Below are 115,343 nucleotides of genomic sequence, written 5' to 3' on the forward strand. Positions count from 1 at the left end.
TGCTGACGACAGCGGCCACAACGCGATCTCCGGCCATCTGAGCGGGGCGGATATCGACAGCCCGACGCTGACGTGGTCGGTGGTTGCGAGCGGCAGCCAGACCGCCAACGGGAGTGAGTCTGTCACCGGCACTTACGGCACACTGAGCGTCAATGCGAACGGCACCTGGAGCTATGTCCTGGATCAGTCGAAGGCCGATCCGCTGACGGCTTCGGATCATCCGCAAGAGAGCTTCACGGTTCAGTTGAGCGACGGCCAGGGCGGCATCACGACGCAGACCGTCGTGGTGATGGTCAACGGCACGAATGATGCACCGACGATCTCGATCGCCAGCGGCGATAGCGCTAGCGGCGCCGTAACCGAGGCCGGCATTGGCATTGCTGACGACAGCGGCCACAACACGGCTTCCGGCCATCTGACTGGTGCGGACGTCGACAGCTCGCAGTTGACGTGGTCGTTGGTTGCGACCGGCAGCCAGACCGCCAACGGGAGTCAGTCTGTCACCGGAACTTACGGCACATTGAACGTCAATGCGAACGGCACCTGGAGCTATGCCCTGGATCAGTCGAAGGCCGATCCGCTAACGGCTTCGGATCACCCGAAGGAAAGCTTTACGGTTCAGGTGAGCGACGGCCAGGGCGCTGTCACGACGCAGACCGTCGTGGTGACCGTCAATGGTACCAACGACGCGGCCGCGCTCTCGGGCTCGGCGACCGGTTCGGTCACCGAGGATGGCCAGTTGACGGCGAGCGGGGCGCTCACAGTTGCCGACGTCGACAATGGCGAGAACCATTTCCAAACGCCGACATCGCTGAGCGGCACCTACGGCACGTTCACCTTCAATGCAACGACTGGTGTATGGGGCTACGCCCTCAACAACGCGGCCTCGAATGTTCAGGCATTGATCGGGGGGCAGACGGCTGTCGATAAGCTGACTGTAACATCCGCAGACGGAACGGCTTCACAGGATATCGTAGTGACCGTCCACGGCACCAACGAGGCGGTATTGGCGCCGAGTATCAGCCGTGTCGCCGACAATGTCGGATCGAGCCAAGGCAATCTCGCTGACGGCGCCGTGACCGACGATACCAATTTGGGGATCCGCGTGAGCTTGAGCGGAACCGGTGCTGTCAGCGGTGATACAGTGCAGCTCTATAACGGCACGACGCCGCTTGGCGCGGCGGTCACGCTGACGGCAACCGCCATCAGCAACGGGTACGTCGATATTACCACGCCGACGCTGACGAATGGATCGACTTATAACTTCCGGGCCTCGCTCACGGATGCGGGCACTACCAGCCCGCTGTCGACGAGCGGCGTCTATGATATCAAAATCGATACGACGGCGCCGACAGTCGCCATAACGCAAAGCACCGCGGGCGGAAAGAACGTCCTGACCTTCATCTTCAGTGAGGCGGTAACCGGGTTTGACGTTTCAGACATCGTGGGCAGCGGCAACTATACGCTCTCCAACTTCAAACATGTCGGCGTGAACGGTTTCGGGCAGGACATCTACACGGTGAATTACACCGCCGGCAACAACGGTTGGAAGTCTGTGGCTGTTGCAGGAAATAGCTATACGGATCTGGCGGGCAATTTCGGAACGGACGGCTCCTTAGCGGATTTCAAGCCGGCCGGCACCTCGGGCGAGGCCATCAATCTCGCGCTCTTGGATCCTTCCCACCACGTCGGTGCGGTCACGTTGAGCGTTGCAGGCCTTCCCGCCGGCTGGGTGCTCAGTGAAGGCATCCACAACGCCGATGGTACCTGGTCCGTGGTGACAAATGATCCGTCGTCGCTGACAGTGACCTCGCCCGATGGCGTCACCGGCGCGCTGGTTCTTCAGGTCACCGAGACCTGGACCAATGCGGACGGCTCGACGGGCATGGCCAGCGTGATCGACAACGTCGAAGCCTACGCCAAGGGCGCGCCGATTTTCGCCTGGTCGGGCGACGACACGCTTAGCGCATCGAGCGGCAATGACATGCTGGTCTTTGCGAACACCATCGGCACCGACGTCGTGCACAGCTTCGATATAGCGCACGATAAGATCGATCTGATCGGCTTCGCGGGCTTCTCAAGCTTCGCGGACGTTCAGGCCCATCTGTCGACCGACGCATCGGGTAATGCCGTCATCACGCTCGGCGATGGCGAGACCATCACCTTGGCAGGCGTAAGCGCCGCGTCCCTCACGGCGAACGACTTCCTCTTCAACGAGGCCGTGGTGACGCATAATACCGGCGACATGGTAGTCGCCGACGGTGCGCTGATGCCGTTCAGCGGTACGCTCGACAACACCGGCAGCATTCATCTTGCTTCCACCGGCAGCGAGACAGCCTTCGAAATCGTGCAGCATGGTCTCACGCTGACCGGCGGCGGCACGGTGGCGCTGTCCGATGATGCGTCCAACATCATTTTCGGCAGCGGCGGCAATGTCACATTGACCAATGTTGACAACATTATTTCCGGCGCCGGCCAGCTCGGCAACGGTCACCTGACGCTGGTCAACCAGGGCACGATCATTGCCGACGGCACACACGCACTCGTCATCGACACCGGTCTTAACGCGGTGACCAACACCGGCACGCTCGAGGCGACCGGGACCGGCGGCCTCGACATTCATAGCGGCCTCGTCAATGACGGCGTATTGTGGGCCAATGGCGGCAATGTTCATCTCGAGGGCAATGTCAGCGGTGGTGGCACGGCGCTGTTGTCGGGGCATGCTAACCTCGATATCGGCGGCTCGTTCAGCGAGACAATCATGTTGAGCACGGACGCCCAGGCCACCGTTACCATCGATCACGCCGCTGCCTTCACCGGTACGATCGTCGGCCTCGACGGCAATGATGCCCTGCGGTTCGGCGATATCTCTGCCGCAACCGGCAGCTTCTCCTATGCGGAAAACGCAGCGAAGACCGGCGGCGTGTTGACGGTCACCGACGGCACCCACACTGCCAGCATCGGCCTCACCGGCGATTACTCGGCCAGTGACTTCTCGCTCAATCATGACGGTGACTATGCCGAGATCGACTTCAGCGGGCACGCGCACCTCTATGGCACTGTCGGCAGCGACGTGCTGACGAGTGGCGGCGGCTACACCATGGCCGGCGGCGCTGGCGCGGATACCTTCGTGCTCGATGCTAAGGCGTTGCACAATCTCAACATGGCCGACGTCATTACCGACTTCAGCCCGAAGGGAGAGGGCGACAAGCTGGATGTCTCGAACCTGCTGAATGCGTTGGTCGGCGAACATCCGGGCATGACCGAGACGAGCGCCCTCGCGTCGATGACAGCGGCGGTCGATACCGCAACCAATTCGACAAAGATCAGCATGAACACCGGCTCGGAAACCCATGTGGTGGCCACACTACAGAATTACACGCCGGCGGGTCACGATGTCGTGCATGTACTGTTCAATAACCACGATGAGCAGCTTGCCACCCACACGCAGACCGCCGGCGCCTGACGCCGTTCGGTCAGCAGCTATCTGGAAGCGGTGCTCTTGAAGGCGCCGCTTCTATTGAAGTCGATGCTTCAGTGATGGTGCAACGCTTGTGGGAAGCGGTTGCCCGTCGACTTAGGGCCAAATTCGGCCAGAATTGTCACTATCCCGTATTTCAGATACGCGATAGTGACAATAATCTTGATGACTCAGCGTAAATGCTGTAACTTTTCCGTATCTGAAATACGCGAAAGTTACATATGCCCCTTTATCTCGTCAGCGAAAACATCGACAAAACGCGCGGCCACCGTCAAGCGGAGGCCGGGAAACTGGTCCAGCTCATGCGCGGCATCTACGTCGATGCCGACGATGATATAGATCAGACGGTACGCGCCCATGCGGTGCGCATTGCCAAATACCTCTATCCGAATGCCTACCTATCGGCCGCCAGCGCCGTGCTGCTCGGCCCTATGCGTGATGGCCGCCTGTTTCTGACCGGCCGCCGCGCGCAGCGGCAACGCATCAGAGCGCTCGAAATCATTCAGAACAAAGCGCCAGACCACCCTTCCATCGCGCAGGCGGCGGTCGGCGACGACATGGGCGAGTTCCGCGTGGACGTGTCTTCGCTGCGCCAGCGTTTTCTCGAAGCCTTCCGCATCCGTAGTGAACATGCGGCCTCATTCGATGAAGACATGAAAGAGGCTATCGCTGCACGACTGATCGAAGAATACGGAAGTCCGGAGAGCGCCGCCGATGCCGTGTTTAAGCTTGCCCGCGACAATGACTGGCTTGACGAAGGGAGTGCGGCTGAGCGTTTCCTAAAACGGAAGCCAACGGCCGGTGTCGCCGTTACCAACCAGGCTGCACTCGACCTGATCGTGGCATGGCACGGCGCCCCGATCGGCAACTTGGTGCATGATGGCTTCGAATGGCGATGGAAGGCATCCGATCCGGACGGCCCGCCGCTTGTGCGCCAGACCACACCCGGCAGATTGCCGCCCTTCATTGAATCGCTGTTGCCGGAAGGCTGGTTGAACCGGGTGCTGAACAGCCCGGACGAGCGGGCGGAACTACGCACCGGCAAGCGCTATATGTCGAACATCACGATTGTGGAGCGGGCGGGCGAACTGGCGACCCTCCCGGCCGATATTCTGCTGACAAGGCTGGACAGCTTCACAGCAGATCATCTGTTTACAGGGACCTATGCCGGTCCCGGCCGCGGCGATATTCATGATACGTTCGAACAGAACCTGGCAAAAATCTTCGCGACGGGCGCAACGCCGCGCCTGTCAGGCGTTCAAATCAAGGCGCCGATGTTTCTCGACGCCGACGGCACGCTTATGCCCAGTTCGAACAAGCCGTTCACGCATATTCTCAAGCCCGCCGGAACGTCGGGATTTGAGGCGCTGCCCGCGATCGAGTGGCAGTCCATGGAACTTGGCCGGGCGGCCGGGTTCATCGTGCCCGCCATTGCGCTTGTCGCTATGCCGGACGGCATGCCGCATGCGCTCGCAGTTGAGCGGTTCGATATCCGCACAAGCCTTGACGATACGCGCCGTCTGGCGCTTGAGGACATGGCGTCGGTTCTCGGCGTGCGGGCGGAAGACAAATACACAGGCACCATGGAGCGGATCGCGGCAGCCCTGCGTCCACTCTCCACCGACGCCGATACCGATTTGCTGCTGGTCTTGCGTCGGGCCTTGTTCGCGTGGCTGATCGCGGACGGCGACATGCATCTGAAGAATATGGCGGTCCTGAAAATCGCCGAGCCAGGCAGAATGGATTTTAGCTCCGTCCGAATGGCGCCGCTCTACGACGCGGTGGCAACGCGGGTGTTTCCGAACCTGCAGAATGACCATATGGCGCTTAAGATCAGCGGCAAGGACGAACGGCTGAAAAGAGCGGATTTCCGGCGTTTCGCAGCGACGGCGAGTATTCCGGCGGCGGCGGCGGACACGGCCATGGATGAACTGGCGGCGGCGCTTGCGCGCGGCGTGGATGATCTTGCTCTGCCGGACCCGCTAACAAACGGTTCAGTCGGCGCTGAACGGGCGGCGCAGATGCGGGAAATTGTCCGCGAGCGTCTGGCCACTTTTGAGTAGCAACAGAAGAAGATGTCTCGGGCAGCCTACGAAAATGAGACTCGGTTACGGCGGAGCGCATTTTCTGCCGACGACACATCACGGCAAGACCGATTCTGACCCCATATCGTCTCCGCAGTCATCCAGCAACACTCACGCGGCGATCGAAACCGATGCGGGCTTGCGCTCCACTAGTCCTCAAATGGCCAAAGGGATGAAACACCGATGCTATCCGCCGGCCGAGAAAATCAGCTTATAGTCTGCGATCTACGCGGAGCAAATCAGGCTTGGTCTGTGAGGCGCCGCTTGCAAGCTCGGTCATATCGGCTGCTCGCACCGCATGACCGCGTTGAAAGCACTCGATGGGGCTGCGAGCTGACGTTGACTCCGATCGGCTAAAGAGCAGTGAAACTTCGAACACCGCCAATTTCAATGCTCGTCAGCTGAGTTCAGGCTTGTTGGAAGCGCACATCCCAGGGCGTCGGGTTCGGAAAGATCTCCACCAGAAAGCCGACAAACGCCTTGACGTTTGGATTGCCGCGGCGGCTTTCAGGCCAATATGCACTGATATTGCTGCGGTCGACGGAAAACTGTTTCAGGACGGGTACGAGCGTGCCGTTTTCCAAAAAAGGCGCCGTAATGTACGTCGGAGAGATACCGATGCCGCCACCGGCGGCAACCACGGACGCCACAGCATCGCTGTTGTCGAGGATAGTGACGGCATTCGGAATGATCTCGATTATTTTGTCACCGATCTTGAAGGGCCAACGCAGTGTTTGACCGCTGCTTTGATAGCGGAAGTTGACGCAGTCGTGATCAATGAGGTCCTCGGGCTTCTGCGGTATGCCGCGAGCAGTCAAATATGCGGGTGAAGCGAACGCACACACCCTGTTCGGCGCCAACTTCTTGGCCACCAGCTTGGAGTCAGCCGGCTCTCCGACCCGGATGGCGATATCAATCCCTTCTTCGACCAGATCGGTGAACCGGTCTCCAAGACGAAGGTCGACGATCACCTTGGGATATCGTTTCCTAAACGCAGGCAACGCGGGCGCGATCAGATGGACTCCAATCGGAAGCGGTGCCGTGACCTTCATGAAGCCCGAAGGTTCGGCGCGCGCAGCAACAGCAGCCTGCTCGATGTCCTCGGCCTCCCGCAACAGGCGCAATGCCCGCTCATGGAGATCCCGCCCCTCCGGTGTTAGCGTCAAGGATCGGGTCGTTCGCGTGAACAAGCTTATGCCAAATTGCTGCTCGAGCCTCTGGACGCTCTTGCTTACTGCCGACGGCGAAACTGCCAATGATCGCGCCGCTGCAGCATAGCTGCCAAGCGAAGCCGCCCGCGCAAAAGCAATGACACCGGTTAATCTGTCGAATCCAATTCGTTCCGCCATGGAACGAGTAAAGCGAGTTCAAGCCTGATTATCAAGATCGATTACGCGGTCTACGTTCTCTCCATCGCGCCAAGGATGGCGCCAAAATGGAGATCGAGATGTCTGATACAACTAACTTCAACCCCTCAAATGCCCTCAAAGGCAAGCGCGTCCTCATCGTCGGCGGCACGTCAGGCATTGGCCTTGCGGCGGCCATCGAAGCAAAAGGCGCAGGCGCGCGCGTAATAGTCCTTGGTTCGGACCAGGAGCGCTCCCGGACCGTTGCAACGGAGCATGGCTTCGAAGGCTGGCGCGCAGCCGATGTCACCAGCCCTGAAGCAATCCAAAAAGCGCTTTCCGATATCGGTCACGTCGATCACCTCGTGCTTCTTGCCGGGACGTTCGTCGCCGGCAAGGTGCTGGAAGCCGATGTGACTTATCTGCGTCGGGCCTTCGAAGAGCGCATCTGGGCGGCCATCCATATTCTGCGAACGCTTGGCGACAACCTGTCTGCGGATGCTTCGATCACCTTCATCTCTGGCGCGCTGGCTGACCGGCCCAATGCCTACGGCACAGCTGTTCTCGCGGCCGCTTCTGCTGCGATGGAGGCCTTTGCCCGCGGGCTTGCGGTGGAACTCGCGCCACGTCGCGTCAATACGCTGTCGCCGGGCCCGATCGATACGCCGATCCTGTCCAAGACGCTGGGGGATGGCCGGGCAGCCTACCTTGAAGCCCTCGCTCAGAAGCTTCCTCTGCACCGGGTCGGCACTGCCGAGGAAGCAGGTGCTGCCGTCGTCTTCCTGATGGCCAACGGCTGGATGAATGGCGCCGTCCTCAACATCGACGGCGGCTCGCGTCTCGTCTGACATTGCAGAATTGAAGGATCATATCCATGCCGAGTCTTTTTGACCCTATTCAGCTCGGCGCCATCAAGGCGCCGAACCGTGTCCTGATGGCGCCCATGACACGGGCTCGTGGTACAAGGGACCACTTGCCAACGGCCATCATGGCCGATTACTACGCCCAACGGGCTTCCGCCGGTCTCATCATCAGCGAGGCGATCGGCATCAACCAACTCGGCCTTGGCTGGCCATACGCGACGGGCATATGGTCACGCGATCAGATCACCGGATGGCGAAACGTTACCGAAGCCGTTCACGAGCGTGGCGGACGGATCATAGCGCAGCTCTGGCAAATGGGGCGCGTCGTTCATTCGGACTTCCTAGGTGGTCGCCAACCGGTGTCGGCATCCGCCACCGTCGCGCCCAATCATGCCCACACCTATGAGGGCAAGAAACCTTATGAACGCGCACGGCCGCTATCGATCGACGAGATCGCTGAGGTGGTGGAAAATTTCCGGGGGGCCGCTCTCAATGCGATAGACGCTGGCTTCGATGGGATTCAGCTTCACGCCTCGAACGGTTATCTCATCGACCAGTTCTTGCGAGACAGCGCTAACTTTCGGGACGATCGCTATGGCGGAGCGATTGAGAACCGCGTCCGGTTTTTGAAGGAAACGGCCCAGACTGTCGCTGATGCGATCGGCGCTGATCGGGTCGGTGTCCGTCTTTCCCCGAATGGCGAAACCCAAGGGGTGCGTGACAGCGACCCGCTCCCGCTGTTCACGAAGGCTCTCGAAGCACTATCCGCAATAGGCGTCGCTCATGTCGAATTGCGGGAGCCACCGGTCAATGGGACATTCGGCGTGGGAGAGATCGATCCCCTGGCGCGGCATTTGCGGCCGGCATTTAAGGGGCCGTTGATCCTGAACTCGGATTTCGACGCCATGCGTGCCCAAACAGAGCTTGACGCCGGTATAGGTGACGCCGTCGCGTTTGGCCGGCCGTTTATTGCCAACCCGGATTTTCCGAGACGCGTGGCTGAAGGTCTGCCATTGGCACAGGACGACGCTCAAAAATGGTTTACACAAGGAACGGAAGGCTATCTTGACTATAACAATCGGGGCTAGCGCGATTTCAGCGGCAGCGGTGGGCACGCTAGGGATTGAACGGAGAAGATTCTAAGATTGCGAGCTAGCTCGTGCGCACACCTTCGATGCGGTAAAACAATGTGTCTCCAGTCCGTTCATCTAGTGTTTGTCAAAGTCCCCAGCGTGCATTGAGGCGGAGAATTGACCATGGGTTTGTCAGCGCAAGCAGATCTATTCGGCAAAGCGGAGCCGGACCTACCCACCGGTTTCCGATACCAACCTCGCGTGGTCCCTGAATCGGTCCAGTCGGACCTCCTGCGTGAACTACCGCAACTGTCGCTGAAGCCGTTTGACTTCCACGGTTTCGAAGGCAAGCGGAGGGTGATCTCTTATGGTTGGAAATACGACTTCGACACCCAGCAGGTGAGGCGGACCGAAGACATCCCGCCGTTTCTCCTGCCGGTGCGAACCATTGCCGCAGCCTTTGCCGGCATTGCCCCGGATCAACTGCAACAGGCTCTCATCACCGAATATGCAGCCGGTGCGCCTATCGGGTGGCACCGAGACAAAAACGTCTTCGGGCGGGTTGTCGGGGTTTCTCTTTTGTCAGCTTGCACATTCAGGCTTCGGCGCCGTGCCGGCGACAAATGGGAACGCATCTCGGTCATTGCCGAACCCGGCTCTGCCTACGTGCTCTCGGGACCTGCGCGCAGCGAATGGGAGCATTCCATCCCCCCTGTCGATCAGCTTCGTTATTCGATCACCTTCCGAGAAATCGCCTGATCGAGAGGTGCCAGATGGCCCCCAGTACCAGCGCCGCCGCTAATGATGGGCCTGTTCTGAATTGCGTTTCCGGGTTGCCGCAGCCTTCTTCGCCGACGCCGAGCGATCGGCGGCAGATCGTGATGCAGCGGCCTTTTCACTCTTCTTCCGCCGCCGTCGTCTTTGTTGACGGTCGCCCAGGCGCGACGTTCGGCCTCTTTCTCCGAAACGCCGCGGTCCTATAGCTTTCGGCGATATGGTCTGCCTTACGTTCCTGCTTTTCTTGTTTTCGACCAGATCCACTGGGATGGTCGAGATACGGAGCTTAGTCAGGGGAAAGCGCGCGGATGTCGTATGTGAGGTGGAGAGTAGGTGGCGAGCGCGGTGCCGCCCACGGCGGTCCGTTTCTCACCACCCCTCGCAGAACCGGACATGCACCTTTTGTTATGCGTCCGGCTCGCCAGAAGACATGGCGAACGTCGGCGTTCCCATCCACGCCAGACGAAACCGACAGACAGGAGTCCATGCGAGCATATATGGCTCGACGGATCCATGACGCCATAGTCGCACCGCAGGGCGGCGACTGCTGCGTTGTCGACCTTTTGCGATTTCGTTCGCGTTGGCGTTTGGGCGAACCCACGCAGTCCGAGAGGAAGCAATCTCGCGTGCCGCCATGATGTCGGTCCTCAGACAGTCCAGAACCGGATTTCTGAGCCGGATTCTACACGGCGGGAGAGGCCAACCCAACCGGGCTAGGACTAAGGTCTGACGGCACAGGGGCACGAAGTCCTAACCGGGAACTCTAGCGTCATCCGACGGTTAATTCTCCAGCGGATCCAACCGCAGAAAAGGAGGAAAAAACATGAATATCAAAGTAGTAGGCATTGCCGCGGGTATCCTGCTGGCATCGACAGCGGCCTTTGCCCAATCCTCAACGGTCAACGGCGCGGCCGGTGGTGCAGTCACCGGGGCCATCGTCGGCGGCCCAGCTGGCGCAGCTGTCGGTGGTGTTGCCGGCGCAGTCATCGGCACCGCGATTGATCCGCCGCCGCAAAAGGTTGTGACCTATGTTCAGGAGGCTCCCGCCCCGACCAAACGGGTCGTGGTGAAGGAAAAGGTGGTTGTCGGGCAGCCCCTGCCGGAAACCGTCGTCGTAACTCCGGTTCCCGACGATCCGAAATATGCATATGCAATCGTCAATGACCAGCGTGTCATCGTCGAGCCTTCCTCGCGGAAGGTCATTCAGGTCATCCATTAACCGACCGGCGGCGGCAGCCGCCCTCTTTCCAACATAAGGGCACGCGTGTGCCGCATGGGAATGCGGGCGGCAAGCTGTGCCCAAACCTCCGAGATCGATCATGAAAAGCAACCATCTCACAATACTTCTGGCAACGCTGTCGCTGAGCATTTCGCCGCTCGCGACACTGTCGGCCATGGCCCAGCAGGATACGAAAAGTAGTGGCCAGGCCCAATCTGGTTCCCAAAGCACGGACACTGGGTCGCAGACCGGCTCCGGTAAGACCGGCGCAGACTGCACCTCCGACGCTTCGGGATCCTGCCCACAGGGTAAGGGGCAGTCATCGCAGCAAAAGGCCGGTAAGAGCTCTGACACACAAAAGAGCACCGAGCAGCCGCCGACCGACAGCTCGACCAGCGGGACTGCATCGGGCAAGTCATCGACAGAAACCAAATCCGGCTCGCAAGACGCCGGAGGCGATACCATCAATAAACAGAAGCCCGCTGCCAAATCCGGCATGACGGATAGCAGCGGGGCCGCCACCACAGGCACGAAGAGCGGCACGCAAAACACCAAGCCTGCTGAAGGCACAAGCGGCGGCGCCAGCACGCAGAGCGGCGATGCAAACAAGCAATCGACCGATCAGAACGCGACGACGACAAATAAGAGTTCGTCCGAGACCAACGTCAATAACAACACGACGACCAACAACCAGACGAACACCAAGACCAACGTCAACATTTCCGTCGAACAGCAGACCGAAATTCGGACGGCGGTGAAGGACGTTCATGTTGCGCCTGTGAAGGAGGTCGATTTCACGGTCTCCGTCGGGGTGAAAATCCCGAAGAAGATCCGGCTTGAGACATTGCCGCCACGCATCGTGAAGATCGTTCCGCAATATGAAGGTTATCGCTTCTTCATCCTTGCAGATGGCCGCATCGTCATCGTCGATCCCGAAGCTCTAACAATTGTCTTTATCATCGACGCTTAAAACCAGTGTCCCGGCGGTGCCATACGCACCGCCGGTCCCCCAGGAGCAATCAATGACATTCCACGAAAACAAGCCGTCTGGTACAGCCTTTCCCATCATCGCCATCCTGATTGCCATGGTCGCTATTGTCGGCGCGCTCGTGCTGTCATCAAGTCATCAGGCGCCGGCTCGGGTGTGGGTTCCGGTTCAATCGGCAGGGCCGTGATTTGCATGATTTCGGCACCGGCTACTCGTCGATGGCCTGCTCCGATCTTCCTCTTGACAAGCGCAAGATTGCCCAATCCGAATCTCATTCGAGCACTGCAATCGCTTTCGTCCGGCTGACGCTTTCGGCTACCGCTCGCCAAAGAGTTGATAGCTGACAGAAATGCCCATCCTCATTAACCGGATCAATTGATGGCGGTAACTGTGATATTCGGCCCGGGATATGATCAATACCCACGGGCGGCGGTCATGAAGGTTATGCGAAAGCTTGGTGCCTTCGTCAAAAGCCGGAATTGGTCCGTCGCGGGATCGCAGGAAATCGAGACAATGCAGGCGCCATAAGCCGGAAGCGCGATAACCATCGAGGTCGAAACCTATATTGGACTTCTATCACTGGCGATGAGAACGTGATCAATGAAATCTCGGAGCGAATGAGGCAGGTCGCCAAATCTCCCACCTGATCCTATCCCGCGATATTGGACCACCACACCATAGCGGACCGTTGAGGTATGGGCCCTCTTCGATCGCCGACGAGACGCGTCTCCGCATGGATACTTTTAAGGGAATGGGACAGCGGCTCATGGCCCTTGCATAACACAAGCTTGCTCTTGGCATTAATAGCTTGCGCGCGGAATGCGGTGCCGCTTAGTCTAGGCAACCGGGGTTTGAACATTCAATCAGAGGAAACTTTGTCAGCACGTTTTCCCTTGTTTCAAGGCGTTGCAGCTTATAGAGCAACGCCTGTCTGGCGGCGCGCGGCAAAGCTGCGGAACCATCCAGGGCTTCTCGACGCGCTCCATGGCTACTGTCGCGACATGTGCATGCCATCGTCGGCGGCCTGGCCAGCAAACAAGGTTTTCGGGCAGAAGTTTCGTTACATCACAGCGTACAGCTTGATCGGAAATTTCGTGCGCTGGTCGGAGACCGGTGAAGTTCCGCCCACGCTGAAGACGCTTCAGGACAATGTGCCGGCAAGCCCCCGCCAGGTCGCCGACCTCATTAAGCACCTCAGAGCGGGAGGTTATGTTCACGCGATGTCTTCGCCTCAAGATGGAAGGGCTATCCATCTTGTGCCGACACAAGAGCTACTTTTGGAGGTCGCTCGATCACCATTGGCATGTTTAAGAGCAGCGGAGGTACTTGGTGAAGCAGTGCCGGGCACCTGCCAAAGGCTTCATTCGGAACCGGAATTTCTTGCTGGATGGATCGGGGAGTCTGTGCGGGAATATCGGGGAGCCGATATCCTTTTCTCGCCATTTCCAACCATCGTTCGCTTCAGCGAACGCGATGCCGGATACATGGCGCTGACGGCAGTAATTGGCTGCCACTACGCAACTGTTTTAGGAGACCAGACTTGGCAACTTCGTCCAACGCAGGACGTGTTCGCCAGGCACTTCAAAGTGTCGCGTCAGCACATCGGAAACCTGTTCTTGGAGGCAAGACAAGCAGGTCTTTTCGCGGTCCGCGAAGGAAAAATTATCAATATTGAGCCAGACCTCGTGACGGAGTTCGGAAACTTCGTTATCGGCCAGATGGCGCACTACTCCATGATGGCGGAGCGGGTCGCTGATCGGGCGAAATCAGAAAACGGCTCTGCGTAATGATGATGACGCCACTTTGGAGCGCTTTTCCGCTTCGAAAAGATGGAATGCAGAACCTCTTGTACCGGACGGGTTACTTGGATTACCGTTCACAAAATGAAGTGTTGCCCTTGCGGCGCAATCACGGCGGGTAACGACTTGGACAGCTTCATTTGGTAAACGCGGTTTAAAATCAGGTAAGTTTTTGATATGAGAAAATTCAACCCGCTCTCTTTGGGTCCGGCGAGCTTGATCGTCGGCGTACTGGCAAGTGCCGCGTTTGCTCAGACACCATCTTCCGCCCTGCCAGGAGGCGCCAGTTCACTTCAGGAAACCTTCCAAGATTGGCGGGTGACCTGCAGCCTTATGCAGAACAACAAGATATGCTCGGTCGCGCAGGTACAAACCCAGCAGAACGGCCAGCGGGTGTTGGCAATCGAACTCGCGGCCTCGAAGGACAACGGCGCGAGCGGCGTTCTTATGCTCCCCTTTGGGCTGAAGCTTCAGGACGGCGCAATACTGAAGATCGACAACAATCCGCCGCTACCTCCACTTTCCTTCTCGACCTGTCTGCCAGTAGGCTGTGTCGTTCCCGTGAATTTAACGGCCGCAAGTGTAAACGCATTGAGATCCGGTACATCGTTGACCGTGAGTGCTAACGCTGCGGATGGAGCGCAAAGCCTCAGTCTTCCCGTTTCGTTGAAAGGCCTGGCCCCCGCTCTCGACCGGCTCAATCAGCTTCAGAAATAAGCGAGAATGAGGCTGTGAGCGGCGAATAGGCGGTACCAGCACCTGTCGCATTGACGTTTTCAGCTGGCATTCGAAGCTGAGGCGAGAAGACACGAAGGCGCGGCGCTCCTCTAAAAATACATGCAACTTTTGGGCTGGAAAAATCAAACTTCCTCGCGCTAAAGATTGGGCAGGGGATTAGTGTTTCGCATACCTGCGGTTGAGCACCGGACGCCTATGCGCAAGCGTAGGTGCCATTTATCCCATGACGAAATAACGGGTTCGAAAGCGCCCGATGGCTCACGGCTCACAGGAGCGGAACCGATCCGATAAGGCGCGGGTCCACTCGGACTTTGCAGCAGTATCGGCAAGTGCAAAGGATGAACAAAAGAGTGACTGATCGCATCAATGGCTTCCAATGCGTCAGCAGGCTCAATATCCGGCCTTCTTTAGTGGGGCTTTTGGCTGGTGTATCCCTGCTAGCGCTCCTTGTGTATCACCGAACGGCACATGCGCAAGATCAGGTCGTCGACGGTCAAACAGTAATCGTGTCCAACGCGCCATCCTCCGATTTTCCATCGCCCTTGGTCATTAGCGGCGCCTTGATAGTGGGAGACGCGGGCAACGGAGTGTTGACGGTTGTCGGAAGTGGTTCCGTTTCCAGTGCATCCGGCATTATTGGCAACGCGGGAAGCTCATCTGGAACCGTAACCGTCGATGGCGCCGGATCAAACTGGGGAGTTGCGGGCTCACTTGTGGTCGGTGATGCGGGCTCCGGTACGCTGGCGGTTGCCAACGGCGGTGTAGTCAGCACGGCCAGTTTCGACATTGCGCGGCAGGCCGGCTCCGCCGGCACGCTTAACATCGGCTCTGCGGCGGGAGGTACCCCGACCGCAGCTGGCACCGTTGATGCGTCCACGATCGCGTTCGGGTCTGGCACCGGCACGATTGTCTTCAATCATACGGGCAATCCGGACGGCTCCGACTACAGTTTTGCCCCCGTTATCACCGGCACCGGCACGATCGATCATCTTGCCGGCAATACGATCCTGACCGGTTCGAACAGCGCCGGCAGCGACTTCACCGGCACGCTCAACCTGTCGGGTGGCAATCTGACCATCAATGGCACCTTCGGCGATACGACGAACAACCATAGTGCCACCGTCAATGTCACGGGTGCCGCGAACCTGACGGGCTCGGGAACCATCGCGGGCAATCTCAACCTTGACCGAGGTGCGACGCTGTCCTGGCAGTCGGGTCAGACGATGAGCGTTCTGGGCATCTTGGGAATTGGCGATACTGCGGATGCCAATCTATCTATCGGCGGAGCCAGCAAGTTGACTTCAAATGTTCTGGAGGTCGGAGCTGGTGCAGGCGGAAGCGGGAGTCTCATCGTCGACGGCGTCAATGCTAACGCTACAGTCAGTCAGCTCCTCGTCGGCTATAACGGAGATGGCGCGCTGACCGTCAGTGGTGGCGGACAATTCAGCAGTTTTTCTACTGCAATGGGATGGGCTTCCGGTTCAAGCGGCACCGTCACCGTAACCGGCCTCGGCTCGACATTTGATGTCAACCAAGGTTTTTACATTGGCAATCGCGGACGTGCGAACGTCACGGTAAATGATGGCGGAACGCTCCATAACGGGGGAAATGTAGAAATCAGTGGTGAGGGGGCAACGGTCACCGGTGCTGGATCGCGTTGGGTTTCCGATGGTGATGTTTCCCTGACAGGAGATGGCACGACGCTTGCCGTTCTGGACGGAGGAACGTTCAACAGCGGTGGCTATAGTAATATTGGCGTTACTAATCACGCAGCCAACACCCTAAAAGTCAGTGGATCAGGCTCGAAATTCACCAGCGTCAACGATGCTTCTATTGGCCTCAGCGGAGCGGGCATCCTCACAGTTTCCGATGGCGGCGTGTTCAGCGTCACCAGCGGCAAGCTATTCATCGCGACGATCGATTACTTGAACCTGCCCACCACCGGCATGCTCAATATCGGCTCCGCGATGGGAGATACCCCAACGGCGGCCGGCACCATCGATGCGTCCACGATCGCCTTCGGGTCTGGCACCGGCACAATTGTCTTCAACCATACGGGCAACCCGGACGGCTCCGACTACAGTTTTGCCCCCGTTATCACCGGCACCGGCACGATCGATCATCTTGCCGGCAATACGATCCTGACCGGTTCGAACAGCGCCGGCAGCGACTTCACCGGCACGCTCAACCTGTCGGGTGGCAATCTGACCATCAATGGCACCTTCGGCGATACGACGAACAACCATAGTGCCACCGTCAATGTCACGGGTGCCGCGAACCTGACGGGCTCGGGAACCATCGCGGGCAATCTCAACCTTGACCGAGGTGCGGCGCTGTCCTGGCAGTCGGGTCAGACGATGAGCGTTCTGGGCATTTTCAAGGTTGGCGATACCGGCGAGGCCAGCCTGTCCATTGGTGGAACCAGCAACATCAATTCATTCAATTTGGTGGCCGGAGCCAGTGCAGGCGGAAGCGGGAGCCTCCTCTTAAACGGCACCGATGCGCGGTTGACGACAACTCAGGTTCTTCTGGGCTACGGAGGAGATGGCGAACTGACCGTCAGCGGTGGCGGACAGGTCAACAGCGTTCTTGCTGCCTTCGGCTGGGATCCCGGCTCAAGCGGCATCCTCACCGTAACCGGTCCAGGATCTACATTTGATGTCACCGCTGCTTTCAGCATTGCGATTGCTGGGCGTGCGAACATAACAGTAGCTGATGGTGGAACAGTCCATAACGGCGCGGGAGTGGAAATCGGTAGTGGCGGAGCGACAGTCACTGGTGCTGGATCGCGTTGGATTTCTGACGGAGATGTTTCTCTCGTCGGAGACACGACGCTTGCTGTTCTGGACGGGGGAACATTCACCGGCGGTGGCTACAGCAACATCGGCTACACGAACGCAGCCAGCACTCTCAAAGTCAGTGGATCAGGCTCGAAATTCACTAGCTTGAACGATGCTTCGATTGGCGTTGCGGGAATTGGCGCGCTGACAGTTGCCGACGGCGGCGTATTTGCAGTCACCAGCGGCAAGATGTTCATTGCGACGAACACTTATATGGACCGACCCACCACCGGCATGCTCAATATCGGCTCTGCGACGGGAGATACCCCAACGGTGGCCGGCACCATCGATGCGTCCACAATTGCCTTCGGGCCCGGCACAGGCACGATTGTCTTCAACCATACGGGCAACCCGGACGGCTCCGACTACAGTTTTGCCCCCGTTATCACCGGCACCGGCACGATCGATCATCTTGCCGGCAATACGATCCTGACCGGTTCGAACAGCGCCGGCAGCGATTTCACCGGCACGCTCAACCTGTCGGGCGGCAGTCTGACCGTAGACGGCACCCTCGGCGATACCACCAGCAAGAATGCCATCGTCAATGTCACCGGTGCCGCGAACCTGACGGGATCGGGAACGATCGCAGGATCGGTTAGTGTCGGCAACGGAGGCACTCTTTCCGGGCGGGCAGGAACGACGCTGGCGATCGGCGGTAATCTTTCACTGGCCTCAGGCTCCATTACGAACGCGGCACTAGGCGCGCGTTCGGCGCCAGCCCTGTTTGAAGTTGGCGGCAACCTGACCCTCGGCGGAACGCTCAATGTCTCGGATGCCGGAAACTTCGGCAGGGGTGTTTACCGGCTGTTTGATTACGGCGGCACACTGACGAACAATGGGTTGACGATAGGCTCCACGCCAGATGGGATCGGTGCGAGCGATCTATCCGTACAAACCGCCGTTGCGGGCAACGTCAATCTTGTATCGACAGCTGGTGCTGCTCTTTCCTTCTGGGACGGCGGGAATGCCAGCCTGCATGACAACGGCGTTGTCGACGGCGGTACAGGCACTTGGACGGCGCACGCAGTCCCAATTGGCGGCAATTGGACCGACCAATCGGGAGTGCTCAACACCTCCTATGATCCGAACCCAAGTTTCGCTGTATTTCAGGGCGCGGCCGGCGCGGTCACCATAGACGACGCGAGTGTTGACGTGGGCATTACCGGGATGCAGTTCGCAGCCGATGCCTACCAAATTAGAGGGGATCCCCTCGTTCTGCAGGGTACAAGCGAGACAACCATTCGCGTCGGCGACGGCACCGCCGCGGGTGCGAGCTTCGACGCGACGATCGCATCCGTTCTCACCGGCAGCTCTGGTCTTGACAAAACCGATCTCGGCACTCTCATCCTCACGGGGGAAAACACCTATACGGGCGCCACCACAATCTCTGCTGGCAGCCTGCAGATCGGTGCGGGCGGCACCTCGGGATCGATCGTTGGCGATGTGGTGACCAATGGGACCCTCGCCTTCAACCGCTCGGACTCCATCGCATTTAGTGGCAAGATCGACGGTACGGGCAAGGTCGTTCAGCGCGGCACAGGCACATTGGAACTTACAAACAGCCAAAACCGCTATACCGGCGGCACCGTCATTGAAAGCGGCACTTTGGCTGGAAGCACCGTCAGCATCCGCGGCGACATCCTGAATAACGGCCTCCTTCGCATCACCGACCTTGGAAACAACACCTACTCGGGCGCGCTGTCAGGTACAGGCAGTGTGCTCGTTGATGGGATAGGGACTCTGACGCTCGCCGGCAACAATAGCTTCACTGGCGGACTGGCTGTTCTAAATGGCAAGAACATCAACGCGTCCTCCGATGCAAATCTCGGCGGCACAGGCAATGTGGTCACACTGAACGGTGCGTCTCTGACGGCGACGGCAAGCTTTGCCACGCAGAAAACGATGACACTGGGCGCAGGGGGAGGATATTTCGGAGCAAATAGCGGCACAACGCTTTCTCTCAATGGTGCGATAAACGGTGTCGGAAATCTTGTGAAAGCTGGCGATGGCATCCTCAGTATCGGCGGTACTGCCAGCTATACCGGCGCGACCAATATCAATAACGGAACGCTTGTCGTTGCAGCTGGCGCTTCGTTGACCTCTTCGTCGTCACTGACGGTCGGCAGCGGCGGCACTCTTTCTGGATCAGGGACGGTCGGCACTACTGTCGTCAATGCGGGTGGACGTATTTCGCCCGGGGGCTCGGTTGGTAATTTGAGCATTGCCGGTGACCTGACGCTGGCAACAGGCGCAATATTTGATTACGAGCTCGGCAGACCCGGCTCGCAAAGCAATCCTGCCGCAGGAACGAGTGATCGCCTTAATGTGTCTGGCAACCTGACGCTCGCTGGCACGCTGAACCTTCAACAAAGCGCCGGGGTCACCGACGGCACAGCCGGGTTTGGCTACTACCGTCTAATGACCTATGGTGGAAATCTGAGTGGACCGGGGCTCACGATTGGCAATGCGCTCTTACCCGCAGATCCGAGCGCGTACCAGATCCAGGCGGGCTCCGGGTATGTGGACCTTTTCGTGGCCGCGGTCGGAGACGACAACCTGCAAACATGGAACGGCGGCACCGGCAGCTGGACGACGTCGGGCACGCTCTGGTTCAACCAGAACGGCTCCTTGCCCGCCGTTTGGGCCGGGAATACCGCGGTGTTCAAGGATGATCCCTCCGGCTTGTTCGCCGGTGCGACTATCGACGTTGTTGGAACACAAAGCTTCAAGGGACTGCAGTTCGTCGATGAAGGCTACCGCCTGCAGGGTGGCGGTTCTCTTCTGATCGACGGTTCGCAACGCGCCGACAAAAACGCGGAAATCCGTGTTCTGGCGGATCGCGCCGAGATTGCCACAACCATTACAGGGACCGGCGGGATTACGAAAACCGAAGCAGGCACGCTGGTCCTTTCCGGCACCAACAGCTACAGCGGCGGCACTACTATTCTCGGCGGTGCGATCGAAGTTGCAAGCAATGCCAATCTCGGCGACTCCTCGGGCAGCTTGAGCTTGAATGGCGGCATGCTTACCGCAACTGCAAGCTTCGCAAGCTTGCGCAGCGTCACACTCGGCCCATCGGGTGGTGCTTTCAATGTTGCCAGTTCCAACGAGCTTACCCTCGGTGGAGTGATGAGCGGTGAGGGTGACCTGGCCAAGCAAGGCAGCGGCACGCTGATCTTGTCCGGCACCGGTTCCTATGGCGATACTCGCGTATCAGGCGGGACACTTATCGGCAGTTCGCATTCGATCTCGGGAACTATTTTCAACGGCGCGACGACGGTCTTCAACCAGGCGAGCGATGGCAGTTTCGATGGGAATATCACCGGTCTTGCCGGCGTCAGCGGCCAGATGATTAAACGCGGCGTCGGCTCCTTGTCGCTCACCGGCAGTTCAACTTTGAACTGGACTGTGGAGCAAGGCGATCTCACCGCCGCTGCGAGCCGCTTTAATGGCAATGTCGCTATCGACAGCGGTGCGTCCTTCGCGTTCGCTGAGGATACGAATGCGACCTATGATGGTGTCTTGTCCGGATCGGGCAGTTTCGTGAAGGATGGCAATGGCACCCTTGTGATGGGCGGCGATAGTTCTGGTTATGTGGGAGAGACATCCATCCTCAACGGCAAGCTCACAGTGGGCGGTCCAGGCAGCAATGCCCGTCTTGGCGGCTCTTTCGTGGTCGGCAACGGCGCTGTCCTGGGGGGCTCGGGCACGATCGGCAATGGGGCGGGTTCCACCGTCACGCTAAATCCAGGCAGCGCGATCAGCCCGGGTAACTCACCGGGAACGCTCACCGTTGATGGCAATCTCTTTTTCGGTTCTGGCGCGCGCTACGACGTGGAAGTGGTGCCCGGTACCACGATCAGCGATCTCATCGCTGTGACCGGTAGCGCCGCTCTCAACGGAGGTTCGGTCGTTCATGTTGGCGTCACCGGCGCATATGCCCCGACAGCGACTTATACGATCCTTCATGCCAATGCTGGGCTGACAGGCGCGTTTGACAGCGTCAGCTCCAGTTTCGCTTTTCTCGATCCAACTCTTGGCTATGGCACAAACGAGGTGACGCTGACGCTGGCCCGCAACAGCTTGGCCTTCACCGATGTCGCCAACACACGGAACCAGCGTGTCACGGCCAATGCTCTCGAAAGCCTTGGCTTCGGCGATGCGCTTTATGATGCGGTTGTACAGCTCGACAGTGCAAGTGCGAGGAGCGCCTTCGATCAGTTGTCCGGTGAAATCCATGCCTCGGCTAAAACGGCCATGATTGAAGACGCGTGGCAGGTCCGCAATGCTATTAATGAACGTATTCGGGCCGCTTTTGGTGACGTCGGAACGTCAGCGTCAACTGTTGTCAGCTATGGAGCCGACGGACCGGTTTCCGCCCGTGCTCAGGATGACAATGGGGTCAGCCTTTGGACGAACGGTTTCGGCGCGTGGAGCCGAGTTGACGGCGATGGAAATGCCGCTGCCATCGACCACTCCATGACTGGCTTCGTCCTTGGCCTCGATGGGATGGTGACGGATGATTGGCGGCTTGGCATTCTCGGAGGATATAGTCACTCATCGTTCGATTCCACTGAGCGCGCCTCTTCGGGCGGCAGCGACAACTACCATATCGGCCTCTACTCCGGCGCCGAATGGGGCTCGCTGGCCTTCCGCTCCGGGCTTGCTTATTCATGGCATGATATCGACATACATCGCTCCGCCACCTTTACCGGCTTCCGGGACCGATTGTCGGCGGACCACAATGCGTTCAGTTTTCAAGCATTCGGCGAGCTCGGCTATCGGATCGATCTCGCGCCATTCGCATTGGAGCCGTTCATTAACCTCGCCCATGTGAACCTTCAGACAAATGGCTTTGCCGAACAGGGGGGTGCCGGTGCGCAAAGGGTCGAAGGTGACAGCACCGATACCAGTTTCACAACACTTGGAATGCGCGCTTCGAGCGAGATCGACTTGGGGCCGGTGCAAGCGACCGTACGAGGTCTTATTGGTTGGCGCCATGCCTTTGGCGATACCACACCATCTTCCACCAACAGCTTTGCCAGCGGCAATGCGTTCGCTGTTGCCGGCATACCCATCACCAAAGACGCTGCTGCGCTGGAACTCGGTTTCGACTTACCCATCAAAGACGCGGCGAGCTTTGGCCTGTCATATCAGGGCCAACTGAGCAGCGAGAGCCAAAGCCATGGAATTAACGCCAAATTCAATATGCGATTTTAAACGAGTGCCGCGCGACGGAGCCAGGATGGTGCTCGACTATCGCAAATCAGATGTGAGTTCCCGTCCGACTGTTGGTGTCACGGCTTAGCATCTTGCGGCGAGACGATCACCTATTCCGTCGATCCGTACGGCTATCTGTCATAGATCCCGACTCTCCCGCCAGGCCCGATCACCATCCTAAAGACTGGCATCACGGCATCCTCACAATCGCCTTTTTGTGTCCTGTCCGACCAATGACATGAACATGGGAACCGCCGGTTTGTATGCCTTCAAGACGTTCCACCTCGAGCCCTCGCCCAACCTATTTTTTCGGGACGGCTTTCGGCTTCGGTTGATACAGACGCCGTTTGACATTCGAGCGCAAAGCATTGCGGAGATCTTTATCCGCCATCGACAGGTCGAACCATTCCGGATCAAAGTATCCACCGCACCAACGAATGGTTTCGGCATATTCGGGATCTTCCCGGTCGGCGATGATCTCTAAGAACCGCTCATATCCCGACACGCCGCCGACATCTTCGGGCGGTCGCGCCCTTGCGCCGGCGACGCAGCTACCGTGTTTGGGCGCAGAGCCGAGCGCCAAGAACTCCTCTACCGCGACAGTGTGCCGCCAGCCATCCCCGAAATCATAATGGTAGCTGAAGACGGCACCTTGTTCGAAGTCCAGCAAGCGAACCTCTGTCTGATCGAAGACGCGAGGATCGTCATCGCTCGCATCCTCCATTAGCGTCTCGACGTCACCATACCGCAGGCCGCCGATGCGGAATTCATAGAGATGATAGTCCCACCAGTTGAATGCAGCCTGAATTCCGCAATGCAGATGCTCCAGGTTCCAGTGGACCGGCAGGACCAGACGGCGCCAGACGTCCGGCTCGATCTCATCGATGGAGACTCTGATCTGCACAGCGTTTGCGGCTTTGAACATGGCACGAATGAACAAGGTTGGCGGAGGATCGTCAAGACGATAGCTCCATTGTGGCGCTGTATTCAAATTGGAGCGTCCCTGATGACGATCTCCGCCGGCTTGTGCAGCCGTCGACGCTTCCTATCTTTGATGTAACCTCGAACTGGAGCATCGCCATGGACCGAAGCGCGGACGATACCCTGTCGGAATTCTACATTGAGATTCTCCCGCCGGAGCGAGAAGAGACATACACGTCGGATGCAAGGACATGCCCGTGTTGTCGGAAATTGCGTCCAGTGTCGAGGATGGATGACGATGGCTGCGGGATCTGCGACGAATGCCTGGCACCGTGATCGCCGGCAGCGAAACACCAGCTGTTCTAGCGGCGTTCGAAGACGCGCTTGCGAAATTGCCCGACGGCTATGTTGGCGGAAATTTTGATAATCGACCCTGGGGCGTGACCGTCAAGCGGTCGGAGGATGGCAAACGGAGCTGGCTCTATGGCGAGGAGAGGAAGGGGGCGAGCCCAATGGCTGACGTCCCTGCCAATAGTTCCGTGATCCGTTATCCCTATCTTTGGGCGTGCCAACGCCACAAGGGAGTATATCAACGGCGACCGTGCCGACCAATTCAAGAACCTGCGGGTGTCACAAACCAATCTCGGCGACTGGTTTGAACTGATCGATAACCTCGTCAGTGGCGAAGACCGGTACCTGTTTGCCTGCCATTTGGCCGAATTCGGCTATGCCATCGGCGACCTTGCCGACTACGCGGCAGAACTCACCGAGGATTCTTATCAGCTTCCCAAAAATATCGTGACTTATTTCGATTTCGAGCGGGCTTGGCCTGGACATGGTCCTCTGCGCGGGCGCGGCAAACGTTGGAGCTGCCATCGCTGATAACCGATGAGCACCGCTTGGCCAAGCAAGGATAAAAAATAGGCAATTTGAGAACGTCTGAAAAATTAGGCAGTCATTCAGACGATGTACTTGACATCGTCAATCATAATGTAGTTGACTTACTCAATCAAAACATCGGGGATGCGGATCTGCATGGTGGATACGTCTGAACACGTCGAAGAGATATGGCCTGGTGAGGGGCTTGTCGTCTCACCCGATACTGTCGACCTTGACGTCCTCAACGACACCTTCAGTTTCTTCGTCCGAAGTCTCAGCATCGAGGTCAGCCGCGACTGGGATGCGCGGATCAGCGACATTGACGAGATGCGTGGGACCGGCAAGGTGACAGCCCTGTTCCTGATCAGCAAGTATCCCGGCATTCATCCGTCAACCATAGCGCAGGTGAGTTCGAAGGATCGCGCCGAGATCGCCCGGCTGCTGACCGGAATGGAGAAGGCGGGATTGATCTATCGCAAGGCCGGGCGCAGGGATTCCCGCTCCTGGTCCCTGTTCATCACCGAAAAGGGCGAAAGCTCGCTCAGCGAGATCCGTCAGCGCATCCGCCAATCAAGAGATTTCCTGGCTGATATTTTGGATGAGGAATACGATCAGGCCATGGCGCTGTTGCGAAAAATCTATTGGCGCCTCGTCATGACGCCACGTCCGCCTGGAGGTCGGCCATGAAAGACGACAGGGTTGCTCTTATCACCGGCGCCCGGCGAGGCATCGGGCGGGCCATTGTTCATCGGTTGCAGGTCGACGGCTGGAAACTTTCTCTTGGCTTGCGAGACGGCCTGCAAGATTGGGGCCTCGATCCCGCCGTCCAGACAGTTGCCTATGACGCCGCGCAGGGTGGCGAGGACAAATGGGTCGCCACGGCCCTCGATCGGTTCGGACGGATTGACGCCGTCATCGCCAATGCCGGCATCATGATCCCAAAGTCGGTGGTCGAGATCGACGACGAGGATCTTGAGGCCATGTGGGCCGTCAACGTTCGGGCGCCACAACGACTGGCCCGCGCTGCTTTTCCGGCGCTCGAGAAATCCGGCAAGGGGCGGGTTGTGATCATCGCCTCGCTGTCGGGCAAGCGTGTCGCCTCGGTGCAATCCTCTGCCTATGCGATGACCAAGCACGCCGCCGTGGCACTGGCGCACGGATTGCGGCAGGCAGGTTTCGACCAGGGCATCCGGGCAACAGCCATATGTCCGGGTTTCGTTTCCAGCGACATGGGAAAGTCCCTTATGCCGGACATGGATACAATGACCACCCCGGCGGAGATCGCTGACGTCGTAGCGATGGCGATCGATCTGCCGAACCGGGCAAGCGTTGCCGAGATCGCAGTCAATTGTCGGGCGGAGCAGTCATATTGAGAGCCTCGCGGCCAGCCCGGTAGGGATGGTTGCGAAATGACAAAAGCGGCTGCGATCGCGATGCCGGCCGCCAACAAGAGAAGTCAGTCGACGCCTGAACTGCGGCGCCGGAACTGATCTAGAAAGGCCGCTGCCTTTCCCCTGGGAGTCAAGGAGAGATCCGTCCGCTGGAATGCGGACGGGGTGATGCCGCGCGACATTCCGTGAAGCCAACACTCTATAACAAAGGGAACAGTTCATCATGACGCTTAATCCATTTCATGCCAACCGACGCCAGGTGCTCGCCATGCTCGGTATCGGTGCCGCCGGGGCTGCCATGCCAGGTCTGCTCGGTTCAGGCGCAGCCTTCGCCAAGGAAGAGCCCAAGGGCCAGACCGTTCTCGGCTTCTCGCAGGAGCCGACGGTCTTCAATCCGCATCTTCTGCACATCGAAGTCGATGAGGGCATCTATTTCGCGATCTTCGATCCGCTTTTCGGCGTCGACGACAAGGGCGGTTTCTTCCCATGCCTGGCGGCCGAGGTCCCGACCGTCGCCAATGGCGGCATTTCTGCCGACGGCCTGAAATGGCATCTGAAGCTGCGCGACGGGGTCACCTGGCATGATGGCAAGCCGTTCACCGCCGAGGACGTCAAGTTCACCCTCGAGCTGCTCGTCAACCCGAAATTCAACAGCTGGCGTCACACCGGCCACGATCTCGTCCGCGACCTGACCGTCGTCTCGCCGACCGAGTTGACGTGGATGATGGCCAAGCCCTACGCGCCTTATGCGTCGATCCTCGCCTCGACCTTCATCGTGCCGAAGCACGCCTTCGACGGCCAGGCTGACCTGAACAATACGCCGTTCAACAACGCACCTGTCGGTACCGGCGTCTACAAATGGAAGAACCGCGTCGCCGGTGACTACATCGAGCTCGAGGCCAACACCGCCTATTACGGCGATGGGCCCTATGTGAAGAGCCTGATCGTCAAATACATTCCCGACCTGACTGTCATGTACGCCCAGTTCAAGACCGGCGACCTCGACGTCACCGGCCTGCAGGGCATCAGCGCCGAGCACTACGACGAGGCCTCGAAGCTTGCCGACCGCACGGTCGTTAAGGCCCCCGGCAGCCCGATCGAAACGCTATCGCTGAACCTCGGCCTGCCTGTCTTCCAGGACAAGGCCGTGCGCCAGGCGCTCTACATGGCGATCGACAAGGCCTCGATCATCGATGCTCTCTACTTCGGTCTTCCCGTCGCAACTGAAAGCTACATGCCGCAGCAGGCCTTCTACTACAATCCGGACCTGCCGAAGCACGAGTTCAACATCGACAAGGCAAACGCGCTTCTCGACAGCGCCGGCTGGACCAGGGGCTCTGACGGCGTTCGCGCGAAGAACGGCCTGCGCCTGTCGTTCGAGAATTCGACGACAGTCGGCAATCACCTGCGCGAGCAGATGCAGCAGTTCATGCAGCAGACCTTCGCCCAGATCGGCGCCGAAATGACGATCCGCAACATGCCACCGGCCGTCATGTGGGGCGACAACTGGATGATGTCGCAGTTCCAGAGCGCGATCGCCGGCATTGTCTTCCTGACCGGCGGCGATCCGGATACGTCCGACTATTTCTCGTCGAAGGCGATCCCGGCCCAGGGCGGCTCGGGCCAGAACACCTGGCAGTGGAAGAGCGAGGAAGTCGACAAGCTGCTCACGGACGGCGCGCAGGTCTTCGTTCCGGAAGAGCGCAAGAAGATCTACGTGAAGATGCAGGAGCTCGTTCGCGAAGAGCTGCCCTTCCTGCCGCTGCACCAGTTCACCGACTTGCGCGGTTACAAGAAGGGCTTCGAGGGATTTGTTCCGAACGTCAACGTCCGGATCGACACCTGGAACGTCAACAGCTGGCGCTGGAGCTAACGTCGTCCGTCGGGCCTTCAGGCCCGACGCTCTTCACTTGGTAAAACGGAGATCGACCGATGACACGTTTTCTCCTCGGCAGATTGGGTCAGAGTTTCATCTTGCTGTTCGTCATTTCGCTGATCGGCTTTTGCGTCCTGATGCTTGCGCCCGGCGGTCCGATGTCGAAGTTCGCGCTCACGCCTGGCATCAGCAAGGCGGACCTCGATCGCATCGCGCACCAGATGGGTCTGGATCGGCCAATCTTGATCCAGTATCTCGATTGGCTCTGGGGCTTGGTGCGTGGCGATTGGGGCCGGTCGTTCCGCGACGGGCGTCCGGTACTGACGATCATCGGCGAACACCTCTTCGCGACGCTGCTGCTGATGGGTAGCTCAACGGCGATCGCCATCGGTCTTGGTACCTGGATTGGCATGAAGAGTGCTATTAAGCGCTATTCGATCTTCGACCATACGATGACGATCGGTACGATGATCGCGCTCTCCATCCCGACCTTCTGGTTCGGACTGGTGGCGATCTACATCTTTGCGCTCGATCTTGGATGGTTCCCGGCCGGCAACATGTACACTGTGGGCAATGAGACGGCGCTCGACTATCTGCACCACCTCGTCCTGCCCTCCGCCGTCCTCGCGCTCGTCAACGTTGCCATCTGGAGCCGTTACATGCGTTCCTCGATGCTGGAGGCGATCGGCCAGGAATTCGTCAACACAGCCCGGGCGAAAGGCGTTCCCGAGCGCATCGTCATGCGGCGGCACGTCGCCCGAAACGCCATGCTGCCGATGATCACGCTCGCCGGCATGCAGCTGCCGCAGCTGCTCGGTGGTGCGCTGGTCGCCGAAACTGTTTTCACCTGGCCGGGAATGGGGCGCCTCTTCCTCGATAGTCTGGGTTACAGCGACTATCCCGTCATTATGGGCCTGCTGATGTTCTCGGCGATCCTTACGGTTGTCGGCAGCCTTCTGGCCGATCTGTTGACCGCCTTCATCGACCCCCGAATTCGGCTGGCATGAGGATCGAACGATGACAATTGCTTCTACAGATGCTTTCGTTCCCACGCGCTCGCGCAATCGGGTCTTGCGGCGCTTTATGTATCACAAGCTTGCCGTCTTCGGCTTCGTCGTGGTCTGCGCCCTTATCCTTGCCAGCATATTCGGCCCGGGCCTGATCCCTTACGATCAATTGCACATCGATCTCCGGGCCAGGAACGCTCCGCCATTTTCCGGCGCGCATATCTTCGGCACCGATCCGCTCGGCCGCGATGTTGCTGCACGCCTCTTCATGGCGGGCCGCGTGTCACTCGCCGCCGGTGTTGCAGCGATGGTCATTTCGACGATATTCGGCACCGTCGTCGGCACGATATCCGGCTACTACAGTGGCCGCGTCGGTGCCGTCCTGATGCGTATCGTCGATGGCTTCCTCGCCTATCCGAGCGTGTTCCTGATGTTGACGCTCGCCGCCTTTATCAAGCCTAGCCCGGTCATGATTACTGTGATCATCGCTATTACCAGCTGGATGCAGGTTGCCCGCGTCGTCGATGCGGAGGTACGCTCGCTCCGGCACCGGGAATTCGTGCTGGCTGCGACGATGCTCGGGCTGACGCCGAACCGGGTGATGTTCCGGGAAATCCTGCCCAATGTCATGGGCCCGATCATCGTCTCGGCGACGTTGACCATCGCCAACGCCATCCTGCTCGAAGCCTACATCTCCTTCCTCGGCTATGGGATCCAGCCGCCTTTACCGTCCTGGGGCAACATGCTGAATGGCGCGCAGCAGTATCTGCAGACGGCGCCGTGGCTCGCCATTGTCCCCGGCATTGCCATCACGTTGGCTGTTACCGGCTTCAACTTCATCGGCGACGGGCTGCGCGACGCTCTGGACGTGCGGGGTGACATTCAATGATGACGTCTCGCGCCGACCAGGATGCCGAATCCACTGCCGCCACGACGGAGGTTTCCCTGAAATCCGTACTGACCATCGACAACCTGACGGTTGCCCTACCGAAGGTCGCCGACCGAAGCTATGCCGTCGAAGGCATTTCCTTCTCGCTCGAGGCGGGTGAGATTCTCTGCATCGTCGGGGAATCCGGATCGGGCAAGTCGGTGACCGCCAACGCTATCATGGGCCTGCTGCCGCCGCCGCTGACGATCGAGAGCGGTTCGATCACCCTGCATGGTCGTAATATCGCGACGCTGACGGCGAAAGAGCGGACCAGCCTGAACGGCCGCGTCGTTTCGATGATCTTCCAGGATCCGCTTTCGGCGCTGAACCCGCTGATGACGGTAGGACAACAGATCGAGGAGGTCATGCTGACCCACCCCGATGTCGCGCCCCCAAACCGTTGGGCGCGTGTGATCGAGCTTCTGGAGATCGTCGGTCTGCCCAGTCCGCCGGCGATCGCACATCAATATCCGTTCCGGCTTTCGGGCGGCCAGCGTCAGCGCGTGATGATTGCCATGGCTCTGGCGCTCGACCCGGACATCTTGATCGCCGACGAGCCGACGACCGCCCTCGACGTCACGACGCAAGCCCAGATTCTCGAGATCATCAAGCGGCTGCAGCGGCAGAAAAAGATGTCGGTGATGTTCATCACCCATGATTTCGGCGTCGTCGCCGACATCGCCGACAAGGTGATCGTCATGGAGAAAGGGCATCTGGTGGAGCAAGGGACGGCCGACGAGGTGCTTCGCGCGCCCAAGGAGCCGTATACACAACGCTTGCTAGCGGCAATACCCACGATGCGCACCGAGGCGCGCGCCGCCGTCCGCGAGGGCAGCCCTGTCGTGCTCGATGTTCACAATGTCTGCAAGACCTACAAGACCGCCGGCGGGCTCTTCGGAAAGACGAGCATCGTGCTGGCGGTGAACGAGGTAAGTTTTCGGCTGAGAAAGGGTGAAACCATCGGCATCGTCGGCGAATCCGGTTCGGGCAAATCGACGCTCGGACGGATGGTGATGAAGCTGCTCGACAGTGACTCAGGCCGAATCGTGCTGGACGGTGGCGATATCTTACCGCTGAAGGAATCGCAGTTCCGCGCAAAGCGTCCCTACATCCAGATGGTCTTTCAGGACCCCTTCGCCTCGCTCAATCCGCGTCACTCGATCGAGCATTCCCTGATCTGCGGACCAATGACCTTCGGCATGTCGCGCGACGAGGCGCGCGCAAACGCGCTACGCCTGTTGAACCGGGTTGGACTGCCGGAGCAGGCGATGGACCGCTATCCGCACGAGTTCTCCGGCGGCCAGCGGCAGCGTATCGGCATTGCGCGGGCCTTGATGTTCAATCCCGTGCTGCTGATCGCGGACGAGGCGGTCTCTGCGCTCGATGTCTCGATCCAGGCACAGGTGCTGCAGCTTCTCGACGAGATCCAACAGGAGACGCATGTGGCCATGTTGTTCATCACGCATGATCTGCGCGTTGCCAGCCAGATCTGCGACAACATCGCCGTCATGCAGCGTGGCCGCATCGTCGAACTCGCGCCGGCACACGAATTGTTCTCAGCTCCGAAGGATCCTTACACGCGGAGCCTTGTCGAAGCCATTCCGGGCTGGCGGGATTCGTCTTCGACGGCATGACAATCGTCGCGGCACGCTGCGGCAATACGAGAAACGGAGCACTCGCCTACGGGCAGAGGGACGGATAAATGAGCTACCATGCGGATGTTGGAGTGGTCGGTCTGGGCGCCATGGGAAGTATGGCGGTCTGGCGGCTTGCCAAGCGTGGTGTCAGCGTTCTTGGATGGGATCGGTTCGCTCCGGGGCATGACCAGAGCGCCAGTGGCGGCGAAAGCCGGATATTCAGGACAGCCTACAAGGAGGGGCCGGCCTATGTCCCGCTGCTGATCAAGTCGCGGGAAATCTGGCGTGAGCTGGAGGGCGAAACAGGTGTCGATCTCCTGAACCTCATTGGCGCGCTGTCGATCGCCCACGAGGACAGCGTGTATATGCGCAACGTCATCGCCTCCTGCAGGAACTACGAGATCGACCACGAAGTCCTCACCGCCGCGCAGGTCAAGGAGCGTTATCCGGTTCATACGCTGGATCGCGGCGAGGTCGCCGTTCTCGACCGCTGGGCCGGCTATGTTCAGCCGGACCGGGCGACAATGACCGCCGCCCGCAGGGCCGAAGCGCTGGGTGCGGAACTGCATCGCTATACGCCGATCCGCGACATCCAGTTCGGTGCCGATGGCGCTACGGTTTACACGGATACGCGAGAATGGCGAGTCCGCAAGCTCATCCTGGCCATGGGCCCCTGGACACGCCACCTGTTGCCGGGCACCGCCGACAATCACAAGCTGGTTCGTATCGTGCTGGCCTGGTACCGCACGGAGAACGATGCGCAGTTTCGTTCCGACGTATTCCCCGTGCTACTGCGCCTTTCAGGCGGCCTCGATTTCTGCGCCTGGCCGATCATCGACGGCGGCATGATGAAGATCTCCCGCAACGGATCGCATGATGTATTCGAGGATGCCGCGAAGCTCGACCGCAACGTCAATCCGGAATGGTTCGTGCGCTGGCGGCGGATGATCAAGCAATACCTGCCCGGCGTCATACCTGACCCCGTCCGCATCGGTGCCTACATGGACAGCTGGACCGAGAGCGGCAATGCGGTCGTCGACGTCCATCCCGACTGCTCCAATCTCGTGACGCTCTACGGCTTTTCTGGTCATGGCTTCAAGCTGTCGCCTGTCTTCGGCGAGATCGCCGCGAAACTGGCGCTGGAGGAAAAGACGGACCACGACCTGTCGATCTTCAGGTCGCCGAAGTTAGGGCCGTTCGGCGCCATTCCACTGGACGCGATCGCGCCATGAGCCGGCAGATACCATTCAAAGGGGACTTCACGTGACTAAGTTCGCGCCGTTCGACGAATCCTATTGGTACGCATCAGCCCAGCCCGCACCTGAGACGGGGCCGCTTGTCGGCGAGGCGACGGTCGACGTCTGCATCGTCGGCGCTGGATACACCGGCCTGACGACGGCCATTGAACTCAGCCGCAAGGGTGTATCGGTGGCGCTGCTCGAACGGCGGGAAGCAGGTTATGGCGGCTCCGGACGCAACGCCGGCCATTGCAGCCCGACATTTTCCTACTACACGCTTGAAAAGGTCCGCTCGCTGCTTGGCGAGCCCTGGGCGGAGCGCCTCATCCGACGCCAGACAAGGGCGGCAGACAAGGCAGGCGAATATATCGCCCACTACGGCATAGATTGCGAATGGGTGCAGAACGGGCTGGTGATCGGCGCGATGCGGCCGGGCCATGTTCCGGCCCTTGAGCACAAGACCGAAAGCTACAATGCCGTCGGCGCGAAGACACGCATGCTGGGTCGAGATGAAGCGATTGCTATTACCGGATCGCCCAGAATGCATGGTGGCTGGATCAACGAGGACGGCGCGCATCTTCATCCCCTGAAATACGCGCGTGGTCTGGCACGCGGGGCGATGTCCGAAGGCGCAGCACTTTATACCGGATCGCCTGCCAACAGGTGCGAACGGCAGGGAGCAAAGTGGAAGGTCATCAGCGACCGTGGTCATGTGATCGCCGACAAGGTGATTTTCGCGACCGGGGCCTATACGGTTGACGGCTGGCCAGACCTCGAGAAGAGCTACCGCATCCTGCCGATCTACGTCTGCGCCACGAACTGTCTTTCGGACCGCACCCGTGAGACCGTGCTGCCCGACAACAATTCGATGATCGACGGGCGCGGCGATTTCTACTGCTACAAGTGGACGGCCGACAATCGCATTGTCGCCTCGATGTTCATCCTCGGCCAGCGCGGTCGCGACCCCGCCTATACGAAGCGGGTGATGACCGACAAGCTGTTGTGGCTTTATCCGCAGATCACCGAGGAGGTCAGTTGGGACTATTACTGGTTCGGCGAACTCGACATGCAGTACCGCACCGTCCCGCGTCTCTACGGGCTGGCGCCTGGCGTCGTGGCGCTGACCGGTCTTTCCGGGCGCGGCGTGCCAACCGGGACGATGCTCGGCGGCATCCTTTCCGACTGGGCCATCGGCGTATCGGAAAGGGATCTCGACCTGCGCATCGAACCACTGCATCAGGCGCCGCGCTGGATGGACTACGCGCCAAGCTACAAGCTGCGCGAAATGCGGCTGGTCGACAATTTCATGAGCAAACGCGGCGGTATCGAACTGCCGCCTCATCACTGAGAGCAAGGACGCAAAATGACGATTTTTCAGCGTATCGACGACGAGGCTGGCCGTAGCGAGGCGGCGATTGCCGCCAATGGCGCGCGATCCTATCGACGGATGATCTGGGTCGACGAGGGCGATGCGGACGCGGCAACGAAGGTCGCCGTCTGGGGTGCCGCGCCCGGCCTCTACACCTATCCGGCGCGACCGCTGGCCGAGAGTTTCATCGTCATGGAAGGCGAGGCCGATTGCCAGGTCGCCGGCGAGGCTATCCGTCGTATCGGTCCCGGCGACATTGTCAACGTGCCGGTCAACGCGCCGATTTCCCTTGAGGTGCTGAAGTCCTTCCGCAAGTTTGCGATGGTCGTGCCGAAAGGCTGATATCCCTCGCGCCGCGTCGATGAAACGCGGCAATCATCTGGTCGGATCGGGTGGTTGACCCCGTCCGGCCAAACTTAATCAGCAATACGCCGCGTGGCGATCAGCAGGAGCGCAGAGTGGAAAAGTTCGACGTTGCCGTCATCGGTGCGGGTATCAGCGGCGCCGCGACGGCTTATACATTGGCGAAAGCAGGCGCCAGTGTCGCCGTGATCGACCGGTTCGGGCCGGCGGCGATGGCCTCCGGTTGGACACTCGCCGGCGTTCGCCAGTCAGGTCGCGATCCCGCCGAGCTGCCATTGGCAATGGAAGCAATCGAGATCTGGCAGACGCTGCACCAGGAGCTCGGTGCCCCAACCCACTACCGGCGCAAGGGAAATCTGCGCCTTGCTCGCAATGCGGAGGAATACGAGCAGATCCGCACCATGGTGCGCGGGCAGCGAGAGTTGGGGCTCGACCTGACCTTCCTCGCCAGCAATGACGATGTGCGCGCCATTGCTCCGGCGGTTTCTCCGACGATACTCGGCGCTTCCTTCTGCGCGAGCGATGGTCATGCCGATCCGCAAGCGACAAGTGCCGCCTATATGGGGATGCTCGATCGTCTTGGCGTGACGCGTATCATGGCGGAAGCCGTCGAAGCGATCGAGGTTTCGGGCGGAAAGGTGTGCGGCGTGCGAACTGTCGAGCGCCGGATCGCCGCCGACGGCGTCGTGCTGGTCGCCGGCGTCATGGGGAATGAATTGCTGAAGCCACTGGGCGTGCGGGTGCCGATCGAGACGCCGATGGTCGCTGTCATCCGCAGCGTTCCGATCCCTCCGGTTCTGGAACAGGTGATCGGCGTTTCCGGCGGCGACTGGGCCGGGCGCCAGGAGGCAAGTGGCCGTTTACGGATCACCAGTGGGGCGCTGCCCTGGGGCGGAGCGATGGAAATCATGGAAACTGCGGCCGGTGCCCGGCCGGTCATTCGCCCGCCGCTATCGAGCCTGCGCGAAATCATCGAGAAGCTGGCTTTCCTGCTGCCGGGTCTCGACGCGACGCCGATCGAGGAATGCTGGGCCGGGCTTCTCGACTTGACGCCCGATGCCGTCCCGGTCCTCGATCATGTGCCCGGCGTCGAGGGCCTCGTCGTCGGCATGGGTTTTTCCGGCCACGGTTTCTGCCTCGGCCCGGTGACCGGGAAGATCCTTGCTGATCTCGTCAGCGGCCGGTCGCCGTTGCATGATCTGTCGGCATTTCGCTCTGACCGTTTTTCCACCACCCCGGCCGCTGGTCGCCTCGAGCTTCACGGCTAGGTACCCCACTCGCCGAAACATCCCTCAATCCGCAGAGCCTGCGAATCACGGAGCCCTATCGAAAATGCCCGGTCCTTATGTCGTCCCGTTCCATGGAGACGCAGACCTTCCTGAGAAGGTCGATGTCGTCGTCATTGGTGGCGGTATCATCGGAGCGTCGACGACGCTCGAGCTTACCGAACGCGGCCTGAAAGTTGCCTTGTGCGAGAAGGGTGGCATCGGTCATGAACAGTCCAGCCGCAACTGGGGCTGGGTCCGGATCACCCGCCGCGACCCACGCGAAGTTCCGCTGATGGCGGAGGCGTTGCGCATGTGGCCGGGCCTAAACGAAAAGCTTGGCCGCGATGTCGGATACAGCCGCGCCGGGATCACCTTCGCCTGCCTGACGGACAAAGAGGTGGAGGATCATCGCAACTGGATGAAGAACCTCGAAGGCTACCAGCTCGATACGCGGATGCTGACCGCCGAGGAGTTCACGGCGATGAACCCGGGATCTCGGCTGGACGTCAAGGGTGCGCTGTATACCGCCATCGATGGGCGGGCCGAACCGCAGCGGGCGGCCCCAGCGATCGCCGAGGGCGCACGCGACCGCGGCGCGCATGTGCTCACCGAATGTGCGGTGCGCGGCATCGACCTGAAGGCCGGCAAGGTCTGCGGCGTCTTCACCGAACGAGGCTACATCGCCTGTGACGCCGCTGTGCTTGCCGGCGGCGCCTGGTCGAGCCTGTTTGCCGGCAATGCCGGCATCCGGCTGCCACAGCTCAAGGTCACGAATTCGGTGATCCGTACCAAGCCCCTCGAAAACGGGCCGGAATCGGCGATCTGGACGAATGGTTTTGCCATCCGCAAGCGCCAGGACGGCGGCTACACGGTCGCCAATGGCTTCGAAAACATCGTCGACATCACTCCTGACAGCTTTCGGTTCTTGCGCGACTTCTTGCCTGCGCTCGGCGCCGAATGGCGGTCGCTCATATTGCGGGCGGGCATGGGCTTCGTCGACGAAGCACGCATCGCCAGGAGATGGAAGATGGACGAGGCGTCGCCTTTCGAATATAACCGAGTCCTCGACCCCAAGCCCTCTTTTAACCTTCAGGACAAGGCGCTCGCGAACCTGCGCAAGGCGTTTCCGGCCTTCGAGAAGGCAGAGATCGCCCAGCGATGGGCGGGCAAGATCGACGTCACGCCGGATGCGATACCAGTCATTTCGCCAGTCGAGCAGACGCCGGGCTTTTTCATCGCCACCGGTTTCTCCGGCCACGGGTTCGGCATCGGCCCTGCCGCCGGCAGGCTTATGGCAGATCTTATCACCGGCACGCCGCCGCTTGTCGACCCGCAGGATTTCAGATTCAGCCGCTTCAGCGATGGATCCAAGATCCGCATAATCAGCGGATTTTGAGAGCTGCACCAACGCGTAAAACCGCCGCGCGCAGCGGCGAGCGCCAAGCATCTCCATCGCGCGCTCGGTAAATGCCATTATCCCGACGCCTTTTGCGCGGCTTTGTTGAACTCGCAGCCGATGGGCTTTTATGCGCCGGCCCAGATCGTCGGCGACGCCCGTAAGCATGGTGTCGAAGTCCGGCCGGCCTGTATCAACCGGTCGAGATGGGACTGCACGCTGGAGCCGATCGACGGCAGCAACGCTCATGCCGTTCGCCTTGGCATGCGCATGGTCCATGGCTTGCCCAGATCGATGCTGCTCGCATCGTGGCTGCGTGGGCCGATCACCCCTTCGACAGTATTGATGATCTGTGGCGGCGATCAGGCGTGCCGGCGGCGTCGCTGGTGGAGCTCGCCGAGGCGGACGCCTTTCTGTCGTCGCTCAAGCTGCAGCGCCGCGATGCGCTCTGGGCGATCAAGGCGCTGCGCGACGAGCCCTTGCCGCTCTTTGCGGCGGCCGCCAAGCGGGAGCGCAAAACAATCGCCGAGCAGCAGGAGCCTCAGGTCAGCCTTCGCCAGATGACAGAGGGGCATAACGTCATCCACGACTATAGCCATACGGGTCTGACGCTGCGCCAGCATCCGATCGCTTTCCTGCGCAAGGATCTCGCGTCACGCAATATCGTCACCTGCGAAGAGGCGATGTCATCTAGTGATGGCCGTTGGCTGATGACGGCAGGCCTCGTGCTGGTGCGACAGAAGCCGGGCTCGGCCAAGGGCGTCGTGTTCCTGACCGTCGAGGACGAGACCGGCCCGGCCAACGTCGTCGTCTGGCCAACACTCTTCGAGCGCCGCCGGCAGGTCGTGCTTGGATCCAGCATGATGGCGATCAATGGCCGCATCCAGCGCGAAGGCGAGGTCGTGCATCTCGTTGCTCAGCAGCTTTTTGATTTGACCGCCGATCTCTCCGGTCTTGCCGATCGCGATGAGACGTTCAAGCTGCCGACCGGTCGCGGCGATGAATTCGCGCATGGGACGCCAGGGACGCCGGATTCACGGGAGCGGGCCGTGATGAAGGTGCGGGAGATTTATGAGCCTGATCGGCATATCGATACGTTGAAGGTGAAATCCAGGAATTTTCAGTGAGCGATGGTCGCCTTCAGCGCGACCTCCAAATATAGCTTGTGACATGCAGTGGACGCGGTGTGTCCGATGGAGCCGGCAGCGGTACCGTCCATCACATGGAATCCGATAGCCTCTGGTTTCCACTCGGCGCGAAATCGAATAACATCTCTCGTTATTGCAGATGGTTAAAGAGAGCATGAGGCATGTCTATGCAGCCGTTCTACTACGGGTTTACCAGGGCAGCTGCTTTAGGCGTTCTGATTATTTTTCCGTCCGTTTTCGTCGTTTCCTGCTCGACGATCGGCGGACATGGCGGTCAATCTCGCTCCGTAACCGCGAGCAAATCGACAGATCCCGATAACGCCAAAGACAAAGCGGCCGACCGCCGGCGATGGGAAGAGAGAGTCCAACGCGACAATCAGCTGGATCCAGGCGGGTCGGCACCGGGTTCCTATGGCTCTTTCGGTCCTCGCTTCAGCTGGTGAGCGACTTGAAATAGCGCTCCGGAATGCAGGCGACGAATAAAGAGGGCCGAAACTCTATCCGGCCCTTGATACGGTCGCTGACTTAATTGTTGGAAACGTTGCTGTCTTTGGCGCGCCGAAAATGCATAGGCATATCCTCTATATCCGCCAGCCTTCCGTGTCGCTTGAGAAAGCGCCGGAAATTCTCCGCAATGACCGATACAGGCAATTCACGGTTCGCGGCCATTCTGCAGGCTTTCAACATTACCTCGTAGGTGAGATCCCGCTTTTCCTTCGGCCATTCGTCGAGAAAGTCGAAGACATCGTCCAGACCGGTGATTTCCTGGACAATGTATTTTCGCCGCGCGTAGAGCGGCCGGTCAAACAACTCGAGTGCCATCACGTACCTCCTTTCATGGCGTTGAGTGGAGGTGATTTAGGAGCGCTAAAAACCATCTTCAAGAAGGGGGATGTTGGAAGCTTTCGGGTGCCTGAGAGGCTCATCGTATGGCGGCCCGGGAGGAGGTTTAGGTCATCCGTTTCAACAGCGCGATGAGGCTTTCCGTGTTTCGGTTGGCTTCGAGTGAGAGGAGCTGATTGTCCACCAAGTCGGCGATCGCAAGCAAGATCTCGCGCTCTGCCCATCCAGCCTCGACCGCAGAACCTAGCAAATCCCGAAAAGCGCCCTGCAGCGCGTCCTGGCAGCGGATGTACCTGTCAGGATCGTCATCGGTCACGAAGGGTTGCGCGATATCGAACATGCGCGGAAGGTGAACTGATTTGCCGCCTTTGGCAATCGAATATCACATATGGCTAAAGGAGGCGACCATATGGTTTGTAACCAGCACAGCCACGCCGCTTTACTTCAGGCCGCTCACAATCAGGCGACTTTTGCCGCGAGCATTTCATTGATGCAGTCTTCATTGCGCGCTTCCAACTGCTGCAGCGGGAACGCATTGATGAAGATGCGGATGTCGCATCGAGATCGGCGCCGGATTGGGTCCAGCCAGGCCCGCAATCGATTGGATTGCCGGCAAGATCTTCGACCTCAAAGAGGCCGCAGGTTTCACCGCCTCGTCGTCGATTGCAAGTTCAAGGATACCAAAACATCTGCGTGCGTCTTTCCAGTAAACCGCAATCCGAAGGAATCGAATGCCAGACCAGTTACCGATCTCCGTCAGCAGCAAACCATGGACTTCGTCCGTGGAAACTGGCTTTGGTTCATCCCAGTCAAGCTCGTCATCCAAAGTCGGATAGTTCATCACGTTTTCCAAGAGGTCGCGCATGACATCGAGATGATGACGCATGTCACTCGACTTGCCGCGAAAGCTGGGAACATCATCTTTAAAAGTGTCGAAGGCGTGCCGGTTCAAATGGCCGACAAACTCATAGAGGGCCATCGCCTCGTCCGGTGTGATGCTGAGAAGGCATCTCTTGGCCTGGGCTCTCTCGAATATTCAAACATTGCTCCCTCCTTCGCTGTCAAAGGTCGGAACCCAGCCACGGGTGAAGCCGACGCTCATTCCAGCCCCGCAAAGAGCTAGTTGGCCACGAACGAATTGCAGCTCGTTGAGCAAGGCGCCGATCGTGGCGTTAGCATCGCCCTCGAACAGATCGAGTGCGGTATTCACCTGGTCGGGTTGTGGTTCATCTCTCTGAGTGGCTACGGCTGTCATGAGGCAATCTCTTCCTGCACCCCCTAGAAGGGAGTTCCAAATGCGGATTCGTCGATATGGAATTGCGCGGCCGGTGACCGCTCCGGCAATTTGTTCTTATTATGTTCTCATTTGCGATTGAGTCAAGTACGCTTCGTTTCCTGGTGCCAAGACAGATGAGTCCGAGGGATCTTGGCACATGGCTCTCTGACCCTTCCGCAATCCGGCAGCCTGGCTTGTCTCGTGATATTATTTCGCCAAAAGGGACTGGCTCGGTATCCTCAGGGCAAGACTCAGCCCCTCGGGTTTCCAGTCACGGCTGATCGAACCGTTCATGCTTTCAATCGTCAGGCGCTCCAGTCGTGAGCCGAAGCCGCTCGGTCCGGCGGGCATGTGAATGCGAGGGCCGCCGATTTCCACCCATTCCAGCAAAAGACCATCTTCGTTCTTTATTTCAACTTCGATATGACCAGCGATCGTCGAAAGCGCGCCGTACTTTATAGAATTGGTCACGAACTCGTGAAAAAGCATTGCGAGCGAAGTGAGGGCCGAAGCACTCACTTGGATATCACTGCCTCTGACCACGATGCGTTCATTATCCTTGTCTTGATGGGCTGTGAAAATAGCTTGAATGAGAGCAAAGAGGCTTACCAAAACACTTGATTGAGAGGCACTGTCCGTCGCGGGCATCGTGAGGCTATGCGCTGCGGCCAAGGCCCTGATCCGTCCACGAAGGTCATCGGCCAAGGCACTGACGCTTGTTGCAGTCTTTTCACGCATGGAAACGAGCGAATTCACGACGGCGAACAGGTTCTTCACGCGGTGATTCATTTCTCGTAGAAGCAGGTCCTGCCGCTCGACCAGCCGCTTTCGCTCCGAAATGTCACGGACAATCTTGGAGGCGCCGATGATCGTGCCATTCTTGTCTCGCACGGGGGAAGCGGTGAGCGAAACGTCCACCAGCGTTCCATCTTTACGGCGTCTCACCGTTTCAAAATGTTCAATCCGCTCGCCCGCCCGAATGGAGGAGATGATGGTGTCTTCTTCCTCCAAGAGGTGGGGCGGAACGATAATGGTGATGGGCTGATCTATTGCCTCCGACGCAACGAAGCCGAACAGCTGCTCGGCGCTCTTGTTCCAGCTTGTGATAATGCCGTCTACGGATTTGCTGATAATGGCGTCGTCAGAATTTTCGACAATGGCCGCAAGCCACGCCTCGGCTGACAGTGGAGCGGCGGCCGGAGGCCCGGGCTGTACGTTGACAAGAGGCGGTACGATCGTCTCACCCGGATGACCGTCTTTGGGTTTTCGTGACACTTATTCCTCTTGCCTTTTTGCGTTCACCACAAGATTGCAAAATGAGACGAGCCATTATTTCAGGTTTGCGAGCCAAAGCATTGGCCAGGGCTTCGCCGTCGCCGGCCGGGAGACCGCGGGAAGAATAGCATTATCCTATGCGCTGAAAAGTGGGAATCCAGCCAAGGCGCTTCAAAGGCAATGCAGTGCTGTCAGGCCGGCGGAGCGATGAATGTCAGTGGGCCAAATTGGCGTCCGGCACTCTGTTCGTTCGACTAGATGATGTGCCGCGGAACTTTTTTATTGGAGAGGTGTTCGAGTGCCCCGAAAGCGTCGTCAGCCTTCGTTTGGCCTGGGATGAGGTGAATGCGACTGCCGGTGCAAGTATAGGCAGTCGTCCTTGGGAACGACTGGCGATATCGGACAAATTTCTTAACGGCTTTGTTAGAGACCATCATGCGAATCCTCGTTGTCGAAGATGAACTCCTGATTGGCCTTGATATGGAGTACGTCTTGCGCTCCTTGGGCTACGAGGTCGCAGGACCCGTCACCAACGCTGCCGATGCTCGGAAGCTTGGCGCAACAGTCGATATCGCTCTCGTTGATGTTAATCTCAGCGATGGGCCTACCGGTCCCACCTCGGCCGCTTATTTACGACAAACGCATGGCGTTACCATCATATTCACGACGGCCAATCCCGAGGCCGTCATCGCAAATTCGGATGCAATCGGTGTACTTTCCAAGCCCGTCTCAGCTTCGGACCTACTAAGTGCCATCGAATATGCCATCGCTTGCCGTAAGGGCGAACCCGCCGTAGCGCCTACTTGCCTAAAGCACGCGTAGGCCTCGGTGCGAATGATATGGGCGGGTTTTTAAAGAGCCTCCTGTTACCAAAACGCTCCTTTCGCCTACCAGTTCTGACGATTATACCAATCATCGACATCCGACCGTACGCGATCCTTCTCGATGCCGTAGCGTTCCTGGATCTTTCCTTCGAGCTGATCCCGCTTGCCGGCGATCTGATCAAGATCGTCATCCGTCAGCTTGCCCCACTGCTCCTTGATCTTGCCCTTGATCTGCTTCCAATTTCCTTCGACGCGATTCCAATCCATTAGGATGTCTCCTTGTTGTTTCTGAGAGAACAACGCACTTCAAGTCGATTGGTTCGCGCGAATGCACGGGTGCTCGGGCCAAATACTTCCTTTGGATTGCCTGTCCAGTCTGGCACGGCGCGGATATGGCGGCATTTTATTTTACGCACCGGCACAAAACGCCTGCCGAGGAGTTTCCAGAAAAAGGAGACTCGATATGGCCGATAAAACGCCCAGTTCTAGTTTGAACGATCGACCAAAGGCGCCTCGAACGACCAGACGGCCAACTTTCCCGCTGAGAGCGGAACGCCACGATCGACGCGAAAAACGCCTGAAGGACGTCCGGCGGGAGCACCACGCCTCCTGGACTGGATCAGAAGTGATTGCCTCCTAGACACCTATGCCAAGCAGCCGGGAATCAAGATGGCCAGCGACACATTATCCACCTACCGATCGAAGCGTGATTTTCAGAAGACGGCTGAGCCTAGCGGCGAAACGCAGATCGCCCGCGCGAACCGCCGACGGTTTATAATCCAGAAGCACGATGCGACCCGATTGCACTACGATCTTCGCCTTGAGCTCGATGGCGTCTTCAAATCCTGGGCCGTGACCAAAGGGCCATCTCTCGATCCGCATGACAAGCGCCTCGCGGTCGAGGTCGAGGACCATCCACTCGATTACGGTGACTTTGAAGGCACGATCCCCAAAGGCCAATATGGCGGCGGCACGGTGATGCTCTGGGATCGCGGCTATTGGGAGCCGGAGGGAAAAAGGAGCCCGCAACAGGCACTCGCAAAGGGCGATTTCAAGTTCACGCTCGAAGGGAAACGCCTGCACGGCAGTTTCGTGCTGGTGCGCATGCGCAACGACCGCGATCGCGGCAAACGGACCAACTGGCTTTTGATCAAGCACCATGACGAGTTCTCGGTTGACGAGAATGGTGCGGCGATCCTGGAAAAGAACGCCACTTCGGTGGCCTCGGGCCGCACGATGGAAATGATCGCAGCCGGCAAGGGCCGCAAGCCCAAACCGTTCATGGTCGAAGGCGGCAACGTAGATGCCGACGCGGTATGGGACAGCAATCAGGGGCTCGCCGCCGCCGAGCGCAAGGTCGCCGCTCAGGATGACGATAAGGCAGACACCATCACCTCAGTCGATCTTCCTGATTTCATTGCTCCTCAACTGTGCGAAACACTTGAGCGTCCGCCGGCCGGCACGGGCTGGCTCCACGAAATCAAGTTTGATGGCTATCGGATCCAGATGCGTGTCCTTAATGGGGAGGTCACGCTGAAGACCCGGAAAGGTCTCGACTGGACGGGCAAGTATCCACAGATCGCCGATTCGGCCTCGTCATTGCCGGACTGCATCATCGACGGCGAAATATGTGCTCTCGATGAACACGGAGCCCCGGACTTCGCAGCCCTGCAAGCCGCTCTTTCCGAAGGTAAGACCGGCGATCTGGTCTACTTCGCCTTCGATCTCCTCTACGATGGCGGGGAAGATCTGCGATCCGAGCCGCTCATCGAGCGAAAGGCCCGGCTGAAGGCATTACTTGCAGATGGCGACAACGACACGCGCATCCGATTTGTTGAACATTTCGAGACCGGCGGTGACGCTGTGCTGAGGTCGGCGTGTAAACTGTCTCTCGAAGGCATCGTCTCGAAACAGGCGGATGCACCTTATCAGTCCGGCCGCACCGAGACCTGGGCGAAATCGAAATGCCGGGCTGGCCATGAAGTGGTGATCGGCGCCTACGCAACCACCAACGGCAAGTTCCGTTCATTGCTGGTCGGCGTCCACCGCGGCGACCATCTTGTGTATGTGGGAAGGGTGGGTACGGGCTACGGGACGAAAAAGGTCGAAACCCTTCTTCCAAAGCTCAAGGCACTTGCCGCTGCGAAATCGCCGTTCGCAGGAATCGGCGCACCAAAGAAAACGCCGGAGATTACATGGCTCAAGCCGGACCTTGTCGCGGAAATCGAGTTCGCCGGCTGGACGGCCGACGGTCTCGTCCGGCAGGCAGCTTTCAAAGGCTTACGTGAGGACAAGCCGGCTCAAGAAGTCGAAGCCGAGCGTCCAGCGAAGATCACGAAAGCCGATGTACCGCAACCGGCACCGGTGGCAAAGACGCCATCTCGTCGCAAAGGTGCCAAGGTCGATGTCATGAGCGTGCTAATCTCCAGCCCCGACAAGCCGCTTTGGCCCGACGCCAATGACGGCGAACCGGTCACCAAGGAAGAGCTTGCCCGCTACTACGAGGCGGTCGGCCACTGGGTCATCGGGCATATCAGGGGCAGGCCCTGTTCCATTATCCGCGCGCCCGACGGTATTGGTGGTGAACAATTTTTCCAGCGGCATGCCATGCCAGGCCAGTCGAACCTGCTTGAATTGGTGAAGGTCTTCGGCGACAAGAAACCCTATCTCCAAATCGACCGCGTCGAGGGACTGGCTGCCGTGGCTCAGATCGCCGCACTCGAGCTGCATCCATGGAATTGCGAGCCAGAGCAGCCGGAAGTGCCGGGGCGCCTCGTCTTCGATCTTGACCCAGGACCGGACGTACCGTTCTCCACCGTGGTTGCCGCCGCGCGCGAGATGCGTGACCGGCTGGATGAACTCGGCATGATCAGTTTTTGTAAGACGACCGGTGGCAAGGGCTTGCACGTGGTGACGCCGCTTGCTGTCAACAAACGCAAACCGCTCTCGTGGCCGGAGGCTAAGGAATTTGCTCATGAGATCTGTCGGCATATGGCTTGTGATAATCCTGATCTTTATCTCATCAAGATGACCAAGAGCCTGCGCAGCGGTCGCATCTTCCTCGATTATCTGCGCAATGACCGCATGGCAACGGCGGTCGCTCCTTTGTCTCCAAGGGCAAGACCTGGTGCGACCGTTTCGATGCCGCTCACATGGGCGCAAGTCAAAACGGACCTCGATCCGAAACGATTCACGATCCGGACCGTACCAGCGCTGCTGGCAAGGTCGTCGGCCTGGGAGGACTATTCTGATGGACAGCGCCCGTTAGAGCAGGCGATCAAGCGACTGGGCAAGATTGCGAAGGTAGCCTGACCATTGGCATCGCTTCTCGCTTACCAGAGCCGTTGCTCAAGCCGCCCTGTGATGATCGGCACCGCGGCGGCACCCGGCACACCAAGCCGAAGGCGCTCAACCAGCCTGCTAAGGGCGAATGTGATCGTGATCAGGACCGCGATCCGAAGCCATGGATGATGTAATTCGCGCTTCGAGTTGCGACCTTTCCGGTCGGCTGCTGTCTACTGCTGACGTAAGGCGCTCGACTATCTCGGCATTTGCCGATCTGTTCGCAACGTCGGCTGCAGCCTCAATCGCTGAATAGACGTGCCTTGGCACTCTAATTGTATATCGAACATAGTCATCTTGTTTCGCCATGGTCCGCTTTCAGAAGCGGGCGCTTGCCAGTCATAACACCGCCGTTGGTATCGAGCCAATCAACAAGCGAAAGGGCGGCTTTCATACAAGGACGCCTGACGAGATCGACAAGTTTCGCGCCCATTGGGCCATTGGCACCACGCCGCGCCTCGCGATGGAGGTCATGATCAACATTGGTGCACGCCGTTCCGACGCTACGCGCATCGGGGCCGAAGAATGAGTTCAAGCGTGAGGGCGAGCGCTGGACGCGCTTCACAGCCTGTAAGGGCCACAACCGCTTTCCTGTGGAAATGGAAGCTCTCCTTACGTCTCCTCGGGCCTGTGCAGATCACGAGATCGCCGACAGAGACAAGTGCGCCGTCGACCACCATCGACATGTGGACGCCTGGGGTAGAGAACGAGGAATACCGGGGTGGTATTATTATTCCAGTATAGGTGCCGTTGGGCCTTGCCGTCGTTCCCGTGACCGGGCAGACCGTCGCGCCTCTCGCAACTCCTCGATGGTCGGCTGCCACCAGCCACGCATCCGCTCATATTCACCGGCCGGGCCTTTCGCCGGCCATGTGCGAATGAGCTCCTCCAGCGTTGCCGGTCGCCAATGGCACCAGACTTGCTCGTCATTAAGATCGGCATAAAGATCTGCCACACCGATAGGGTCCACCAGCTCCCCGGTAATTTCAGTGATCACGACGATTCCGTAGGCAGGGGTCGCGATCGGCCGATAAAGCGGTGGAAGATCGTCATGAGGAACGGGCAGGCGCCGGCGGCGGCGCTCGGCTGCGCGGCGTTTTGATAAGAGTTCTTCCTTAGTGCCTCTGCGTGCCTCGGCCCGCTTTCGGCGCTCCTCGGGTTCGTTGCGCTTGGCCGCCCTTTCGATGGTTTCCCAGCGATGCTGAAGATCATCATACGAGGCGAAAGGAACCCGCCAAACACGATGGTTGCTGTCCCATCGCGCGAAAGGGATTTGACGCAACTCATCGATGACGGTCTTTGAATACGGCGTCCGAATTCGGAAGCCTTCGGCTTGGACTTCGAGATAAGGACTGAGGATCGGCTCGAAGGCGTAAGCATCCCGTCCGCGGTCTTCTGCAAAAATGTCAGTCCTGGCGGCCTCCCGTGCCAGCCAGCGGTCAATCCGGCGCCGCGCGGTCTTGCCCGGTACCGTCCATGCCTGAAGCCGGTCGCTCCATCGGGCGCGAGGAAATGTCTGGCGGAACCGTTGCACGGTCATGCGGTCGAATGGGAAGCGTGCGAGAGCCCGGTCTGGATCACGACCATCAGCAGGTGGGGCTATTCGATCTTGCCCCGGGATCGTCGTCTTCCGGTCGTCTTCCATCAAGGTTCAAGGCGGGTAACCGCTGCCATTGGTTATTTCGAAGACGGCCGCATTGTCCTGGATTTCACGAAGGCCTTTGTAAGAGGCGTGACGAAGGTTGCCATCGTCAGTCCAGCCGCGAAACTTGATCTCCGCAATTAACGTCGGTTGCGCAAACACGAAGCGCTTCCCCTTGAGCGGCACCGCCGGCTTCGACGTCTTCAGGCGATCGAGCGTCCTCTTGAGATGGTCGGCATCCTTTGCGTTGAAGCCCGTTCCGACGGAGCCGACATACACCCAGTCATATCCACGCCTGCCGGCAAGCAACAGACTTCCCAAGCCGCCGCGCGCAGTCTTCGACTGTTCGTATCCGACGATCATGAAGCTTTCGGATTGGACGCATTTGATCTTCAACCAGTCGCCGGTGCGGCCGCTCCGGTATGGCGCATCGCGATGCTTGGCGATGATGCCTTCAAGACCGACCTGGCAGGCGTGGTCGAGCAAGATTTCCCCATCCAGCGCCAGTTCCTCCGACAGCCGAATTGCACCCTCACCACCGGCCGGAACGAAATCCTCGAGAAAATGACGGCGCACTGACAGCTCGGTTCGTGTGAAGTCGTGACCATCGAGGTAAAGAAGGTCGAAGGCGAAGAGAATGGCTTCCGTCGAGATGCGCTTTCCGCCCCGACCGCCGAGCGAACGCTGCAGCGCTCCAAAATCCGATTTGCCCTGCCCATTGAGAACGACGGCCTCGCCATCCAGGATGGCGCGCGTGGTACCCAGCTTGCGTGCCGCCTCGGCTATCGTCGGAAATCGATGTGTCCAGTCGTGGCCGCCGCGTGTGATGATCCGAACGCCCTCCGGCTCGATATGAACCGCAAGTCGATAGCCGTCCCATTTCACCTCATAGAGCCAATCTGGACCCACCGGGACTGTTGGCCTCAAAAGGGCGAGGCAAGGCTCGATCCGTTCCGGCATCGGGTCGAACGGCAGGCTGGGCTGATCCGGATCGCGTTTGCGGATCGGGCGAGATTGACGCGATGACATCGACGTGTCGAGGAGGGGGAGGGCATGGCGGCGGACCATGGCTCAACGCCTGCCGGGCCGATTCTCGGCATCCACGGATTTGCGGAGAGCGTCCATGATGTTAATGACGTTGCTCGGCGCTGGCTCCGCCTGATCTTTGGCGTTCGGCTTGGTCTTCACCGGCTTCTTCATTTGCTTTTTCTTCGCCGCGATAATATCGAGCAGCTTATCCTGGACCGGGTCGGAGGCCATTTTCGGGCTCCAGGGTTGCGTCTGCTTCTTGATCAGTTGTAGCACCAGTGGCATCATTTCCTGGTCCGCCGGCTCGTCGTCCACTCGCTCGAAGTACAGATCCGCATCCCGCACTTCATCGCCATAGCGCAGCGTCCACAGCACGATGCCTTTGCCGCGCGGCTCCAACATGACGGCGCGCTCACGCCGGGAAATCACCAATCGCGAAATGCCGACCATATTCTCGGCCGCCATGGCGTCACGGATCACGGAGAAGGCTTCCTCTCCGACCGGATCGTCCGGAGAGAGATAGTAAGGCGTGTCGAGCCAGATCCACTCGACGCTGTCTCGGGGCGCGAATACCTCGATGTCGATCGTCTTGGTGCTTTCGAGCGCGACATTCTCCAGTTCCTCGTCTTCCAGGATCACGTATTCGTCTTCGCCGCGTTGATAACCTTTGACTTCATCGTCTTCGTTGACCGCCTTGCCGGTCACCGCGTCGACGTAATGGCTGACGATGCGATTGTGCGTTTCACGATTCAACGTGTGGAAACGCACCTTCTCGTTTTCGGATGTCGCTGGCATCATCTGTACAGGGCAGGTGACCAGCGAGAGCTTGAGATAGCCTTTCCAATAGGGGCGGAGCGCCATTTAAGCCTCCCTCAGCCAGCGCGGCGCTGCTGGGTACCAGCAGAGCCGCGGGATTTCGGGATTGCTGCCCGCTTTGCGTCCTGTTTGCTCTTTCCGGCATTGCTCGCAGTGCCCGTGCGTTTTGCTTTTGCAGGCGCAGTCATTCCCGCGCTCTCTCGAAGTGCCTGCAGCAGGTCGCCCTTTTTCGATGGTGGCGGAGCCTTCTTCTTCGGCAGCGTGCGGCCCTCGATCTTGGCCTTCACGAGCTCGGCGACGGCCGCCTCGTATCGATCATCAATCTGGCGCGGATCGAACGCGCCCTTCTTCGTATTGATGATATGCGTGGCAAGCTCCAGCATCTCACCTTCGATCTTCAGGTCCGGCATTTCATCGAAGGCATTTTCGGAAGACCGAACCTCGTAATCGTAGTTTAGGGTGGATCCAATCAGACCTTTGCCATGTGGGCGGATCAAAAGCGTGCGTAAGCGACGGAAGAGGACTGTGCGGGCAATCGCGGCGACCTTGGCTTTCTTCATGCCGTCCCGCAAAAGCTTGAAGGCTTCGCTGCCCATCTTGTCGGGAGCAAGATAGTAGGGCTTGTCAAAATAGATGTCGTCGACCTCGTCGCAGGGGATGAAAGCTTCGATCCTCAGCGTCTTGTCACTATCCGGAATGGCGGCGGCGACTTCTTCCGGTTCGAGGACGACATAACGCCCGTCTTCGATCTCGAAACCTTTGACTTGGTCCTCGCGGTCAACCGGCTCCTCAGTTTCGCTATCGATGAATTCCCGGCGGACGCGGTTTCCCGTGGCCCGATTGAGCGTGTGAAACGCAATGCGTTCGGATGTGGAGGCCGCGGTATAGAGCGCCACCGGGAAAGCAACCTCTCCGAATTTGATAAAGCCTTTCCAGTTCGCTCGAGGAGCAACCATGATACGCGCACTCCCAACAACCAATCCGATTCAACCGAATCACCCGATCGATTGTTCCCAGCCGAAACGAATCTAATTTCAAATATTCTGACCGGTTGTCTTCCCGTTTTTCGCCTGGCGGCCGCGCTTTTGATTCGATGCATCTTTTTACAGCGATGTGCGTTCGTGTTGTCCCGCAATCAGAGGGCCCCGTAGCACGACCACCGAAAGGATTTGCCTGTTTGCAGGCGCTGGCGATTTCTAAGGGAGATCGGACAACCTCATCCTGCCGGCCACACCTGCCCCGCTCCAACGAGACAGCACTGGGAAATTCCGTAACTCGAATGCCGCTGTGCTGAAACATGAATTGACGCCGCCGGGAAAGTGTATCGATCTCGATTGTTGCGGGCTCGCCAATTGGCTGCGTCTGGTCAAAAATTTTACTGCAAGTCAGGTGCGACAACCATTCATGCTCCATTCAGCCGTTTGGTTTCAATATGATGACACGAATGGAGGTTCACTATGAAAATCTATCAGAGTCTACTTGCAGCGCTTCTGGGTGTCGGCTTGTTGATCGGTGCGGGTGCTGCATCCGCTGCCCCGATGATGAACATGACGAAACCGGAGGTCCAGTCATCCGTTCAAACGGTCCATTACCGCCGCCATTGGCATGGTCCGCGACATCATCGGCCTCACTATTGGGGATCGCATCGGAGCTACCGAAGCCATTACTGGCGCGGCCATCATTACGGTTGGTACAAGCATCGTCATCACCACCATCACCGTTACTACCGCTACTGACCGAAGCTCGCGGAAAGCTGCATAAGGCCGCGAAAGAATAGAAGGTATTTGGAACCTTCCCCGAGGCGGAAATCGAATCTGCCTCGGGAATATCGGCGGCAGCTATGACGCTGCCTCGCCTCAACGATCTCTATAGGTCGCGGTTTTCATCGGCCTGCATTATGGCCCAGTTTCGAAACAGTTAAGTTCGCCACGTGGGTTGGGTCGCCTGTTTCACCACCGATGTCTCTGGAGCCTTCGGCATCCTGCCAACTCAATCACACGGCCTCTGGCGAAGCCGGTGCGGTGTTTAGCGATCACAGGGCACTCATAGATATTCAGTACGGAATTCCTAAAAAATCGCGGCTTTGGCGACGAGGCCGCCTCAAACCGAAGACTTGCGGCTTGTTTGGTGAGCGCGACGAATGGCAAAGGGCTTTCGCGATTGACCTGGGCAGGGTTTTGGTTCTCAGTCAACACTGCTGCTTTGGCCGCTTCGACCTAAAATAGGTTCGGATATTAACGGGTGCTTCGGCGACATCAGCGGTAGTCTTGGGGGTCGCTTCCGTTTTGCTTTGCATGCTTGCGGAGGGGCGATGATATCGCCAGTGACGGCATGATCTCGAAGGACAGACTGCCTACAGACTTGCCGTTAACCATCGCCTCCTGCCAGACGCAATCTGCGCAAGCCGATCTGCCGGTTCTCTCGGGGGCTGGATGGGGCATGTCTGGCCGCCGGCCGGCATGCCTTGATCGTCTTCTGCAACGGCCGCTTCGGACTTTCCTCCCTTCCGCGCGGCTCCGCCCTTCGACGCTCCCTCCCATGCCCGATGAAAGCGGAACGCAAAGTGCGGGGGCAGTCGATCCCGCCTCCCCGATGGGCCACTATGTTGAAGCTCCTGCGGCTGCCCTTGTTCCGCTCTTTGCGTGTCGAGAATTCCCGAAATCCCGGCCCGCGGCCGGCGCCATGCTGATTTCTCCAATGCTCTTCATCATTTCCGGAGCGCGCGTGCTCGTTTCACGTCGCGCTGGCGCGATCAAAAGAGATGAGTCTGCGCGTTGCGCTGTCCGTAATCGTTTTCCAGCCGCAGCGCCGCCGGGCGGCGCCGCCGCGGCCGGAGTGAGCCGGCATCGCCGGCGAGCGGAGCAGGCGGAGGAAACCCGCGCCTCCTCATAGCGCCGTAGGGTTTTCCGGAGCCAGTGGGAAACGACCATCTGGCCCGGCATGCAGGTTTCTAAGATCGTTTAAGGCATCCGCTCGTTGAATGGTCCGAGCTCTGTGCCGGTGGTGGTACACAGCCGATCTTCCTTCGTCTCCGCCGTTCCCGGCGGCGGTTTCTTGTCCATCGGTTGCGCCGCAACCTTCGGTGGGGCCCGTTTAGGGCCACTCCAATTTGTTCGCCCCATGACATCGCCGCCCAGGCCGGTAAAGCGGCCCGTGAAGCCGTCTTTCTTCCGCGCCTGTCCGCAAGCGGACCCGTGAAGTTTTCCGTCTTCCGCGCCACGCCGCTTGACAGTCCTGTTCGCCGCCGCGGGGCGGGCTTTCGCCCTCCCCACTCTGTCCCGGGGAATGTCAGAGGCCATTCCCCGGGAAAGACCGGGGAGGCTTCGCCCGAAGGGGCTGGCCCTTCGGATACCAACCGCAACCAATGGAGACACACAATGACCGACTACGCAAACTTTATCCACTTCGGCGAGAGCAAGACCCTCACTGGCAACATCGCTTCCATCTCTTATGATCTCGACATCACGGGGAAGGAAAACCGCAGCACCAATCCCGATGCGCCGGCTTACCGCCTCTTTGCCAAGTCTCCAAAGGGCCGGCAGGTGGAAATCGGTGCGATCTGGCGGAAAAAGAACCAGAGCGGTGGTGCCTATTACAGCCTTTCCATTAGCACCGGCCACGGCAGGCTCAATGCGAATTTGGGCCGCTATCCTGGTCAGGACGACGAGGACCTGATGGCCGTCATTCCATGGGATTGATGGCGTGATCTGAGCATCGGTTTCGCCCGGGGGATCACCTTCCCTCGGGCGCGCCGAATAACCCCGAAGAGCAAGAAATGACGATGCCACGGGATAGGCGGAGGCGCAAGCGACTGACATCGCCATGTCGCGCGCATCTGCCGTGTTCACAAGCACAGTTGGAGTAGGGTTCGTGCCCGTAAGAGCAACGGCAGACCGCTTCGCGGGAAGAAGGAGATCAGCGAGTAATCCCGCTTTTTTCCAACCGCTCGTAGATCGGAAATATGGAGAGAAGGGCTGGAGGCGGCCCTTCTCAAAAGGCTGGCTTTCCGACTGAGAATTCTGTTTCGGGAACGCCCCAATGTGATCGGCCGAACCAAAACCTTTCCGAATCTTCTGACTCGCGGCGGAATTCACCTGCCCAGCGACGCATTTGAATCGGACAGAGTGTACTAATTCATTTCCATGATGGGTTCGATTATGGGACTAGCCGCTTGGCGCGACCCCGACGAGGGCGGTCCTAACCTCTGCTGCCATCCATGTTAGGACCTTCGCTTCGATGAAATAGATTCGTCCTGACACAGCTTTTCATGTCGTCACGCCGGAACCAGATGGCGCGCCCGCATCTAAGCGGCGGATTGCTTGATGTGAACACGATCTGTTCGTCTGCGCGCATACGCAGCACCTCGTGTGGCATAATCAACGGTCGGCGGCTCAGTTGCTTCGATCGCGACCGCGAAGATCCTTTCATTCCTGTCGAGCGGTTCATCTGATCGACCTCGACTGTGGTGTCGCCGCAGCGCTTCGAAATGTAGTCGGCGGTGTCTGGATCGTTGATAGCGGCAAACGAAATCCAGCTTGCGCTCTCGAACCATTTGCTTGCCGCATCGCGGCCGCCGTAGGCTTCCCGCATCTGGCCTATGGACTGGAAGATCATTGTCAAGGTGATGCCGTATTTCCGACCGGCGTCGCGCGCGGTTTCCAATATCCGCATGTAACCAAGTCTGGCCACCTCATCGAGCAAAAACAGCGTACGTCCCTTCATCGCGCCGTCGCGGTTATAGATCGCATTCAGGAACGAGCCGATGATGACGCGAGCGAGACCAGAATGGGTTTCCAACGCCATCAAGTCGATGTTGATGAAGACGTCGGTCTGGCCATTGGCCAACTCGTCGGTCAAGAACGTTGAACCGGACACCAGCGCGGCATAGTTGGGATAGGAAAGCCAGTGCGTATCCTTAATGACATTGGCGTAGACCCCTGAAAACGTTTCAGGTGTCATGTTCACAAACGCGGCAACATTTTCCCTCACAAAATTCGATTCCGAGTTGTCGTAGATGTCTCGAAGCCTCGCCCGCAGTTTCGGTTCCGGTTCGGACAGATTGGCACGCACCAGTCGCAACGTTCTCTCCTCTCGTTCCGTATGACCGGAGAGGCACATGTCGGCTGTCATGGCGGTGAGCAATTGTAGTCCCGAGGATCGAAAGAAGTCGTCACGCACATTGGGCGCGCGACCGCTGTCGCTCATGATCCACGAGGCAACGGCGGAGATATCCTCTTCATCGGTGCCACCATAGCGCCCGATCCAGTCAAGCGCGTTGAAGCCAACTTCGGAGGCGGCTGGGTCGAGAACGATCACCTTGCGGCCAGCTTTCCGTCGATGCTCGATGACCATCGGCGCGACCTCTTTCGACGGGTCGAGTACGACAAGTCCACCGCCCCATTTAAGTGCGGTCGGGATCGTCACCGACGTCGTCTTGAAGCCGCCAGAGCCGGCAAAGACAATGCCATGCGACGATCCGAACGTGCCGTCGAAGCAGAGCAACGGCGACTTGCCGCCCGCTCCCCAGCTATGCGGATTTTCAGCTCGGAACGTTATGGCCGCAATGCTGTCGCGGTCAACGCGGTAACGCTCGCCGATGACGATACCGCCGCTCTCCGGAAAGAGTTTTGTCGCATCCGGCATGCTCATCCAGTCGGTCTCACCATGCACCGCTCGCTGTCCGCGAACGCGTCGCGGCATCGTCTGCGCAAAGGCGAGGTTTCCTTTCATCGCGACGCGCAAAGAGAAGATGCCGGCAAGGAAGACTATCACCGCGCCGAGTATCGTAGATGGATCGGCATAGGCCAAGACCGATTGGCCCGCTGGGACACGATTGGCAAAGCCGCCGAGCCGAACCGTCTCCCGAAGCACGGCGATCAGGATGACCACTACGCATCCAACGACAGCGCTCCAGCCGGCGGTTTTGATGTTTATCGCACCATTGATGGCGAACAGGCAGATCAGTCCGGCGCTGGCGGCAAGCGTATAGGGAAGCGCAAGGCCGATGCGGCCGAGAACCAGCTTGCTCTCGGCGGTCTTCCCGAAGGCAGCGAGCCAGAGCTCAATGCCCGGGATGAAAATCGTGGCCACGATCATGATTGCGGCCGGGACGATAGCTAGGAGGAACCTACTGGGTGTTATCACGAAAGGCCTCCGTGCCGATCGCCATCAGCCTTGCGCGCTCCGAACCATCGTTTTGCATCCGTGTTGCGGCATCAATGAGCAGTCCTAGAAGAAGGGCCCGCTTTTCATATCGCAGGCCAGCCTTCACGATCAGGCCGCCAAGCTCGATTTTTTCGCGCGTATCCTTCCTTCGCGCTTCGCTGGACGAGATCTGGCGCATCCGCTCAAGCCTCGCGAGTGCTGCTCTGAACAGTGCCAGTCTCGAGCGACGCGACAACCGCGCCACCGGCTCCAACCCCACCGCCGTTCTTTTTCTCGGCTGCATTTTCTTTTCCGCCGCGAAAGCGTTTGGCGATATCCTCGAAGGCCGTCTGAAGTAGGGCTTCATCAATCTCGATTTCGCCGAGACCCGCCCTTAGCGCGAGCCTGCCGATACGTTCGGCCTCGCGCGCCTCCGCCTGCCTGAGCTGGTCTTTGAGCCGCGCGATGTCTTCTCTGATTTTCGACGAGGGTTTCTTCATTTCGGTCGTTCATCCTCTTTTGTTTGGCGGTGCATCGGCAGCGCCGAAACTCGCCCGTATGCCTGTCGAAGGAAACGTGCAGATCTGCACGTCGGCAAAGCCGCCACTTTGACGGATGATCCCGGCCGTTCCGAAGGAGCGGGTCCAAGGGCGCAATTATACGTCGCTGACACGACGTCTTGCGTTGCGGCTCCGCCAGGGGGCTCGATTGGCCCGCCGCTCCGATGGGCCGAGTTCGAACCAGGGAGCTTTCGTCGCCATGGCCATCGCCCACTTCTCCGTCAGCATCGTCAGCCGCGGCGACGGCCGCAGCGCGGTGCTGTCGGCGGCCTACCGCCATTGCGCGAAAATGGAATACGAGCGCGAAGCCCGCACCCTCGACTATACCCGCAAGCAGGGACTGCTGCATGAGGAGTTCGCGCTTCCAGCCGATGCCCCGAATTGGGTGCGCGCGCTGATCGCCGACCGCTCGATCTCGGGTGCTTCGGAGGCCTTCTGGAACAAGGTCGAGGCGTTCGAGAAGCGATCCGATGCACAGCTCGCCCGTGACCTGACCATCGCTCTGCCACTCGAGCTCACGCCCGAGCAGAACATCGCGCTCGTACGGGACTTCGTCGAAAGACATGTCCTTTCGAACGGCATGGTCGCGGACTGGGTCTACCACGACAATCCCGGCAATCCGCATATCCACCTGATGACAACATTACGCCCGCTGACCGAGGCTGGTTTCGGCGCGAAGAAGGTTCCGGTCATCGGCGAGGATGGGCAACCACTCAGAACGAAGGCCGGCAAGATCGTCTATGAGCTCTGGGCCGGTTCGGCCGATGACTTCAATGCCCTGCGTGACGGATGGTTCGAACGGCAGAACCATCATTTGGCGGTCAATGGTGTCGAGCTTCGCATCGATGGCCGCTCCTACGAAAAGCAGGGCATCGAGCTGGAGCCGACCATCCACCTTGGCGTCGGGACAAAGGCGATCGAGCGAAAGGCGGAAAGCCGGGGCGTCCGTGCGGAGCTCGAACGGCTGGACCTGAACGAGGCGCGACGGGCGGAAAACGCGCGGCGGATGCTTCGGCGCCCGCAGATCGTCCTCGACCTCATTACGCGTGAGAAGAGCGTGTTCGATGAACGCGACATCGCCAAGGTGCTGCACCGCTATGTCGACGATCACCACGTCTTCCAACAGCTCCTGGCGCGCGTCATGCAGAGCTCGGAATTGCTGCGCCTTCAGCGCGATACGATCGATTTTGCGACCGGCGAGCGGATGCGGGCGCGCTACACCATGCGGGAATTGATACGGCTCGAAGCCGAGATGGCGCGGCAGGCGACCTGGCTGTCGGAACGGAAAGCCAATGGCGTCTCCAAGAGCGTGCTGGAGGCGGTCTTCTCCCGTCACACGCGTCTCTCGCCCGAACAGAAGGCTGCGATCGAGCATGTTGCGGGCTCTGCACGGATCGCCGCCGTCGTCGGCCGCGCCGGTGCTGGCAAGACCACCATGATGAAGGCGGCCCGCGAGGCCTGGGAACTTGCCGGATATCGCGTTGTCGGCGCGGCCCTTGCCGGCAAGGCGGCCGAGGGTCTCGAGAAAGAAGCCGGCATCCGGAGCCGCACGCTCGCCTCTTGGGAACTGCGCTGGAAACAGCAGCGCGACATGCTGGATGCAAAGACGGTGTTCGTCATGGATGAGGCCGGTATGGTCGCGTCGAAGCAGATGGCGGGCTTCGTCGATGCAGCGGTCAGGGCTGGCGCGAAGATCGTCTTGGTCGGTGATCCCGAGCAACTGCAGCCGATCGAGGCGGGTGCTGCGTTCCGCGCCATTGTCGATCGCATCGGCTATGCCGAACTCGAGACGATCTATCGCCAGCGCGAGGACTGGATGCGGCATGCCTCGCTCGACTTGGCGCGCGGCAATATCGATGAGGCGCTTCTTGCCTATCGCCGCCGTGGTCATGTCATCGGTGAAACGTTGAAGGCGCAAGCCGTCGAGAGTCTGGTCGCATCGTGGAACCACGACTACGATCCGAACAAGTCCATGCTGATCTTGGCGCATCTGCGCCGCGACGTGCACATGCTCAATGGACTGGTCCGTGCAAAGCTGGTCGAGCGTGGCATTGTCGGAGAAGGACATGCTTTCCAAACCGCGGATGGCACGCGCCGCTTCGACGCCGGCGACCAGATCGTCTTTCTGAAGAACGAGGGCTCGCTCGGCGTCAAGAACGGCATGATCGCTCATGTCGTCGAGGCCGCGCCGAACCGGATCATCGCCATGGTCGGCGAGGGCGATCTGCGGCGGCTGGTGACGGTCGAGCAGCGGTTCTACAGCAATCTCGATCATGGCTATGCCACCACGATCCATAAGAGCCAAGGTGCTACCGTCGATCGGGTGAAAGTGCTTGCCACGCTCTCACTCGACCGGCACCTGACATATGTCGCCATGACCCGCCATCGCGAGGATGTCCAGCTCTATTTCGGGCAGCGGTCGTTTCACTTGAACGGCGGCTTGACGAAGATCCTCTCGCGGAAGAACGCCAAGGAGACCACGCTCGATTACGAGCGCGGGACGCTCTATCGGCAGGCGCTCCGTTTTGCCGAAAACCGCGGCCTGCACATTGTCACGGTCGCGCGAACGCTGCTGCGTGACCGGCTCGACTGGACGCTACGTCAAAAGAACAGGCTCGCCGATCTCACCGACCGTTTGCGTGTGCTCGCCGAGCATCTCGGCTTGCGACAATCCCCGACAACACCATCAGCCAAGGAGTCAAAGCCCATGGTTGCCGGCATGACCCGGTTCGAGAATTCGGTTGCGGACACGGTCGCACGGAAGCTCGACACCGATCCGTCGCTGAAGAAGCAGTGGGAAGAGGTCTCCATCCGCTTCCGTTACGTCTTCTCCGATCCGGAGACGGCATTCCGAGCGATGAACTTCGACGCCGCTCTTACCGACCGGCAGGCTGCTCGCGAGACGCTGCACAGGCTTGCCACCGAGCCGGCGTCGATCGGGCCACTCAATGGCAAGACCGGCATTCTCGCCAGCAAGGCGGATCGCGAGGCGCGCCGCGTGGCCGAGGTCAATGTGCTGGCGCTGGCACGCGACCTCGAACGCTATCTCCAGATGCGCGAACACGCGGCAAAGCGGCTGGCGGCGGATGAGCAGGCGCTGCGCCAGCGTATGTCGATCGACATTCCCGCACTCTCGCCGGCCGTCCGCACGGTGCTGGAGCGCGCACGCGACGCGATCGATCGCAACGATCTTCCTGCGGCGCTGGCATACGCGCTGAGCAACCGCGAGATCAAACTCGAAATCGACGACTTCAACAAAGCCGTGGCCGAGCGGTTCGGCGACCGCACGCTGCTCACCAACAAAGCCCGCGAGCCGGCCGGTCCGCTCTTCGAGAAGCTCGCCGACGGTCTTCAGTCAAAGCAGCGCGAAGAGCTAAAGCAAGCCTGGCCGGTGATGCGGACAGGCCAGCAGCTCGCCGCCCATGAACAAATGACGGAAACGTTGAAACGGGCGGAGACGCTTCGCCAGACGAAGAACCAGGGGCTCTCGCTCAAATGAAGAAACCCGTGACGCAGAGCGGCGTGATTCCGTTACTCGGTGCCGCGTTGACGATCATGTCCGGAGTCGTTGTCGCCGGATGGATCGGCGATTACAGGCTGAACTTGACGCCGAGTGAGCCGCTCGGGCTTTGGCGCATCGAGCGGCCTGATCGTCTGATTGAAGTTGGCGATCTCGTCTTCATCTGCCCACCGGTGAATCCCCTGTTCGAGAAAGCCCGACAGCGCGGGTATCTTCGTCACGGTCTCTGCGCCGGTGGCTTTGCGCCACTCATCAAGACGGTCGCAGCACTTCCTGGCCAACGTGTTGAGATCGGCGAAAGCGTCGTCATCGATGGCCATTTGCTTGCCCGATCCGTTGTCTTGAAGACAGACGGCGAGGGCAGGGCAATCACGTCCTATTTGGGTGGGGTCGTGCCGCCCGGAACCCTCTTTCTCCACTCTTCCTTTGCGAGCTCCTATGACTCACGATATTTCGGACCAATCCCCGGTGCGGGCCTGCTCGGTCTTGCCCGCCCGATTTTTACCTACGATCCTTGATCGTATCCCTGGCCGCCGGCAATCCGTATGGCTCGTCATGGCTGCAGTCGCGTGCGGCTGGACAGGCTGGAGCGGCAGCTTGCTGGCGCTTCCGGTGGCAATGCTCTTTCCGGCGCTCTGGGCTATGTCGTCGTCGCGCCTTGTGGCTGCGCTAGTATCGGCAGGCTATTTCCTCGCTGCCTCACGTGGTCTGCCGCAAGGTGTCACGAATTTCTACTCCTCCGAGCTTTGGCCCGGGCTCCTACTTTGGATTGGCGCCTGTCTCTCTTTTGTCGCGGTGCATGCGGTCGCCTGGGCAAACCAGCGTGGATATGGACGGGGAGGAGGACCGCCGGTGCGCTATCTGGCAGCGGCCGTCCTGACAGGACTGCCGCCTTTCGGCATCACCGGCTGGGCGCATCCGTTGACGGCCGCCGGCGTCTTGTTTCCGGGATGGGGGTGGTGGGGCCTCGCCGCGACTGCAGCTGGCCTTCTCATAATGACCACGCGAGTTTGGCCGGCTGCGGCCATCATCCTGGGAGGGTTCTGGCTTTGGTCCGTAGCTACGTGGACGGAGCCGAAACTACTGGATGGATGGAAAGCCGTCGACCTCGAATATGGGCAAAAGCTCGGACGCGACGCATCGCTTGCGCGTCATCGTGAACTGATTGCAACGGCGCGCAAGGCGGCAGGCGAGGGAATCCACGTGGTCGTCCTTCCAGAAAGCGCGCTCGGCTTCTGGACGCCAACGGTCGCGGGCCTCTGGCGAGACGCAATCCGGGATCCCCACATCACCGTCATTGCCGGTGCAGCGGTCGTCAACGCTGTGGGTTATGACAATGTGCTGGTGGCGATTTCGACCGAGGAAGCGAGGGTTCTTTATCAGGAACGCATGCCTGTACCGGTCTCCATGTGGCAGCCATGGCTTGCCTGGACAAGGCAGGGCGGTGGCGCTCGTGTCCACCTTTTCGGAAGTCCTGCCGTCGAGATCGGCGGCGCTCGGATCGCTCCGCTAATTTGCTATGAACAACTCATCCTTTGGCCGGTCCTGCAGTCGATGTTGCAGCGTCCTGACATCATCGTGGCAACCGGCAACGGCTGGTGGACCAAGGGCACATCGATCGTCGCAATCCAGCAAGCGAGCACTAATGCCTGGGCGAAGCTCTTCGATGTGCCCGTCGTCTTCGCTTTCAATACCTGAGAAAGGAAAACTGGATGATAGATGCAGCCCTCATCAAGCAATGCGCCGATCCGGGCTTGAAGCCTGCGATCGTGGAACAGTTCATCGAGCGTGCAGGGTCGCCGGATCCGCTTGCCGTCACGGTCCGATCTGGAAACCGCGTCATTCTTGTGCCGAAACCGACGACCTTCGCCGAGGCCATGGAACTAATCCGCCAGCACATTGGTCGCGACACATTACGGGTCGGGATTACCCAATATCCGGCCGGTCTCGGCATTATAGAGGCGGGTGAACTCAAGCCGGACATCGTCGACGCTTGCGCCAATCTTAAAATGGGCACTCGCTTGTTCGCCAAGGTCTATCGCATCGTCATGAAGTGGTACGGCAACCCCACCAACGAGGAGGTCCAGCCGCAGGTGTTCGATGACGCCATCGTCGCTTGGCAGACGGGATATTTCGAGGGCACGGCCGTGTTTCGGGCGCCAGACCCTGCAGACGTGAAGGTGGCCGTACCAAGGCACGAGGCGCGGGCTGGCGAGACAAATGAAGACATATACGAGCAACGGCAGGAAGATGAGCGCCAGAACACGTCGGGCTCCGCCAACCGGAACGATCCTTACAGGGCAGGGACGCGCGTCGATCTCTCCGCAATTGGCGGCTCGAAATAAGTGCCGTTTCCATAGACGGTCACGGGCAAAACAGCCATCGCTCCACTGCGAACGCCCACGTACGCGGCGATGTGGTCGTCCTCAGATGCCCGGACAACTACAATCCGGACGCGCTTCTTGAAAGGAATTCCATGGAAGACCGACGACAGTCACCATTGTCATTGTCTCTCGCGACCTTGCAAAGTGTAGACGACAAGACGGATTTGAACGTGGCCATGGCTGATATACGAGACCGCTACGACTTTGCTCATCTGGTCTTTCTGCTAATTCGCCCCTCAAATCACTCAAACATCTATCCGTTGTATTGCACGACATATCCTCAAGAATGGACGTCTCTTTATCTTCGGAAGAACTATTTCGAGATCGACCCAGTCATCGACCTTAACCAGACCGGCTTTCTCCCCGTCGATTGGTCAGATCTGGATCGAAGGTCTGTGAGAACTCGCGCCTTCTTCAGGGAGGCTAATGCATTTGGGGTCGGTCGGCACGGTATGACGGTTCCGGTCAGAGGTCCACGTGGTGAGCGCAGCCTGTTTTCTGCGACGTCGAACCTGCCGAGGTCTCAATGGCGAAAATTAAGCGGTTCAAGCAGCCACGACTTCCAAATTCTTTCCTATTACCTGCACGAGAAAGTGCTCTGCTTATCCGGCTTGCGGAAAAATGGCGGCTATCGAAAACTTTCCAGACGCGAGCAGGAGTGCCTCCAGCTCCTTGCAAGCGGCATGGTTCCGAAGCGCATCGCCTCGACCTTGCGGCTTTCAGAAAGCGTGGTGCGCCTCTATCTGAGATTAGCCAAACGCAAACTCAATGCCGCGACGATCTATCAGGCGATCGCACGGGCGAGTTTTCTTGAGATAATCCAGCCCTGACAACAGCTGCATGGGCACTTTTAGTTCTATGTAATCACGCCCTTGTGTAACTCAGTTGCGCGTCAATCTAGCGAGATTGATAGATTGCACCAAGGCGCCTCGTCAATCACCTCTACGTTCTCACGGATAGCCGCAAAGAGCGCCTTGCATAAGGGCGATTAGCAGCACCGCGAGGCTCGTCCAGAACGTTGGATCAGAGCCGCACTAATCCTTTGGTTAAATGTCGAGGAACGCGCGATGGTGGATCAACAGACCATGGAATCCTGGCGGAATGCTCCGCGGCTCAATTCGTTCGCAGCTTTCTTTGAGCGAACTGCCAGCGGGCTTGAAGGTGCACCCGATCTTGGCAGACCAGAACCCGAAATGGATCTTCTATCCTTCGATCTCGATTGCATGACGTTCTGGGATACACATCGGCGTTTGTGGGGGCATTTCGATAGCCATTATTTCGCAAGCATTCCCTATCGGCTGGAGGAGGAATGCCGTCTCGCCGCGGCGATCCTGTTGTTTGGTCTGCAATCATGGGCGCGTAGCGGGCATGCCGCGACCATCTATACCTTAGGGGCAGGCGCCGGCACACTTGCAAGAGCGCTGGCAAAACTGGGCGACGGGCGACTGAAGACCCTCTGCTGCAGCCCAACGGGCGGCAATCGTGACTGTTTTTTTGCTCAAAGGGGTAGCGAAGACGCTCATTTCCACCATGGGCCATTCTTCGAGCTGGATGATGTACGTTACGGCACGGATGACAATCTTCGACCTTTCCGCAACGGTTACGACGTCTTGTTCGAGGACACGACGTTCCAGATGTACAGTCGTGATAGGGAAAAGCAACTTGCTTTCGTCACGCCTCGAATCCGGCCCGGCGGCCTGCTGGTGCAAGTCCAAAAGCTCAGCCATCGCAACATCGAAGTTTATCTGGAACGGGAGCGTCAAAAGGATGAGTTGTTCAAGCCCCGATTTTTTTCCAACACCCAAATTGTCGCCAAGAAGCGCGATGTCCTGGATACGATGCTAGATCTCCAGGTCGATCTGGAAGCCTCGGCAACGGCTCTCCAGTCCTATTTCCGTTACTCTGTGATCACTTGGAACAGCGGAAATTTCTATACGATTGTGTCGTCTAATTCTCTAAAATCACTAGGAAACTTTGTGACATCAATGGTGAAGCCGGCCATGCCGGCAGAGTTTTGTCATGAAGTTGTGCCACGCGTTCTCGTGAACGAACGGAACGATCCCATTCCGCTAGGATGGACTTGGCGATCCGCGCGGTCCCCCTTTTGACGCATCTTGGGACCAACTCCAATGCAGACGCAACCAGTAAAAATCAGGGCTGGCGGAATAGGAGTGCCGACAAATGGGCGGGGAGCAGTCGAGTGCGGATTGCGGTATTAGCACCGCTGCGCAGGTCAGAGAGACCTTGTCTTATCTTATGCCCGGCCTCGAGCCATTCTGGGCGCTCCCACTCAAAGACTATGCAAGGGCCGCTTATCATATCGAAAGTGCCCGCGGCGGATGTTCGCATCGCGATGAGGCGATGGCCCGGTTTAAGAAGCTCGTTAAGCGCACGGCGTTGAGGTCAGGAGCCGATCGGGAAAGTGCGGAAAATGCGAGCCGACAAATAGCCGCTTCACCGGTTATCCAAACTGGACCTCATTGCCATTTGCTGATCGAGCCGGATGCTTTCTATACGCATCTGTTCAGCATCCTAGGTCTGAGCGCATATGCGTGCCGGTGGCATGTCTGCTACAGCGCCTCGACCGTGAAATTCGTGGAAAGTGCAAAAAAGGGCCCTGGATGGCTTCGGTTGGACGGACATCCGGTAAACGTCTTTGGCCTTTCTCGAAGCCAAATGGATCCTTACAGTATCTGCGGCTTCCACGGGCCTTATCGATTTCTTCTGTCGGATCAAAAGGGTGCTGGACCCGCCAATGCCGCGGCGGCCCGGCTCAAGGCTATTCTACCCGACGCGGAGTTTCCTTCGGCCGCCGAGGCGATCAAAGCTGCAAATCAGTTCCTGTGGCAAAGGGCGTTTCCGCCCTCCATTCGGCTGCTGCAATTTGATGACATCGATGTTGCCGATCTCGTCGCGGAACATTTCGAGGACGCGGCGTCGTGGCTTTCAACCCGCCTCACTGGCGATGGCCTGTTTGCGGAACGATTGTTACAGACGTTGGACCAGCTCAATGCCGGGCCGTGGGCGGGATGGATTCGGCAAACCACTGATTTCTTCTGGGGTTTGGCGGACGGTCGGATATTTCCCCTGCGGCTAAAAAATGGCGTTCTTACAAGTCGGTCTTCGCCGGGTTTCAATGTGAGGTTCGATCCCCAGACCCTCGCAGCCTCACTGCGTCAACGCCAATTGGTGCCAAATCTCCTCATTGCGTTTCTGGTCATATCAATCCTGCCGGGTATTCGTGTTCTCGGCGGCTGCCGTCAGGTGGTCTATTATCCGCTCATGCGTTACCTTATTGCCACCGCGCTCGAACGCTCAGACGATCACGATCTCTTCGATGTGCTGTCCGCCGATGTGCGGCCCAGCGTATGGGGACATCGCGTTTTGCGGCCCGATGAGGGTTATCCCTTTTTGGAATTCGAGCGAAGTGGCGATATGTCGGACTTGGCCGCCCGATATGGATGTTGCTCGTTAAACAAGGCATCCGGTAATCTCGAAAGCTTTACCGGCGATCCCATTTGGGCGGGGTTGTCCGCGCAAATCAGGGCCAGGGCAATTCACTCTGCTTCCCCCGAGTGGCGGTGGGCCTAATCCCCGCGGGTCTCGGTGTGCTTGCTGACGAGGCAGTTCGGAGACGATAGCCTGCCGACATATGGCAAGCGCGGATTGAGTTCAACGCGTTCGCCGCGACCTAAAAGCGTTTTGTTGGAGGCTGCTATGAGTGCAGATGGAGTATGGATCAGGCAAATTTCCTCTGATGAGATTGATATATTCCGACGCATTCGCCTGGAGGCTCTTCGCACCGAGCCGTCGTCCTTTGCCAGCCGATTTGAGGGTTGGGCTGTTTTGTCCGACGACGAGTGGCGCCGACGGCTGAACGATCCCGTGTTCATCGCGTTCAGCGGGGACGAGCCTATCGGCATGATGGGATTATTGCGTCAACGTCCAGCAAAGATGGCCCATCGGGCCACACTTGTCATGGTTTATCTTCGTGAGAGTTTTCGTCGAACAGGTCTTGCCGGAGATCTCCTCAGCGCGGTCGTCGACTTTGCAAAGGAGACTGACATCTTGCAGCTGGAGCTGGCGGTCAGCGCTGAAAACCCACAGGCAATAGGGTTTTATCTTCGGGAAGGTTTCTCCGAAGTCGGGATAATTCCCGGCGGGCTGTTGGACGGCGACAGGGAGATAGGGGAAATCCTCATGGTGCGGCGACTGGTGGGATGAGACCGTGGCGCAGTCCAGACGGGGGACGCTGTCACAACAGAGCCGCTTTGCAACCTCGCTGGGGCGCTAACTAAAGCGGCACGAACGAACTAGTTCGATAGTTCAAAGCGCCGAAAAGACAAAGCCCGCGCGAAGCGGGCTGAGTTTTGGGTTGGTGATGGTTCAAGCTTTGGCTTAATTGTTCGCCTTGGACTTGCCTGCTCTCGGGCCGGGCTTTGCGCGCGGCGCTTTGGCGGGAGATTTGGCCGAAACAGACTTGGTTGCGCTGGACTGCGCCTTTGCTGCATTCAACACTGCTGCGCGACGGGCGCGGTTATTCTCGAGCGCTATCTGGAATCCGACATCATGCTCAGCATGCTGCAGGAGATCATCGAGAAACTCGGCGACTTCCTTCGCGCTATCGACGACGACGTAGCTCAGCCCGTCCCCTGCGCTTATCGCGTCACGGCCAATGCTCACACCAAACCCGCCCGGAACCCGCTGAAACCAGGTCGAACGCCATTTCTTGAAGCCAGCGGTGTCGCGCTCATACTCTTCGAGATAGTCCTTCTGCTGGGCAACCCTCAACCGAAAGGCTTCGAGGGCATTGCGCGTCCCAGCCTTGGGCTTCTCAGCCTTTTTTGCGGACCATTTCTCAATAAAACTTGTCATAAACACATACTCCATCGGTTCGAGATGCTTAGTCGAATAGGCCGGCATCCTCAACGGACATCTTCTAATCCATCGTGCATTGCAATAACAGATCTCGGATTTTGAATTGCATAGTTGATTTTGCAGATTGATTAATCTTTCTGAACGATCGAACCGGTGCTGCTTCTTAAAAATTCAACTGAAGCGGTTGTTCGTGGGCGCTTCCGCCATATCTTCTCGGTTACTGCGAACATCCGTCATCGCGGAGGAGGAGCTGCTTCATGCCAGATAAAGGATTGTTGATTGGTTTTGCCGAACGGTCGAAGCGGCAGTGTCGCGAGCAACTCCGACAAGAGATCGGCACAGCAGTGGATGAGCTTCTCCATGCCGGATGCGAACCTGAAGTGATAGCAGAAGCCCTGCTGGAACTCGCAGATGACTATATGGACACGGTGATCAATGGCAGCGCTATGCAGGTTCCGCCAAGACGGACGCATTGATGGCTCGTCGACGTGATTTCAGCTTGGCGCAATAAGCGTTAGTAAGCCAGATTATAGACCCAGATTGCCGACAATGTGAGTTCGTCGCGTCGCATCATCATAGCTCTCATGAATGTGATCGAAAGGAACGACCATGCCTGAAGGCACCATCAAATTCTTCAACGACGAAAAGGGCTTCGGCTTCATCGCCCCAGATGATGGCGGAAAGGATGTCTTCGTCCACGTCTCGGAGTTGCGAAGTGGCGGCTCCCTCGCGAAGAATACCAAAGTCTCCTATGATCTCGGCCAGGATCGCAGAACCAAAAATCCGAAGGCGGAAAACGTCCGTGTCGTCTAGGTCTGCGGCCGTTGCCGAGGCTCAAAATGCGAGCCAGCCGTCGAGCCCATCCATTCGGGCGGCTTAACTAAACCTCCGGTAGATGGCAGAGTGCCTTCTGCCAGATTGGATGCCACCCCCGATCCGGCTCATGCAGTGTCCGACGGCGCTGCGCCCCCAATCAAAGTGTCGTCGGACACTACCTCATGGCGATGGCTCGTCACGTGGGCTGGTTGATCCAGCCGACGAAGGCCAGCATTGCGTTGCCGCATGTGGCCAACGGCACAAATGTTCCGCCGGCCGGGGTGCTGTTAGCTTGCCAGTTCGCTCCACACGACTTCGCAGGCGTTTCGGACCTCCTGCACTGTGGCCGGTGCGCGCAGATTAAAGAGTGCGCTATGATTCCGTTCCAACCGCGATGTCCTGATTGCATCTTTGATCGCGAAGAACACCGAATTTGCCAACACCAGGGGAGGCTCTCCTACTTCCTTGGCGGAAAAAACGCCCTGGTCATCTGGTGGGATCTCCACCACGGATGGATCGTTTCGCGGGAAAAGAGAGACGTTGAACTCGAGCGGCACCGTGACATGGGCGGGTATTTTATACCGCCAGGTGTTGGTCGTATTCAAATGCCCTTTTTCATTCGGGCCAGCGTCATCTTGTTGGGTAACGAGGTTTTCGGTTAAAAGAAAGCCGATCCCCTGAACGAAAGCGCCCTCCACTTGTCCGACATCCAGTGCGGGGTTTAGGCTCCAGCCAACGTCATAGACGAGGTCCGAGCGCAGGATCGTCGTCTCGCCCGTGAGGATGTCTACCTCAACAACGGAGCTGGCAGCAGAGTAGGTAAACCCGACGAATTGGTTTTGCACGTCGGTGACGGTGGAAACGTCGGGAGCTCTTGTAATCCCCGGGATATCTTGCTGCTCGTCCGGCTGCTTGAACCGTAACACCGGCATATCGAAGTCGCCGTGCTCGATATTGGCGTTAAACGTGGCGGTCAGCGGCAGCCGGTTCGCATATGCCAAGTTAACAACGTTCTGCCAGATCAATTTGGTTCCTTGCACCGTCGTCACCAGCGTATTCCACCCGTCCAGCCCATAATTCCAGAAATCGACACCGTTGTCCCGGCACCAGTCGTTCCCGTTATCTTTGAGCAGTTGATAGCCAAATTCATGCAGCTGCTGCCTCAATTGCTCGCATGTGCGTTTGACGGCCTCCGCGCTGTAAGGTGTGCCAGTCGACGCGCCGCTGCTGCTCGTATTAGGGGTCGTGTCTGTCTGAGGCGACTCCACATGAACGAGCGTCTGCGGAATATTCAGCACATAGGCCGCAACCTGCCTTACCTGCGTGAGTAGTCCTTGCCCCATGTCGACGCCACCCTGGTGAACGACAACCGAACCGTCCGCCTGGTTAACGACAACAATAGCTGAAGACTGCTTCAGTTGCTCGAAATTGTATCCGGATCCATATTTGACCGGGATTAGCGCGATGCCGCGTTTGCGCCATTTGTTTTGCGCATTGAAGGTTTGAACTTTCGCAAGCTGGTCATCGAAGTTGGCTTTTTGCTTCAGATACCGCCAGACCTCCACCATATAGCATGCCGTCAGGGTCTGGCCGTAAGGCGTTACATCACCACGCTGATAGAAATTCTTTTCGCGCAAATCCTCCGGGCGCATATTCAAGGCCGCGGCGGCATCGTCGATTAGATTTTCCACGATATTAGTGGCTTGGATATCGCCAAAAGCGCGCATCGCGGTATTGGGAGAGGTGTTCGTTCTGCACACGTCGATCTGGCTGAGGAAATTGTCGATCATATATGCATTGTCGATGCGGGTTTGGATGCAGTTCGTGACGATAAACGAACAGTCGTAAAATGCACCGCCATCGGCCCACATCGTTAGTTGCATTCCTTTTATTACACCCTTGTCTCTCGCCAAACCCGATCCATCGTCCACAGCGATTTCTCCAACACCATAAAGTGCGTGGCGCTTGCCGATCATGGCTGTGTCTTCGTCGCGAGGCATCGCGAGCCGAACCGGCGCATCCACGACCGCTGCGGCTACCGCAGTCGGTCCTGTGGTAAAGCGAGCCTGCTCGGTTTTGCCTCCGAACGCCCCACCCAGCAACCGGGTCTGGATTTTCACCTTATTGTATTGTTTCCCGAGAGCCGACGAGACTGTCTGGTGCATCTCCATTGGGCTTTGGGTGGAGGAGTTGACCACGATACGACCTTCATCCGCCGGGATGGCAAGGCAGGCCTGCGTTTCCATATAAAAATGAGCTTGGCCACCGGTTTTCTGATTATTGACAACGTGAAGGCACTTCGCCCCATCAATGGTTTTCGTGTCGGTCGTGGGAGCGGCATCAAAATCGGACGGAGCAACCGGAGCCCCCGCCCAGTCCATGCGGCTCCGGAGCCGCCTGATTTGCCAGATATGGCAGAGATAGGGGACCGCCTCGGGCGTGTCGGGGAAGATGCTCCCCTTCTGAATTGCGTCCTCCAGAGTCAGGATGGGGTTTTGCCAGCTTGGGTCCCAGGTTCCATCCCAGACGATCGGCGTATAAGCCAGACAGTTGGCCGAGACGAAGTCCGCGATCAGGTTTGCGTCCTGTTCGGTGTCGGCAAGGATCAGCGCGATTGCTTGGCCGGAATACAGAACTTTGTCGACAGCAAACAATGGCTGGTCGCCGCCCATGCCTTGAAAATTGGCTAACTGAACGGGAACATCGAGGGATGTTATCAGGCGTCGGAATCCCGGATAGGCTGAAGCCAAATTGTTGTTCAGTTCATCAGCGCTTACCGTTGCACTTGCCCATTGGAACGTGAACTGTGCCAAAGCTCTGCGGCTTTGTACGAAAGCAGCGTGGAAGGTACCTTGAGGATATGCCAGTTCATGCGTGTAGTGTGTTCGGCCTGAACATTGTTCCAGGGCCGTTGCTTTGATGTAAGGCTGACCCACCGGAGCTTTGTAATCCTCCGCAGCGTAATCTTGACGCCCGCCGCTGACTGGCCATGCCCCCCAGGTATGCTTCGCCGCGGAAATGATGTTTTCGGGAACCGTTACGCCCACGTTTGGCATCAAAGCGATACCTGCTTTGAAGAACATGCCGGCTATCAGTTGCGCCTTATATTCGATAGTGAAACCCTCATCTGTCGTATCGGCCATCCTCACATGCGCAGCCTGTTGAAGAGCAGTTTTGGCGGCATCAAATAGATTCGAACATACGCTCGAAAGAACTGTCAGATTGAGCCCCGATGTTCCGCTGAAGGGGCTGAAGATGTTGAAATCTGCAGGCCAAATCGAACCGGTGACGCCCCCGAAGCAGGCCCTTACGGTCATCGTGAGTGACTCGTCCCACCGAAAAGTAATGCCGGAATTGACGATGGAATGAGAATTGACTTCCCTGAGCGCAACTTTCTGAGCAATCTGAAAGTATTTTTGTCCCCCATAATATGAATTTAGGGGAAAGGTTACGGCTGCTATAATCAGCACGTCAGGAGTGATACTTCCATCCGCGATACTGGAGAACAGATCTACTGTTTTATATTTTTGTGATATGAACTGTCCAGTGTCTCCCATGTATAAATAGACGACTATATTGGTGTCCTCGCTCTGAGAGAGAGCAGTTGCCAAATCCGAAGGAAATGGATCCCCGCTGGCCACGTGATGCAGATAAAGCATCAAGTTGCCCCCTACGGTCGCCACGTTCCGGACGATTCGACCGGCTGTACGTTTCAGCATGTAGCAGATGGGGTCCCAGAGTGTCGCGCCTAGGTCTCCCTCGGCGCTATAAATGCCTTCGATATAATCAATCGCCTGGGTGTATGTCGCTCCTGCAGGCACAATCACTTTGGAGTAATCGCCGGATACATTTCCGTTCAACTCGGCGACTCCGGCCAGGTCGATGAAGGCGTCTACTTCTGCGAACTCAGCTTTATAGATGCCGAACGACGTACCACCGTGAATGAAGCGGACGCGCTTCTTCTGGTCCCGGGTCAGACTGTTGTAGATGTTTTGTAGGTCGCTGATGCTTGCAGGTGCAAACCACTCTAAATCCGTATTGTCCATCCACAGAGGCGGTTGGGGGGTGGGAGACTGCGGGACCGGTATGGTCACCGTCTTAGGAACATTGACGGGCGGATTGTCCTGGAAACATTTCATGCGGTTTTGTTCATCGCCCGCGTCCCAATCGCTTGCCCATGTTTCCATTGCTGTGAGGATCGGTCTGTAACCGGTACATCTGCACAGATTTCCATCGAAGATCCCCTCGATCTCCTTTTTCGTAGCGTGCGGTTTGTTGGTAATGAATTCGGACATGTTCATCACGAAGCCGACACTGCAATAGCCGCATTGACTGCCGTTGTTCGTCGCCAGAGAATAGGCGACGGGATTGACGTTCGATCCATCCGGTGAAACATCAGCGCCCCCTGTGTTCACGTTTCCAAGAAGGTTCAGAGGCAACGGAGCATCGAACGGCGGTGCAAAGCGGGAGGCTGTGGGATGATGCGCAGGATAAGCCGCAACCTCCGTGGGCAATCCACCTGTTCCCTCGATCGTCGTGATCGCCATTCCGTTCAGTGAACACAGCCTGCGGAGGCAGGAATTGATGGCGCGATGCCTGACACCGCCACCGGTTGGCCAGTCGGACAGAATGACCGTGCATCCGCCGCAGCCGCCTTGCCCGCAGGGCTTCTTGGTCCCGGTCAACCGCACCTCAGGCGACCGCAGGTAGTCGACGAGCAGCATCGAAGGGGATGGATCATCAATCACGACCAGGGCACCGTTCAGATAGAATTGCAACGTGGAATTCGAGTCCGGCATTTTCCTACCTCTTGGCTATTTGGGATAATTGAAGGCCATTCCGATCGCAGCTTTGCATTTTCCTTAGGCCGTATGGCGTCTGCTCCGTCTGTTGTTCGGCGACCAACGTGCAGGTTGGCGAGCCAATCTGCCCCGCTGCTGAAAAAACGCCTCCGGCCCTCAGTTCAGCGGTATGGTGTTTTGATGCTTGTCCTGCTGGTAAAGCGTCGACAGGTAAGCGTATTCTTCTGCTATTGCCGCGGCGCGGTCTTCAAAATGCGAACGAACCGCTTTGTCTGAAACAGCAATCATGTCGCGAACGAACCGGCTCTGCCAAAACGCGTTCTTGCGTCGGTATCTTCCAGGATCGAGACCAAAGACCTCCTTCAGAATCTTGAGGTCATGCGGAATGGCAAAAGCGTCGCGAGAATCTTCGTGGGTGAAGAACGAATAGAAGTTGTCAAATCCCGCCCAGGTGATTGCCGAAAGACACATTGGGCAAGGCTCGTGCGTGGACAGGAAGATCAGATCCTTGGCCAAGGGCCTTCCCACTTCCGGCTGCTCGAAAAACCGTTTGAGAGCATGAACCTCGCCATGCCAGAGCGGATTTTCCGTCTCGTTATTCGTCTCTGCCAGAACGACGGAGAGGTCGCTCTTTTTCAGCAAGGCAGCGCCGAAGATCTTGTTACCCTGCGCCACGCCCTGCCGCGTCATCGGCAGGATGTGGTGTTCCAACGTGGTCAAAAGGGCGTTCAAAAGCTGATTGTCGTTTCCTGTGACATCCATCTCCCGCACTGCCCTCAGGATGCCAGAAGGGCTGGGATATGGGTCCCAAGCAACATGCCGAGCACGCGACTGGCGTCCACGCCGATAGCGACATTCTGGTCGGGAGCCAGGTCCCATTCACCAGGCGGATAGGGCGTTTCCCAATCGCGCTGAATCGTCTGTCCGATCGCGACCCCTTCCGTTGCCACGCGGATTGGACCTGAGCGCACCTGGAATAGCGACGGATCGGCCACATAGACGGCTGCGGTCGCATCGTGAACGTAGTATCCGTCGATTCCGAACTGAGCGTGAAATGAGCGGTATCCTCTGGATGTCTCTACGATGAAGCGCCCTATCTCGCCACCGTGGGCAGCTAGACGATCAAGTTCCGCTGGTCCCATGACAACCTGCCGCGTGACATCGAGGCCGATTGCGGTGACTGGCCAGGCGGCTGTGAACACCTCGTCAGCTGCTAGGGGATCTCCGATCATGTTTGCCTCGGCTACCGGCGTCACGTTGCCATTGTGCCCCGAAAGCGAAAAGGCTCCGCCCATGACGACGACGCTCCTGACGAGGGAGGCGATGTCGGGCGCCTCCCGCAGGGCAAGAGCAAGGTTCGTCATCCGTCCGACCGCCAAAAGCGTAACTTCACCCGGATTAGCCCGCACTGTGTCGATGATGAATCTGTGCGCCGCGCGCTGATCTAGGTCCGGGAGGCCGGATTGGTCCAGAAGAATGTCTCCAATCCCATTCTGGCCATGGATATGAGCCGGAGGCAAACTGATCTCGCCTGCAAGCGAGGCGCCGGCGCCGCGCACGACCGGCGCGGAAATGGCGAAGCGCTTCTTCAGATAAAGCGCGTTACGCGTTACGGTGTCGATGTCGGCATTGCCGAAAACGGTGGTAATGCCAACCAACGTCACCCATGGATAGGCATGGAGAAACAGAAGCGCCGCCGCATCATCAACGCCGGGATCCGTGTCGAAGATGACCTTCAGTGGCCTGTTTCGGATAGGGTTTTCCGCGCTCCACATCGTCGTCATGCTTTCGTCAGGAGCGTCGGAAAGAAGTGCTTTTTGCCCGTTTCGGCTTTTTTTGCGTCCCAGCCGGCGAGAATGACTACCGCGCGGCTCGCGACAGCACAGCATCGCTTGATCGAATCAGAAGAATCTTCGCGCTTGCGTGTGATTCGATTCGCGCCAACGGAGCAAATCATCCCGCCGCGAAACCCGAACAATTGCGCCAGCGTAAATATGGTCGCGGCTTCCATCTCGAAATTGGCCACCTTTGCCTTCGACAGGTCATCGATGACATGATCCATCCTCGACTGCCGGAAGCCGCCCGGCATGGGATTGACTTCGCCAGCATAAAAACTGTCGACGCTGGCAGCGAGGCCTACATGGTAGCGTTCGCCCATATCTTCGGCCGCCTGGATAAGCGCCATTAACACTTCATGATCAGCGACCGCCGGATAGGACTTGTCGATATAGGCGTCTACGGTGCCTGAAAGGCGCAGAGCGCCGGTCGAGATTACTAGATCGCCCGGTTCGATCTCTGGCTGAAGAGCTGCGCAGGAACCGACCCGGATAAAAGTGTCGGCACCGCAATTCGAGAGTTCCACAACGGCGATATCCGTCGAAGGGCCGCCGACACCATGGGAGCAGGCCGTGATGTCGACCCCATCGAGCTTGCCACGCGCCGTGCGGTACTCACGAAAATAAGCCACTTCCTCGTAGGAATCCCACGAACTTCCAACGACGGGCACGCGGCCGGGGTCGCCGGGAGTCAGGACATAGCGAGAAACATCGCCTGGCTTGATCTTCAGATGCATCTGCAAGCCGCCGGGATGAATGGGCGTGTGTTGGATCGTCATGGTTTCGTCCTCAGGTGCAGTATTATTTCGCGGGTATGAATTCGATCGAGTATGTCTTCGAGGCGTCGACATCGGTTTTCAGATCGCCGAATTCCCGAAGCGTTTTCTCGGTCTCTCCGATCACTGCGCCGTCGAAGGCGCATGCACCCTTGGCGCGTGAGAAATCGGTGTAGACAAAGCTCTCCTGCAGTTCGATCTGCTTGGTTTGTTGCACTGGATCGAGCTGATTGTTAAGGCCGACGATGGTCTTCACGGCCTCGTCCTTGTGCGCGTAGGCATAGTCATAGCCCTTCTGAGTCGCCGCGACGAAGCGCTTGACCAAATCCGGATTGCTGTCGACGGTCTTGCGGGCCGCAAAGATCACCTCCGCATAGGTGCTGATGCCAAAATCCGAGGGCAGCAGTGACGATGTCTTGTGTCCCTGCAGGTCGAGAGCCACCGCTTCGTTGATGACGAAGTCGGTCCTGGCGTCGACGGAGCCGTTGACCAAGAGCTGGTCGCTCGGCGACACTACGAGCTTAATCTTATCGAGTGACACGCCCGCCTTGGCGAGCATCGCTTTGGTCAATGTCCATGGACCGCCTTCCGTATAGGCGAGCGTCTTGCCGATCAGGTCGGCGGGTTTCTTGATGCCGCTTTTCTCCATCGAGACCACACCGGCCGGATGGCGCTGGAAGCATGCTGCAACCATGACGAGATCCATGCCGTTAGCGTCCCCCAACAGGATCTGCCCGACATCGTTGGTTCCGAACGTATTTGCGCCTGAGGCCACCAGAGCCGTCGAATTCAGGTTGGGGCCACCTGGCATGATGTCGACGTCCAGCCCGGCGTCAGCGTAGAAGCCTTTTTCGCGCGCCATCACATAGCCGGCAGACTGCACATTGAGGAGCCATGGCAATCGAAGCGAGACCTTGTCAGCCGCAAAAACCGGCGCCGAAAGAGCAACGATGGCAGTCAGCGTCAGGGCAGCGGAAAGGGCTCTTGCACGTAATTTCATTGCAAAGTCTCCGAACAGGTTGGAAATGGTTCATGCGTCCATGCTGGCTTCGGGCCAGAACAGACCGATTTTTTCGATGATGATCACGAGATAGAACATCAGGATGGTTGCGACGGATGATGCTGCGATCGCCGCAAAGAGCATTGCGGCGTCCTGCTGGTAGCCGGCTGTGACGATGACCGTCCCGATCCCGAAATTGGCGCCGGTAAATTCCGCCACGATGGCACCGATGACAGCCGTGCTGGAACTCACTTTGGCTGCGGCAAAGATATAAGGCAGGGCAGCGTAAAACCGAGCATGACGAAAGGTTTGCGCCTTGGTCGCGCCAATGACCGAAAGAAACTCCAGGCTCTGCCGATCGACAGTGCGCAGTCCCTTTACTGTGTTGACCAGGGTCGGGAAAAAGCAGGCAATCGCCGCGATCGCCACTTTGGGCGACAGACCGAAGCCGAGCCAGATGGTCAGAAGCGGAGCGATGGCAAGGATGGGTATCGCCTTCAAGGTAATCGCCCACGGGAACAATGCCCGTTCGGCCGCTCTCGAATAAAGGAAGAGCACGGCCAGCGAGACGGCGAAAGCCGTGCCGATGATAAAGCCGAGAACTGCGGCCGCCATCGTCCAAGCGAGGTTTTGTGCAAGCATGTCATGCGCTTCCCAGATTTTGACACCGATGGCGCTTGGGGCGGGAAGCAGATAGCTCGGAACAGAGAAGGTCTTCACCGCGGCTTCCCAGATGATCCCGATCACAACAAACAGGCCGATGGCCGGCGCCAGATCGACGAGCCGGGAAACGAAGCGGGCGATGGTGACCTGTGCGGATGGCACGGCGAGATCATTCCTCATGGATCAATGCCTCCAGTTCCTGAATCTGGCGCACATAATCGGGACTAGCGCGGAGCGCTGGATTGCTCACACGTGGGGTGAGAACGGGAACGATCGATTTTACCCGACCGGGACGCGGCGCCATGACGATGATCTGATCCGAGAGATACAGCGCCTCACTGAGCGAATGAGTGACGAAAACCACAGTCAGGCCGCGTGCGTTCCAGATGCGGATCAATTCGTCATGCATCTCGCGCCGCGTAAAATCGTCGAGCGCCCCAAAGGGCTCGTCCATCAAAAGAATGTCCGGTTCATAGGATAGAGCGCGCGCGATCGAGACGCGCTGTCGCATGCCGCCGGAAAGCTGGGCCGGATAGTGATCGGCAAAGGCGTCCAGATGAACGAGATTGAGAAGATCGAGAACTTTCTCTTTCCGCTCAGCCGGAGAACCGGCACCAAGGATCGCCAGAGGAAGCTCGACATTCTGAAACACCGTCTTCCAGGCGAAAAGGCTGGCGTCCTGGAACACAAAACCGAATTTCTTGCGACGCTGGTATTCCACCGAGGAAAGGCCGTGAACACGCACCTCGCCTTTTGTCGGCGGAAGGAGATTGCTGATAATCCGAAGCAAGGTCGACTTGCCGCAGCCGCTGCGGCCGATGATCGATACGAAGCGGTTCTCGGGGATCGACAAGTTGACGTCGACCAGTGCGTCGACGGCTGCTCGTTTTCCTGGAAAAGACATTGAAACGTCTCTGATCTCAATCGCAGCCTGAGCCGGTGGCGCGTCCGGTACCGCCTGTTCAATTGAGGGAACGACCTCCTTTATCGGTTTGATCAGCATTGCGATCCCCTATGGTCCGATTGCCCTTGAGCGATCAACCGCTCTTTCTCCGGCATCGCTGAATGCGCTTTGTCGGCCTTCTCTTCAGCAATATCGATGATATGACCGCTAATCGGTCTTGCACCAGCAGATTTATTGGCGCTAGCTGCTCGAATAATTCGCTCACTAGGAGGTTGGTATGGCACTTCTGAAGACCTCGCTTATTCATTTCGATGCCGCGATCCGGCATGGCTCGATCCGAAAAGCGGCTGAAAGCTTGAACGTCGCATCGTCAGCCATGAACCGGCAGCTTCTTCAACTCGAACAGGAGATCGGTGCTGAACTGTTCGAACGGCTGCCGCGTGGAATTCGGCCGACGGCTGCGGGCGGTGTTCTTCTGAGCTATATTCGTCGCTGGAGCAGAGAGGCGGTGCTGGTTAAGCAAGAGATTGGCAGCCTTAGTGGTGGCGTGCGCGGAACGATCCGCATCGCTGCAGCCGAAACCTTCACGGAGGACCTATTGCCGAACGCAATGATGCGGCTGCAGGCGACTTTTCCGCATGTGAACTATACCCTGATGTCAGGGGACAACCAGCGCATTACAAACGAGCTTCTGGCAAAAGAAGCGGACCTCGTACTCGCTTATGACGTCAGCGATCATGTCCGTGCTGAAAGAGCGCATTCGGTAACCGATCCGATCGGCATTGTCACAGCTCCAGACCATCCCTTGTCGCGAAAGGACGTTGTAACGCGGGCCGATATCGCCGAGTGGGCGCTCATTGCGCCGGGTGACGACTGGCTTCGACATAGCGGTCTGAAGCAGATTTTCGAGGGAGAACAGACTCCTGGCCGCATTGTTGCGCGCGCCGAACGTCCCGGCATTCTTAAAGCTCTCGTTCGTTCCGGCCTGGGTATCGCTTTCCTCTCGTTGCTCGGCGTGGAGAAAGAGGTCTCGGAAGGTAAGCTTGCGTGGATACCGCTTGCGCCTGGCATCATGGAGCCGGCGCGGATTTCGCTCCTCGTACCGCGTGGCCGAGTGCAACCCGTTTACATGATGGAATTTATCGAGATCGTGAAAGGTGAATTGGGTGAGTACACACGTGCCAATCGTCAGAATTTAAGTGCGTTGCAAACATGAGGTCTTCGCAGAGCGACCATCCAAAAAGAAGAGCAGCCGACCAGCCGTTTATGCCCATTGTGTCGCGCTTGTCAGCATCTAGTGCGAAGGAGCGAACGTAGGACGAAAATTGCCAGAGACCTGCTAAACGTGGTCTCAAAGACGCGAGACGCATTCGACTTCCTGAAATGGAGCTTGCTGTCAGCGCCGAGAATTCCGCGGAATTGTACTTCTATCTCGAAGTGCGGGGCTAGGGGTGGGCTTAATCCGTATACCCAGCAGCGGCTTGATCAGATTCAGAATCAAGGGGTCATTCTTCGAAGCTTCCCGGATTGCCGGTCGCAAGGTCTGTGCCAATGAATGCCATTCGCTTGGGGCGCGTTTGGACATACCTGCCCCAAATCCGAAATCAGCAATGGTTTGATGAGAAACGGTCGCAGCCTTCGCAAGCTTTGCTTTGGCTCCAGCCCAGAATAGCCGGCGTCGCGGCGTTGGTCCATTGCAGGGAGGCCACTGGTGGTTATTCTGGCTTCTTAAATCGCACGCCGACCCCGCCGCCGTTGCGTTCGATAAACTCGATGCCCGCCTCTTCTAACGTTATCCTAATCAGCTTTAGGTTTGCCGCTGTAATTGAGGGCGGGCCGTCTTCAGCTTCCGCGCGACGCACGGTCATTACACCGATGCCAACGGATTTTGCGAGTTCTTCCGCAGTCCATCGAAGGAGCGCTCTTGCCGCTCGAATTTGAGCCCCGGTTATTCCGCTCATTCTTTTCAATTTCTCATTGTAAACTACGAGACCATATGGTATAAAAAGCATCAAACAGCTTCACCCGATGCTCGAACATCGGATGAAGCCTGACCACAACCAAGCTTATGGGAGCTCGGATCATGGCTGATTCCGACAATAGCAGAACTTTGCCTCCGGTCACCCGGGGAGACTTCCATTCCTTCGTAGTGGCGTCTTTACCCACATATCCGGAGCTTTCCGACTCGATAAGCACATCGCCGGACGACTGCGATGACGATCCCGCGTTCCGAATCTGGCGTGAATGGTGCGTCGCACGGCAACAGCTGATCGAATCGTGCGTGCGACAGCAGCGGCTCGAAACCCAACTCTTTTCGATGGTTGGCTCACCGCTGGACGCACCCGAAGCCTGGGAAGCTGCCGACAAGGAGATTGGATATAGCGAGGCCTTAGAGGAGGAGGGGCGTGCGCTAGACGTGGAAAATGGAGTCGCCCCGACCTTATGGGACGCGCCGGCGTCTTCGGTCGCTGGCGCTATCGCCAAACTCCATGCCGTGGTCAACAAATGGCAGCCATCCGCTACCAGTGATGAATATCCCTGGCCGCAAATCCGATCTGTCATGGCCGACCTATTGAGAATTGACGCGGAGATGTCCCGTCGTGGAAACAGACCTTATCAGATTTCCGCCTCCGAAACCCGGAGGGAATTTCAAGATGGTTAGCATGGGCATCCAAGCAAGACGTCGTCCATTCGGCCTGCCGTCTGATGGAGCGACGGCGCTCGATTATTTGTCCCCATCGATCTTGAAGAAGTCCGTCACTTCAAGTTCGAGCGCGGTCGCGAGCTTTTCCAGCATCTCAACGGTAGGGTTGTACTTTTCACGCTCGATCATGCCGACATAGGTGCGGTGGACATCCGCTAGGAAACCCAGCTGCTCTTGAGATAACTTGCGGCTATTTCGCGCCTTCCGCAGATTTCGCGCGACAATTTCTCGGGTTTTCATACCCGTAGTGATTGCGCCTTGTAGTGTATTCATCTACAGAGTATACTCTACAAAACATAGGCGGCCTTGTCGTCGAGGCTGTCGCTCCAGCGAGTAATTCGCAGCGGAATCCGTTCCGGCGTGGCGACGCCGCGGCGCCAAAAACTCAAAAAAGGGAACTGCTTAATGAAACTTGGGAATCTATTTCGTCTGCTTTTGCTATCGATGTCGCTGATCTCACTTACATGCTGGCCCGTTCTGCCGGGGTCTGCACAAGCGCAGGAGCTACGGATCGCAACGTCGTACAAGTTGATGACGCTCGATCCGCATTATGCAAATCTCAACGAAAATACCTCGCTTCTCTCCCACATCTATGAGCGGCTCGTTTATCAGGACGAGCACCTTGACCTGAAGCCTAGCCTTGCCGTCTCCTGGCGCGCGACGTCCGACACGCAATGGGAATTCAAGCTCAGAGGAAATGTCCGCTTTCACGATGGCTCGCCTTTCACCGCGGACGACGTCGTCTATACAATCGAGCGCATACGGGATTTTGTGAAATCGCCAAGCGGTGGATTTCGCTCCTATCTGACGGGGATCAAAGCGGTCTCGGCGCCTGATCCTCTCACCGTCGTCATCGATACGAGCGGCAATATCCCCAATCTGCCACTGTCGTTCTCCTCGATCTTCGTGATGCACCGGCCGGGGCAGGGGTTCCAGACGACAGACGAGCTCAACGCCGGTCGGCCTCCCATTGGGACTGGTCCTTACAGGTTCGAGAGCTGGAGTTCCGGCGAGATGCTGAAGCTCACGAGGAACGAGGATTATTGGGGCGCAAAGCCGGCGTGGAAAGAGGTTACGTTCCGGGTGATCGAAAGTCCCGCGGCTCGTGTGGCGGCATTGACCACCGGGGACGTCGATGTCGCCGATGCCATTCCGGCCCGAGACGTGGCGTCCCTGAAGCAGCGCGGCGCCAGGATCGCCAGCATCAGTGCGGCGCGGATCAATTTCCTCCAGTTCGACGTGGAAAGAGAGACGCTTCCCGGCGTGACAAACAAAGCGGGCGAACCGATACCTAATCCCTTCAAAGATGTCTTGGTGCGACGTGCGCTTGCGATGGCAACGGATCGCGGAATTCTCGTCGACAAAATCCTCGCCGGCTACGGCACCGCTGCGGCTCAGGTTTTTCCAAGCGGCCTGCCAGGCACTTCGGCCAATCTGAAGCCCGAGGGTCCGCATTATGATGAAGCGAAAGCACTTCTCGCAAAGGCTGGCTTTCCGGACGGCTTCAACCTTGTGCTTGCGGGACCTACCGGCCGCTACCCTGGCGACGGCGAGAGCCTCCAGGCGATCGCGCAAAGCTGGGCCCGCATTGGCGTAGCCGTCCAACCCGCCGCCTTCCCGTTCACCGTTTTCAATACAAAGCGCGCAGCGGGCGACTATGCCGTCTGGTACGGCGGCACCTCCGGCGAGGCGGTCGACATCATTCTCGATGCCCTGCTAGCCTCGCCAATTCCCGACCGTGGAACCGGAGCCTTGAATTTCGGGCACTATCGAAACCACGCTTTTGACGAGATGCTCGCAAAGGCAGAAAGCGTTCAAAATGGCCCGGAGCGGAACAAGGCACTTGCCGACGCAACAGATTTCGTGATGGCGGACCAGCCGATCATACCCCTCTATCACTTTCATCACATCGTTGGTTACGGCCCCCGGGTTGCCTCTTATGTAATGCACCCCCGCGGCTGGACCACCGCGATGCAGACACTTCCCGCGACGGAGTAAGCGATCATGGCCATGATTTCATTTGCATTGGCACGGCTCAGTCAAGCCGTTCTTCTCCTCCTCGCCATGTCATTGATCGGCTTTATCGGCATTCACAGCATCGGAAATCCGGTCTTCAACATCGTCAACATCGAAACCGCAACGCCACAGGATATCCAGCACGCCACGATCGCACTGGGGCTAGATCAGCCGATCTGGCGCCAATACGGTCTTTTCCTCAGCAACGTCGTCCATGGAAACTTCGGAACCTCTTATATTTATCATCAACCGGCCCTTGCGCTGGTGATGAATAAGCTGCCCGCGACGCTGGAGCTCGCATGTCTCGCGATGCTCATCGCGGCTCCGGCCGGCACGGGAGTGGGACTCCTGGCCGGCCGGAGGAGGGGCAGGCTGTTCGACCGGACAGCCCTCAGGTCAAGCGTGTTTGCATTGAGCATTCCGTCCTTCTGGCTGAGCATGATGCTGATCCTTTGCGGTGCCATTCTGACCGGCTGGTTTCCATCCGGCGGAAGGGGTGCCACGGCAAGCCTCATCGGGCAGGAATGGAGTGTTCTGACCACAGACGGTCTGTGGCATATGATCCTTCCCGCGCTTGCGCTCGCGATACCCAACATCGCGTTGATCGCACGGCTTTCGCGGTCGGGCACCATCGAGGTCGAAAGCCAGGATTTCACGCGGTTTTGCCGTGCCAAAGGACTTTCCTCGCAAAGGATCCTGCTCCGCCATACCCTTCCGAACATCAGTGTTCCGATCATGACGATCATCGGCCTGCAATTCGGCGGCATGCTCGCATTTGCGGTGGTCGTTGAATCAATTTTCTCATGGCCTGGTGTCGGAAAACTCCTGATCGACTCCATCCAGCTCCTCGACCGCCCGGTGGTGATGGCAACGCTGACCTTCATCTCCGTCACCTTCGTTGCGCTGAATGCCTTTGTCGACCTCTTCCACGTCGTGCTCGATCCGCGCGTGCGCTTGGCCTCATAAAGGTAAACCGCCATGAAAGCAGAAATTCTCCGGGCGCTGAATAAGCGTCCCCCTCGGCAGATGCTGACGCCGTCCATGCTGCTGCTTGCAACCTATATCCTGCTTGCCCTAGCCGCACCCTTGGTTGCTCCGCAAAACCCCTACGACCCGCTACAGATCTATGGATGGGAAGCATCCTCCCCTCCGGGTGCGTCCGGCAGTGGCGGCTATCCCTATCTGCTCGGAACGGACGGACTCGGACGGGATATCGTCAGCTGTATCTTGTACGGCTTGCGTATCAGCCTGCTTGTGTCGATCACAAGCGCCGCCATCGCCGCCTTGATCGGGCTGACGGCCGGTGTCAGCGCCGCCTATTTCGGTAAGTGGGCCGATGTCGCGATCATGCGGCTGGTCGATCTGCAGCTCAGCCTTCCGACGATCCTGGTCGCCCTGATCGCGATCGTGACACTCGGCCCTGGAATCGACCGGATCATCCTGGCGTTGATCATCGCGCAATGGGCGACCTACGCGAGATTGGCGCGCAGCGTCGCGTTGAGCGAAACGAACAAGTCCTACATGGACGCCGCCCGACTCATGAGGCTGCCGACATCGCGGATCATCTTCCGCCACCTGCTGCCGAACAGCATCGCGCCGGCCGTGACCTTGATACCGATCGAAGTCGGGCATGCCATAGCCCTCGAAGCAACTTTGTCCTTTCTTGGGCTGGGCGTCCCGATCGACAAGCCGTCACTAGGCTCCACGGTCGCAAACGGGTTCCAGTATCTGCTGACTGGCCAGTACTGGATCAGCCTTTTCCCCGGCCTTGCCCTGTTCGGCCTGATCGCAAGCATCAATCTCGTGGGTGAAGACATTCGACGCCGCCTCGACCCAAGGAGCCGATCAGTATGACGAACGGGCCTAAAAAACCACCGCTGCTGCGGGTAACGAATCTTGGCCTTCGCCGTCTCTCCACGTCCGAACCGATGACGATCCTGAGCGACGTCAGTTTCGAGCTTGGACGCGGCGAGATCCTCGGAATTATCGGCGAGTCGGGTGCCGGAAAGTCGACATTGGGCAATGCCGTCCTCGGTTTGCTTCCTTCAGAGTTTCAGCGGATATCCGGCATGATCGAACTCGACGGCAAGTCCATCGACAGCATGGAAGCAGACGAGCGGGACACCCTGCGCGGACGGCGAATATCTGCCATCTTTCAGGATCATACCGCTTCCCTTGATCCGCTGATGACCGTCGGCGCGCAGGTGCAGGAAACGATTCTGGCGGCCGATGGCTGTGTCACAAGGCGCGAGGCACGCACACGCGCTGTCGAGCTCCTGGCCCGCGTCGGAATTCCCGATCCGCAGGACCGGTATGGCAATTATCCCCATCAGTTCTCCGGGGGGCAAAGACAACGAGCGGTCATCGCGATCGCTCTGGCAGGCTCCCCTGACATCATTATCGCCGACGAGCCAACTTCAGCCCTGGATGCCACGGTCCAGAAGCAGATTTTGAAGCTCCTTCGATCCTTGGTCGATGAGACGGGTATTTCCATCATTCTGGTCACCCACGACATGGGCGTGGTCTCGGAGATAACCGACCGGGTCCTTGTCATGAGAAACGGCCAGGTGGTGGAGCAGGATCGCGCGCAGCTCATTCTCGATAGGCCCACAAACGACTATACGCGCAGCCTGCTTGCCGCGGTCCCACGGCTGCGAATATCGACTGCGATGGAGGGGGTGCCGGCCAATAACACGGCGACCGTTTCCCAGGAAGCAGCGAAGGGCGGCAACATGTTTCTTGTCGCAGCGGATGTTTCGAAAGCCTTCTCCACGCAGGGGCTCTCGCGGATGTTTGGCAAGAACAGAGTAAAGTTTGCGTTGCGGGACGTGACCATCGCGCTGCCGCCTGGCGCCATCACCGGCATTGTCGGCGAGAGCGGAAGTGGGAAGACAACGATCGGCCGGATCATTGCAGGGCTGGACACGGCCTCGGCGGGAACGGTCACGATCGCGGGAAACAAATTCGATGTTTCGAAGGCCGGTCGCCGCAACGGCCTCCTCGGCCGCGTGCAGATGATCTTCCAGGACCCCGCGGTATCGCTCAATCCCAGGATGACCATCGGCGAAACATTGCGCGAAAGCGTCCGCTTTGGCGCCGATCCGCGTCTCGAAAAAGGACCTGCGGACGTCGAGACTATGATGGACCGGCTCGGCCTCCCCCGAAGCTTTCTTACCCGTCATCCACATCAACTATCCGGCGGCCAGAAGCAGCGCGTTTGTATCGCGCGGGCGCTGCTCGCGAGGCCGCAGATCATCGTTGCGGACGAGCCTACGTCAGCGCTCGACGTGTCCGTACAGGCCGAAATCGTCAAGCTGCTGAAGGACACCATCGCGGAGCAAAACATAACAATGATCTTTATCTCTCATGACCTTGCCGTCGTGCAGCAGCTTTGCAGTTCCGTCTACATCTTCAAGGACGGGCGGGTCGAGGACTTCGGGCCCTCCGACTTCGTCTTTTCCCATTCCCCAAATCCCTACACACGCGCGCTCATCGCCGCTCGACCCGCCCGGTTCATAGGCTGAAGAATGGCTGCAGCCGGGCCGGAGGCTCGGCTTGGACATAGGCCGCGGTTCAGAGATCGGCGCATCCTACCGCCATAGAAGGTGACACATGACTGATAGATTCACGTTGGCCGTCACGGGCCAATCGCTCATAAAATTTGATATTCGCGCCATCCGCGCCCCTGGGTTTCAGGAGGTTCAGGCTCTGCTCGGCCAAGCAGATCTCTCGTTCACCAATTTCGAGGGAACGATCCTTGGAAACTACGGTGGGTGGCCGCTCAAAGGATCGTTTTTCGGCTGTAGCGATCCCGTTGTTCTGGATGCGCTTCAGGCGATGGGGGTTGGGGCGCTTTCGCTTTCAAATAATCATGCCTTCGATCTAGGCCCGTCCGGAGTGCTTTCCACCATAGACGAGGTTGAGAAGCGAGGCTTCCTCCATGCGGGGCTCGGGCGTAATCAGACCGAGGCATTGAGGCCAAGCATCGGAGCAATTGCCGGGCGACGTGTCGCCATCGTCGCGATGGATGGCGGTCCTGGACCAGGCTTTATGTACGCCGCGAATGCAGACATAAATCGGCCAGAGCGGCCAGGTGTTAACCGGCTGGGCTTGTCGCAACGCATTGAGGTCGACCAGGCGGTATTCGATCTGCTTCGTTCTGTGCGGGATAAAGTCGGCTACACGGCGATCGATCTCACCAATGACAGTCAGCCGGATGATCCGCCGTTTGTCGATCCGCATGAGGAAGTCGCGATTGCGCGCGCGATCTTCAAGCGATCCGAATCTTTCGGCCGGAGCGTCAAGATCGATGAGCACGACATCTCACGCAATCTCAAGGCAATTGCCGCCGCTGCTAGTGAGGGCTGCCTTGTCATAGCTTATCTGCATCACCACCACTGGGCTTCCGATTGGTACCAGGTGCCGGAATGGGTCAGCGCCGTTGCTAGACGTTGCATTGACGCCGGCGCGGCAATGTTTGCCAGTCATGGCGCACCGGTCCTTCAACCCATGGAAATCTATCGCCGGCGCCCGATCTTTTATAGCCTCGGCAATTTCATCTTTCATGTCCGATCGGAGAAATCGACATGGCGGGCAACCGAAGTATGGGAGAGTGTTGTCGGCATGTGCTCATACGGCCAAGACAATATGCTCACCGGCATCAACTTCCATCCCATCGTGATCGGCGGAGAGGAGGGATTGAAGAGCCAATTGCTTGAAAGCCGATTGGTGCCACACCGTGCGACTGGCGAAACTGCTGAAAGAATTCTTCAACGATTTAGGAAGCAATCCGCAAATCTGGGCGTACACATCGAAATACAAGATGGAATGGGCGTTCTCAGCGTCTAAGCGGCTGCCTAGGCGTGAGCCAGTTTGGAAAATCTAAATGCAGCCGCGATCGGCAACGGGGAGGGCTGATGAACGCGGGAACGTTTACTGGAAAGTCCCTTTCGAAATGCATCAATTCCATTCATGACTATCGAGGCAATTGCATGTATTCGACTGAACTGGAAACGACAGACATTCGCGACGAACTTATCGGTCGGTTCTTCCGCTATGTTGCCATAGAAAGTCAGAGCAACACCGCGTCAGCGTCTTTGCCCTCCTCGCCGGGACAGCTTGAACTCGCAAGGCAGCTGGGACAAGAACTGCGCGAGCTCGGCGTTGAAGATGTCGTCATCGACGAGCACGCCATTGTGACGGGCGTAAAGCGTGGCAACCAGCCAGGTGCGCCACGCATCGGTTTCATCGCGCATCTCGATACGGTTGATATCGGCCTCTCTCCGGTCATCCGGCCGCAGATCATACGCTTCGAAGGGGAAGACCTGTGCCTCAACGCGCAAAAAGACATCTGGTTGCGCGTTGCCGAGCATCCGGAAATTCGCAACTGGCGTGGCTCGGACATTATTTTCGGCGACGGGACGAGCGTTCTCGGAGCGGATAACAAGGCGGCTATCGCAGTCATCATGACCCTGCTCTCCCGGCTAGAGATCTCGCAGCCCCGCGGCGATATTTTCGTTGCCTTCGTTCCGGACGAGGAAATCGGACTGCTGGGCGCCAAGGCGCTCGATCTCAACCGCTTCCCTTGCGAATTCGCCTACACCATTGATTGCTGCGAGCTCGGCGAAGTTGTCGTCGAGAATTTCAACGCCGCGTCGGGCGAAATTGTTTTTACCGGCGTCAGCGCGCATCCGATGTCGGCAAAGGGTGTGCTGGTCAATCCGTTGTTGATGGCTCTCGACTTCGTCTCCCACTTCGAGCGGAGTGAAACGCCCGAATGCACGCAGAAGCGCGAGGGCTATTTTTGGTTCAAGGACCTTGTTGCGAATGAAAGCAAAGCTCGTCTTAAGGTGATGATCCGCGATTTCGACAAGGCTGCATTCGACACGCGGAAGCAGCGTATCGCCGATGTTGCGGACCGGATTGCGAAGCAATATCCTTCAGGAACGGTGCGGTACCAAGTCGCCGACACCTATCATAACATCGCGGACTACCTCCAGGACGACAACCGCCCAGCCGAACTTCTGTTCAACGCTTTGGATAGGCTCGGCGTCGAAAAAAAGCTCACGCCGATGCGTGGCGGAACCGACGGGGCAGCGCTGTGCGTGCGGGGGTTGCCCACGCCGAACTTCTTTACCGGCGCTCATAATTTCCACTCACGTTTCGAATTCCTGCCGGTTCCCGCATTCCAAAAATCCTACGAGACGGCCCTTATGATATGCATACTCGCAGCGGAAACGCGTGGATGCTGAAGAGCTCATCATAAGCCAACGAAGCCTGGCATTTAATAGAATGATCGCATCAATCTGCGCCGGACGTGAGGCTCGCTCACCTCTAAATCAGAGGTCGGAGGATGGCTCGGAGTTCGGTTTGACCGCCTTTCTGGTGCTGGATAAGCGCTTTGACACGAGTAGCTCGAATGCTTCTACGCCAAGTATTTTTGCAATGCTATCGACCATATCGATAGTGGGGCTATAGACGCATCGTTCCAGGGAGCTGACGTAAGTGCGATGGACGTCCGCGCGATGTGCGAGCTCCTCCTGCGACAGCCCCTTGGCGTTTCGCATTGTCCTGAGATTCAGTGCGAAGATCTCTCGAATGTTCATAGTTGGAATCATGCGCCTTGCAGTGCATTCATCTACAGAGTATTCTCTACAAACGGCGTGGCGAACGACTTCTAGTTTCCCGAATTCCGTTTGTTCGATCATGTCAGAAGTGATAGGGCTTTCGACCAGCTTGGGTGGATAGTGCGACTACATGGGCCGCATGAGGAATGTCCGAGTGCATCGGCCTGCAGGTTCAAGCCTGATTCATTTTGGATTTTGCGCCGGCTGGAGTGCAGAGGGTTCGCTGTCAGTGGGCACACACTACTGATGAACCTAAGATGGGGAGAGGAATGGAATCGAACGTCACCACATCGATGGAAAAGATTGAGCTTCGACCTCTGGTAGGGCTCACGCGGGGACTTCCATTGGCCGATCTAGAGGCCCTCACAATCGAAGCCATCCGTGCGCACAGACATCTGGTTGCGAAGGCCGACAAATTATTTCAGGCATTACCCGACGATTACAAAACAGGAAAAGCGGCCGGTGGCGCCCAGCATCTCGATTCTATCGGGGCAAGCATCGAGATGCACGCGCAGATGAGCGTTGTGAACACGCTGGTCAGTATTCTCGGCTATATCCCGAAGGCGTCGATGAACTGAGGTTCAAATCAGCTTTTTGCGGATGGCAATGGCGATTAGATGCGACGTCGTATGAACATCGAAGCGTTTCTTCGTCTCGGCGAGTTTGACACGCACGCTGTTGTATTTGACGCCCTCTATATCCGCCACTTCCTCCATTGTCTTGCCAACGGCGATCCAGCGAAGATAGGTTGCTTCCCTGGGGTCAAGATAGGCGATGTCCTCGATAGCGGATGTTGTTCGCAGGAAGGCGATGCGGGCATGGAGCTGCGCAACCGCCGCGGCTGCAGCCACGACGTCGATTCCCTTGTCGAGGTCGATCATTGGCTTCTCCGAGGCGAGTGTGAACATCGATGTTGCACCGTTGGCCACCTTGACGGGAATGGTAATGCCGGAGCGGATCCCGAAATCGGCCGCGTGGGTGAAAAACAATCGCTCCGCTTTCGAAAGTCGCGGCCCCTCTCGCTCACCGGCCCAAGTGAAGGTGCGCGTCGTAGACTTCGCGCGCAGGACGACCGGGTCAAGCCTCGAATAGCTTCGTTCGAAATATACCGAACGCCATTCTGGATGATAGTTCGAGACTGCCAGTACATGGCCAGACTGGACATGGAGATAGGCATAGCCGCCAAAACCGTTTTGTTCGGCCAAGCCCGTAAGTGCCCCCTCAAGGTTGCTTTGATCGCCTTCGATTGCGGTGAGATCGGTCAGTTTATCTAGCCAATGCTGCATTTAATGTTCCCCTTGACGTATTGTGGTCCTTGTCGTCGCTGTCCGCTCCGACCGTTGGTCATTCTCCTCCTCATGTAGACTGCGTCGAAGATAGCGTATCATCTGCAGCTACCAACCGCAGCGTGTCACATTCAGTATAAATGGACAACAGTGCGCAACCGCAGACCCCCTGCAGCGCGTCAAAGCTCGGCGGTTTGTGCTGGTTACCGCTATAGTGATGAGTTTGCATCGTTACGCGGCGATGCCAAGGAAAGCTGTGACAGGGGCAGGCGATACGATCGAAGAGATGTCCCGATCAGAACACCGACGAGAACCGGGACAATTCGGACAGCGTTAACGCTGTCATTGGACCCACTATCTCCCGAACAGGCAGCTGGAAATGCTTAACGCCTTAGCCGCGGCGACCGGGTCCCTTTCTGTGCGGAGGTCAGCAGTAGATCTCATGCATGATGAGGGCAATTCGCGTGAGAAGACAGACGCGGATTCTCATGGTTTGAGTAGGGGAAGACATCCGTCGTTGCATGGTTGGGCGTCGGCAATTGGATATCTCCTGGCGATCATGCCGAACCGTTTCTATCGCCGGAGGAAAATCGAAAGCGGCGGCTAGTTGCGATCACTGTTTTTGGCGAGTGCGAACTCTGCGCCAACGGGATCAAGATGTGGCTTTGAAATCTCGAACCGTTTGATCTGACCGACTAACATCCAATAGCTGATAACCCCACCTATGACATGCAGCCCTACATAGAGGAGCGCGCCGTGAAAGGAGCCTGTTCCCTCAATGATATAGCCGATTGCGACTGGAGTGATCACGCCGCCGATACTGCCTGCGGCATTGAATAGACCGCCAGTCAGGCCGATCGCCTCCTTGGGTGCTGTGTCGGCGACGACGGTCCATCCGAGCGCTCCAAAGCCCTTGCCGAAGAAAGCAGCACACATGATCGCAACGACAATGGCATTTACATCCGTGTAGTTGCACAGAATGATCGTGAAACTCAGGCCGAGGCCGATGGTGATCGGGATTTTCCTAGCTAGACTGAGAGAGCCCGTCTTGCGCAGTAGCCAGTCGGAAAAAATCCGGTGGAGACGCCGCCGATACATCCGAAAATCGCCGGCAAGGATGCCACGAATCCCGCCTGTAGCATCGAGAAATGTCTTTCCTGAACCAGATAGCTGGGAAACCAGGAGATGAAGAAGGTTGAAAGCGAGGCAATGCAATATTGGGCGAGGAAAATCCCGAGCAGCATGCGATTCGTCAGAATTTGTCGGGCGACCTGCCGGGTAGAGACCTGCACCTGGTCGCCTTTGATTTTCTCGCCTCCGACATCGGTCAATGCTCCGCCTGACTTGATGTAAGCGATCTCTTCTTTCGTAACCCGCGGATGGCGGCTGGGGGCGAAATAAGCTCTCCACCAGATCAGCGCTAAGACCAATCCGATGACGCCCATGACGGAAAAGATATGTTCCCAACCGAAATAGTGGAACAGCGCGCCCATCAGGGGCGTAAAGACCGCAAGCGACAGATATTGAGCTGAATTGAAGATCGCGCCGGCAACGCCACGTTCGTCCGAGGGAAACCATGCGGCGATGATGCGGGCAGACGCCGGCGTTACCGGTCCTTCCAGGAGTCCCAGCACGAACCTCAACACGTAGAGTGCCACCACCGGATAGGCGAAATACCCGACGCCGCTGACAAGGGTGATCGCGATCGACCATCCGGCCAGAGATAGCAACATCGCCGCCTTGGCTCCCGTCCGATCGACGATGTAGCCCGATGGCACTTGCGCAAGGAAGTAGCTCCAGGAGAAGGCCGAAAAGAGCCAGCCCATATTCGCGGCGCTGATGCCGAGATCCTTGGAGATCCCAGGGCCCGCGACAGACAGCGTTGCTCGATCTCCCGTGCTAACAGCCAGGATAACCGTAATAAGCGCAAGCACGATGAAGCGCTGGTAGCCGGCCCGGCGGGGTATACCACTTGGCTCGGAGATATGTGTTGTCATCTAGGGAACCTTTCGGGAGATCTGGAGCTCTGCATCGTTCGCTCGTGCCGCTGCGGCTGACTCGAAGAAGGATGGCAACCGCGGACAGGGAGCCGCGGCGCCTAAAGCGCTCTAGCGCTCAATGATCGGTGGCTCGCCGACGTATGCCTCGTACGACAGAAACTCGCCGCTGGGTCGTTGGAATAGGCGATGAATTAGCTTTGCATCACGCATCCTTCTCAAAGGCTCCCCAACCTTCCTTCAAACGATTTCGGTTGCCGAAGTCTGATGTCGACAGAAATCTGAAATCTGATATACCAGATGTCACAATAACAAGCACCCGTCAACGAGATTCAAAATGATCGAAGCGAAGCAGGGCGTGGCGCGCGAGGCGGCCTTTAAGAAAATCGATCCGGCCTTTCAGGTAACGATGCGCGATCATGTCTATCGTGCGATCAGAAGCGCCATCCTTTCGGGCGCCTTCGCCACCGGCGAGAGGATCAACGAGCGGCACCTGGCCGAGCAATTCGGTGTCAGTACGACACCAATCAAGGAGGCATTGCGCCAGATCGAAACGGAGGGACTTGTCGAGACCCTGCCTCGTCGAGGCGTCGCCATCCGTTTCAGCCCCCAATGGGCGGAGGAGATGATCCTTGCACGTGCGGCATTGGAATCAATGATCGCGCATTTGGCCGCGAAACGCATCGATAAAGCATCAGGGGCCGAGCTTCTTGCGACCGTCGATATCATGGAAACGGCAACCGCATCCGGGGATGCCGATAGGCTGATCGCGCTGAACGAGACGTTTCACGATCATATCCATCGCAGCTCTCGCTGCGGCTATCTCGCGAAACTCATCGAGCGCCAGCAGTTTTACGATGCAAGCATTCGCCGCATTGTTCACCTCGACCCCACTGAGCGGCAGAAGGCCCTCAGCGAGCACGCAAGCATCGCTGAAGCGATTGTCACCGGCGATGCCGATTTGGCGGAGCGCTTGATGCGTAACCACGTTGTCCGCTCGGGCGACACCTATCTCGGCATCGTCTTTGGAAAGCAGAAGAATATCTGAACAGGCCTTAGTGTGATCCCGTTGCGGATCGAATAAAGGCTGGCAAGGATCGAGTTCCGGCAACAATCCGGCTTCTAGAAAAAGAAAGTCTCATTCGGCGTCTGTGTTCAGACTAAGGTCCATGTTCAATGCATTTTTCTTCGGATATGGGCTTCTTGCCCCCGGTCGCCTTCACCACAACTAGTGTAGGCGGTCAGCCCTGTCACCAGAGCAAGCTCTGGTGACAGGGCAATAGTTAGCCGATGGATGCCGTCGCTTCCCGTACCTTGATGCAGCTAATTGGATCGAAGGCTGAGAATCTCTTCGATCTCGCTCTTTCAGAAGCGCTCGCGCGTTTCTTCCTGCGGCAAATCCAAACCGATATCAGCCCAACCAAGGCGGCTTTCGACACCATAATGTGAGCTAGGTACGACCCGTTGTGGATGATCGAGAGAGCCGACGGTCACGCGGATGAGTTCATCATCGTCATATCGGAGAAAAAGCGGTGTGCCGCAATCGGGGCAAAAGCCACGAATGGCGATCGGCGATGACCGGTAAATTCGTGCCTTTCCTTGTGTCCATTCGAAAGCCGCTAATGGCGCCTGCACCAGAGTGGCGAAAGCGCCGCCAGTTGCCCGCTTACACATGTTGCAGTGACAATAGCCGGCATGAGGATCCGCGCTGCTGAATTCGTACCGGCAGGACCCGCAAAGGCAACCGCCCGACCATCTCGCCTCGCTCATGGTCGGTCCTCTTCATATTGCTCCGCACCCTCGATTGGCGTTAGCCAAGGCTCTCGACGCTTGGTCCACAATTCATGGGTAGGGGTGAGGCGAGTGGGTGCCTCGGTCAGGACGCCGAGCTTTATCTCTACTTCTTCCTCGTTAAGTGCAAAAACCCGCGAACCGCACCGAGCGCAAAATTCCCGTCCGGCAAATTCACTCGTTTCGCCCTCGTATTCGAATTCAGCTGAAGACCATATGCCGAAATACGTGAAGGCCGAGCCACTTTCCTGCCGACAATCGGTGCAGTGGCAAATGCCGACGCGAAGAGGATTTCCTCGAACCGCCAAACGCACTTGCCCACAGCGGCACGAACCGGTCAATTTGGTCATGACACATCCTCTTCGTCGATGACATCCGTGGTTGGGCCATCGCCGCGGCTGACATGCTCTGAACGCCAACGCCCGTCGTCAAGCTGGTAGGTTATCTGGGTGTCTTCGCCTCCGTGCTGCTGCCGAGCTGCGGCTGATTTCGCCGCAGCAAGCGCGCTCTCGTGATCGGGAAACGTTTCTGACCAAACGTCACCGACGCGGTAGGCGAAGCCTTCATCATGTTTACCGACGTGATATGTTAAGGGCATCATCTCCTCCTAGCCTGATTGATAGGCTCCCAGGGCGATGGCGCAGTCCGTGTACTGAGCCATCGCGCGAAACGAGAAACTTCATTCATGGGACCCTGTTCGCGTAATTAAAGCTCTGAGAGGCAGAAAGGTTTCCAATTTTCGCGCGATCGGTCGATCGGAAGGCAGACGAATCCTAGCTTGCGGCTCGCGATCGAGCTGGCGGCCTTGCCGTTTTCTTCCTGCAAAGCCGGTCATTCTTCAGGTGGCCGGAGCACCACGACTGCGCGGGCCTAGCGGGAATTTCTTCGCATCGTCGTTCCATGGAGCGAAGATTACTGGGCCCGACGGCCGCGGGTCCTTCACGCTGCGTGTCACGAGATAGATCATGCTCGATCGCGCTTGCCGCGAGCATCGCGTCGATCACCGGTGGGGCGTGACCGCTGTTGCGTCTCGCTTCGCCTGAAATTCGTCCCGCATCGCCGAACGATCATGTCGTCAAGCGACAAGACCCTCCAAACCGGCGGACGCAACAGAAATTCGACGTTGGTCTCGTTCCAACTTGTGGTTCCACCCGTGTGGCTGTCTGCGCGGCAGCTTCGTCACTGCTGGCTCAGCCGAGCCCGGTTCGAAGCATTAATATTTCAGCCGTGAAAACTCGGACGCCATGACCATATCGGTTGGACGTGGGCGCGGGAAGGAAACTCGCACCTTCCCGCGTTCGCCGATTTCGAAGCCCGACGATCCCATCCAGGGCGGGCCGACGCCGGGAGGATCAGAACTCTTCCCAGGATGCCGATGCCGCTGCGGTGGCACCGGAGGCGCCGAATGCGCCGGCAATTTTAGCCCGCAGCGAGCGCGCCGGCGATGCGGCAGGGCTGGACCGTTCCGTCACGACGGCTGGCCGCGCGCGGCTGCGGCCGTTCTGCAGATTGAACTGCCCGAGGATATCGTTCAGTGCGGTCACTTCCTTGGCGAGGCTGTGGCTGGCAGCCGTCGATTCCTCGACCATGGCCGCGTTCTGCTGTGTCCCCTGGTCGATGCTGTTGACGGCCGTGTTGATCTCCTGCAGGCCGGTTGTCTGTTCGCGCGCTGCCTCGACGATCGCCCGCACGTTGCGATCGATCTCTTCGACTTCCTTGACGATCTGCTGCAGCGATTGCCCGGTTCTCGTGACGAGAGTGACGCCACTGTCGACCTGCTGTCCCGATGTGGAAATGAGCGCCTTGATCTCCTTCGCCGCCGTGGCGGATCGCTGCGCAAGCTCGCGGACTTCCTGCGCGACGACGGCAAAGCCCTTGCCGGCGTCACCTGCACGCGCCGCCTCGACACCGGCATTCAGCGCAAGCAGGTTCGTCTGGAAGGCGATATCGTCGATGACACCGATGATATTATTGATTTCGCCCGACGACTTCGAGATTGCTTCCATCGCGGCGATCGCCTGCTGCATGACTTCGCCCGATTTCTCCGCGCCGATCCGGGCGCGTCCGACCAGCGAGCTCGCTTCCTCCGCGCGCCGGGTGGAATCCTTGACGGTGGTGGTAATTTCTTCAAGGGCAGCGGCCGTCTCTTCGACGGAGGCTGCCTGCTGTTCGGTACGCTTGGAGAGATCCTCCGCGGCGGACCGGATTTGATTGGCGCCGGCCGCGATGGCCTGACCACCCTGGCCGACGGCGACAAGCGTCTCTTCGACCTTCGCCATCGAGGCGTTGAAATCTGCCCTCAGGCGATCAAGATGGGCGACGAAGGGCTGCTCTATGCGATAAATCAGATTGCCGTTTGAAAGTTCTCCCAGGCCGTTTGCCAGGCTGTCGACGGCAAACTGCGCGTCGGCGGCATCCTTGGCTTTTTGTGCCTCGCGCTCAAGCCTTTCCTTTTCGGACAGGCTGCGGCCGGCTGCGGCTTCCTGCTCCAGTCGGATACGCTCGATGGCGCTGTCGCGAAAGACGGAGACGGCCGCTGCCATCTGACCGACTTCGTCCCGACGTTCGATTCCTGAAACAGGCTCTTCTGTATGTCCGTCTGCGAGCGAGACCATGCGCGCCCGCAGCCGTTCGATCGGAGCGGTAATGCCGCGCGCTGAAACGAAAACAGCGATCGCGATCACGGCGGCAAAGAGGACGCCAAGCGCAATCAACGCATCGGTGATGCTATCCGCGGCCCGTTGGCCAAGCATAGTGCTCTTGGCATCGATATTCTTGTTGAAGGTATCGAGCCATTGGCGAACCGCAAGAACCTCGTCATTGATCAGTGGATCCGCCTGCTTCAGCAGTTTGGTTGCAGCGTCGTCTTCGTCCGCAAGTCCCGCCTTCACCGCCTGATCGGTCAGCGCAATGATGTCATTGGCCCTCGTCACCAGTTTGTCCAGGGTATCCGACTCTGCCGGCATCAGCTGCTTGGCGGTTGCAAGGCGCTGGAGAAGGATCCTTTTGTTCTCATCATAGTCTTTTGAGAACGCGGCCATCTCCGGGCTCTTCGCTCTATAGACAGAGATCTGATAGGCATTGTACCCCAGCGCCGTCACCCGCTGACTGGCCCTCGCCATCTCCACGGCCGCCCTCGCATCCTTCGTAATAAAGTTCGAATACGCGGCAATACTGTCCTTGTATTCGTTCGATAGGAAGAGGACGCCTGCAATCCCGATCAGACAGATCGGCATCATGATGGAGAGTACTTTCGTCCTGATTTTGGCGTTCTGAAGAAATGACATGAGGGGCTCGTGGTATTTGCGAGCAAGTGCCTGTCTGCGCAACGAGGGTCGACGCACTTTGGCCATTGCTCTGAAGATCGGGAACATCGCAGGGCTCGAGCGTCCTGCCCGTCGCATTTTGGCGCTGCGACATGAAAGATGGCAGATACATCTGATAAAAGAATTAATAACAAAAACCGTGTGAATTGATCAAAGTATTTCGATCGGTGGTTGGCAGACGCAATAACAGCTAAAAATTGCATCCTTGCCTATAATTTAAAAAAGCAACCGTTTTGCGTGCATAATTAGTTGAGTTGGATGATGTATACTATTTCAGGATCGGGTAACACGACCATTGCCAATCTATACTGTATCTTTTGCTCGCGTGTATGTGCGAGGGGTTACAGCTGGCACCCATGTCAGCGCATGTACGTCGAATGACGAGGTGCCGCGATCATGCGCTGGAAAAGCCGCCTGCCGCATCGCGTCGCGATTGCCATATAAGCATTTTGGGAGCACCCTTCGCCGGGAGTCGGGAGGACTCTGAACGATTGGGGGAGAGGGGAAATGACCATACAAAATCCATCGCCTGCATTGTACAACGAGGACTTGGCGCCTGCCGAAGAGAGGAAGTGGGGCGCGTTCAGTATCTTCAATGTATGGACGTCGGACGTTCACAGCCTTTGGGGATATTATCTTGCCGCTAGTCTTTTCCTGTTGTGCGGCAGTTTCATCAACTTCGTGATCGCGATCGGTATCGGCTCGCTGGTCATCTTCTTCCTTATGAGCCTCGTCGGTAACGCCGGCGTCAAGACGGGCGTGCCTTTCCCGGTTCTTGCCCGCGCCTCGTTTGGAACCTTCGGCGCAAATGCACCGGCGCTGGTGCGGGCCGTCGTCGCTTGCTTCTGGTATGGTGCCCAGACCGCGGCTGCCTCAGGTGCCATCGTCGCTCTTCTGATCCGCAACGAGAGCATTCTCGCATTCCATCAAAACAGCCATATGCTCGGCCACTCAACACTCGAGGTCATCTGCTATGTTGTCGTATGGGCGCTGCAGCTTTTGATCATCCAGCGCGGCATGGAGACGGTGCGCAAATTTCAGGATCTGGCCGGCCCCGCCGTCTGGATCATGATGCTGATGCTTGCGATCTATCTAGTGGTCAAGGCGGGCACGTTTTCCTTCGGCAGTGAAATTCCGCGCGAAGTCCTGCTGGAAAAGACGAAGGACGCGGGTGTGCCCGGTGAGCCTGGATCCTTGTCGGCGCTTGCAGCTGTTGCCGCGACCTGGATCACTTATTTTGCCGCGCTTTATTTGAACTTCTGCGATTTCTCACGTTACGCCAAGGACACCAAGACTTTGCGGAAGGGTAATCTCTGGGGTCTGCCGATCAATCTGCTCGCCTTCTGTCTCGTCGCTGGCGTCACCACGACGGCTGCCTTCACGGTCTATGGCGAAGTGCTTCTCCATCCCGAAGCGATCTCGGCGAAATTCGACAGCTGGTTCCTGGCGCTGCTTGCCGCATTGACCTTTGCGGTCGCGACGCTCGGCATCAACGTGGTCGCAAACTTCGTCTCGCCGGCATTCGACTTTTCGAATGTTTTTCCAAGGCGGATCAGCTTCAAGCGAGGTGGCTATATTGCGGCCCTGATCGCGCTCGTGCTCTATCCGTTTGCGCCGTGGGAGACGGGCGCCGCCCATTTCGTCAATTTCATCGGCTCAAGCATGGGGCCGATCTTCGGGATCATGATGGTGGATTACTACCTAATCCGGAAAGGCGAGCTGAATGTCGCGGCGCTCTATCAGGAAAGCGGCGAGTTTCGCTTCCAGAACGGCTGGCATAGAAACGCCTTTATTGCCTTCGTGATCGGTGCGCTGTTCTCGTCGATCCTGCCGACCTTCACATCAATCCTGCCAGAATGGTGGGGAACCTACGGTTGGTTCTTCGGCGTCGGTATCAGCGGCACAGTCTATTATGTGCTTCGTATGAGCGCTCGTGGTTCCGCCATCGGGGCCGCGACTTAATCAAAATTGCTTAAGCAATGAGGACCAGAAAGTGATGTAGCTCGATCGATTGTCGAGTTCATCAGGGCTGGGCCGAGAATGGCCCAGCTTGTCGCAGCCCGCAATCCGTTGAAGGATCATCGCCCATTGTGGCGGTGATCTGAAGATGGCTAGCTAACAACCTTCTTCAGCGGCATAAGAGGTCTTGGCGGAGACGCTGCTCAAGCGAAAGACTGTCTTCACGCGAGGCGGTTACAATCAGCTGGCAATGGATAGTTTCGGCTGCACGCAGCAGCGGCTGACCATCTAACTAATGAGTTGCGACCCGAGCCGACAGTCGTTCTCTAACCGGATCCTCCAGATTGCTTTCATCAACTGTCGCGCTGAAATTCTCCCTGGCAACCCGGTTGCGGCCCGCGGATTTGGCAGTGTAAAGAAGCTTGTCGGCGCGTCCCATCATCTGGCGGAGGTTCTCTCCAGCGCGACGCTCGATGACGCCGAAGCTCGCCGTCGTCGCTCGTTTAACCGGCAATACCTGATGCAGGTTATTTTCTGCGGCAGAGCGAATCCGCTCGGCGATCGCAACAGCCTCGGCTTCCGAAGTGTCGGGCATTAGGACTGCGAACTCCTCTCCGCCTATGCGCCCGACAAGGTCGGACCCACGAACTTCGTTTATGAGCATCTGGCCGAACCGCCGCAGTACGTCGTCACCGGACTGGTGTCCGTAAGTGTCGTTGATTGACTTAAAGTGATCAAGATCACAGAGCACGAGCGAAAGCGGGATCTTTGACACCCGCCGAAACAGAATCTCGGAGCGTTCCTCAAACCCCCGGCGGTTGAGGACCTTGGTTAGAATATCGACGTCACGCTCCTGCCGGAGATCATCGAGAAGGTCAGAAAACGCGGCTGCAAGGATCGCAAATGCGAGTATTACCCCCATAATCGCGACTGACACCTGAAGCGCCTGCCAAAAGGGAGACTGGCCAAACGTCGTTGCCGAGAAAACCGCATTTGGCCCGACTGTTAACGCCGTCCGCGGGAAAAACTGCACCGCAAAAATGAACATGATCCAAAACAATGTTCGATCAATTCTTCGCGCGTTTGATTGAGGTGCGATTCGCAAGGATGCGACGACCAGAATAGCGCCGTACCCGAAATTCTGAACGCAGATTCGGGCGATCAGGTTCGGCGTCACGTAGCAAAAATACCAGAGGAGCCCCGTAAAGGTTGCGAGGAGCACAATGTCCATTGCAAGACCGAACCGCTTCTGCGATCGCCGCAGGATGCCTTCGGTCGCCGCGATGACGGCAGACGTGTAAAACACGCCCGATATCATGGCATTCGGATAGGGAGCATCGGGTAAATGCAGTACCTGCACCAAGGCGCCGCCGGAAAAAAGCACGCAGGCAAGAGCGAGCGGTAAAAGATAGTGGCGTCTTCGCTCGACCAACCAAGCACTACAAAATACGCAGCCAAACACAAAAAGCGTTCCCGGTGCGATTAGTGACATTGCAATCGTCGAATGTGATGTAACCATCGCGGCCCTTCGTCACTTCGAAGCTTCAGAGTGTAGCCTTTATTTGCAAAAGGAATGACAGATCAGACGCAACGTTTCCTGAAGACGACCTATAAAATTTTACCGAATGGGCGAAGGACATGCAAACGCACGACGGCGCTCCTGTGACAGACCCGGCTGAAGACAAGAAAACCCCCGGGCAAGGGGCGGCTACGGCGGTGTGGTGTGTAACTTTCCCGGCGCTAAATTCTCTAGGAGGGGACGGGTCTTGATATTGCAATAACCTGAAGCACAGTGTTGTATCTCGCGGTGCCTTGCGACGACGGCACGGCACGTACTGATCCCTCAAGAAGATGGGACGGCCCGCTAGTTCGTTGCCATACATTCTCGAGCCAAGATTGTATTGGGCTGTCATTCTCCGACCCGACAGGATCGACTATGATCGGCCGCGTTCCCATTGGCTATCAGGGCAGGCAGGATGGAGCGACACGCATTCCCTAACGCATCCATGAGGTCGGATGTGGCGAAATTCTTCGGCGAATTCCGGCTGTATCCGGGGCGGCACCTCCTTGTCAGAGACCAGGAGCCGGTGGCAATCGGGTCGCGAGCGCTCGACATCCTGATCGCGCTGACGGAGCGGCCTGGCGAGCTCGTGACAAAGGACGAACTGATTGCGCGCGCCTGGCCCAACTCGATAGTCGAGGAATCGAACCTCAGAGCGCAGATCGCCGTGCTTCGCAAGGCGCTGAGCGAGGATCAATCCGCCCCGCGCTATATTGCCGCCGTCCCTTCGCGGGGCTATCGGTTTATCGCGCCGCTTTCCCATTCGCAGGTTGCGAACGAGCCTGCGGAGGCCGCGCCAAACAATCTTCCACGGCAACTTACGCGGCCCATCGGAAGGGAGGAGGCGGTCGAAATCCTTGAAGGACGCGTTCAACGGTTTCGTCTGGTCTCTATTGTCGGTCCGGGCGGCATCGGAAAGACAACCGTCGGCGTCCGCGTGGCAGAGGAACTATCTTCATCGTACGAACACGGCGTGTGCTTTATGGACCTAGCACCGCTTCCGCATCCTTCGTCTCTTCCGTCCGTGCTGGCGTCACAGCTTCGGCTCCCGGAGATAACGGGTGATCCCGTTTCCCTGTTGAACGCGCACCTCCGTGACAAACATATGTTGCTAATATTCGACAGTTGCGAACTGGTGCTGGACGACGCCGCGCAACTGGCGGAGACCTTACTCCGGCAGGCTCCGGGCATCAGTATTCTCGCCACCAGCCGAGAGGCCTTGCGGGTGGAAGGGGAGAGCGTGTTCAGGCTTCCGCCGCTGGATATGCCGCCGCTTGGCTCCGGCCTCACCGCGGCCGATGCTTTGGCATTTCCCGCCATTCGCCTTTTTGTGGAGCGCGCAACGTCTGGAAGCGAGTATGCCTTCGATGATGACGAGGCTCCGATCGTCACCCACATATGCCGTCAGCTCGACGGGATCGCCCTCGCAATCGAGCTCGCTGCGGGCAGGGTTGAAGCATTCGGGACACGAGGGATAGCGGAGCTTTTGAATGATCGCCTACGATTGCTGACGGGTGGTCGGCGCACCGCTCTTCCACGTCACCAGACGCTGGCTGCAATGATCGACTGGAGCTACGGTGCGCTTTCACCTGAGGAACAGACGGTGTTGCGAGCGCTTGCCGTACTCGCTGGCGAATTCGGTCGCGAGGCAGCGGTGGCCGTTGCTTTCAACCCGCTCGCCGAACGCGATGTACCGGGGAAACTCGCGCAACTCGTGGCGAAGTCCCTCTTGGCTGTCGACACGCACGGCAAGGTGGCGCAATACCGATTGCTCGATACGACGCGTGCCTTCGCTGCAAGCAAATTGCAGGAAGAAGGGGAGGTCAGCCTTGTCGTCCGGCGCCTGGCGAGATACCTGTGCGAAACTCTCGAGCATTCGCATGAAGAAGTTGAAACCCTGCCGAGTGAGGACTGGCTGCATAAGTACGGTTCTCAAATCAACAATGTCCGCTACGTCCTTGACTGGGCCTACTCGGACGACGGCGACGCCGATGTAGGCATTGCCGTAACTGTTTCGGCCGTCCCCCTCTGGTATCAACTATCGCTGGTCGATGAATGCCTGACGTGTGTGCAACGCGCACTTCTGGGCCTCGATCCAGGAGAGAAGCGGGACGGTCGTGCTCGTCAGGTTATGCAGCTCTATAGGGCGCTCGGCCTCGCTCAGGCCTTCAAGGTCGGGTTCGCGCCACAGGCTCCTGCCGCGTTCTCGAAGGCCCTGGAGATAGCCGAGGAGCTGGGAGACGTAGACGCACAGGCCGAAGCCCTGTGGGACTTGTGGGTGGCGCAGGTGGGTATGGGCGATTATCGTGCGTCGCGCGATAACGCGGATCGGTTCGTAAAGCTTGCTCAAAACAGCCTCGACAGGTTCATCGGCGACCGCATGCTGAGCATGACCCTCTTCTGCATGGGAGATTTCCGAGGTGCCCGCCGCCACGCCGATCTCATGCTGGCCCATGATGTCTTCACCGACATTCCCACTCGTGTGTCCGTCAGGTTCAGGTTTGGTCAATCCGTTTCGGCGCGAATACAGCCCGCTCAGCTCCTGTGGATGCAGGGCTTCCCGGATCAGGCCGTGCGCGCCGCCGATGCCGCTGTCGAGGCGGCGAGGGCTTCCGGCCACGCGATTTCCCTATGCGAAGCGCTGGCTCGGTGGTCGTGTCCAATCCTCGTTCATGTCGGAGACCTCGCGGCAGCTGATTACGCGATCACGGAACTATTCGATTTGGCCACACTGAACGGGCTTGGTCCCTGGGAGGTATTCGGCCGGTGCTGGAAAGCTGCCCTGCTGATCGAACGGGGATACCCCGAAAGGGGCGTTCCGCTTCTCCGCAACGCGATGGCGGAATTGCGCCAGGTCAAGCTGTTCAACCTCTACAATGTCAGATTTGTGTGCTTCATGGCCGAGGGTCTTGCCGCGCTCAACGAGCACGTCGAAGCACGCGCGCTCGTTGAGGCGGCCATTACCGCAAGCGAAGACAAGGACGAACTCTGGTACATCACGGAACTCTATCGTCTGAAGGGTGACATTCTTGCGCAATGTGGACATGGCAACGAAGCCGAGCAGTGCTATCTCCGTTCGATGGAACTGGCGCGACAGCAAGATGCACTTTCCCTGGAGCTGAGAGCAGCCTCTAGTCTGTCTCGGTCAGTGCTGGCGCGCGGCGACAGGATTGGTGCGCGCAAGCTCCTCGCCGACGTCTACGAGCGTTTCAGCGAAGGTCTGGATACCGCAGATTTGATCACAGCGAAGGCGGTACTGGCCGAACTTTCCTGACCGAGACGTGCCTTTCCGCGGGCACGCACCGTTGGCCGTCACACAAGAATTCACAACGATTCACTGGCTGTGGACCTTCCTGTCTGCCATCTTCTGCCCGTCGCCGGATTGTCGGCAACGCAGCATGAAGGGCAGACTGATGAAAACCACCACGCCTATAGAAATGGACGCACTCGTCCTCACTGAAGCGAACTCGGAGCTTGTCCGCACGCGCATGGTCTGCCCGGCTCCCGCTGCGGGGGAGGTTCTCGTCCGCGTCAAGGCGAGCAGCGTCAACCCGCTCGATCTCAAGATCAAGAGCGGACAGGCCCCACACGCCCGCCACCCGTTGCCCGCCATCCTTGGAATGGACCTAGCCGGGGTCGTCGAGGCAGTCGGACCCGGGGTCACATCCTTCAAGCCGCAGGACGAGGTCTTTGGCTTAACTGGCGGCGTAGGCGGCCTGCAGGGCTCGTTGGCGACCTTCGTTTCGGTCGACGCCGATCTCCTCGCTCCAAAACCAAGCAACCTTACCATGCGTGAGGCGGCCGCTCTGCCGCTCGTCTTCATTACCGCGTGGGAAGGGCTGGTTGATCGCGCCGAGGTCCAGGCGCGGCAGAAGGTGCTAGTGCTCGGTGCTGGCGGTGTCGGTCATATAGCAATCCAGGTCGCACGCGCCTTCGGAGCCGATGTCTTCGCCGTCGATAAGGCGTCGAAGCAGAGGCAGATCGAAGAGCTGTGTGCGACGGCAATCGACCGTCATCAGACCACAGTCGAGGAATACGTGAAGGACCACACCGGCGGACGCGGCTTCGACGTCGTCTATGATACCGTCGGCGGGGCAGGGATCGATGCAGCATTCAACGCCGTCACCAGGTTCGGCCACGTCGTCAGTTGCCTCGGGTGGGGCACCCATTCCCTCGGCCCCCTCTCTTTCCGGGCTGCGAGCTACTCTGGCGTCTTCACGCTCCTGCCGATCCTGACCGGCGAAGGACGGGCTCATCACGGGGCGATCCTACGCGAGGCGAAGCGCCTGGTCGAAGCCGGGAAGGTCACGCCGCTCCTAGACCCGCGCCGCTTCAGCTTCGAGACTATCGCCGAAGCCTATGCCGAAATCGAAAACCGCACGGCCAATGGAAAGATCGTCATCGACGTCGCTGGCTAGGTGGACGTCTCAACCGAACGAGGGAAACAAAGGCATGCCATTCGTAAACGTAAAGCTGGTCGACGGCGTCTTCACGCCCGAGGAAAAACACGCCATGGCCAAGGCCTTGACCGATGTCATGGTCAAGTTTGAAGGATCGGAGGCTTTTCGCGAAGTCGTCTGGGTCCTGATCGAGGAGCTGCACACGGACGGCTGGCACATCGGCGGCAGGCCGTTCGAGGGGCCAAAGTCTCTGATGACAACTCTTTCGAAGTCCAGGGACATCGTCGAGACGATCGACGGCAATCCAACCACCCGCAAAGAGTGGGCCGATGCCGCGCCCGTCCGCGGGTGACTGACCTTCATCGTGAGCCGCGGGCAAGAGATTAAAACCCGGACGCGTCATTTCCGCCTGCGGAGCCATCCGAGCGAAGAAGGAAAAGGACCATGACCTCCAGAGTACATTTTCCGATACCCGCCGTCACACGCAGGGAGGTCTTGATAGGGACCGCCGCGACGGCAGTCACGGCCCTGCCGATGCACGCGCTCGCGGCCACGGCCAGGGCGTCTTCGAATCCAACCAGTGCAAACACTGAAACCGGGAGTGAGATCATGAGCAGCATCGCCACGAAAAACGGCGCGCAGATTTTCTACAAGGACTGGGGTTCCGGTCAGCCGATCGTATTCCACCACGGCTGGCCACTCAGTGCCGACGACTGGGACAACCAGATGCTATTCTTCCTGGGCAAGGGCTTCCGCGTCATCGCCCACGATCGCAGGGGTCACGGCCGCTCCAGCCAGACCTCGGGCGGCAACGACATGGATACGTACGCAGCCGATGTCGCAGCCCTGGCTGAGGCGCTTGACCTCCGCGACGCCATCCACGTCGGCCATTCGACGGGCGGCGGCGAAGTCACCAGGTATGTCGCCAGACATGGTAAGAGCCGGGTCGCCAAGGCGGTGCTCATTTCCGCCATCCCTCCGGTCATGGTCAAGTCCGATAGAAATCCGGGCGGACTTCCGATCGAGGTGTTCGACGGATACCGCGCGGCGTTGGCCGCAAATCGGGCACAGCTCTACCTCGATATCGCGAGCGGGCCGTTCTACGGCTTCAACCGCCCCGGTGCGGCCATCTCCGAAGGAACGATCCGCAACTGGTGGCGGCAAGGCATGATGGGCGGCGCGAACGCACATTACGAATGCATCAAGGTCTTTTCCGAGACCGATTTCACGGAAGACCTCAAGGCCATCGACGTCCCGGTCCTCGTGATGCACGGCAGCGACGACCAGGTCGTTCCCATCGCCGACTCCGCGGAACTCTCGGTGAAGTTGCTCAAGAACGGGACGCTCAAGGTCTACGACGGCTACCCACATGGAATGTTCACGACGCACGCGGACGTGATCAACGCAGACCTTCTGGCCTTCATCAAGGCCTGACGGCCGGGCGGGCCGCAAAGGCCCGCCTCGTCCTTACCAAACCCCGTTCGAAAGCCGTCGGCTCGTTCGAGACCGGCCGTGGAAAGGTATGTCATGAAATCCGATCACATGCTCTCGCGCCGTGGATTTTGCCTCTGCTGCATCGGTGCCGCAGGATTCGCCGCGACGGGAGGGTGGTTAAGTCCCCGCCAGGCCTATGCCGAGGCACGTGGCCTGGTGAGCCTCATAAAGGACAGCGCCGCCAAGTCCGCCATCTCCACCCACAAACTAAGGAGCGGCATCACCATCCTCGAAGGTTCCGGCGGCAACGTCGCGGTGTTGAGCGGCAAGGACGGCCTCGTCATGGTGGACGCAGGCATCAGCGTTTCCCGCAAACAGATGAGCAAGGCTCTCGCAGAAATCTCGCCAGCTCCCGTCACCCATCTGATCAATACCCATTGGCATTTCGACCATGCGGACGGGAACGCCTGGATTGGGTCCGGAGGAGCCAAGATCATCGCGCATGAAAACACCCGTAAGTACCTGTCGCAGGTCCAAAGGGTGGAAGACTGGGACTACAATTTCCTCCCGGTCGGGAAAAGCGGGGAGCCACAGTATGTCTTCTCCAAGGAACACACGCTTAAGCTGAACGGAGAAACCGCAATTCTCAAATACTATGGCGCCGCCCATACTGATGGGGACATCTCGGTTATGTTCCAAGAGGCGGATATCCTTCACGTCGGCGACACTTACTGGAACGGCATCTATCCCTTTATCGATCACTCGACGGGCGGCAGCATCGACGGAATGATCGCGGCCTCTGAAGCGAATCTCGCCGCGTCCACCGACAAGACCATTATCATACCGGGTCACGGCGACCCGGTGAGCAACCGCGCCGAGTTGCGTGACTTCCGCGACATGCTGGTCGCCGTCCGCGAGAACGTCGCGAAGTTCAAACGCCAGGGACGCTCCCTCGACGAGGTAGTCGAGGCGAAGCCCACGTTAGCGTTTGACGCGAAATGGGGTCAGTTCGTGATTGATCCCGCCTTCTTTACGAGGCTGGTCTATGCCGGCGTCTAGGCGTCGCTATGGCGCTTCATTGTTCCTCTCGATGAACATTTCTCTGCGACTGTGGCGGGACAGGGTCCCACGCAGATGCGGGGACTGCGGGATCGTATAGACATGTCGTATAGCTTGATCCCACTACGTTTTTTGGAAAGCAATGCATGCTATTGGCACGCTGACGTCAAGCGTTACGCCGTCCTTGCAAGTTTGGGAGTTTACCCGACATGGGAGAATGTCGCAGGCTCATATGCAGGGTTTGCCATGCCAGTGTAGCACCAACCCTGCTTCAAGCAGGAACGTTAAGGAAATTTAAGGCGAGCCCGCATTAGCGGATCGGCCACACGTAGAGCAGCGCCGGAACGCTAACGAGAATGATGATGATCGACAACGGCAATCCCAGCCGCGGATAGTCAGCAAACTTGTAGCCGCCTGGCCCCATTACCAACGTATTGCACTGATGGCCGATCGGAGTCAGAAAATCACTGCCAGCGCCTATGGCGACCGCCATGAGAAAGGCTTCTGGCTTGAAGTTGAGTGCTTGCGCAAAGCTCGCGGCAATCGGTGCCATGACAAGGACAGTTGCGGCGTTGTTGAGAAATGGCGTCACGGCCATGGCGGTGACGAGGATTAGCGCCAAAGCGCCAAAGGGTGGCATCTGCGCGGCGAAAAAGCCGAGCCACTGAGCAATCAACTCGCTGCCTCCGGTCGTGCGCAAGGTATCGGAAACCGGAATGAGCGCCGCCAGCATGATGAGAATGGGACCGTCGATGGATTTGTAGAGGTCGACCAGCGGAATGACGCGAAAGACGATCATCGCGAGTGCCGCCGCAAAGAAGCCGATTGAGACCGGCACAAGCCCGGCGGCTGTGCTGCCCATAGCGGCAGTGAGGATGAACAACGGGATATAGGCGCGACGGGGTGTTCCGAGCAGGATCTCTCGCTCGGCAAGTGGCAGGCAACCAAACTCCTGCAGAAAGCCAGGAAGGCTTCTGCGGCTGCCTTGAAGCACGACGACATCACCGGCCTGCAATCGCAGTTTGCCAAGCCGCTCGGTCAAGCGCTCGCCGTGACGACTGACGGCCAGCAGGTTAATGCCGCGCCGGTTGTAAAGCGCGAGCTGTCGAACCGAAAGGCCGCGCAGCACCGATTCTGACGCGATGACCGCCTCGATCGCGGTCACATCGTTTTGATTTTTTGCACTGGCCGCCGTCTTGCCCGCAGGCTTCAGCCTGGCGCCCGAAATTACGCGGTCGAGCCCCTGTGGGCTTCCCTCCAGTAGGATCGTGTCGCCAATCTGGAGTGAGGCGTCTGGAAAGGGCGCCATGCGCAACTGTTCGCGAAGGATTGCCGTTGCGACGACGTCACCGTCTCCCAGACCGGTCACATCCGCCAGTTGTTTGCCCACGGCGCTCGATTCGTCCGTCACGGTGGCTTCGGAAGAATAGACCTTCATCTCAAGCGCTTCATCGAGCGCCTTATTCTTGTTTTCGCGCTCTGGTACGAGCCAATGGAAAGCGATCAGAAAGGCAACGCCGACGAGTGTCAGTGTCGCGCCGACGAACGTGAAATCGAACATACCGAACGATGTGCCGGTGATCTCATGACGTAGCCGCGAAACGACAATATTGGGCGACGTGCCAATCTGCGTCATCAGTCCTCCAATTAACGCAGCAAAACTCATCGGCATCAGATAGCGGGATGGGGATAGACCGATCTTCCTGGAAAACTGGAAAGCAACCGGCATCATGATGGCCAATGCGCCGATATTCTTGATGAATGCTGACAGGACGGCGACAACAATGAGCAGTAGCGCCAGTTGCGCGTGGAGCGATTGCAGGTTCGGAAAAAATCGCTTGATCGCTGAATCGACAATGCCCGAACGAGCCACGCCGGCGCTGACCACCAGTGCACTGCCAACGATAATGACGATGTCGTCACTGAAGCCTGAAAAAGCTCGCTCGAAGGGAACAATCCCGAGGGCAATCGATAAGATCAGCGCGCAGCAGGCAACTATGTCATAGCGGAATCGATCCCAGATGAAGACGATCATCATCAGACCGATAACCCCGAACGCCAGAGCTTGCTCTATCGACATGCTACTCCAAAGGCTTGCGCTCGCCCGCTTGCGGTGCTCCGTTCAATGTTGCGTACGGGAAAAAGTTCCGCGTCGTCTCTCGATTTCTGGTCCCTCTCATAGCAGTGAAAGAGAAGTCCGCACGCAGTTCTCTGTGTTGAATTTCGTTCAAAATTCAACCAACTCATCATATTTGCCGTGATCGGCAACCGCCGCGGGCATCAATTACTGACAGGCCCAGATCCCTTTTCGATGTCAAATGGTGCGTTAATCGCTCAGGTGGATGTCGCTTCGATTGGAACAACTAACCTGCTTGGAGGTTAGTTTCGCTGATCGCCGAGGCGAGAATTCCTTTCCGCGTAATGCGTGGAGAATTACCTGATGACGTTCGCAACTCAGTCAGACGCCGCGTTTAGGCATCCGCGGATCTACTATGTAAATCCGTTGCTCCTCGCGGGCCGAGAGCGATGGAACGAAGCGTTTGATCACGCGAGCGTACTCGGTTTCGACACCGTTCTTTCTGCGCCACCCTTTCTCAGAACAGCCGACGGCGGGCTTTTTTCCACCGACGACTATAGTCACCTCGATCCGGCGCTCAAGCTTGAGGGAGATGCGGAAGAAGGTCTTTTTGCCTTGGCGGAGGACGCGCGAAAAAGAGGGGTCGAGCTCATGCTCGATCTCGCGGTGAACTCGGACAAGACAGACATCGCAGCCTCTCTCCCCCTTGACCCAAGGCGGTCGCCGTTGCCTTCATCCAGGCCGCTGTGCCAAGGCGCGGCGGTTGACGCGTGGCAGGCGCGGCTGGCGCGCTTTGCCGCCTGCGGCATAGCGGGATATCGGGTCCTCGAGCTCGACAGCTTGCCCGCGCAAGACTGGCGACGTCTGATCGAGAGCGCGAAGGCCGTGAGGCCCGAAACAAAATTCTTTGCCTATACGCCTGGAACCGACTTCGCACTGCGATCCGAATTGCGGGAGTGCGGATTTAGCGGCGCATTCTCCTCGCTTGCCTGGTGGGATCTGCGCGAGAGCTGGTTTCTGGAGGAGCATCGTCTCCAGCTGTCGCTGGGGCCGCAGATCGCCTTTCCGGAAGTGCCCTTCGGAAAGCGGCTGGCGCATGGCACTGAGGGGAGGGAAATCCGCGAGCGCAAATCGGTTCGCGCACTTCATCTTGCAGCCGAACTGGGCGATGGGCTTCTCGTGCCCATGGGGTTCGAATTCGGCGTCTCCCTGCCGCTCGATCCAACCTTCGGTCGAGGAGAGGGCTTACGCGCCTTGAAAGCCGAGGGCGCTTTCGATATTTGCGCGGCCGTTCGCAATCTAAACGCTGCGCAGAGCGAGGCCGCTCAAAGACGATTATGCCTTCGATGTGAGACATCGAGCCACGTGACAGTCATCGCACAAGCCGATCAGCCCGATCTCAGGATCGCTGACAAGGTGCGGCTGATTATCGTCAACCGAGACCTGCGCGGCGCTGCGATGGTGCCTGACGACATCGTTCATCGCTTGGCCTCGCCTTTCCTGCCCCTCGAAACCTCGATCACCAGCCGCAGGATCGCCCCCGGCGATGTATGCGTGCTAAGGACGAACGCACGCGCCGTTGTCAGGGCAGACGAGGGGAAGCTACCTCTTGGTGAGGCGACGGCCTCACCGCGAATTGCCATCGAAGATATTACGCCACAGATTGACGATGGCCGTTTCCCGGTCAAGCGCGTCATCGGTGACACCGTCACGGTCGAGGCGGACATCTTCGCGGACGGCCACGACCTCCTATCGGCTTGCCTTCTTTATCGCGCCGACGACCAGTTGGATTGGCGCCAATCGAAAATGGTTCTTTCCGAAAACGATCGGTGGCAAGGATCGTTCTTCCTCGATCGTGTCGGCCGCTTCGAATTCAGGATCGAAGCTTGGAAGAATCTCTACGCCATCTTCCGCCACGAGCTTCTCAAGAAGAGCGAAGCGCGGCTCGATTTGCGGCTGGAGCTGATCGAGGGCGAAGAGTTGATCCGGGATGCCGCAACCGACTTTGCCATATCGATGGCGGCGGGCGAAAGAGCAGAATTGACCGCGCTGCTTGCCGAGCTCGAGAGGCAGGACGGACCTGGTAAACTTGAATTGCTGTTTGCCGCACGTACAAGCGAGCTGATGGCGCTTGCCGACCGCCGTCCGTTTGCCTCCCGCTCGCGACCCTATGGCGTCGAGTCCGAGCGGCGCGAGGCTGCTTTTGCCAGCTGGTATCAGATCTTTCCCCGCTCACAAAGCGGCGACCCCAATCGTCATGGCACCTTCGACGACGTCATCGCGCGCTTGCCGGCAATCCGAGACATGGGCTTCGATGTACTCTATTTCCCGCCGATCCACCCGATCGGGCGGACCAACCGCAAGGGCCGCAACAACTCTCTCGTGCCGGCGCCGGCGGATCCGGGCAGTCCCTATGCGATCGGGTCGCAGGCGGGTGGGCATGAAGCCATTCATCCGCTTCTGGGAGAATTCGATGATTTCGAACGTCTGGTGACGGAAGCAAGGCGATTTGGATTGGAAATCGCGCTCGACTTGGCGATTCAGGCATCCCCTGATCATCCCTGGCTAAAGCAACATCCGGGCTGGTTCGACTGGCGACCGGACGGGACGATCCGTTACGCGGAAAATCCGCCGAAGAAATACGAAGATATCGTCAATGTCGATTTCTATGCGAAGGACGCCGTGCCGGCGCTCTGGGCCGAACTGCGTGACATCGTCGAGATGTGGATCGACGAAGGCATAAAGCTGTTTCGTGTCGACAACCCGCATACCAAGCCTTTTCCCTTCTGGGAATGGATGATCGGCGACGTCCGGGCGCGTCATCCCGAAGTTGCTTTCCTTTCAGAAGCGTTCACAAGACCGAAGGTCATGTACCGATTGGCAAAGATCGGGTTTTCCCAGTCCTACACCTATTTTACATGGCGCAACACCAGAGCGGAGCTGGAGCAATACCTAGTCGAGCTTACGCAGAGCGATGTCACGGAATTCTTCCGCCCGCATTTTTTCGTCAACACACACGACATCAATCCCGACTTCCTGCAAAACGCGCCTCGTCCGGCCTATCTTATCAGGGCCGTTCTGGCGGCGACATTGTCGGGTCTGTGGGGTGTTTATAACGGTTTCGAGCTTTGCGAGGGTCGCCCCGACGCCAAGCGCAAGGAATACGCCGATAGCGAAAAATACGAAATCCGTGCCTGGGACTATGACAGGCCCGGCAACATCAAAGCTGAAATCGCTATGCTCAACCGCATTCGCAAGGATAATTCGGCGCTGCATTCGCATCTCGGCTTGACGCTGCTGCCATCGTCAAACCCAAACGTCATGTTCTATGAAAAAGCAAGCGTCGGGCGCCACAATGTTCTTCTTGTGGCCGTAACGCTCAATCCGCACGCGCCAGAAGAAAGCAACGTGGAATTTCCGCTTTGGCGGTTTGGCGCGGCGGATGACGGGGCGCTTGCCTTCGAGGACCTCGTTAGCGGCCAAAGGTTTAATCGTACAGGAAAATGGCAAACGATCAGGCTGGACCCGGCCCGTTTGCCTTTCGCCATTTGGCGCGTCAGGACTGGTGAGGTGTGAGATGAACACCGCTGTTATTATGGACAACGACAACGGAATTGCCGAGGATTTGCTCTGGTACAAGGATGCGATCATCTATCAGTTGCACGTCAAGTCCTTTTATGACGCCAACGGCGACGGAGTCGGCGATTTCGAGGGCCTCTATCAGAAGCTCGACTATATCGCCGCTCTCGGCGTTAATGCGATTTGGCTTCTCCCTTTTTTTCCTTCACCACGACGCGACGACGGCTACGACATTGCCGACTATCGCAGTGTCAGCCCTGACTATGGGACGCTCGACGACTTTCGAAAGTTCGTTGCAGCCGCGCATCAACGCGGCATCCGTGTGATTATCGAACTCGTTATCAATCACACGTCCGACCAACATCCCTGGTTCCAACGCTCGCGGCAATCGCCAGCCGGAAGCCCCGAGCGGGATTTTTATGTTTGGTCGGACAACGACCAGAGGTTTCCAGAGACCCGCATCATCTTTCTGGATACCGAAAAGTCGAACTGGACCTTCGATCCCGTCGCCGGCCAGTACTACTGGCATCGCTTCTATTCGCATCAGCCGGATCTCAATTTCGACAACCCTTTGGTGATGAAGGAACTTATCGACGTCATGCGTTTCTGGCTCGAGACCGGCATCGACGGGTTTCGGCTTGATGCGATACCATATCTTGTCGAACGCGAGGGCACCAACAATGAAAATCTTCCGGAAACCCACCGGATCCTAAAGGAGATCCGCGCTGCGCTCGATGCAACGCATCGCGGCGTGATGCTCCTTGCCGAGGCAAACCAGTGGCCCGAGGATACGCGTGAATATTTCGGCGATGGCGACGAATGCCACATGGCATTCCATTTTCCCCTGATGCCGCGCATGTACATGGCGATTGCCAAGGAAGATCGCTTCCCGATCACTGACATTATGCGTCAAACGCCGGATATCCCCGAAAGTTGTCAATGGGCGATCTTTCTTCGAAACCACGATGAGCTGACGCTCGAAATGGTGACCGATGCGGAACGCGATTATCTGTGGGAGACGTATGCTTCCGACAAACGCGCCCGCATTAATCTTGGCATCCGTCGTCGACTGGCACCGTTGATGGAGCGCGACCGCCGTCGCATCGAGCTCATGAACGCATTGCTGCTGTCCATGCCCGGAACGCCTGTGGTTTATTATGGCGATGAGATCGGCATGGGCGACAATATTTATCTCGGCGACCGAGATGGGGTGCGCACGCCCATGCAATGGTCTCCAGACCGTAACGCCGGCTTTTCGCGCGCCGATCCAGCGCGCCTCGTGTCGCCACCGGTCGCGGATCCTCTTTACGGCTACGAGGCATTGAATGTCGAGGCGCAGGTGTCGGACGCGCATTCCCTGCTGAATTGGACTCGACGAATGCTGGCGTTGCGCGGTCGACATAGTGCCTTCGGCCGAGGTTCGTTGCGCTTTTTGACGCCAAGTAATCGACGGGTGCTCGCCTACCTGCGGGAATACCAGGAAGAGGTAATCCTATGCGTGGCGAACCTGTCGCGTGTTCCCCAGGCCGTTGAACTCGACCTGCAGCAATTCGAAGGGCGTGTTCCCGTCGAGCTGACGGGGATGTCGCCGTTCCCGCCGGTCGGGCAGCTCACTTACCTGCTCACTCTGCCTCCCTATGGCTTCTTCTGGTTCCAGTTGAACGCCGAGGCTGACGGGCCTGCCTGGCGCACCGCGCCGCCAGAGCAACTGATTGATTTCGTCACGGTCGTTATCAGACGCAGCCTGACGGAGCTTGTCGAACTGCCGCAGCATGCCGCGGTTCTGAGTAGGGATATTCTGCCCGCTTACCTCTCGAAGCGGCGCTGGTTCGGCGCCAAGGACCAGGCACTGCAGGAGGCGCGACTCGTCTCGGCGACACCGATACCGTTTGCCGATGGCATCGTGCTGGGAGAGATCGAGGCTGTTCTGCCGGATCATGTGGAAAGCTACCAGCTGCCGCTTGCCGCCGAATGGGACGACACCGCGCCGAACGTGCTTGGCCAGCAGCTCTCCCTTGCCCGTATCCGGCAGGGCAGGCGGGTTGGGTTCCTGACCGACGGTTTTGCCGTTGAGACGATGGCGCGTGGCATTCTGCAGGGCCTATGCGATCGCTCGACAGTCAGCGGACGCACCGGCACCATCGAGTTCATCGGCACCGATCGACTCGATTGCCTGGCACTGACAGAAGATATGCCGATCCGTTGGCTTTCAGCTGAACAATCCAACAGCTCGTTGCTCGTCGGCGATTTGGCGATGATCAAGCTGATTCGCCATGTCTTCGTCGGCGTCCATCCGGAAGTCGAGATGACGCGATACCTGACGGAGCAAGGCTATGAGCACACCGCGCCG

92 protein-coding genes and 3 pseudogenes (2 of these 95 cut by a window edge) are annotated in these 115,343 nt (G+C 58.3%); 58 read left to right on the top strand and 37 right to left on the bottom strand.

All coding sequences use genetic code 11. From position 1 onward, the window contains the following. Both HGP12_RS11925 and HGP12_RS11930 read left to right on the top strand, forming a co-directional pair. Nucleotides 1-3,466: the 3' portion of an S-layer family protein gene (locus tag HGP12_RS11925; protein ID WP_168878864.1), read on the top strand. It extends 10,112 nt beyond the left edge of the window; only the last 3,466 of its 13,578 coding nucleotides appear in the window; the start codon falls outside the window, past its left edge; its stop codon occupies nt 3,464-3,466. A 236-nt stretch (nt 3,467-3,702) separates the two neighbouring features. Then, nucleotides 3,703-5,544: a type II toxin-antitoxin system HipA family toxin gene (locus tag HGP12_RS11930; protein WP_168842910.1), complete on the top strand. Its 1,842-nt coding sequence runs from the start codon at nt 3,703-3,705 to the stop codon at nt 5,542-5,544. A 428-nt stretch (nt 5,545-5,972) separates the two neighbouring features. Here the strand turns inward: HGP12_RS11930 and HGP12_RS11935 are convergent, their stop codons facing one another. Beyond that, nucleotides 5,973-6,914, bottom strand: a complete 942-nt coding sequence (locus HGP12_RS11935) for a LysR family transcriptional regulator (protein ID WP_168878865.1) — start codon at nt 6,912-6,914, stop codon at nt 5,973-5,975. Nucleotides 6,915-7,012: 98 nt separating this feature from the next. On the opposite strand from HGP12_RS11935, the gene HGP12_RS11940 reads away from it, so the two are divergent. The 3 genes from HGP12_RS11940 (at nt 7,013) to HGP12_RS11950 (ending at nt 9,606) form a co-directional block, all read left to right on the top strand. Next, entirely contained in the window at nt 7,013-7,759 is a 747-nt protein-coding gene (locus HGP12_RS11940) for an SDR family oxidoreductase (RefSeq protein WP_168842912.1), read from the top strand. Between the two features lie 26 nt (nt 7,760-7,785). Further along, nucleotides 7,786-8,862: an alkene reductase gene (locus HGP12_RS11945; protein ID WP_168842913.1), complete on the top strand. Its 1,077-nt coding sequence runs from the start codon at nt 7,786-7,788 to the stop codon at nt 8,860-8,862. Between the two features lie 168 nt (nt 8,863-9,030). Continuing rightward, a complete protein-coding gene (locus HGP12_RS11950; RefSeq protein ID WP_168842914.1) occupies nt 9,031-9,606 on the top strand; it encodes an alpha-ketoglutarate-dependent dioxygenase AlkB in 576 nt (191 codons plus the stop codon). Nucleotides 9,607-9,645: 39 nt separating this feature from the next. Here the strand turns inward: HGP12_RS11950 and HGP12_RS11955 are convergent. After that, a pseudogene (locus tag HGP12_RS11955) lies at nt 9,646-9,841 on the bottom strand (hypothetical protein). Nucleotides 9,842-10,447: 606 nt separating this feature from the next. Here HGP12_RS11955 and HGP12_RS11960 point away from each other — a divergent pair. From HGP12_RS11960 to HGP12_RS11985, 6 genes are all read left to right on the top strand, one after another. Next, nucleotides 10,448-10,843, top strand: a complete 396-nt coding sequence (locus HGP12_RS11960) for a DUF1236 domain-containing protein (protein WP_168842915.1) — start codon at nt 10,448-10,450, stop codon at nt 10,841-10,843. 100 nt (nt 10,844-10,943) lie between these two features. After that, the gene (locus HGP12_RS11965) at nt 10,944-11,813 is read left to right on the top strand and encodes a DUF1236 domain-containing protein (RefSeq protein ID WP_168878866.1); all 870 of its coding nucleotides are present in this window, start codon (nt 10,944-10,946) and stop codon (nt 11,811-11,813) included. Between the two features lie 52 nt (nt 11,814-11,865). Continuing rightward, nucleotides 11,866-12,018 carry a hypothetical protein gene (locus HGP12_RS11970; RefSeq protein WP_168842917.1) on the top strand — a complete coding sequence of 51 codons (153 nt, stop codon included), beginning with the start codon at nt 11,866-11,868 and terminating at the stop codon, nt 12,016-12,018. A gap of 664 nt (nt 12,019-12,682) precedes the next feature. After that, nucleotides 12,683-13,618, top strand: a complete 936-nt coding sequence (locus HGP12_RS11975) for a MarR family transcriptional regulator (RefSeq protein WP_168878867.1) — start codon at nt 12,683-12,685, stop codon at nt 13,616-13,618. Nucleotides 13,619-13,807: 189 nt separating this feature from the next. Beyond that, nucleotides 13,808-14,347 (top strand): invasion associated locus B family protein, encoded by a 540-nt coding sequence (locus HGP12_RS11980; RefSeq protein ID WP_168842919.1) that lies wholly within the window; start codon nt 13,808-13,810, stop codon nt 14,345-14,347. A gap of 371 nt (nt 14,348-14,718) precedes the next feature. Continuing rightward, complete coding sequence (locus HGP12_RS11985) at nt 14,719-22,428, top strand: autotransporter domain-containing protein (RefSeq protein ID WP_168878868.1); 7,710 nt, start codon at nt 14,719-14,721, stop codon at nt 22,426-22,428. Between the two features lie 301 nt (nt 22,429-22,729). Here HGP12_RS11985 and HGP12_RS11990 read toward each other — a convergent pair whose 3' ends face one another. Continuing rightward, nucleotides 22,730-23,368 (bottom strand): plasmid pRiA4b ORF-3 family protein, encoded by a 639-nt coding sequence (locus HGP12_RS11990; RefSeq protein ID WP_246703338.1) that lies wholly within the window; start codon nt 23,366-23,368, stop codon nt 22,730-22,732. 301 nt (nt 23,369-23,669) lie between these two features. On the opposite strand from HGP12_RS11990, the pseudogene HGP12_RS34775 reads away from it, so the two are divergent. The 14 genes and pseudogenes from HGP12_RS34775 to HGP12_RS12055 all read left to right on the top strand — a co-directional run. Then, nucleotides 23,670-23,852, top strand: a pseudogene (locus HGP12_RS34775) (hypothetical protein); the annotation flags it as partial. 124 nt (nt 23,853-23,976) lie between these two features. After that, nucleotides 23,977-24,231: a hypothetical protein gene (locus tag HGP12_RS11995; RefSeq protein ID WP_168842921.1), complete on the top strand. Its 255-nt coding sequence runs from the start codon at nt 23,977-23,979 to the stop codon at nt 24,229-24,231. Nucleotides 24,232-24,384: 153 nt separating this feature from the next. Next, nucleotides 24,385-24,915 (top strand): MarR family winged helix-turn-helix transcriptional regulator, encoded by a 531-nt coding sequence (locus HGP12_RS12000; protein WP_168842922.1) that lies wholly within the window; start codon nt 24,385-24,387, stop codon nt 24,913-24,915. Then, nucleotides 24,912-25,601: an SDR family NAD(P)-dependent oxidoreductase gene (locus HGP12_RS12005; RefSeq protein WP_168878869.1), complete on the top strand. Its 690-nt coding sequence runs from the start codon at nt 24,912-24,914 to the stop codon at nt 25,599-25,601. The genes HGP12_RS12000 and HGP12_RS12005 overlap by 4 nt, the downstream gene beginning before the upstream one ends. A 241-nt stretch (nt 25,602-25,842) precedes the next feature. Beyond that, complete coding sequence (locus tag HGP12_RS12010) at nt 25,843-27,492, top strand: peptide ABC transporter substrate-binding protein (RefSeq protein ID WP_168842924.1); 1,650 nt, start codon at nt 25,843-25,845, stop codon at nt 27,490-27,492. A gap of 59 nt (nt 27,493-27,551) precedes the next feature. Continuing rightward, nucleotides 27,552-28,502: an ABC transporter permease gene (locus HGP12_RS12015; protein WP_168842925.1), complete on the top strand. Its 951-nt coding sequence runs from the start codon at nt 27,552-27,554 to the stop codon at nt 28,500-28,502. Between the two features lie 10 nt (nt 28,503-28,512). Then, the gene (locus HGP12_RS12020) at nt 28,513-29,391 is read left to right on the top strand and encodes an ABC transporter permease (protein WP_168842926.1); all 879 of its coding nucleotides are present in this window, start codon (nt 28,513-28,515) and stop codon (nt 29,389-29,391) included. Beyond that, nucleotides 29,388-31,064: an ABC transporter ATP-binding protein gene (locus HGP12_RS12025; RefSeq protein ID WP_246703339.1), complete on the top strand. Its 1,677-nt coding sequence runs from the start codon at nt 29,388-29,390 to the stop codon at nt 31,062-31,064. The genes HGP12_RS12020 and HGP12_RS12025 overlap by 4 nt, the downstream gene beginning before the upstream one ends. A 68-nt stretch (nt 31,065-31,132) precedes the next feature. Then, the gene (gene solA / locus HGP12_RS12030) at nt 31,133-32,299 is read left to right on the top strand and encodes an N-methyl-L-tryptophan oxidase (RefSeq protein WP_168842927.1); all 1,167 of its coding nucleotides are present in this window, start codon (nt 31,133-31,135) and stop codon (nt 32,297-32,299) included. A gap of 31 nt (nt 32,300-32,330) precedes the next feature. Continuing rightward, nucleotides 32,331-33,653, top strand: coding sequence for an NAD(P)/FAD-dependent oxidoreductase (locus HGP12_RS12035; RefSeq protein ID WP_168878870.1), 1,323 nt, complete (start codon nt 32,331-32,333; stop codon nt 33,651-33,653). A gap of 15 nt (nt 33,654-33,668) precedes the next feature. Next, nucleotides 33,669-34,016: a cupin domain-containing protein gene (locus HGP12_RS12040; RefSeq protein ID WP_168878871.1), complete on the top strand. Its 348-nt coding sequence runs from the start codon at nt 33,669-33,671 to the stop codon at nt 34,014-34,016. A 116-nt stretch (nt 34,017-34,132) separates the two neighbouring features. Further along, nucleotides 34,133-35,305, top strand: a complete 1,173-nt coding sequence (locus HGP12_RS12045) for an NAD(P)/FAD-dependent oxidoreductase (RefSeq protein ID WP_168842930.1) — start codon at nt 34,133-34,135, stop codon at nt 35,303-35,305. A gap of 64 nt (nt 35,306-35,369) precedes the next feature. Then, nucleotides 35,370-36,701, top strand: coding sequence for an FAD-binding oxidoreductase (locus tag HGP12_RS12050; protein WP_168878872.1), 1,332 nt, complete (start codon nt 35,370-35,372; stop codon nt 36,699-36,701). Between the two features lie 69 nt (nt 36,702-36,770). After that, nucleotides 36,771-37,828: pseudogene (locus tag HGP12_RS12055) on the top strand (OB-fold nucleic acid binding domain-containing protein); the annotation flags it as partial. 546 nt (nt 37,829-38,374) lie between these two features. Here the strand turns inward: HGP12_RS12055 and HGP12_RS12060 are convergent. The 5 genes from HGP12_RS12060 to HGP12_RS12080 all read right to left on the bottom strand — a co-directional run bounded on the left by HGP12_RS12060 (nt 38,375) and on the right by HGP12_RS12080 (nt 41,243). After that, entirely contained in the window at nt 38,375-38,671 is a 297-nt protein-coding gene (locus tag HGP12_RS12060; protein ID WP_168878873.1) for a DUF982 domain-containing protein, read from the bottom strand. Nucleotides 38,672-38,798: 127 nt separating this feature from the next. Continuing rightward, nucleotides 38,799-39,032 (bottom strand): hypothetical protein, encoded by a 234-nt coding sequence (locus tag HGP12_RS12065; protein ID WP_168842933.1) that lies wholly within the window; start codon nt 39,030-39,032, stop codon nt 38,799-38,801. A 159-nt stretch (nt 39,033-39,191) separates the two neighbouring features. Next, a complete protein-coding gene (locus tag HGP12_RS12070) occupies nt 39,192-39,671 on the bottom strand; it encodes a hypothetical protein (RefSeq protein ID WP_168878874.1) in 480 nt (159 codons plus the stop codon). A 57-nt stretch (nt 39,672-39,728) separates the two neighbouring features. Continuing rightward, nucleotides 39,729-39,947, bottom strand: a complete 219-nt coding sequence (locus HGP12_RS12075) for a hypothetical protein (RefSeq protein ID WP_168842935.1) — start codon at nt 39,945-39,947, stop codon at nt 39,729-39,731. Nucleotides 39,948-40,175: 228 nt separating this feature from the next. Next, entirely contained in the window at nt 40,176-41,243 is a 1,068-nt protein-coding gene (locus HGP12_RS12080; protein ID WP_205926436.1) for a sensor histidine kinase, read from the bottom strand. Nucleotides 41,244-41,678: 435 nt separating this feature from the next. Between HGP12_RS12080 and HGP12_RS12085 the strand changes: the two genes are divergently transcribed. Beyond that, entirely contained in the window at nt 41,679-42,065 is a 387-nt protein-coding gene (locus HGP12_RS12085) for a response regulator (protein ID WP_168878875.1), read from the top strand. Between the two features lie 65 nt (nt 42,066-42,130). Here the strand turns inward: HGP12_RS12085 and HGP12_RS12090 are convergent, their stop codons facing one another. Beyond that, nucleotides 42,131-42,334 carry a CsbD family protein gene (locus HGP12_RS12090; protein WP_168878876.1) on the bottom strand — a complete coding sequence of 68 codons (204 nt, stop codon included), beginning with the start codon at nt 42,332-42,334 and terminating at the stop codon, nt 42,131-42,133. 402 nt (nt 42,335-42,736) lie between these two features. Here HGP12_RS12090 and ligD (HGP12_RS12095) point away from each other — a divergent pair, with 402 nt between their 5' ends. Beyond that, entirely contained in the window at nt 42,737-45,379 is a 2,643-nt protein-coding gene (gene ligD, locus HGP12_RS12095; protein ID WP_168878877.1) for a DNA ligase D, read from the top strand. 108 nt (nt 45,380-45,487) lie between these two features. Here the strand turns inward: ligD (HGP12_RS12095) and HGP12_RS34780 are convergent, their stop codons facing one another. Next, nucleotides 45,488-45,718: an Arc family DNA-binding protein gene (locus HGP12_RS34780; protein ID WP_168878878.1), complete on the bottom strand. Its 231-nt coding sequence runs from the start codon at nt 45,716-45,718 to the stop codon at nt 45,488-45,490. On the opposite strand from HGP12_RS34780, the gene HGP12_RS12105 reads away from it, so the two are divergent. Further along, entirely contained in the window at nt 45,717-45,938 is a 222-nt protein-coding gene (locus tag HGP12_RS12105) for a hypothetical protein (RefSeq protein ID WP_168878879.1), read from the top strand. The two genes, HGP12_RS34780 and HGP12_RS12105, sit on opposite strands and share 2 nt — an antisense overlap. A 201-nt stretch (nt 45,939-46,139) precedes the next feature. Here the strand turns inward: HGP12_RS12105 and HGP12_RS12110 are convergent, their stop codons facing one another. The 4 genes from HGP12_RS12110 to HGP12_RS12125 are packed head-to-tail and all read right to left on the bottom strand — an operon-like array spanning nt 46,140 to nt 49,852. Then, a complete protein-coding gene (locus HGP12_RS12110) occupies nt 46,140-47,054 on the bottom strand; it encodes a hypothetical protein (protein ID WP_205926437.1) in 915 nt (304 codons plus the stop codon). A 6-nt stretch (nt 47,055-47,060) separates the two neighbouring features. Next, nucleotides 47,061-48,119: a non-homologous end-joining DNA ligase gene (ligD, locus tag HGP12_RS12115; RefSeq protein ID WP_168878880.1), complete on the bottom strand. Its 1,059-nt coding sequence runs from the start codon at nt 48,117-48,119 to the stop codon at nt 47,061-47,063. Between the two features lie 3 nt (nt 48,120-48,122). Next, nucleotides 48,123-48,941: a Ku protein gene (locus HGP12_RS12120; protein WP_168842944.1), complete on the bottom strand. Its 819-nt coding sequence runs from the start codon at nt 48,939-48,941 to the stop codon at nt 48,123-48,125. A gap of 11 nt (nt 48,942-48,952) precedes the next feature. Continuing rightward, nucleotides 48,953-49,852: a Ku protein gene (locus tag HGP12_RS12125; RefSeq protein ID WP_168878881.1), complete on the bottom strand. Its 900-nt coding sequence runs from the start codon at nt 49,850-49,852 to the stop codon at nt 48,953-48,955. A 501-nt stretch (nt 49,853-50,353) separates the two neighbouring features. Here HGP12_RS12125 and HGP12_RS12130 point away from each other — a divergent pair. Beyond that, the gene (locus HGP12_RS12130; protein WP_168842946.1) at nt 50,354-50,632 is read left to right on the top strand and encodes a hypothetical protein; all 279 of its coding nucleotides are present in this window, start codon (nt 50,354-50,356) and stop codon (nt 50,630-50,632) included. A 1,641-nt stretch (nt 50,633-52,273) separates the two neighbouring features. After that, entirely contained in the window at nt 52,274-52,594 is a 321-nt protein-coding gene (locus tag HGP12_RS12135; protein WP_168842947.1) for a DUF736 domain-containing protein, read from the top strand. Between the two features lie 499 nt (nt 52,595-53,093). On the opposite strand, the gene traG is transcribed toward HGP12_RS12135, so the two are convergent. Genes traG through traC form a run of 3 tightly spaced genes read right to left on the bottom strand, consistent with a single transcriptional unit; the run spans nt 53,094 to nt 55,540 of the window. Next, a complete protein-coding gene (traG, locus tag HGP12_RS12140) occupies nt 53,094-55,037 on the bottom strand; it encodes a Ti-type conjugative transfer system protein TraG (RefSeq protein WP_168879120.1) in 1,944 nt (647 codons plus the stop codon). Continuing rightward, nucleotides 55,024-55,239 (bottom strand): type IV conjugative transfer system coupling protein TraD, encoded by a 216-nt coding sequence (gene traD, locus HGP12_RS12145; RefSeq protein ID WP_168842948.1) that lies wholly within the window; start codon nt 55,237-55,239, stop codon nt 55,024-55,026. Before traD ends, traG begins: the two co-directional genes overlap by 14 nt. Before the next feature lie 4 nt (nt 55,240-55,243). Continuing rightward, a complete protein-coding gene (traC, locus tag HGP12_RS12150) occupies nt 55,244-55,540 on the bottom strand; it encodes a conjugal transfer protein TraC (RefSeq protein WP_168878882.1) in 297 nt (98 codons plus the stop codon). 259 nt (nt 55,541-55,799) lie between these two features. Between traC and traA the strand changes: the two genes are divergently transcribed. From traA to HGP12_RS12190, 8 genes are all read left to right on the top strand, one after another. Beyond that, nucleotides 55,800-59,099, top strand: coding sequence for a Ti-type conjugative transfer relaxase TraA (traA, locus tag HGP12_RS12155; protein ID WP_168879121.1), 3,300 nt, complete (start codon nt 55,800-55,802; stop codon nt 59,097-59,099). An 8-nt stretch (nt 59,100-59,107) separates the two neighbouring features. Next, nucleotides 59,108-59,638: a conjugative transfer signal peptidase TraF gene (gene traF, locus HGP12_RS12160; protein WP_168844129.1), complete on the top strand. Its 531-nt coding sequence runs from the start codon at nt 59,108-59,110 to the stop codon at nt 59,636-59,638. A 4-nt stretch (nt 59,639-59,642) separates the two neighbouring features. Beyond that, nucleotides 59,643-60,818: a conjugal transfer protein TraB gene (locus HGP12_RS12165; RefSeq protein ID WP_409527210.1), complete on the top strand. Its 1,176-nt coding sequence runs from the start codon at nt 59,643-59,645 to the stop codon at nt 60,816-60,818. A 14-nt stretch (nt 60,819-60,832) separates the two neighbouring features. After that, nucleotides 60,833-61,465: a TraH family protein gene (locus tag HGP12_RS12170; RefSeq protein ID WP_168844104.1), complete on the top strand. Its 633-nt coding sequence runs from the start codon at nt 60,833-60,835 to the stop codon at nt 61,463-61,465. 131 nt (nt 61,466-61,596) lie between these two features. Next, complete coding sequence (locus HGP12_RS12175) at nt 61,597-62,334, top strand: helix-turn-helix transcriptional regulator (protein ID WP_168878884.1); 738 nt, start codon at nt 61,597-61,599, stop codon at nt 62,332-62,334. A 237-nt stretch (nt 62,335-62,571) separates the two neighbouring features. Then, nucleotides 62,572-63,612 carry a class I SAM-dependent methyltransferase gene (locus tag HGP12_RS12180; RefSeq protein ID WP_168878885.1) on the top strand — a complete coding sequence of 347 codons (1,041 nt, stop codon included), beginning with the start codon at nt 62,572-62,574 and terminating at the stop codon, nt 63,610-63,612. Between the two features lie 73 nt (nt 63,613-63,685). Further along, nucleotides 63,686-65,095 carry a hypothetical protein gene (locus HGP12_RS12185; protein WP_205926440.1) on the top strand — a complete coding sequence of 470 codons (1,410 nt, stop codon included), beginning with the start codon at nt 63,686-63,688 and terminating at the stop codon, nt 65,093-65,095. Between the two features lie 126 nt (nt 65,096-65,221). After that, the gene (locus HGP12_RS12190; protein ID WP_168878886.1) at nt 65,222-65,728 is read left to right on the top strand and encodes a GNAT family N-acetyltransferase; all 507 of its coding nucleotides are present in this window, start codon (nt 65,222-65,224) and stop codon (nt 65,726-65,728) included. Between the two features lie 174 nt (nt 65,729-65,902). Here HGP12_RS12190 and HGP12_RS12195 read toward each other — a convergent pair whose 3' ends face one another. After that, nucleotides 65,903-66,427, bottom strand: coding sequence for a hypothetical protein (locus HGP12_RS12195; RefSeq protein WP_246703341.1), 525 nt, complete (start codon nt 66,425-66,427; stop codon nt 65,903-65,905). Between the two features lie 212 nt (nt 66,428-66,639). On the opposite strand from HGP12_RS12195, the gene HGP12_RS12200 reads away from it, so the two are divergent. Together HGP12_RS12200 and HGP12_RS12205 are read left to right on the top strand one after the other, a co-directional pair. Further along, on the top strand, nt 66,640-66,858 hold the full coding sequence (locus HGP12_RS12200; RefSeq protein ID WP_168878887.1) for a hypothetical protein: 219 nt from the start codon (nt 66,640-66,642) through the stop codon (nt 66,856-66,858). A gap of 133 nt (nt 66,859-66,991) precedes the next feature. After that, nucleotides 66,992-67,195, top strand: a complete 204-nt coding sequence (locus tag HGP12_RS12205; protein WP_168878888.1) for a cold-shock protein — start codon at nt 66,992-66,994, stop codon at nt 67,193-67,195. 290 nt (nt 67,196-67,485) lie between these two features. Here HGP12_RS12205 and HGP12_RS12210 read toward each other — a convergent pair whose 3' ends face one another. The 7 genes from HGP12_RS12210 to HGP12_RS12240 all read right to left on the bottom strand — a co-directional run bounded on the left by HGP12_RS12210 (nt 67,486) and on the right by HGP12_RS12240 (nt 77,178). Continuing rightward, nucleotides 67,486-71,997, bottom strand: a complete 4,512-nt coding sequence (locus HGP12_RS12210) for a molybdopterin cofactor-binding domain-containing protein (protein WP_168878889.1) — start codon at nt 71,995-71,997, stop codon at nt 67,486-67,488. 159 nt (nt 71,998-72,156) lie between these two features. Next, on the bottom strand, nt 72,157-72,762 hold the full coding sequence (locus HGP12_RS12215) for a nucleoside deaminase (protein WP_168878890.1): 606 nt from the start codon (nt 72,760-72,762) through the stop codon (nt 72,157-72,159). 14 nt (nt 72,763-72,776) lie between these two features. Then, nucleotides 72,777-73,775 carry a nucleoside hydrolase gene (locus HGP12_RS12220; RefSeq protein ID WP_168844133.1) on the bottom strand — a complete coding sequence of 333 codons (999 nt, stop codon included), beginning with the start codon at nt 73,773-73,775 and terminating at the stop codon, nt 72,777-72,779. Nucleotides 73,776-73,780: 5 nt separating this feature from the next. Then, nucleotides 73,781-74,572: a nucleoside phosphorylase gene (locus HGP12_RS12225; protein WP_246703342.1), complete on the bottom strand. Its 792-nt coding sequence runs from the start codon at nt 74,570-74,572 to the stop codon at nt 73,781-73,783. Between the two features lie 64 nt (nt 74,573-74,636). Further along, nucleotides 74,637-75,611, bottom strand: a complete 975-nt coding sequence (locus HGP12_RS12230) for an ABC transporter substrate-binding protein (protein ID WP_168878891.1) — start codon at nt 75,609-75,611, stop codon at nt 74,637-74,639. Between the two features lie 30 nt (nt 75,612-75,641). Then, nucleotides 75,642-76,454, bottom strand: coding sequence for an ABC transporter permease (locus tag HGP12_RS12235; protein ID WP_168844112.1), 813 nt, complete (start codon nt 76,452-76,454; stop codon nt 75,642-75,644). Next, nucleotides 76,444-77,178 carry an ABC transporter ATP-binding protein gene (locus HGP12_RS12240; protein WP_246703343.1) on the bottom strand — a complete coding sequence of 245 codons (735 nt, stop codon included), beginning with the start codon at nt 77,176-77,178 and terminating at the stop codon, nt 76,444-76,446. The genes HGP12_RS12235 and HGP12_RS12240 overlap by 11 nt, the downstream gene beginning before the upstream one ends. 277 nt (nt 77,179-77,455) lie before the next feature. On the opposite strand from HGP12_RS12240, the gene HGP12_RS12245 reads away from it, so the two are divergent. Then, nucleotides 77,456-78,394, top strand: coding sequence for a LysR family transcriptional regulator (locus HGP12_RS12245; protein ID WP_168844114.1), 939 nt, complete (start codon nt 77,456-77,458; stop codon nt 78,392-78,394). 499 nt (nt 78,395-78,893) lie between these two features. On the opposite strand, the gene HGP12_RS12250 is transcribed toward HGP12_RS12245, so the two are convergent. Continuing rightward, nucleotides 78,894-79,139 (bottom strand): helix-turn-helix domain-containing protein, encoded by a 246-nt coding sequence (locus HGP12_RS12250; RefSeq protein ID WP_168879124.1) that lies wholly within the window; start codon nt 79,137-79,139, stop codon nt 78,894-78,896. 122 nt (nt 79,140-79,261) lie between these two features. On the opposite strand from HGP12_RS12250, the gene HGP12_RS12255 reads away from it, so the two are divergent. Next, entirely contained in the window at nt 79,262-79,840 is a 579-nt protein-coding gene (locus tag HGP12_RS12255; RefSeq protein WP_168878893.1) for a hypothetical protein, read from the top strand. A 63-nt stretch (nt 79,841-79,903) separates the two neighbouring features. Here the strand turns inward: HGP12_RS12255 and HGP12_RS12260 are convergent, their stop codons facing one another. Continuing rightward, a complete protein-coding gene (locus HGP12_RS12260) occupies nt 79,904-80,155 on the bottom strand; it encodes a helix-turn-helix transcriptional regulator (RefSeq protein WP_246703344.1) in 252 nt (83 codons plus the stop codon). A gap of 132 nt (nt 80,156-80,287) precedes the next feature. On the opposite strand from HGP12_RS12260, the gene HGP12_RS12265 reads away from it, so the two are divergent. The 6 genes from HGP12_RS12265 to pepT all read left to right on the top strand — a co-directional run bounded on the left by HGP12_RS12265 (nt 80,288) and on the right by pepT (nt 88,149). Continuing rightward, complete coding sequence (locus HGP12_RS12265) at nt 80,288-81,880, top strand: ABC transporter substrate-binding protein (RefSeq protein WP_168878894.1); 1,593 nt, start codon at nt 80,288-80,290, stop codon at nt 81,878-81,880. A gap of 6 nt (nt 81,881-81,886) precedes the next feature. Further along, nucleotides 81,887-82,864, top strand: coding sequence for an ABC transporter permease (locus HGP12_RS12270; RefSeq protein ID WP_168878895.1), 978 nt, complete (start codon nt 81,887-81,889; stop codon nt 82,862-82,864). Nucleotides 82,865-82,876: 12 nt separating this feature from the next. Next, nucleotides 82,877-83,752: an ABC transporter permease gene (locus HGP12_RS12275; RefSeq protein ID WP_168878896.1), complete on the top strand. Its 876-nt coding sequence runs from the start codon at nt 82,877-82,879 to the stop codon at nt 83,750-83,752. Beyond that, nucleotides 83,749-85,422: an ABC transporter ATP-binding protein gene (locus HGP12_RS12280; RefSeq protein WP_168878897.1), complete on the top strand. Its 1,674-nt coding sequence runs from the start codon at nt 83,749-83,751 to the stop codon at nt 85,420-85,422. The genes HGP12_RS12275 and HGP12_RS12280 overlap by 4 nt, the downstream gene beginning before the upstream one ends. Before the next feature lie 88 nt (nt 85,423-85,510). Further along, nucleotides 85,511-86,746 carry a CapA family protein gene (locus tag HGP12_RS12285; RefSeq protein WP_168878898.1) on the top strand — a complete coding sequence of 412 codons (1,236 nt, stop codon included), beginning with the start codon at nt 85,511-85,513 and terminating at the stop codon, nt 86,744-86,746. A 143-nt stretch (nt 86,747-86,889) separates the two neighbouring features. Beyond that, complete coding sequence (gene pepT / locus HGP12_RS12290) at nt 86,890-88,149, top strand: peptidase T (RefSeq protein ID WP_168879125.1); 1,260 nt, start codon at nt 86,890-86,892, stop codon at nt 88,147-88,149. Nucleotides 88,150-88,236: 87 nt separating this feature from the next. Here the strand turns inward: pepT and HGP12_RS12295 are convergent, their stop codons facing one another. Then, nucleotides 88,237-88,503, bottom strand: coding sequence for a helix-turn-helix domain-containing protein (locus tag HGP12_RS12295; RefSeq protein WP_168878899.1), 267 nt, complete (start codon nt 88,501-88,503; stop codon nt 88,237-88,239). A 290-nt stretch (nt 88,504-88,793) separates the two neighbouring features. Between HGP12_RS12295 and HGP12_RS12300 the strand changes: the two genes are divergently transcribed. Then, complete coding sequence (locus tag HGP12_RS12300; RefSeq protein ID WP_168878900.1) at nt 88,794-89,102, top strand: transcriptional repressor TraM; 309 nt, start codon at nt 88,794-88,796, stop codon at nt 89,100-89,102. A 3-nt stretch (nt 89,103-89,105) separates the two neighbouring features. On the opposite strand, the gene traR is transcribed toward HGP12_RS12300, so the two are convergent. From traR to HGP12_RS12310, 3 genes are all read right to left on the bottom strand, one after another. Next, a complete protein-coding gene (gene traR / locus HGP12_RS12305) occupies nt 89,106-89,810 on the bottom strand; it encodes a transcriptional regulator TraR (RefSeq protein WP_168878901.1) in 705 nt (234 codons plus the stop codon). 603 nt (nt 89,811-90,413) lie between these two features. Beyond that, the gene (locus tag HGP12_RS34625) at nt 90,414-90,908 is read right to left on the bottom strand and encodes an MFS transporter (protein ID WP_312862871.1); all 495 of its coding nucleotides are present in this window, start codon (nt 90,906-90,908) and stop codon (nt 90,414-90,416) included. Next, entirely contained in the window at nt 90,839-91,807 is a 969-nt protein-coding gene (locus HGP12_RS12310; RefSeq protein ID WP_312862872.1) for an MFS transporter, read from the bottom strand. Before HGP12_RS12310 ends, HGP12_RS34625 begins: the two co-directional genes overlap by 70 nt. A 337-nt stretch (nt 91,808-92,144) precedes the next feature. Here HGP12_RS12310 and HGP12_RS12315 point away from each other — a divergent pair, with 337 nt between their 5' ends. Beyond that, nucleotides 92,145-92,855 carry a GntR family transcriptional regulator gene (locus HGP12_RS12315; protein WP_168878902.1) on the top strand — a complete coding sequence of 237 codons (711 nt, stop codon included), beginning with the start codon at nt 92,145-92,147 and terminating at the stop codon, nt 92,853-92,855. Nucleotides 92,856-93,172: 317 nt separating this feature from the next. Here the strand turns inward: HGP12_RS12315 and HGP12_RS12320 are convergent, their stop codons facing one another. The 4 genes from HGP12_RS12320 to HGP12_RS12335 form a co-directional block, all read right to left on the bottom strand. Next, on the bottom strand, nt 93,173-93,577 hold the full coding sequence (locus HGP12_RS12320; RefSeq protein WP_246703345.1) for a GFA family protein: 405 nt from the start codon (nt 93,575-93,577) through the stop codon (nt 93,173-93,175). Beyond that, nucleotides 93,574-93,948: a GFA family protein gene (locus tag HGP12_RS12325; protein WP_168878903.1), complete on the bottom strand. Its 375-nt coding sequence runs from the start codon at nt 93,946-93,948 to the stop codon at nt 93,574-93,576. Before HGP12_RS12325 ends, HGP12_RS12320 begins: the two co-directional genes overlap by 4 nt. Next, complete coding sequence (locus HGP12_RS12330) at nt 93,945-94,199, bottom strand: hypothetical protein (RefSeq protein WP_205926441.1); 255 nt, start codon at nt 94,197-94,199, stop codon at nt 93,945-93,947. Before HGP12_RS12330 ends, HGP12_RS12325 begins: the two co-directional genes overlap by 4 nt. Before the next feature lie 751 nt (nt 94,200-94,950). Continuing rightward, on the bottom strand, nt 94,951-96,885 hold the full coding sequence (locus HGP12_RS12335) for a methyl-accepting chemotaxis protein (RefSeq protein ID WP_168878904.1): 1,935 nt from the start codon (nt 96,883-96,885) through the stop codon (nt 94,951-94,953). A gap of 546 nt (nt 96,886-97,431) precedes the next feature. Here HGP12_RS12335 and HGP12_RS12340 point away from each other — a divergent pair. After that, complete coding sequence (locus HGP12_RS12340) at nt 97,432-98,886, top strand: NCS1 family nucleobase:cation symporter-1 (protein ID WP_168878905.1); 1,455 nt, start codon at nt 97,432-97,434, stop codon at nt 98,884-98,886. A gap of 289 nt (nt 98,887-99,175) precedes the next feature. Here the strand turns inward: HGP12_RS12340 and HGP12_RS12345 are convergent, their stop codons facing one another. Next, the gene (locus HGP12_RS12345; protein WP_168878906.1) at nt 99,176-100,402 is read right to left on the bottom strand and encodes a sensor domain-containing diguanylate cyclase; all 1,227 of its coding nucleotides are present in this window, start codon (nt 100,400-100,402) and stop codon (nt 99,176-99,178) included. Nucleotides 100,403-100,901: 499 nt separating this feature from the next. Here HGP12_RS12345 and HGP12_RS12350 point away from each other — a divergent pair, with 499 nt between their 5' ends. The 5 genes from HGP12_RS12350 to HGP12_RS12370 all read left to right on the top strand — a co-directional run bounded on the left by HGP12_RS12350 (nt 100,902) and on the right by HGP12_RS12370 (nt 107,337). Then, nucleotides 100,902-103,718, top strand: a complete 2,817-nt coding sequence (locus HGP12_RS12350) for a winged helix-turn-helix domain-containing protein (protein WP_312862873.1) — start codon at nt 100,902-100,904, stop codon at nt 103,716-103,718. 139 nt (nt 103,719-103,857) lie between these two features. Beyond that, complete coding sequence (locus tag HGP12_RS12355; RefSeq protein ID WP_168878908.1) at nt 103,858-104,862, top strand: zinc-dependent alcohol dehydrogenase family protein; 1,005 nt, start codon at nt 103,858-103,860, stop codon at nt 104,860-104,862. A gap of 34 nt (nt 104,863-104,896) precedes the next feature. After that, nucleotides 104,897-105,196 carry a tautomerase family protein gene (locus tag HGP12_RS12360; protein WP_168878909.1) on the top strand — a complete coding sequence of 100 codons (300 nt, stop codon included), beginning with the start codon at nt 104,897-104,899 and terminating at the stop codon, nt 105,194-105,196. A gap of 257 nt (nt 105,197-105,453) precedes the next feature. Beyond that, the gene (locus tag HGP12_RS12365) at nt 105,454-106,278 is read left to right on the top strand and encodes an alpha/beta fold hydrolase (protein WP_168878910.1); all 825 of its coding nucleotides are present in this window, start codon (nt 105,454-105,456) and stop codon (nt 106,276-106,278) included. 93 nt (nt 106,279-106,371) lie between these two features. Further along, the gene (locus tag HGP12_RS12370) at nt 106,372-107,337 is read left to right on the top strand and encodes an MBL fold metallo-hydrolase (protein ID WP_168878911.1); all 966 of its coding nucleotides are present in this window, start codon (nt 106,372-106,374) and stop codon (nt 107,335-107,337) included. Between the two features lie 310 nt (nt 107,338-107,647). Here the strand turns inward: HGP12_RS12370 and HGP12_RS12375 are convergent, their stop codons facing one another. Then, nucleotides 107,648-109,417 carry an SLC13 family permease gene (locus HGP12_RS12375; protein ID WP_168878912.1) on the bottom strand — a complete coding sequence of 590 codons (1,770 nt, stop codon included), beginning with the start codon at nt 109,415-109,417 and terminating at the stop codon, nt 107,648-107,650. A gap of 360 nt (nt 109,418-109,777) precedes the next feature. Between HGP12_RS12375 and HGP12_RS12380 the strand changes: the two genes are divergently transcribed. Beyond that, nucleotides 109,778-112,990, top strand: a complete 3,213-nt coding sequence (locus HGP12_RS12380; RefSeq protein WP_168878913.1) for a maltotransferase domain-containing protein — start codon at nt 109,778-109,780, stop codon at nt 112,988-112,990. A gap of 19 nt (nt 112,991-113,009) precedes the next feature. Further along, on the top strand, nt 113,010-115,343 hold the 5' portion of the coding sequence (gene treS / locus HGP12_RS12385) for a maltose alpha-D-glucosyltransferase (protein WP_168879128.1). The gene runs 945 nt beyond the window's last position; 2,334 of the gene's 3,279 nt are visible here — the first part of the coding sequence; it begins with the start codon at nt 113,010-113,012; the stop codon falls past the right edge of the window.

The organism is Rhizobium sp. P28RR-XV (genome assembly GCF_012641385.1).
In the GTDB taxonomy this organism is placed as follows: domain Bacteria; phylum Pseudomonadota; class Alphaproteobacteria; order Rhizobiales; family Rhizobiaceae; genus Rhizobium.

What these genes read in the sequence shown, in the direction of transcription:
- HGP12_RS12280 (WP_168878897.1), top strand. Translation starts at nt 83,749, where the DNA reads ATGACGAACGGGCCTAAAAAACCACCGCTGCTGCGGGTAACGAATCTT.
- HGP12_RS12050 (WP_168878872.1), top strand. Translation starts at nt 35,370, where the DNA reads ATGCCCGGTCCTTATGTCGTCCCGTTCCATGGAGACGCAGACCTTCCT.
- HGP12_RS12120 (WP_168842944.1), bottom strand. Translation starts at nt 48,941, where the DNA reads ATGGCGCTCCGCCCCTATTGGAAAGGCTATCTCAAGCTCTCGCTGGTC.
- HGP12_RS12335 (WP_168878904.1), bottom strand. Translation starts at nt 96,885, where the DNA reads ATGTCATTTCTTCAGAACGCCAAAATCAGGACGAAAGTACTCTCCATC.
- HGP12_RS12110 (WP_205926437.1), bottom strand. Translation starts at nt 47,054, where the DNA reads ATGGAAGACGACCGGAAGACGACGATCCCGGGGCAAGATCGAATAGCC.
- HGP12_RS12240 (WP_246703343.1), bottom strand. Translation starts at nt 77,178, where the DNA reads ATGTCTTTTCCAGGAAAACGAGCAGCCGTCGACGCACTGGTCGACGTC.
- HGP12_RS12210 (WP_168878889.1), bottom strand. Translation starts at nt 71,997, where the DNA reads ATGCCGGACTCGAATTCCACGTTGCAATTCTATCTGAACGGTGCCCTG.
- HGP12_RS12285 (WP_168878898.1), top strand. Translation starts at nt 85,511, where the DNA reads ATGACTGATAGATTCACGTTGGCCGTCACGGGCCAATCGCTCATAAAA.
- HGP12_RS12130 (WP_168842946.1), top strand. Translation starts at nt 50,354, where the DNA reads ATGAAAATCTATCAGAGTCTACTTGCAGCGCTTCTGGGTGTCGGCTTG.
- traC (WP_168878882.1), bottom strand. Translation starts at nt 55,540, where the DNA reads ATGAAGAAACCCTCGTCGAAAATCAGAGAAGACATCGCGCGGCTCAAA.
- HGP12_RS12040 (WP_168878871.1), top strand. Translation starts at nt 33,669, where the DNA reads ATGACGATTTTTCAGCGTATCGACGACGAGGCTGGCCGTAGCGAGGCG.
- HGP12_RS11930 (WP_168842910.1), top strand. Translation starts at nt 3,703, where the DNA reads ATGCCCCTTTATCTCGTCAGCGAAAACATCGACAAAACGCGCGGCCAC.
- HGP12_RS12170 (WP_168844104.1), top strand. Translation starts at nt 60,833, where the DNA reads ATGATAGATGCAGCCCTCATCAAGCAATGCGCCGATCCGGGCTTGAAG.
- HGP12_RS12010 (WP_168842924.1), top strand. Translation starts at nt 25,843, where the DNA reads ATGACGCTTAATCCATTTCATGCCAACCGACGCCAGGTGCTCGCCATG.
- HGP12_RS12175 (WP_168878884.1), top strand. Translation starts at nt 61,597, where the DNA reads ATGGAAGACCGACGACAGTCACCATTGTCATTGTCTCTCGCGACCTTG.
- HGP12_RS12225 (WP_246703342.1), bottom strand. Translation starts at nt 74,572, where the DNA reads ATGCATCTGAAGATCAAGCCAGGCGATGTTTCTCGCTATGTCCTGACT.
- traD (WP_168842948.1), bottom strand. Translation starts at nt 55,239, where the DNA reads ATGCGCCAGATCTCGTCCAGCGAAGCGCGAAGGAAGGATACGCGCGAA.
- HGP12_RS12270 (WP_168878895.1), top strand. Translation starts at nt 81,887, where the DNA reads ATGGCCATGATTTCATTTGCATTGGCACGGCTCAGTCAAGCCGTTCTT.
- HGP12_RS12190 (WP_168878886.1), top strand. Translation starts at nt 65,222, where the DNA reads ATGAGTGCAGATGGAGTATGGATCAGGCAAATTTCCTCTGATGAGATT.
- HGP12_RS11970 (WP_168842917.1), top strand. Translation starts at nt 11,866, where the DNA reads ATGACATTCCACGAAAACAAGCCGTCTGGTACAGCCTTTCCCATCATC.
- HGP12_RS11935 (WP_168878865.1), bottom strand. Translation starts at nt 6,914, where the DNA reads ATGGCGGAACGAATTGGATTCGACAGATTAACCGGTGTCATTGCTTTT.
- solA (WP_168842927.1), top strand. Translation starts at nt 31,133, where the DNA reads ATGAGCTACCATGCGGATGTTGGAGTGGTCGGTCTGGGCGCCATGGGA.
- HGP12_RS12260 (WP_246703344.1), bottom strand. Translation starts at nt 80,155, where the DNA reads ATGAATACACTACAAGGCGCAATCACTACGGGTATGAAAACCCGAGAA.
- HGP12_RS12230 (WP_168878891.1), bottom strand. Translation starts at nt 75,611, where the DNA reads ATGAAATTACGTGCAAGAGCCCTTTCCGCTGCCCTGACGCTGACTGCC.
- HGP12_RS12005 (WP_168878869.1), top strand. Translation starts at nt 24,912, where the DNA reads ATGAAAGACGACAGGGTTGCTCTTATCACCGGCGCCCGGCGAGGCATC.
- HGP12_RS11940 (WP_168842912.1), top strand. Translation starts at nt 7,013, where the DNA reads ATGTCTGATACAACTAACTTCAACCCCTCAAATGCCCTCAAAGGCAAG.
- HGP12_RS12300 (WP_168878900.1), top strand. Translation starts at nt 88,794, where the DNA reads ATGGAATCGAACGTCACCACATCGATGGAAAAGATTGAGCTTCGACCT.
- HGP12_RS12075 (WP_168842935.1), bottom strand. Translation starts at nt 39,947, where the DNA reads ATGACAGCCGTAGCCACTCAGAGAGATGAACCACAACCCGACCAGGTG.
- HGP12_RS12020 (WP_168842926.1), top strand. Translation starts at nt 28,513, where the DNA reads ATGACAATTGCTTCTACAGATGCTTTCGTTCCCACGCGCTCGCGCAAT.
- HGP12_RS34780 (WP_168878878.1), bottom strand. Translation starts at nt 45,718, where the DNA reads ATGGCGAAACAAGATGACTATGTTCGATATACAATTAGAGTGCCAAGG.
- HGP12_RS12320 (WP_246703345.1), bottom strand. Translation starts at nt 93,577, where the DNA reads ATGAGCGAGGCGAGATGGTCGGGCGGTTGCCTTTGCGGGTCCTGCCGG.
- HGP12_RS11950 (WP_168842914.1), top strand. Translation starts at nt 9,031, where the DNA reads ATGGGTTTGTCAGCGCAAGCAGATCTATTCGGCAAAGCGGAGCCGGAC.
- HGP12_RS12360 (WP_168878909.1), top strand. Translation starts at nt 104,897, where the DNA reads ATGCCATTCGTAAACGTAAAGCTGGTCGACGGCGTCTTCACGCCCGAG.
- pepT (WP_168879125.1), top strand. Translation starts at nt 86,890, where the DNA reads ATGTATTCGACTGAACTGGAAACGACAGACATTCGCGACGAACTTATC.
- HGP12_RS12245 (WP_168844114.1), top strand. Translation starts at nt 77,456, where the DNA reads ATGGCACTTCTGAAGACCTCGCTTATTCATTTCGATGCCGCGATCCGG.
- traA (WP_168879121.1), top strand. Translation starts at nt 55,800, where the DNA reads ATGGCCATCGCCCACTTCTCCGTCAGCATCGTCAGCCGCGGCGACGGC.
- HGP12_RS12195 (WP_246703341.1), bottom strand. Translation starts at nt 66,427, where the DNA reads ATGCCGGCCTATTCGACTAAGCATCTCGAACCGATGGAGTATGTGTTT.
- HGP12_RS12375 (WP_168878912.1), bottom strand. Translation starts at nt 109,417, where the DNA reads ATGTCGATAGAGCAAGCTCTGGCGTTCGGGGTTATCGGTCTGATGATG.
- HGP12_RS12185 (WP_205926440.1), top strand. Translation starts at nt 63,686, where the DNA reads ATGGGCGGGGAGCAGTCGAGTGCGGATTGCGGTATTAGCACCGCTGCG.
- HGP12_RS12340 (WP_168878905.1), top strand. Translation starts at nt 97,432, where the DNA reads ATGACCATACAAAATCCATCGCCTGCATTGTACAACGAGGACTTGGCG.
- HGP12_RS12090 (WP_168878876.1), bottom strand. Translation starts at nt 42,334, where the DNA reads ATGGATTGGAATCGCGTCGAAGGAAATTGGAAGCAGATCAAGGGCAAG.
- HGP12_RS12125 (WP_168878881.1), bottom strand. Translation starts at nt 49,852, where the DNA reads ATGGTTGCTCCTCGAGCGAACTGGAAAGGCTTTATCAAATTCGGAGAG.
- HGP12_RS11980 (WP_168842919.1), top strand. Translation starts at nt 13,808, where the DNA reads ATGAGAAAATTCAACCCGCTCTCTTTGGGTCCGGCGAGCTTGATCGTC.
- HGP12_RS12105 (WP_168878879.1), top strand. Translation starts at nt 45,717, where the DNA reads ATGGTCCGCTTTCAGAAGCGGGCGCTTGCCAGTCATAACACCGCCGTT.
- HGP12_RS12265 (WP_168878894.1), top strand. Translation starts at nt 80,288, where the DNA reads ATGAAACTTGGGAATCTATTTCGTCTGCTTTTGCTATCGATGTCGCTG.
- HGP12_RS12355 (WP_168878908.1), top strand. Translation starts at nt 103,858, where the DNA reads ATGAAAACCACCACGCCTATAGAAATGGACGCACTCGTCCTCACTGAA.
- HGP12_RS12025 (WP_246703339.1), top strand. Translation starts at nt 29,388, where the DNA reads ATGATGACGTCTCGCGCCGACCAGGATGCCGAATCCACTGCCGCCACG.
- HGP12_RS12220 (WP_168844133.1), bottom strand. Translation starts at nt 73,775, where the DNA reads ATGTGGAGCGCGGAAAACCCTATCCGAAACAGGCCACTGAAGGTCATC.
- HGP12_RS11960 (WP_168842915.1), top strand. Translation starts at nt 10,448, where the DNA reads ATGAATATCAAAGTAGTAGGCATTGCCGCGGGTATCCTGCTGGCATCG.
- HGP12_RS12180 (WP_168878885.1), top strand. Translation starts at nt 62,572, where the DNA reads ATGGTGGATCAACAGACCATGGAATCCTGGCGGAATGCTCCGCGGCTC.
- HGP12_RS12310 (WP_312862872.1), bottom strand. Translation starts at nt 91,807, where the DNA reads ATGACAACACATATCTCCGAGCCAAGTGGTATACCCCGCCGGGCCGGC.
- HGP12_RS12325 (WP_168878903.1), bottom strand. Translation starts at nt 93,948, where the DNA reads ATGACCAAATTGACCGGTTCGTGCCGCTGTGGGCAAGTGCGTTTGGCG.
- HGP12_RS12315 (WP_168878902.1), top strand. Translation starts at nt 92,145, where the DNA reads ATGATCGAAGCGAAGCAGGGCGTGGCGCGCGAGGCGGCCTTTAAGAAA.
- ligD (WP_168878877.1), top strand. Translation starts at nt 42,737, where the DNA reads ATGGCCAGCGACACATTATCCACCTACCGATCGAAGCGTGATTTTCAG.
- HGP12_RS12060 (WP_168878873.1), bottom strand. Translation starts at nt 38,671, where the DNA reads ATGGCACTCGAGTTGTTTGACCGGCCGCTCTACGCGCGGCGAAAATAC.
- HGP12_RS12065 (WP_168842933.1), bottom strand. Translation starts at nt 39,032, where the DNA reads ATGTTCGATATCGCGCAACCCTTCGTGACCGATGACGATCCTGACAGG.
- HGP12_RS12380 (WP_168878913.1), top strand. Translation starts at nt 109,778, where the DNA reads ATGACGTTCGCAACTCAGTCAGACGCCGCGTTTAGGCATCCGCGGATC.
- HGP12_RS12015 (WP_168842925.1), top strand. Translation starts at nt 27,552, where the DNA reads ATGACACGTTTTCTCCTCGGCAGATTGGGTCAGAGTTTCATCTTGCTG.
- ligD (WP_168878880.1), bottom strand. Translation starts at nt 48,119, where the DNA reads ATGGTCCGCCGCCATGCCCTCCCCCTCCTCGACACGTCGATGTCATCG.
- HGP12_RS12255 (WP_168878893.1), top strand. Translation starts at nt 79,262, where the DNA reads ATGGCTGATTCCGACAATAGCAGAACTTTGCCTCCGGTCACCCGGGGA.
- HGP12_RS12085 (WP_168878875.1), top strand. Translation starts at nt 41,679, where the DNA reads ATGCGAATCCTCGTTGTCGAAGATGAACTCCTGATTGGCCTTGATATG.
- HGP12_RS12070 (WP_168878874.1), bottom strand. Translation starts at nt 39,671, where the DNA reads ATGGCCCTCTATGAGTTTGTCGGCCATTTGAACCGGCACGCCTTCGAC.
- HGP12_RS12295 (WP_168878899.1), bottom strand. Translation starts at nt 88,503, where the DNA reads ATGAACATTCGAGAGATCTTCGCACTGAATCTCAGGACAATGCGAAAC.
- HGP12_RS12000 (WP_168842922.1), top strand. Translation starts at nt 24,385, where the DNA reads ATGGTGGATACGTCTGAACACGTCGAAGAGATATGGCCTGGTGAGGGG.
- HGP12_RS11965 (WP_168878866.1), top strand. Translation starts at nt 10,944, where the DNA reads ATGAAAAGCAACCATCTCACAATACTTCTGGCAACGCTGTCGCTGAGC.
- HGP12_RS12370 (WP_168878911.1), top strand. Translation starts at nt 106,372, where the DNA reads ATGAAATCCGATCACATGCTCTCGCGCCGTGGATTTTGCCTCTGCTGC.
- traR (WP_168878901.1), bottom strand. Translation starts at nt 89,810, where the DNA reads ATGCAGCATTGGCTAGATAAACTGACCGATCTCACCGCAATCGAAGGC.
- HGP12_RS12200 (WP_168878887.1), top strand. Translation starts at nt 66,640, where the DNA reads ATGCCAGATAAAGGATTGTTGATTGGTTTTGCCGAACGGTCGAAGCGG.
- HGP12_RS12275 (WP_168878896.1), top strand. Translation starts at nt 82,877, where the DNA reads ATGAAAGCAGAAATTCTCCGGGCGCTGAATAAGCGTCCCCCTCGGCAG.
- HGP12_RS12365 (WP_168878910.1), top strand. Translation starts at nt 105,454, where the DNA reads ATGAGCAGCATCGCCACGAAAAACGGCGCGCAGATTTTCTACAAGGAC.
- HGP12_RS12235 (WP_168844112.1), bottom strand. Translation starts at nt 76,454, where the DNA reads ATGAGGAATGATCTCGCCGTGCCATCCGCACAGGTCACCATCGCCCGC.
- HGP12_RS34625 (WP_312862871.1), bottom strand. Translation starts at nt 90,908, where the DNA reads ATGTATCGGCGGCGTCTCCACCGGATTTTTTCCGACTGGCTACTGCGC.
- HGP12_RS12205 (WP_168878888.1), top strand. Translation starts at nt 66,992, where the DNA reads ATGCCTGAAGGCACCATCAAATTCTTCAACGACGAAAAGGGCTTCGGC.
- HGP12_RS12330 (WP_205926441.1), bottom strand. Translation starts at nt 94,199, where the DNA reads ATGATGCCCTTAACATATCACGTCGGTAAACATGATGAAGGCTTCGCC.
- HGP12_RS12135 (WP_168842947.1), top strand. Translation starts at nt 52,274, where the DNA reads ATGACCGACTACGCAAACTTTATCCACTTCGGCGAGAGCAAGACCCTC.
- HGP12_RS11945 (WP_168842913.1), top strand. Translation starts at nt 7,786, where the DNA reads ATGCCGAGTCTTTTTGACCCTATTCAGCTCGGCGCCATCAAGGCGCCG.
- HGP12_RS12250 (WP_168879124.1), bottom strand. Translation starts at nt 79,139, where the DNA reads ATGAGCGGAATAACCGGGGCTCAAATTCGAGCGGCAAGAGCGCTCCTT.
- HGP12_RS12345 (WP_168878906.1), bottom strand. Translation starts at nt 100,402, where the DNA reads ATGGTTACATCACATTCGACGATTGCAATGTCACTAATCGCACCGGGA.
- HGP12_RS12215 (WP_168878890.1), bottom strand. Translation starts at nt 72,762, where the DNA reads ATGGATGTCACAGGAAACGACAATCAGCTTTTGAACGCCCTTTTGACC.